Genomic DNA, 115,343 nt, shown 5'->3' with positions numbered 1-115,343 from the left:
TGAAGGCATGCCGGGGCCTGTCGAAGTCGGATAACGCAGAGACCTGGCTCCAGGCGGTTATTGCTGTTACTGAATATCTTGGCGAATTCTCTTCTGGCGTTGGCTTGAATCTCAGGGCCGGTTAATAACGTCCGCCCTGTTGGCACTCTGTCCAAACGACTTCTATGCTGAAATCCATATAGGCAGCTCATTATCATGCCGCCGAGTCGGCCTTGTCGTTTTTGGAATTCCACTCAAAGGAGAGAACAAGCGATGAAAAAGTCCATCCTGATCCCGGGTTGTTTATCACTGGTGTTTGCCGCATCACAACTGGCCGCCGAAGAGGTCAGCATCTCATTACTGTCGGCAGATGGTCCAAGCCCCATAGGCAGCATCAGTCTCAGTGATTCTGCCTACGGTCTGGTGTTAACCCCCAATCTTAAGCAACTCACACCCGGCGCTCACGGCTTCCATGTGCATCAAAATGGCAGTTGTGACACCAGCAGTAAAGACGGCAAGACGGTATTGGGCGGCGCGGCCGGAGGTCACTTCGACCCTGATGGCAGCGGCAAGCATGGTTACCCCTGGACAGATGACAATCACAAGGGTGATCTGCCACCGCTCTATGTCGATGCTAACGGCATGGCTTCCACACCTGTGTTGGCACCAAGGTTGAAACTGGCCGACATCAAGGGCAAAGCGCTGATGATCCACATGGGAGGCGATAACCATTCAGATCACCCGGCGCCACTGGGCGGCGGTGGCGCCCGCATGGCCTGTGGCGTGATTAACTGAGCCGCACCAAACACAAAAAACGCGGCTCAAGTGCCGCGTTTTTTATTACAATTCCGGAACCTATAGCTTGGCTTTTTTAGTGGCTTTCGCCCTTGCCTCTTAAACGCGCCACCATATTCATCAAGGCCACGGCGATAGCACCGGCCAAAATGCCGAACAGGGCGTTGAGCAAGGTAGGTGTCAGCGCTGCCAGCACAGGGCCGGCCACAGCCAGAGAGCCTACCCAGTTGGCAACATGGGTTATCTGCTCACTGACCCAATGCAGTCCATGGGTGAGAATGCCGCCACCTACCATAAACATGGCGGCGGTACCTACTATGGTAAGCAGCTTCATCAACTTGGGCGCGGCGCTGACCAGCACAAGTCCCAGGCGTCTGAGGTTGTGAGCCCAAAAACCCTCGCCTCTACGCCTTGAGAGATACAGCCCGGCGTCATCCAGCTTAACGATACCGGCCACCAAGCCGTAGACCCCGATAGTCATGACCACGGCAATGATAGACAGAGTGGCCAACTGGGTCATAAAGGCTTTTTCCGCCACAATACCTAAGGTGATGGCGATGATTTCCGCCGATAACACAAAGTCGGTACGTATTGCGCCTTTGACTTTCTGTGCCTCCCAGGCGCGAATATCCTCGACCTCTTTCATGGCAGCTTCGATGACGGCTTCATCGTCTGCTTCGGCAGAAGCCTTGCTATGGCTGGCCTTGTGCCAGAGTTTTTCAAAGCCTTCAAAACAGAGAAACAAACCACCGAACATCAATAGCGGTGTAACGGCCCAGGGTATAAAGGCGCTGATCAGCAGGGCTGCAGGCACCAAAATAAGCTTGTTGCGAAAAGAGCCCTTGGCAACGGCCCATACCACAGGCAGCTCCCGATCGGCGCTGATCCCTGTTACCTGCTGCGCATTGAGCGCCAGATCGTCCCCCAATACCCCGGCAGTTTTCTTGGCAGCAACCTTACTCATTACCGCCACATCATCCAGGATGGTGGCAATATCATCCAAAAGAGTCAGTAGACTCGCTCCAGCCATTTAAATCTCCTTAAACCAGGTCAGTTTTGCGCTCTAAATAGGTTCGGTATGCGACATATTCAAGCGGCACCAGTGCACTTTTTCAGCGCAGTACTGCCACATCAGCCTGGCCGTTCCCCCACCGGCTATGGTAGCGCATGGGCGCAGGCGGGCGCAGTAAAAAATGCTTAACCTATGTTGTTCTTCAAGAACTATTCTTCAGGACTAGATTGAGCGGCACTTTTCACTACAACTCGGAGTATACTAGGGCAAGTTCAAGTGAATTTGTCAGAATCAACAGGATGGCATTATGACCCAAGATGAAATGAAGAAGGCGGCCGGTTGGGCGGCGCTGGAATATGTCGAGAAAGACAGCATAGTTGGCGTGGGCACCGGCTCTACCGTCAACCACTTTATCGATGCTCTGGCCACGATAAAGGCCGATATTGAAGGCGCGGTTTCCAGCTCTGAAGCCTCCACCGCCAAGCTCAAACAGTTGGGGATCCCTGTGTTTGATCTCAATTCAGTAGATAAGCTGTCTGTGTATGTCGATGGCGCCGATGAAATCAACGGCCACATGGACATGATCAAGGGTGGCGGCGCCGCGCTGACCCGGGAAAAGATAGTTGCGGCCGTGGCCGACAAGTTTATCTGTATCGTTGATAACACCAAGCAAGTCGATGTGCTGGGCAACTTCCCGCTGCCGGTAGAAGTGATCCCCATGGCCCGCTCCTACGTAGCCCGTGAGCTGGTGAAACTGGGTGGCGATCCTGTCTATCGTGAAGGTGTGGTAACAGATAACGGCAACGTCATTCTGGATGTCTATAACCTGAAGATACTGAATCCCAAAGAGCTGGAAGTGCAGATTAATGCCATAGTGGGCGTAGTGACCAATGGTCTGTTCGCCAACCGTGGCGCCGATGTGCTCCTGGTGGGCACCCCAGAAGGGGTTAAAACCATCAAGTAAGCCCTAAGCTTGAATGCCAAAAGCCGCCAGCTGGCGGCTTTTTTGTGAAAATATGAGCGAATTGCAGGGCAAGAGCAAAGCAAGAACCGTCGGCTCAGGAGTAAAAAATAGCCAACCAGACGCTAGTTTGCTCCTCGGCAGTCCAGCTGACTCTGTGGCGCACATGAGCGGGGATATTAAGCCAGTCCCCCGGGTTCAGGCTCACTTCTGAACCATCTTCATACTGCAGCCGGGCGGCACCTTGCAGCAACAATACCCATTCATGCTGCGCTTGATCGTACCATTGCCCTTCAGGCGTTACCTGACCGTGGGACAGAATGCGCTCAATTTTAAGATCCGGCGTGGCCAAGAGCGCGTCAAACTGCTCGGCATCGAGCTGCTTGGGTATGTTGGCAAACAGATTGTTCATCTTGCTCTCCTGCGACATATGAGCCGTTACTCAGCCTATTCCTATCTTAAATAGACTCCCGGTGTGCACTTGGTTTTACTGCTTGTTTTACAGGGGTTCCAGCTGCTCAACCCGCAACTGCAGGTTACTGTTGCCGCGAAACTCGTTCACATCCAGCTTATACAGCAGGCGCACATGATTGATGCTGGCATCGGGCCAGGTCTTGAGATCCACATTGAAGGCGATGGCATCGGCCATGATCCGGCCGCACTCAGTCTCCAGCACCAGTTTAAGATGTTTCTCTGCCACCAGTCTCTGCTGCAGAATTCTGAAATGGCCATCAAATAGCGGCTCGGGGAAGGCCTGGCCCCAGGGACCGGCATCTCTGAGCAGTTGCGCCGTATCCAGGGTAAAGCATTCAAGCGGCAATTCACCGTCGGAGAACAGCTCGCCATTGAGATCCTCCAGGGTCAGCAGCTCACGGACACAGGTGTCAAAGGCCTCGGCAAACTGCTCGAAGGCATCCTTACGCAACGAGAGCCCGGCGGCCATGGCATGACCACCGAACTTGAGGATCATCCCGGGATGGCGGGCATTGATAAGCTCCAGCAGATCGCGCATATGCAACCCCTTGATGGAGCGGGCCGAGCCCTTGATTTCAGTGTCGCTGGCTTCGGCAAAGGCGATTACCGGGCGGTGGAACCTGTCTTTAATCCGGGAAGCCAGAATGCCTATCACCCCCTGATGCCAGTCCGGCTGATACAGGGCAATACCCCAGGGCTGTTCACTCTCTTTGAGTTGCAGCGCCTCCAGGCTCTTCATCGCTTCTTGCTGCATGCCGGTTTCCAGCTCACGGCGCTCGGCGTTGAGGCCATCAAGCTCGGCCGCCATTCTTCTCGCCTTGAGCATGTCATCGCACAAGAGAGTTTCGACTCCGAGCGCCATTTCATCCAGCCTTCCGGCGGCGTTGAGTCTGGGGCCAACCGCAAAGCCGAAATCGGCGGCCACCAAACGCGCCGGATTGCGGCGGGCCACTTCCAGCAAGGCAGTGATCCCCGGACGACAGGCGCCGTTTCGCACCCTTTTGATACCTGCGTCCACCAGAATACGGTTGTTGGCATCGAGCGACACCACATCGGCCACTGTGCCCAGGGCCACCAAGTCCAGCAATACACTCAAGTTGGGCTCGGCCAAGGCATGATTAACGAACCAGTGACGTTTTCTCAACTCTGCCCGCAGTGCCAACATCAGATAGAAAGCCACCCCGACCCCGGCAATCGACTTGGAAGCAAAGCTGCAACCGGGTTGGTTGGGGTTAATGATGGCATCGGCCTCGGGTAATTCATTGCCCGGCAAATGGTGATCTGTGATGACAACCGTCATCCCCAGCGCCTTGGCGGCCCTGACGCCTTCGATGGAGGAGATACCGTTATCGACAGTGATCAGTAGCTCGGCGCCCTTGCCGTGCGCCACCGCCACTATTTCAGGGCTGAGGCCATAGCCATAATCGAAACGATTGGGGATCAGATAATCACAGTTTTCCATTCCCATCATTCTGAGCGCCAACAGACACACACTGGTGGAGGTGGCACCATCGGCATCGAAATCCCCCATGATCAGAATGCGGCGGTTGGCCGCGATGGCATCGGCCACCAGCTCGGCCCCTTGCTGCAAGCCCAGCATGGTATCCGGCCTGAGCAGACGCTTGAGCACCAACTCGCACTCGGGAGCCTGAACGCCGCGACTGGCGTAAATCTGTTTTAACAGCGGATGTAGATTTGCGGGTAAATGGCTGTCGTCCACCCTGGGGCGACGGACGATTTTGTGGATCACTGTGGGTTATTCTTGAAAATGGCTTTGCCGGGCAAGATAACAAAAAGGCGAGCAGCTTGCTCGCCTTTTTGAGTAATAAAAGCGCTTATAGCTTGGCACGCTCCAGGTTATACAACAGCTCTCTAGGAGCCTGATAACCGGGGATCAGAGTCCCATTTTCGAGGATCAAAGCCGGTGTTCCACTGATCCCCATCTTCATCCCCAATTGATGCTGGCCAGTGATATTGGCATCACACTTGGCCATCTTAACCCCTTTGCCTGCCTTGGCATCTGTCATAGCTTGTTGGGGATCTTTGGCACACCAAATCGCTTCCATCTCTTCGGCGTTGGGCGATGGTACACCCTGACGGGGATAGGCCAAATAACGTACTGTGATGCCCAAATCGTTGTACTGCTGCATTTGACTGTGCAGCTTGCGGCAATAACCACAAGTCACATCGGTAAAAACAGTCACCACATGTTTTTCATTCTTGGCCTTGTAGACCAACATCTCATCTTCAAAAGGCTTAAGCATCTCGAGTCTTGGACCAGCCAGAGCCGCCTCGGTGAGATTCTTCATGTCTTGGTTCAGATCGTAGAGGTTGCCGTGCAGCAGCTTGGAACCATCTTTGCTGACATAGAGCACGCCACGATTGGTAATAACCTGATACAAATCAGGGATAGGTGAGTCGGCCATGGAGATCACTTCAATACCCAAGGTATCGCTGAGCTTTTGCTTCAGTTGATCACCCGATTCGGAAGCCGCAGAGGCAACACCGACAAAGGGTGTAACCGCCAGCGCCAGACACAGAGAGAATGCACGGGTTAACTTCATTGGAAATCCTATCTTATTGGGGTCGATTAAAGTTTATTGTTCTCTATCAGACCGGAGAAGAGGCTGAAAAGTTACAGTCAGATGCTATCGAAAGCAACTAATTGCGTAGCAGATCAAAGAATTCAACCTCTTGGATGATGCTGTTGATGCAGCGACTGCAACCTGGCATTGGCCACATGGGTATAGATTTGGGTGGTAGACAGCGAGCTGTGCCCCAGCAACAACTGCACTACCCGCAAGTCGGCGCCATGGTTGAGCAAATGGGTGGCAAAGGCGTGTCTCAGGGTATGGGGCGACAACTCGGTGCTGATACCGGCCCGCAGGGCATAGAGCTTGATCCTGTGCCAGAAGGTCTGGCGGGTCATCATCTGGGCACGCTTGGAGGGAAACACCACATCACTCTGTTTACCGCCGAGCAGTTCGGTGCGTGCCAGCTTGAGGAAGGACTCTATTTCGCTGACGGCCACCTCACCCATGGGCACCAAGCGCTCCTTGCCGCCTTTACCCGTGATCCGTACCAGCCCCTGACGCAGACTCACCTGCTCCAGCGTCAACCCTACCAGTTCAGTGACCCTGAGCCCGGTGGCGTATAGCAGCTCCAGCATCGCCTTGTCTCTGGCTTCGATGGGGTCTTCCCGTATGGGCTCAGCCAGCAGGGCGTCCACCTCGGCCTCACTGAGACTGCCGGGCAGTTTGCGCTTGAGCTTGGTGGAGGCGATACGCGCCATGGGATCTTCCGTTATCAGTTGCCGACGCAGCAAAAAACCGTAAAAGCGCCGCAAGCTGCTCTTCAACCTGGCACTGCTACTCTCGGCAACGCCTTTGCCGACACGAAAACCGAGATAATCCTGCACCGCATCGCGCCCGGCGGCACTGAGCGTCAGCCCTCTTCCCTGCAGATACTGATCAAAATGGCGCAGGTCATTGCGATAGGCCGCCAGGGTGTTGTCGCTCAGGCCCTTACTGGACCAGAGGTCATCGAGAAAACCTTCAATCAAGGGATCCTGGACATAAGCGGATGAAGAAGTCGCGGCCACAAACAATACTCCAATAAAAAACGGCGTCATCAAGGATAACGCCGTCTCGAAATGGACTCCAGTCACTCTGGGCTCTTGCAAAGGACTTAAGTCATTTGCTGCAAACTATGTTGCATCAGGCCGATAAGCCAATGCAGAGCTTAATGCAACCTGTGAGTGACTACCTTCCTCAGGCCGTTTGCACGGCCTTAGGGCTGACAAACAGACAGATAATCATCACTGTCAGGGTGGGTGGCAACCAGGCCATGCCCTCTTCGTAGAGTGGCAGCGTTGACATCACAGGAGCCAGGCTTTCCACCCCGGACACAAAGGCCAGCAGCAAACTATTGGGTTCGGCGACTTGGGTCAGCGGCTTGAGTGAAGCGACAGTCACTTTCAATGCATCAAAAATACCGAAGATCAGGGCCACCGACAGTGCCAGTCTGTGGGCAAACTTCGGATTGCGGAAATACGGCGTCAGGAAGGTCACCAACACCAAAGCAATAGCCACTGGGTAGATGGTCATCAGCACAGGGATGCTGATGGCCAACAGTTGGGTCAGGCCTACGTTAGCCACCACGGCACAGATCACACTGAACAGCACCACCAGGAAGCGATAAGTGGCGCCCGGGATCAGCTCCTGGAAGAAGTCAGAACAGGCACTCACCAAGCCTACGGCCGTGGTCAAACAGGCCAGAGTCACCACGGTGGACAACAGGATAATCCCCATATCACCGAATTCATGAGTCACATAGTTGGTGAGGATCTGGCCACCACTCTCAGCGCCCTTGGCCATATCGCCGGCGGTTGCACCGAGGAAGAACAGCGACACATACACAAATGCCAGACCGGCAGCGGCTACCAAGGCGGCGCGTACCAGATAGCGAGTCTGCAAACCTGGCTCAGACACGCCCTTGTTGCGCAAAATATCGATAATCAGCATACCGAACATCAAGGACGCCAGGGTATCCATGGTGTTGTAGCCTTCGATAATGCCTTTGGTCAACGGGTGCTTGATGTAGTCACCACTGGCCGCAGGTACTTCACTGCCGGGCAGCAAGATCACCGAGACCGCCAAGCCCACCAACAGCAAAATCAGCACTGGGGTTAACACCTTGCCAATGCTATCCATCAGTTTGCCGGGAAACAGTGCCAGCAGCATGGTCACCACAAAAAATCCTAGGGTGTATAACAGCTGCGGCTTATTCAGTTCCAGCCCAAGGATATTGACTACCGATGTAGGGTCTTGAATGAAAGGCAGCGCACCGATCTCATAGGCCACCAGGCCGGTACGAGGCGCCGCAAAGGCTGGACCGATAATGATATAAATAGCCACCGCCAGAGCAGTTGCGGCAAAGGCTGGCAACAGCTTCATCACCTTGCCCTGCGCCTTGGCCACAGCGATCAAACCAGCCAGCGGCAGACCCACGGCGGTGATCAAGAAACCGAGCATTGCCAGCAGCATATTATCGCCGGCCAATTGCCCGGCAAAGGGAGGAAAAATCAGGTTGCCCGCCCCCAGGAAAAACGCAAAGGTCATGAATCCCAGGCCCAGGGTGTCACCAAGTGTCAATTGAGTCTTGTGCACTATATGCCCCATCTTGTTATGTTTTTCTAATAAACTTAAGTGATTGCGATATCTTTAGCCATAGCTGAAATACTCACTATCGCACTCGCCCTACTAAGAGTGTAAAGCCTTTATTACAGTTGTCCGTGGTAAATTCGGCCTATTCTTGGCGAGTTTATGAACAAATGGCAGGGGGTTTTCGCTGCTTTGCTTATCCTAAAACTGTTTTACCTTGATCCAATTCGCAGAAAGCCACGAATTAGGGGGAAACACTAATACCAGAGCAAAAGCAGAGGTGCAACACTTAGGCTTACGAAAGACTAAAAATAAGACAGATACAAAATCCAAGATAAAAAAAAGCGGTTCAAAGTCACACCAGGCATTAAGTTTGGCAACATCCACGACATTTTCAAAACATCTTCATTCGTCCCCAAACCACTACTGGTACGACCTTTAACACTTGCCAGCCACAACAGGCTGAAGGTCAAAGATGGATAAAGCCTGAGTAAGGCAGCATTCCCATCAAAATGAAACTCGCCTCGGAAAGCGGCTCACCTTTCGTCCCTGGTTAATATAAAATGCCGCGATTAATTCGGCTCAGGGGCAATCAATGGCATTCAGTTTCAAGGCATTTCATATCGAAGATCACGGCTGCGGCATGCCCGTCAGTACCGATGGAGTGCTCTTGGGGGCCTGGGCGCCATTGACCGAGGCCAAACGGGTGCTGGACATAGGGGCCGGCAGCGGTCTATTGAGCCTGATGGCGGCGCAGCGTAGTGAGGCAGAGATACTGGCGGTAGAACTCGACGGCAGCGCGGCCCATGCCAGCCGTGCCAACTTCAACTCCTCGCCCTGGGCTAGCCGACTCACTTTGTATCAAGGCTCAATTCAGAGCTATTGCGATGAACATGCCTCGGCAGATGCAGCGCCGTTCGACCATATTCTCTGTAACCCGCCCTATTTCGAAACCGGCCCACGCTCGGATGACCCCAAACGAGCCATAGCGAGACACACGGAACAGCTGAGCTTTGACGAGCTGTGTCTGGCGATAAAGCAGTTGTTAAAGCCACAGGGACAGGCGAGCCTTATTCTGCCGGTTCAGAGTCTGGACAGATTTGAGCGCGCCGCAATTGAGCAAAGCTTGCGACTGGCTGCGCGGGTCAGTGTCAGCAGCACACCCCATAAGCCCTGTAACCGGCAGTTGTTACTGCTTGAGCATGTCAAGGAAGGCGAAGCGGTTACCACACCGGAAGCCCACTCGGCTCTCTATATCAGAGAAACCGATGGCCGCTATTCAGAAGCCATGGTGCGACTAACCCAGGATTTTTACCTGAAACTCTAAGCCATTGCTTGCAGCAAGGGACTTGGGCGCTCGCCGTCAACCCAAACCCGGTATCCAAGTCGTGAAACCGCCACTGACCACTGATGGGATTTATTCGTAGCTTCCCAAGCTCCAAGCTGTGCACGGCACCCCAGACAAGGTATACTCCCGCGCATTATTGTTTGAGATGCTTCCCATGCTATTTGAAGATTTTGATCTGGACCATAGGCTTTTAGATTCGCTGAAAGCCATGGGCCACAAGACACCGACCAGTATTCAACAATTGGCTCTGCCTTTGGCGCTGGAGCAGCGGGATATTCTTGCCCACGCCCCAACCGGCACGGGTAAGACCGCCAGTTTCCTGCTGCCGGCACTGCAACACCTAATTGACTTCCCTCGTCGTCGTCCCGGCCAGGCCAGAGTACTGGTGTTGACCCCGACCCGCGAGCTGGCCAGTCAGGTACACAGATACGCCTGCCATCTGGCGACCGGGCTTGGGCTGGAGATTGGCATCATCACAGGCGGCGTTCCATACGCCCCGCAGGAAGAAGCCTTGGCCGGTAATCTGGATATTCTGGTAGCGACTCCAGGCCGTCTGCTCGAATACTTGGAGAAGCGTAAGTTTGAAGCCACTGAAGTGGAGCTGCTTATCATAGATGAAGCCGACCGCATGCTGGATATGGGCTTCTCTCAGGTGGTGCAGACCATAGCCATCGAAGCGCAGGGACGTAAGCAGAACATGCTGTTCTCCGCCACGCTGGAAGGCAGCGGCGTGCGCCGTTTTGCCGGTGAGCTGCTCAACGATCCTGTGTTGGTGGAAGCCGAACCACCACGCAGCGAAAAGGCCAAGATCCATCAATGGATCCACCTGGCCGACAATAGAGAGCACAAGTTTGCCCTCTTGTGTCACCTGCTCAATCAGGAGGAAACCAAACGCGCCATCGTCTTTTGCAAGACCCGCGAAGTGGTCAGTAGCCTAGAAGGCTTGTTGCTGCAGGCCGGGATCCCCGCTGCCTTTATGCGCGGCGATATGGAGCAGAAAAAACGTTTCCAGGCGCTGGGACGTTTCACCAAGGGTGAAGTCAAGGTGCTGCTGGCTACCGACGTCGCTGCTCGAGGCATAGATATCGAAGGCATCACCCATGTGATCAACTATGATATGCCACGCTCTGCCGACGCCTATGTACACAGAATTGGCCGTACCGGCCGCGCCGGGGCCAAGGGCACAGCCATCTCTCTGGTGGAAGCCCATGATATGCGGATCCTCAGTAAGATTGAACGCTATATCGAGCAGAAGCTGAAACGGCGGATCATCGAAGAGCTGAGGCCCAAGCACAAAGAAGCCAAGGTGCCGAGCAAGAAGAAGCCTAAAGCCAAGGATGCCAGCACCAAGAACGGCAAGAAAAAGAAGAAGAAATAAGCAAGGGGCGAACAAATCCCATGCGTGATTGGCGCAGGCTTACCGGCCTGGATGCAAAGCAGAGTTCGCAGCAAATGACCTAAGTCTTTTGCGAGAACGCCATAAGCTTCGACTTAAGCTATCGCCAAAAAAGGACCCTAGGGTCCTTTTTTGTTACCTGTCTCACAGCCCTCCCGCCGCCGACAGCTTTTGACACATTTTATTTACAAAAACACATTTATCGGCCGCGGCTTGTCTGGTAATTTAGGCTCAGATTAAGCCTCCAGCATGGATATGCAGAAGATTATGAAGACATTTTTCCGAAGAATAGCACCGCTGCTCATCATAGTGGTCGCCGTGCTCGGCGCCGAACTCCTGATGATGACCAAGCAGGAGCCGGAACAAAAAGCGGAAGAGATCCCGCTGCCAGTGGTCGATGTCACCCAGGTCGAACCGCAAACAATGTCACTCAACCTGCCCTCTTACGGCACAGTCACCCCCAAATACAAGACTCAGCTGGTCAGCGAGGTTCAGGGCCGCATCCTCAGCATAGCCCCGGCCTTTGTGGCCGGAGGCGTGGTGCATCAGGGCGATGAACTGGCGGTGATAGAACCCTCCGACTATGAGGCAGACCTGATGCAGGCCCAGGCGACTCTGGCCCAGGCCAAAGCGGCATTGGATGAAGAAATCGCCCGCGGCGAAGTTGCCAAGATAGAGTTCAGTGGTTATGACAACGGCATGCCACCCGAACTTGGCTTGCGGGTACCTCAGTTGAAGAAAGAGCAAGCCAACGTCAAGTATGCCGAAGCGGCGCTTGCCAGAGCCAAACGCAACCTGGAACGCACCGTCATCCGAGCCCCCTTCGATGCCATAGTGCGTGCCCGCAACGTCGATTTGGGGCAATACGTTTCCATCGGCACCAACCTGGGAGAGCTGTACGACACGGCCGTGGCCGAAGTGCGCCTGCCGCTGGCCAACAAAGACCTGGCCTATCTGGAGTCGGTGGACAACCCTGATACTCAGGTGACCCTGAGCGCCGCCTTAGCGGGTAAAACCGTAACTTGGACCGGCAAGGTAGTACGCAGTGAGGGGGTGATAGATCCAGATAACCGCATGGTCTATCTGGTCGCCGAAGTGCAGGATCCTTATCTTAGAAAACAGAAGCAGAGCGGCCAGTTGCCGCTGAAGTACGGCAGCTTTGTCAACGCCGTGATCAAGGGCCGTACCGTCGATGGCCTGGTAAAACTACCCAGATATATGGTGCGTAATCAGCATGTGGCCGTGATAGACAAGGACAACAAGATAGAGATGCGCCAGGTCAATGTGGTACGCACCGATCTCGAGTATGTCTACATCAAGGACAGCCTTAAAGATGGCGAGCGGGTTTCCAAAACCAACCTTAACAATATGACCAATGGTCAATTGGTGCGGGTCGCCAATGACAAGGACAAAGACGCTTCCCACAGTGAAGAGAGTGATACTCAGGAACAGCGTCTGGCTGCGGCGGGTGAACTCTGATGGAGCAGGAAAAAGGGATCATTGCCTGGTTTACCCGCAACAATGTCGCCGCCAACCTCTTGATGTGGGTTTTGCTGATTGGCGGAATCTTCAGCGCCTTTCTGATCAATAAAGAGATTTTTCCCAGCTTCGAACTCAACTATTTGCGGATCTCGGTCGCCTACCCCGGCGCCGCGCCACAGGAGATTGAAGAAGGGATCACCATCAAGATTGAAGAGGCGATTCAAGACATCAGCGGCATCAAGAAGGTCACCTCGGTTGCCAGTGAAGGGGTGGGCTCGGTCACCATAGAGGTGGAAGACGGCTATGATGCCAAAGAGGTGCTGGATGAGGCCAAACTCAGGGTCGATGCCATCGCCACCTTCCCGGCCAATATCGAAAAACCGGATATTTTCAGGATCAAGCCGGAAAACAACGTTATTTGGGTGTCTGTCTATGGCGACATGACACTGCACGACATGAAAGAACTGGCCAAGGAGATCCGTGATGAGATCACCAACCTGCCAGCGGTGACCCGCGCCGAAGTGACCGGGGTGCGCGACTATGAAATCGGTATCGAAGTCTCGGAAGATAAGCTCAGAGAATACGGCCTCACCTTCACCCAGGTGGCACAGGCAGTGCAAAACACTTCGATAGATCTGCCAGGTGGCTCAATTCGGGCTCAGGACGGTGACATACTTTTGCGTACCAAGGGCCAGGCCTACACGGGAGATGACTTTGCCAACATAGTGGTCAGTACCCGTGCCGATGGTAGCCGGGTGATGCTGCCCATGGTGGCCGAGATCAAGGATGACTTTGAGGAGCGGCTCGAGTACACCCGTTTCGATGGCATGCCGGCGGCCATCATAGAGATCACCAGCATAGACGATCAAAACGCCCTGGCGATTGCCGATCAGGTCAAAGGCTTTATTGCCGAACGTCAGGCCACTCTGCCCACTGGGGCCAAGCTGGACTACTGGGGCGATCTGACCCACTACCTCAAGGGCCGCCTCAACATGATGCTGTCCAACATGTTTATGGGTGCCTTGCTGGTGTTCATTATTCTGGCGCTGTTTCTGGATCTGAAACTGGCCTTCTGGGTCATGCTGGGGCTGCCTGTGTGCTTCCTCGGCGCCATGGCACTGATGCCGATGGAACCTTTTGGCTTGTCAATCAACATGTTGACTCTATTCGCCTTTATTTTGGTGCTGGGGATAGTGGTGGATGATGCGATAGTCATAGGCGAGAGTGCCCATACCGAGGTTGAGCGCCACGGCCACTCGATCACCAATGTGATCCGCGGCGCCAAGAAGGTCGCCATGCCCGCCACTTTCGGGGTGCTGACCACAATTGCCGCCTTTATCCCCATGTTGATGGTGCCAGGTCCCATGGGGATCATCTGGAAATCCATCGGCATGATAGTGATCCTCTGCCTGGCCTTTTCACTGGTAGAGTCCAAGTTCATTCTGCCGGCGCACCTGGCGCACATGAAGCCCAGCAAACCCAATCCTAACCCTGGGCCATTTGGCCGCTTCAAGCGCGCCTTCAACGAAAAAGTGCAGCATTTTATCCACCACAGTTACCGCAACTTTATGGAGCGGATGATCCCCCACAGATATACCCTGGTGGCGGGCTTTATCGGCGTGCTTATTCTGTCGGTCGCCATGGTCACCAGTGGCAAGGTGCGCTGGGTGTTCTTCCCGGATATTCCGTCCGACTTTATCCAGGTCAATCTGGAAATGGATGAAGGCAGCTCAGAGCTCAACACCCTGGATGTGGTACAAAAAATTGAAAACGCCCTCTATTCCATGAACCAGCAGATGGAGTCCGAAATTGGCTACCCTGTGGTGAAGCACAGCTTTATCAATATGAGCAGCCGCACCTCGGCATTTATCTTTGCCGAGCTGACCAAGGGTGAAGACAGGGAAGTAGACGGCGTGACCATAGCCGAGGCCTGGCGCAAGCAGTTACCGGACTTGGTGGCGGTGAAAAAACTCAATATCAATGCCAGTACCAATGATGCCGGCGGCGATATCTCTTTCCGCTTTACCTCCACCGACCTGACTCAGCTGTCTGCGGCCGCCAAAGAACTGAAACAGAAGCTTGCCAGCTATGAAGGTGTTTATGATATTGCCGATAACTTCTCCTCCGGCAGCCATGAAATTCGCCTCAAGATTCGCCCCGAGGCCGAAGCGCTGGGGCTGACGTTATCGGATCTGGCACGCCAGGTACGTTATGGCTTCTATGGTTATGAGGCGCAGCGGATTTTGCGCAACAAGGAAGAGGTCAAGGTAATGGTGCGTTATCCGCTGGAGCAGCGCCGCACCATAGGCCACCTGGAGAACATGATGATCCGCACGCCAAACGGCATGGCGGTGCCCTTCTCTACCGTGGCCGAACTGGAGCTGGGGGAATCTTACTCTTCCATAACCCGGGTGGATGGTCGCAGGGCGATTACCGTAACTGCCAACGCCAACAAGGATAAAGTGGAGCCCTCCAAGGTAGTGCAGGAGATCCAGGAGAAGTTTATGCCCGAGCTCGAGCGCAAATATCCCCATATTTCCGCCAGCCTCGACGGTGCCAGCCAGGATGAACAGGCCGCCATGGTCGGCTTGCTGCAAGGCTTCTTCTTCGCGATATTTACCATCTATGCCTTGATGGCTATTCCGCTCAAGTCCTACAGCCAGCCGCTGATCATCATGTCGGTGATCCCCTTCGGTATGATAGGTGCGCTGTTTGGTCACTTTATTCTGGGGTTGTCCATGAGCATTCTCAGTCTCTGCGGCATCGTTGCTCTGGCTGGGGTAGTGGTGAATGACTCATTGATTTTGGTGGACTTCGTCAACCGTGCCCGAGAGCAGGGCCAATCTGTGGTCAAGGCGGCCATAGATTCGGGCTGTTATCGTTTCCGGGCGATTATTCTCACCTCGCTGACCACTTTTGTCGGCCTGGTGCCCATCATCATGGAGCGCAGCCTGCAGGCACAGATAGTGATCCCCATGGCCACCTCTCTGGCGTTTGGTATTCTGTTCTCCACCCTGGTGACCCTAATCCTGGTGCCCATGCTCTATATCATTCTCGATGATCTGAGCCACAAGAGCCGGGCCCTATACCAGTGGTGGTGGCGCCCGAAAGAGGCCGAGGCCCAGCTAAACGAATCGCAACACTGACTAAGTGATTGAAGGGAGCCCAAAGGCTCCCTTCCCTTATCAGGCAACAAATTCAGACCAATCCGGTCAATACCGGCCCCAAGTAGGGGTTTTCTGATCCTGCTAGCATTTTTCACTGCAGCTCTTGGTTAGACTCAAAGATATATCCTGCATGCCCAATTGAGTCGTTATGAGCAGCACAGCCGCAAAGCAACCCACACTCGTCTATGACATACGCAACAGCCGTTATCTGAATATCACCGGCCGTTGCACCCTGAGATGCCGTTTTTGCCCCAAGCACAACGGCAGCAAGAGTGTTCATGAGTATCAGCTGGATCTCAAGGTCCGCCCCCGCAGCAGCGATATCATTCCGCTACTGGGCGAGGTAACGAGTTTCGATGAATATGTGTTCTGCGGCTATGGTGAGCCGACGCTCAATCTCGACACTTTGCTGGAGGTGGCCCGCGAAATCAAACGCCGCAGCGGTAAGGTCAGAGTCAATACCGATGGCCTCGGCAACCTGTTTCACAGACGCAACATATTGCCGGAACTGGCCGAGTGCGTCGATGCCCTGTCGGTCTCACTCAATGCCAATACAGAAGCGGGTTACATCAAGCACTGTCGCCCACGTCTGGCGGGTTCCTGGGAGGCGGTTAACGCCTTTATCCGCGAAGCGCCCCGTTACATCAAACAGGTACAGGTTTCGGCTCTCGATGGCCTGGAGGGCGTGGATATCGCAGCCTGTCGCAAGATAGTGGAAGACGCCGGTTGCCAATTCAAACACAGGATCCTGGGACAGGTTGGATAATCGATTGGCAACTTGTTTGCCTGCTCGTCCTATGAGGCGAGCCATGCTCCCTAAGTCATCATCAGCACAGCATAAAAGGCAAACAACTGGCGGTGCCCGTGGGGATATTTAATGTTAACATGGGCGCAGATTTTTAATCTGGAGCCAACATAGTTCCATGTTCAAAAAGAATACCGGACTCAAAGACACACCTCTGCTTATCTCGGCTCAGGGCATTCACTGGTCCCGGCAACGTATATTGGCAGTCGCCAGCCAACTGAGCATGCTGGTCATCGCCGTCATTCTCATCACCAATGTGTTGATCACCTTGGGCGAGCGGCGCCTGCAGGAAGAGTGGGCAGTACAAAGATACAGCGAACTGCAAACCGTCGGCGCCCTGCTGGCCGATAAACTTTCCTTCCAACAGTTCCGTACCCAGATGTTTGCCAAGTCTGAGTACCTTGAGCAGTATCTGAATAATCCTGGACACAAAGAATACCTGCGGTTGGTAAAAAGTTGGGACAGCCTGAAACGCAGCACTCCCGAGCTGCTGGATCTGGCGCTATTTGATGCCGATGGCAAGTTTCGTATCGCCACCAGCAACACCTTTGGCAGCATGTCGATGCCGCCGGTCATTCTCAATAACCAGACCAATCTGGGAGGCGATGAGATCTATACTTCGGCACTGGAGTTTGCCCCGGTAGCTGGTCGATTGGAGCCTTATATCTATCAAGTGGCCAGATTGGAAAATCAGGATCAGAGCGTACGTGGTTATCTGGTGACCTATAACTCCATGCTGCGGATGCTGCAGGCAATCAAGCCGGCCTTTTCCAGCAACGCCTCACCGCTGCTGTTATTTGACAATCAGGGCCTGCTTTATGCTGGCGCCTCGGATCTTGAACCACTGGCCAGGCTGCCGGGAACCATGGGTAGCAGCATAAGACAGAGCTATCCGGCACTGTGGAGCAAGATGGCCGCCAGCAACTTCGGTCAATTCCACGGGGAAGATGCCACCTTTGTCTATCTCAAGGTACAGCTGGCTTCGCAAAACGATATCAAGCGTGAGTATCTGCTGCTTTCCTATATTCGCAATCACGACATCGCCTCCCGTTTCTTCCAATGGCGTAACATCCTTTTAGCCTGCGCCGCCATACTGACCATTCTGGCGACCGCGGTTATTCTGCTGGCCCATATGTTCCGCCTCGAACAGCGCGCCAGACAAAACAGTATCGAACTGGCCCGTGGCCTGTTCCGCTCCAACCTGGGTTGTGTGCTGGTCAACCCCAGCGGCCGGATCGTTAGCGCCAATGCCACCGCCGCCCGTACTCTGCAACTCGAGCAGGATGAGCTGCCGGATCGCAGTTTACAACGGATCCTGCAGCTGGAGGATGAGCTCTATTCCACGATAAAACAGCAACTGGCCGATAGTGGCGAGTGGCGCGGCGAAGTACAGCTCGAATCCCTGGCTAACGCCCAGCTCAGATTGCATATCCGCCGCTACAACGCCAGCAGTCAAACTTATCTGCTGATCACCTTTGAAGATATCGGTGAACTGAAACAGGCTCAGCAGGAGGCCTTCCTCAGTAAACTGTTGACCGACAGCAATGTGGCTACCGCCCTGACGACCCCGACTGGCCAACTCCTTAAAATTAATCAAGCCTTCGATAAGCTGATGCAGCTCAACGGCGATCTGGCCCACAACCTGGCGGCTCTATTGGAAAATGATATAGGTAATCAGTGGCAAAGGATCAGCCAGATGGTGAGTATGCAGGGACAGTGGCAAGGGCAAATACTCTGTACCCACAGCCATGGCAGCTGTCTGCAGGCCACGCTCAAGGGCTATCTGGATGAAGACGGTGAGATTGAGTATCTGGTGTGCACCCTGGAGCAGGCAACCCCAAGAGGCAAGATTGAGGCCAGTGGCGATCTGGTGCCGCACCGCAGCACCATCTTGGTGAACCTCAGGGATCTAGACCGCTACTTCAAGTCCATGTCCGAAGAGGAAAAACTGCAGGCCAGTCTGCTGTTGATGGACATCAGTCCCGAGGGCATGCTCAGCCATATGAGCGATATCGGCCAGTTGGAGAACCGCCAACACGAGGTGGAGATGCAGCTGCTCAGGGAGTTGCCCAACAGCTATCAGATGTCCCATTGGCAGTTGGGTAAGCTGATTATCATACTACCGGAAACCGATGCCAATCAGGCGCATCACTATGCGGTCAAGGCGCTGGCCAACTTGGGCGAAAACGGCTTGGCAGAAGGGATCAGCATAGGCATAGCCGCCTATCTGCCGGGCCAGAGCCTGGAGCAGTTCCTCGGCAATGCCGAAGTGGCGCTGAAACGAGCCAAGCAGACGGGTGAACAGAATATCTGCCAGGCCTATACCCGCCAGCTCTGAGATGCCGCTGCCTTTGATAACTTAGGTCAATCGGCGCAAGTTGCTGTCTGCGGCGCTTTTGTTCATGGCATTGTTGTTCATGGCATGGTTTTTCGCGGCGCCGCCCGCTCAGGGCCAAGGCCCGCGGGGTACTGCAATCTTTGCCCGCTAACCTTGAACACCCCGCCGCCTAGGAGTGTGAGCTGTTGGATCAGGCTCTGCAACTCTCAATCCCCCAGCGCTAGCTAAAAAAATCCCCGCAACTTGGCGGGGATTGTTGTTGATGGCGAAGCTTACTTAACGATTTCCATCTCTTGCAGCAAGTTATCTGCATTATCCAGATACTTCATCACCCACAGCATGTAACGGCTGTCCACCTGAATGGAGCGGTTGATGTTATCGTCGTAGTTCCAGTCACCTATGATGCTCTCATAAACACCGTCAAACAGCAGTCCCACCAGCTCGGCGCGGCCATTGAGAGTTGGCGAGCCTGAGTTACCGCCTGTGGTATCCAGAGTTGAGAGGAAGTTGACCGGTACCGAGTCAATATCTTTGAAGTAGAAGTCACCGTATTGCTTGGCCTTGATAAGCTCCAGCTCTTTCTTGGGAGCATCGAAAGGCTCAACCCCGGTGTCTTTCTGCACTATGCCTTCCAGACGAGTGAAAGGTACGGCATAGAGACCATCTTTGGGTGAATAGCCCTTCACATGGCCCACCGTCACCCGCAGGCTGGAGTTGGCATCGGCATACACAGGTTTACCCTGCTCACGGTTGTAAGCAATGATGGCTTCCATGTACTGAGGACGCACCTTCATCAGCTCACCGGCCAACTCTTTCTTTTTCTGCTCCAGCTGCATACCTGTGTCATAGAAGGCCACGGCAAACTGGATCATAGGATCTTTCGAGGCTTTGAAATCGGCAACCGACTTGTCCATCCAGGCCAGACGCACATCTTTGTTATCCAGCTTGGTATTCTTGTACATCTTGTCCAGAGTCTTCTTCAGCTTGGCCTCATCGAGCTTGTTGCCTATGCCGAAATACTTGTCCAGCGCTGGCAGCCGCTCAGACTTGGGCAGCGCCGCATAACGCTTGAGCATCTCAAACACCAGCGCCTTGTCGACACTGGCGGCATAACGGCGATCGATACGCTCCATACCGGCCTTGAAGCGGATCATGTCACGCTCCTGGAAACCCGGCTCACGTTCCATGTCCGGCAGCGCCTTTTCATTGGCCAGCCGATAGAGTTCGCGGGCCGTTGGCAACATAGTGGTATACCCCAGATAGCCCAGGATAATGTCACGCTGCTGATCCGCCTGGCTTTGGGCGACCAGCTTGTCCAGCTGTGCCAACACCTCGCCATACTGGGCCTTGCGGCTGCTGTCGGCATCGATCCAGCTCTTGAGCTTGGCTTCCAGGGCACGCTTGTCTTCCAGCATAGTCGACTTGCCGTAGAACTCGATCATCGAGGTGAAGTTCTTGGCATAGTTGGCCAGACCGGCGATCAGGCTCTCGTACTTGATGCGCTCGTCACTGCCTTCCGGGGCCGTCTCTTTAATGATCTCGATAAAGCGCTCACGCAGCTCCTTGCCTTGTGGATAGGACCACTCAAACTGGTTTTCCACTTCATTGCCGGTGCGGTATCTGTTGGTGCGGCCCGGGTAACCGGCCACCATCACAAAGTCCCCTTCCTTGACCCCTTTGGCCGACACCTTGAGGAAGCTCTTGGGCTCATAAGGTACGTTATCCTTGGAGAAATCGGCCGGCTTACCATTTTTGTTGACATAGGCGCGGTAGAAGGAGAAATCGCCCGTGTGGCGCGGCCACATCCAGTTGTCGACATCACCGCCGTACTTACCCACGCTGGCCGCTGGGTTATACACCAGGCGAACATCACGGATTTCCAGCTGCTTCACCAGATAGTACTCGAGACCACCGTGGAAGCTGTAAACCTGACAGCGATAGCCATCTTCTTTTTCACACTGGGCCACCAGTGACTTCTCGGCCGCCTCGACACCCTTATAGAAAGCATCGCCCTGCTTGTTGTCCAGGCCTTGCTTGACCTTGTCGGTCACATTGGTGACCTCTTCGGTGACATATACCCGCGAGCCCGGAGTTGCCGGCAGTTCTTCGGCAAAGTTTTTCGCCAGGAAGCCATCACGCAGCAGATTCTTCTCCGGGGTGGAGTTGTACTGGATGGAGCCGTAGGCACAGTGATGGTTGGTTACCACCAGGCCTTTGGGCGAAACGAAAGACGCGGTGCAGCCACCCAGGCTTATCACGGCGTTCATCGGGAATTCCGTCAGCTTAGAGATAGACTTGGCGTCTATTTCCAGTCCTTTGGCCTTGAGTTCATCGGCCATGGCTGGCAGTTGGTAGGGCTGCCACATGCCCTCATCGGCCTGAGCACCAAAACTGGTGGCTATGGCCGTTGCAAGTAACCATTTTTTCATTCTAGTAAGTCCATTCGCTGGTATCAGTTCAATTTGTTGTTTTTGTGCAACAAAAAAGCCGGGCACAAGTCCCGACTTTAACACAGACTCCCAAGCGGCTACAGACTCGGAAAAATTCCCTTACAAAGGGCTTAGCTTAGGCCCCCAGCGTCGCATACAGCTGGGCAGCTATAATGCCTATCCCCAGGAGGGCCATCAGTGCCATCGCCGGCTTGCCACCGGCAACTTTGTAACCTTCCGGCGACTCACGCCGCTGTTTCAGCGCTATGGCTATCGGCAGGAAGATGATGATCACCACTAAAGGCACGGCGGCAAAACCCAGCAGCGCTGAAAAACCTTCCGGTAGATACAGGGCGCAGGCCAGCGGCGGAATAAAGGTCAGCAACCAGGTCTGCAAGCGGCCGACAAAGTTACTCTTGGCGCGGATAAGCTCGGCGCTGAAGTCAAACAGGCTCAGGGTCACCCCTAGAAACGAGGTGATCAACGCCAAGTCGGCAAACAGCCCAATGCACTTGCTCACCAAAGGCTGCTCGCTGATAGCCTGCAAGGCACTGATGAGTTTCGACAGTGAACCGCCAAAACCGTAAATGGTATCGCCGCCGACGGTACCCAGGGTTACCAACAGCCAAAGCAGATAGCAGGCCAACGGAATGCCGGAGCCTATCAGCAGCACCTTGCGCAGGGAAACCGTGTCACCATCGAGATAGCGCACCAGAGTGGCAATACAGACATGGAAACCAAAAGAGGTAAACACCACAGGCACGGCGGCTAGCCATATCTTGGCATAGGAATCGGTCGGCGCCTGCTCCAGTAAGGTGTTCATATTCACTTCAGGCAGCAGAAACAGTACCACCAGCACCAGCATGACTATCATGGCAGAAAACAGCCCGCGGGAGAGCTTATCGACCCAACCGACTCCCAAGGCGGCAAAACTGCCCAGAGCCAGGGTAAACAAGAGTACCGCGTCCTGGCCATCCAGGGTCATATCGAACCAGGCCTTGGCCTTGAGCACCAGGAGATCGGCGCCACCGGTCAGATAGGCGGCGGTCAGGGCAAACAGCAGGCTGAGAAAAGCGGCGCTTTGAATCAGTTGCCCCGTCTTACCCAAGGCTTTACCTGTGATGGCATGCAGGTTATCCCCCACGCCGGAGCGCAGGTTGACTTCCAACATCAACAGTGAGGTGTAGGCGGAAATGCCCCAAATGACCAACATCAATAACAGTGCCGGCAGTAAGCCCATGGCAGCCGTTGCCAGTGGCAAGGCCAACATACCGGCGCCAATCGCAGTACCCGCGACTATGGCTATAGAGCCCAATATTTTCAAGTTCACTAAAATTCGTCCTGTTTTTTTGTCTTGTTATCTTTAAGGTCAGATTTAACTCATGGGGAAGGCGAATTGTCAGCGCAGCTGGCAAGCTGTAACGTCTTGGCCGCAGATGAAATTCCGCCTTACGGAGTTTCATTGGCCCCAACAGCTCAGCAAACAGAAGAGGTATGCCACCAAGCCACTGGGGCTAACTAAATCGTGGACAGCGGAATTTGGGACTGCAAAGATGCAAACTCAACACTGAGGCTCTTTCTCAAAAATTGACTTAACCGGGACATTAACAGAGCCACAGCCCTTGGGCAAGCGGGGAAGCGCCGCCACCCTCCTATTTACCATAGCTTTTCTATGGTTATCTGCCAAAAGCCAGTCAAACGGGAACCAAAGCATTGCTTATTGGCCTTGAGTTAAATAGGCCACAGTCTTTGGTAATTGGCTATCCGGCGCTCGTCAGTTAACTAATTCGGACTGTGTTGCCTTAATAAACTTTATCGTTATAATGGCCACCCCTGTCTTAGGGGAGTAGCTAACCTGGGTCCCGCCCAGGGGTAAGCATCAACACACTTGGCCTCATGCCATGGTGCTTACAGCAAGCTTAGGCTTGCCCGGCAAGACCTGAGCACGGTATACCGCACAAATATAAAGGGGTGGGCGGTGGACTGTGCTTGGAATTTTGCCACCCCGAAGGAACGCCCATTTTGGAAGCACTCATCGCCTCAACTCTCACTGTCGCCGTAGCCGAAATCGGTGACAAGACTCAGCTGTTGGCCCTGTTGTTGGCCGCTCGTTTCAAAAACAAGACTGCGATTATCTCAGGGATCCTTGTCGCCACCCTGCTCAATCATTTTGCCGCCGCCTGGCTGGGCCAATGGGCCATGGGCTGGCTCAGCGCCGATATCGGCCGTTACCTTGTTGCTGGCAGTTTCTTTGCCATCGCCCTCTGGGTGCTGGTGCCCGATAAGGTCGATGCCGAAGAAAGCCGCTTCTACCGTTATGGCCCCTTTGTGGCCACTTGTTTACTGTTCTTTATCGCCGAAATGGGTGACAAGACCCAGGTCGCAACCGTGGTACTGTCGGCCAAATACGATAGCCTGCTGATGGTAGTAACAGGCACCACTGTCGGCATGCTGCTGGCGAATGTTCCCGTGGTGCTGGCCGGCCATTTCAGTGCCGACAAGCTGCCTATGACCTGGATCCACAGAGGTTGCGCCCTGCTGTTTGCTCTATTGGGGATAGCCACCCTGCTGTGGGAATAGGGGAACCATTGACAGCGTAAAAGGGGCAGCTCAAGCTGCCCCTGTTATTTCCGGCGTGCCGCTATCAGCTGGCCAGCATCTCTTGCACCCGGCGGCCATAGTCGGCATCGGCCTGACTGAAGTGGCCTATCATTCGCTGCTGCACATCCTGAGTCGCTTGACTCAGAGTACCGCAGATATTGCTAATAAGCCTGGACTTTTCCTCTTCCGGCAACAAGCGGTAAAGATTGCCAGCCTGGGTGTAGTCATCCTGGCCATAACGGCTGTATCTGTCGGCTTCACCATCCAGGCGCAGCGGCGGCTCTTTGAACTCGGTCGCATCCTGCAGGCCGCTTGACTGCGAGTTGGGGCCATAGTTTGCCGACGCATCGCCACCTGTCTGGCTTCCATGGTAAGGGCATTGAGCCCCGGCCATGGCACCGGCACGTTGATGGTGATTGGCCTGAGTCGCATGAGGACAGTTCACCGGCAACTGGTTATAGTTGGCTCCTATCCGATAGCGCTGGGCATCGGCGTAGGCAAACAGGCGAGCCTGCAACATCTTGTCCGGTGACGCGCCAACACCGGGAACCAGATTACTCGGCGCCAGTGCCACCTGCTCTACTTCGGCGAAGTAGTTCTGTGGCAGACGATTGAGCTCCAGTACCCCAACCTCAATCAGTGGGTAGTCCTTATGTGGCCATACCTTGGTCAAATCAAACGGGTTGATATGGTAAGTATTGGCATCGGCTTCCGGCATTATCTGTACCTTGAGCTTCCAACGGGGGAAGTTACCATCCTGGATTGCCGCCACCATGTCACGCTGGGCATGATCCGGATCGATTCCCTTCACCTTGGTGGCCTGCTCTTCAGTCAGGTTGGCTATGCCCTGCTCTGTCTTGAAGTGGAACTTGACCCAGAAGCGCTCACCCTTGGCATTCCAAAATGAGAAGGTGTGCGAGCCAAAGCCATGCATCTGCCGATAGTTGGCCGGAATGCCCCGGTCAGACATCAATACCGTCACCTGATGCAAGGACTCTGGGTTGAGCGACCAGAAGTCCCACATCGCCTGAGGATCTTTCAAATTGGTGTGCGGATTCCGCTTCTGGGTGTGGATGAAGTCAGGAAACTTGATGCCGTCACGCAGGAAGAAGGTGGGGGTGTTATTGCCCACTATGTCGTGATTACCGCGCTTGGTGTAGAAACGCACTCCAAAGCCACGGGGATCACGCTCGGCATCGGCGCTGCCCATCTCACCGCCTACGGTCGAGAAGCGAACAAAGGCCTCAGTCTGGGTGCCAACCCCCTGGAAATGTTCGGCTATGGTGTATTGACTCATATCATTGGTCACTGTGAAGGTGCCGTAAACCCCCGTGCCTTTGGCGTGCACGACCCGCTCAGGGATCCGCTCGCGGTTGAAGTGGGCCAACTTTTCAATCAGGTGCCAGTCCTGCAGCAACAGGGGACCACGCTCTCCGGCGGAGAGGGAATTCTGATCGTCTGCGATGGGGGCGCCGCTCTGGCTGGTGATATATTGCTTCTGACTCATCTCGTGCTCCTTAATCCTTTGTCTCGTTTAACCAGTTTTCAATCACATCATATAAGGTGGCCATAGGTGCTCCCTTGAGCAGTCGTATTGGCGATGTGGTCATCTTAGCCAAACGCAAGAAACAACAAAAACGATTAAAACAAATCAACCACATTCAAAAATTAGATTGATAGCCCTGCAAAGATTGGCTAAGGATTAGGTGGCGTCATTGCCGATGATCATTCAAGCCTCGATGCCTTTTACGTGAAACAAGCAGGCCTCGACAGGCTAAATTCTCAGACAAAGCTAACTTTTTTTAGCATCCTGATGCTCAGAGTTACTTTGAGGATAGCGATAGAGCCGGATCAGATAATAAATATCTATCAGCACAATGAAGAAATTAACCAAAGCCACGGGGTAAGCACCGATGGCCATACCATAGGCAACAAATAAAACCGCTCCCAACAAGTTCCACCAGCGTAGCTTTTTGATATTGGACATCATCAAGGAGATGGCCACCAACACAGACGCTAGATATCCGACCCACTCCCATATATTGATTGTATCCATTCATGCTCCCCTATTTCACAGCAGCGACTGTCTTCAAATCATGACGCCCCTGAATGTCAATTCCCGAACCCTCGCCTATAAGGATAGTCGCTAACAAACAGGAGCAAGAATGAATACTGGTGTTAAAACATCGGCCATGAGCCTGTTGGCAATTGGACCCAATTACAACTCGGCCAGGTTGCCCATGCGGGTGAATTAATCCTGAAAAACAGACTGATACAAGAGGGCTTAATCTATACTTTTACGCAGGCTCAACACTAGCATATGGCCTTAACGCTTAATCACGGCCGCAGTCATACGAGAGATACAGGTCAGCTCTCCGGCGCTGTTATGAATAAGCACTTCCCAGACAGAGCTGCGTTTGCCCAAATGTACCGCTCTGGCGGTTGCCTTGAGCTCACCATTACGGGCTGCCCGCAGGTGATTAGCATTGATCTCCTGACCGACACAATAGTAGTTTTCAAAGTCCACCGCGAAATTGGCTGCGTAACTGGCCACAGTTTCCGCCAACGCCACATTGGCACCGCCATGGACTATTCCAAGCGGATTATGGATGGCCGGAGATGCCGGCATACTGGCCACCATATAGTCATCGCCTATCTCTGTGATACGGATCCCCAGGGTCTGCATCAGGGTGCCCTTGCCACTCATACCAACGTCCAGTTTGGCGCAATCTTCCAGGGTAATGGGGCGGAACCAAATACTCATCTTATTGTTATCCTTAGTACTCCAATTAGGAAAATCAGTGTACTTGCCCTGCCGTACAGAAGTAAACCCGGCCAAAAGGATTGCCTATCAGCCGCTTGAGCCCTTAGGGAAAGCTATTGCATTCACTTCCGGTCAACCCCATTCTGTTTTGAATGATTGACTGAGGCGCAATTATCGCTCCCCGTCATCAAAAATTAATTTTTGTGCGATATGTCTATAAAAAAAGCGGCCGGATGGCCGCTTTACTTGGCTTTAGTTATCAGAATTGAGCAACAACAGGATCAGAGCACAGCTCGGCTTCCAGTTCACAAACCTGATAAGTCACGCTCTCGGCTTCAGTGCTGAAGCGATCACGGAACTGACCATCGTTGGCGGTGGTCGCAACCTGCTCACCATCGCGGAAAATCGCCACTTCATCACCCAGGGCACCATTCCAGCTGACATCGACCATGGCGCTGCCACGACGGGACTTGAGGGCGCGGCTAATATCGGCAGAGATGCTGTGGGCAAATACCTGCACTTCCATGCTGACACTGTCGCTGAGCTCGGTGGCATCGGTCGCGGTCAGGGTCACAGTGTAGGTACCAGCCTCGGCATACACATGTTGAGGGTTTGCCTCACTGGAAACAGAGCCGTCACCGAAATCCCAGTGGTAGCCGGCGATATCATCATTGATATCAGAGCTGCTATTGCTGAAGCTGACGCTCAGACCTTCGGCTTGATAGTCAAAGCCAGCATTGGGCGCGGAAGGACCCGCTTCACCCAGCGCCGTGATCACCATACCCCAGTTGTTCAGGGTGCCGTTGTCACCACCGGCATGGTCAGTCACGCTCAGAGTCCAGGCTCCTTGGGCTATCTCACCGTTGAAGTCACTCAAATCCCAGCTCTTGACGATATCGTCGTTACTGCTGCCTTCGCGATTATGCAACACCACTTCGGTGCCGGATGGCGAAGTCAGGGTCACAGTCAAATCACCAATCCAGGTGTGGCTGATGTTGACGTTGCTGTTGACCCCGAAGATCTGCAGCGGATCGGCGATCTCAATGGTGCTGGTCACTGTGGTGTTATCGGCAATAGCCACCGGGGTATCATTGCTGTATGGGAAGTCGTTCAGCCCTTGAGGGATGATTTCCAGGCTCACCACACTGCTCTTTTCAATACTGCCGTCATTGCCCGACACAGTGATGGCATAATCGCCCCACTGAGTCTCGGCAGTGCTTGCCACGTTCAGGGTAAAGCTGTCACCGGCACCAACGTTGGTGGCAGACAAAGATACCCCTTCCAGAGCGGGTTCTACACTGACACTCAGCTCAACACTGCCATTCCAACCGGCGACACTACCGACACTGAAGTCATAGCTGGTGCTTTCACCGGCTTCAATGGTGCGGGCTGCCGGGGTCACGCTGAAGCGATAACTTGGACTTGGGTTGGCTTGATCGAGCGCGTTGGCCGCGTTCAGACGGGTACCGGCAACACTTTTGCCGGTCATGGCCGCATTGGCATCACCCGAATTCATCAACAGTGCTTTCATCTCCAGTGGAGTCAGATCCGGGTTGATAGACCACACCAAGGCCGCGACACCGCTCACCATAGGCGTAGCCATCGAGGTACCCGAATAGCTCTCGTAGCCGCCACCTGGAACCGTTGACAGAATGGCACTGCCTGGCGCCGCCATGTCTACGCTGGTAGCCCCCCAGTTGGAGAACCAGGAGATACCATCCGAGCTATCGGTACTGGCGATGGACATCACTACGTCCGAGTCATAGTTGGACGGATAATGAGGGCTGGCATCATTGTTTGTGGTGTCGTTACCGGCCGCAGCCAGGAACAGAATACCGGCGTCACCGGCAGTTTCAATGGAATCCTTCAGCGCCTGGCTGAAACCACCGCCACCCCAGGAGTTGTTGGTGGCCTTGATATCGACACCATGATTCACCTTGAGATCAGTCATATAGTCGATACAGGCGATGGCATCGGCGGTAGAACCTGTACCGGCAGGAGTCAGGAACTGACAGCCAATAATAGTCACGTCCCAGTTTACCCCGGCGACACCCAAGCCGTTATTTCCTTTAGCGCCAATTGTCCCGGCCACGTGGGTACCATGACCGTTACCGTCCATAGGATCGCCGTTATTATTGGCCGCACTGAAACCGTGAATATCGTCAATCACACCGTTGCCGTCATCATCTATGCCGTTGCCCGGAATTTCGCCCGGGTTGACCCACATGTTGGCCTGCAGATCAGGATGGCTATAGTCAACCCCGGTGTCGATAACCCCGATGATCACATCCGTGCTGCCAGTGGTGACATCCCAGGCTTCGGGAGCGTCAATATCGGCATCGGCCACACCACCGGTTTGCCCTGTATTGTGCATGCCCCAGAGCTCAGGAAAACGAGGATCATCCGGCATGCCTATGGCGCGCAGAATGTAGTTGGGTTCAGCATATTTAACCGCCGGATGGCTGGAGATCATCTTGATCGCCTGTTCAATATCAGCCCCTTGACGCAGATTCAGCTTTGCCAGACGACCATCGAGCAAGCGGGCAAATTTGTCATCTATACCATCGGCATTGGCATCACGCAGAGTGCCACGAACCAGACGCTGAGCCTCGGTCCGCTCCTCTTTGGTGGCATTATCCTTGTAAACCACCAGGATAGAGTCCTTGGCATAACGGATCTCATTTTTAGCCATTGCGGGCGCGCTACCAAGCGCCATAACCCCAGCGACAGCTACTGCCAATGGCGAGAATTTTTTCAACATATTCGGGCTTCCTATAGTCCTTATAATCCCTTGTTATCCGGAACGGCTTATGTCGTTGGCAGCGCCTTTAAGCACCAGCGAAACAATAACCAACGAGAAAATCCGGCGTTTATTTATTGCAAATAGATTGTTACCGCAATGAAAACAATAGAGAAAGCATCAAATCGTAAAATACGACTTTGCTACTAGACGGGTTAGGTATGCTCAATCTTAAAAATTACCAAACACAATTCACAACACACTGTTTTAAATGAAAATTTAAAATTAACTCCTTATTGCAAAAAGCAATATCGACTAAAGCCTAAATAGCCTTTAACTCCGATTGCGGCACCGGCTCCAGGCGCGTAACTTTTGTTGCTGATTTGTACCACTCTGGTTCAGTCAAGGATATGTACGAAAAGGAGTCTTAGGTGTCGGTACTCGCAAAAATCCTGTTTGGTTCGGCCGTTTTGTTGACCAGTCTTGGTTCAACAGCGACAGAGCGCCAGGTAAATGCACTACAGGAGTTGCCAGTCACCCTCCAGACACTGCTGGAAACTCAGGGACGCGATAATTTAGTCAACCTGATGCAACAAGGCAGTTTCAACCAAGCCATCATAGTTCAAGCCGGAATTGACAACAGCGCCATCCTTACCCAAGTCGGATTGGGTAATCAGGCACAGGTAATACAACTCGGGGTCAATAATCAGGTTGAAATGATGCAGGTGGGTGACGCCAATAAGGCAAACATCACTCAAATAGGCAATGACAATCTGGTGCAACTCAACCAGCTTGGCAGTGCCAATTTTTCGATACAACAAATTGCCGATGCAGCCACTATCAGCATCACGCAGTATTAAAAACACAGGGAGCGTTTAATGAAATCTCAAGCTAAAAAGTCACTAATTGCACTGGCTATCACAGCGGGTCTGGGTATGAGTGCTCAAGCCTTTGCCGGTAGCGTCAATGAAATCTCAGTTAATCAGCAAAGCTACGGTGCTGCAGGTCAGGAAGTCTATGCCGAGCAAACCGGCATTCTGAATCTGGCTGAGATCAACCAGGAAGGTTCTACCCAAGAAGCCACTGTGGTTCAGAACGGTGTTTGGCACGAAGCCTATGTTGACTCCAAGGGCGATGAAAACATTGTCACAGTGACTCAGAATGAAGATTGGCATGTAGCCAGCGTCGATGTGGATGGTAACGTCAACACTGCAACTGTCGTTCAATCCGGTTTCTTCAACGAAGCCAATGTTGAACTGATAGGTGACAACAACAGCGCCGAAGTAAACCAGAACGGTGACACCAACTTTGCAGTATTCCGTGTCAACGGCAACGACAACTCTGGCTATATCAGCCAGAACGGTAATAACAACGAAGCCGGCATGATAGCCGTTGATTTCAGCCCTAACGTAGGCAACGGCAACTCAGTAACTGTAATGCAAGAAGGTAACGCCAACATAGGTGGCGTTCGCGGTGTTGCCGGTGACAACAACAGCATCGAAATCGACCAGTCAGGCGATCTGAACACTGGTTTTGTTTATGCTCTGTCCGGCTCTGAGAACGGTATCGAAATGGTACAAACTGGTACCGCCAACACCGCAGTACTCGAATTCACCACAGGTGATGACAACGATGTTGAAATCCGCCAGACAGGCGACAACAACACCGTTGGCGATCTGCTGGTTGCCGATATCCAAGGTAGTGATAACGTCGTCGATATCCAACAAGACGGCGATACCAACGGCGTTGAATTCCAAATCTGGGGTAACGACAACGATATCGACCTGGAACAGGATGGCAGCACCAACTTCGCCACTGCCGCCGCCTATGGCACAGACAACAGCATGGACCTGACCTCACAGGGCGATTACAACGAACTGGTTGCCTTCACCACTGGCGAAGACAACCAGATCGAAATCCATCAGGAAGGCACTGAAAACTTTGCCTATGCCGAACTGGAAGGCGATAACAACGAAGTGGATATGGAGCAAGATGGCAGCGCCAACGAAGCTCTGGTCACTGTTGTTGGCTACAACAATACCGACATCGAAACCACTCAAAGCGGTGACCTCAACCTGGTTGATCTGCTGATCCTCGGTGATGACAACCTGGCTCAAGTCGTTCAAAGCGGCGACAACAACTGGGTGAGCGGTGTTGATGGCGGCGCCTTCGCCGTGGTTGGTACAGGTAACAGCCTGATGATCACCCAAAGCGGTAACGAAAACCTGGTTGTCGGTTCTCAAGCCGGTGCCAACAACGCTATCAGCGTAACCCAAAGCGGTGACTACAACGTTGCCACTGTGATCCAGAACTAATCACTCTGGTGCTTTATGCGAAAGGGAGCCTCTTGGCTCCCTTTTTGTTTGCCCAATTGCCAACTGAGCGTGAGTCATTATAGCTTGAAAACTCATGGTTCCAGCGGTTTCCTAGAACCCCCATACCATAAGCATCGAATAGAAACGCGAGTACTCACTGCTGGCACAGTGGCTATCATGGCTTTGAACCAAATCTCACTAATAAACCTGGTTTTAGCTGCCAGCTAAGTTGCAGCCCATCACCTGCGGTGCGCCTCTCGCACAGGCGATCCTGTGACACGGCGAGAGTTGCGCAGCAACATACTTTCGAGCGCGAGCCAGGGACGGTGAGCTGGCCGTTAAACAGGGAAGTTGTTGTGAACCCATCCCTTATCTCCATGGATGGAGTGTATGCCGACATTTGTTTGGAACAAATGCGGTGGTAGCCTCGACGAAAACATCTGACCTACATGGACGTAGGAAATGCCGAATTTGTCAGGAACAAAATTCGGCCCTGTTTTCGACGGTCACAGTTCCGCCTGTGCCTGGAAAATAGGCGTATGTCTGCAGGTATATAGGTAGCTTCAAACAAGTTAGCTCTCACAGAATTGCTCCAATCCCTCCTCGGTGTCGCCGACAGCCGTTGGCGCAAATAACGTAGCTGAGGGCGAACGTTCGCCGGTGACGAGTGTGCTCATGAGCGCAAGCTATGGACAGATTGGAATGCTTAAGCCCCACGACTTCAGGTCGCAGGCACAGCGGCCATCATAGCTTTGGCTGAAAGCCATTACCGAGACGCAAAACAGCGCCAAGTAGCGGCGATGCGGCACTCTGAGAGGAATTTTCCACTGACTTGGTTTACATAAAAGCCATCAAAGCATACACAAGCCCCATTAGGGGCCGAGTTCCACTTGGATATGACGCCAACTCAACTGATGAGATCGAAATGGCTCTGATAGGTTTGGACCCAACGCAATAATTCGACTCGATTACGAGATTGCGTCTTACGGAAAATTGATGAGATATGTGCCTTGACCGTATGCTCACTGATACACAGACGTTGGGCTATCTCTTTATTGCGGGCACCGCTGGAAACCAGTTGAATAATGGTACGCTCACGCCGAGTCAACATCTGCAGCATGGAAACCGTATCGGCGGATATCTCATTACCAGCATCCAATGTCTTGACCAGCTTGCGGAACATCTTGCTGATAAGAGTTCTGTCGTACCAGAGTTCATCGGCCACCATCTTGCGCAGGCCAGTAAGCATAAGATCGATGCGTTGATCTGAATAAAGCACCCCACGGATCCCCAGCAACATGGCAGATTCCTGATCCAGTGACCCCCTGGCAACCTGATAGAGGGCAACTGGCACATGGGACACCAGGCGACCAGCCAATAAGGGGATCCCCTTATTGTCCAAAGCGGACCCCTTCTGAGATATTAGATAGAAAGTACTATCGTTTTTCTGCGGTTCCAACTGCTCCGGATGGCGGATAATGCGGGTTTTGAGACCGATTGACTCGGCCAAAATGGCTAAATGACAAGGGGCGGCCACCTGATTTATAAAAACCAACTCATTGATACTACTCATATTTACTCTTCTCCCTGAAAAGTCTCACTCATACCCCTAAAGGGGTAACTTCCTTAATCAACTGACATGAGCTTATACAAAATGTATTGGATGATTCTGACCCGATAGTGTCAGTTTTTCATCACCATAAAGTATGATTCTAACAACCTTTAATCGTATTACCAGATGAAATCTTGTAAAGATAACAGACGAAAGTCTGAGCCATGCCTATCAATCACCAACAAAGCGCTTCAATTGACGGTCATGAAATGAGGATAAAACCATCAAAGCGGCGAGGGCACCGACCAAGGCCATCAGCATATCCGATTGAGTATCCCAGACATAGCCCTGGGTACCGAGAAAAGCCTCGGCGCCGGTTCCGGTAGCAACGGCTACCCACCATTCAATCAATTCATAAAAGGCCGACAAGGCCAGAGCGAAACAACTGACCAGAAAGGTACACCAGCCACCCGGCTTCACAGCTTGATTACGCAGTAGTATCTCCCTGGCAATCATGGCCGGGATAAACCCTTGCGCCAAGTGACCCAACTTATCGTAGTTATTGCGCTCAGAGCCCATCCACTGCGCCAAAGTATCAAACAACGGCACCTCGGCATAAGTGTAGTGAGCCCCAACAAACAGGATCAGGCAGTGCACCAAGATCAAGCCATAGACCAGTGTGGTCAGCGGAAAACGTTTGCGGGTAAAAAACAGTATCGGCAGCGCCAGCATTCCCGGCAATGCCTCCAACCACCAAGTAAAATCATCCTTGGGAGCAATGGCCGACCAGATAAGTACTGCAAAATAAATAACCAGCCAAATAATCGTGTTTTTCAAGCCACTTTTCCTTTACCTGTGATTGTTCTCAATTAGGAATAAATACTTTAGCCATCTAGCCCTCCACTTCATCTTAAAAAAGTGCTACTTTGATTGGGCATGAGCGAAAGCATCATAGCATACGTACATTAGTTATTAATCAAGAGGGTACCTATATCATGGCGAAACACTCGCTGGACAAGGATAAAATTAAAATCCTGTTGTTGGAAGGCGTCCACCAATCAGCCGTCGATGTGCTGGAACGGGCTGGCTACACCAATATCGAGTATCACAAGGCATCACTCTCCGGCGCTGAGCTGCAGCAGTCGATCAAAGATGCCCATTTCGTCGGAATCCGCTCCCGTACCCAACTGACCCAAGAAGTATTACAGCAAGCCGAAAAGCTGGTTGCCATTGGATGTTTCTGTATCGGCACCAACCAGGTCGACCTCAAAGCCGCCGAGCAACTGGGTATTCCGGTATTCAACGCACCCTTCTCCAATACCCGCAGCGTGGCCGAACTGGTACTCGGTGAAATCATCATGCTGCTGCGCGGTATTCCGCAGCGCAACGCCCTTGCCCATCGCGGTGGCTGGCTCAAGAGCGCCAATGGCAGCTTCGAAGCCCGCGGTAAGACCCTGGGGGTCATAGGTTATGGCCATATCGGCACCCAGCTTGGGATACTCGCCGAAACCCTGGGGATGAAAGTGATCTTCTTCGATATCGAAGACAAACTGCCGCTGGGTAACGCTCAGCAAGTACACTCAATGGAACAGTTGTTGTCTCAGGCCGATGTGGTCAGCCTGCATGTGCCTGAAACACCACAGACCAAAGAGATGATTGCCCAAGCTGAGCTGGCCATGATGCGCAAAGGCAGCATATTGATCAACGCTTCTCGTGGCACAGTGGTAGATATCGATGCTCTGGCGGTAGCCCTCAAGGAGCAACAGTTGGCGGGCGCCGCTATCGACGTGTTCCCGGTTGAGCCCAAGTCCAACACAGATGAATTCCAAAGCCCGCTGCGCGGCCTGGACAATGTGTTACTGACCCCACACATAGGCGGCAGCACAGAAGAAGCCCAGGAAAACATTGGTATTGAGGTTGCCGGTAAGCTGGCCAAATACTCAGACAACGGCTCTACCCTGTCGGCGGTCAACTTCCCGGAAGTATCGCTGCCACAGCATAAAGATGCCTCCCGTCTGCTGCATATTCACCACAACCGCCCAGGTATTCTGATCAAGATTAACCAGGCGTTCTCGGAGAAAGGTATCAACATCTCCGCCCAGTATCTGCAAACCACGCCGACCATAGGTTATGTGGTAATGGAAGTGGATACCACTCAGGCGGAAGAAGCCCTGACAGAACTCAAGTCTATTGAAGGTACTATCCGTACTCGTTTGCTGTTCTGATTTTTACAGGGCGCCATATTGCCATTGGCGCCCTGTTTATTTCTGTTAAATCCGCTACAATCGCAGATCTCTTAATGCCTTCAATCTCAGGATCTTGTTATGAGCATTTGCGTTTCTCAGCCCGATTGGCCACTGGATGCCGGCATTCCGGATCTGCTTATTTCCCGTCTCTCTCACTTGGGTCTGCTCGCCGTTACCGGTGAACAGGGCCGCAGCTTTATTCACGGTCAGGTCACCACAGATATCAGCTCTCTCACGGCCGAGGAGTGGCGTTGGGGTGCGCACTGCGATCCCAAGGGCAAAATGCTTTCAAGCTTCAGAACCTTTGCCCTGGGTGATGCTCTGATGTTGATGATGCCAAGAGATACCCTGGCTGCCGACCTACCGCAACTAAAGAAATATGCGGTATTCAGTAAGGCCGAACTGGTCGATGCCAGTGACGATTACAGCCTTCTGGGTGTTGCCGGCGCCAAGGCAGCCGCTTGGCTGGCTGAACAGTTCCCGGGCTTCAACGCCGAGCAACAAGTCAGCACCTTCGATGGCGGCGTAGTGCTACAGGACGACGAACGCTTTATTCTGGTACTGCCCAAGGCCCAGGCCGAAGCCTTGTGTCAGCAACAGCCACTAGTCGATGCCAGTGCCTGGCAAGAGCTGGAAATCCTCGCCGCCTACCCTAACCTGCCGGCATCACACATGGGCCAGTTTGTACCGCAAATGTGCAACCTGCAGGCCATCAATGGCATCAGCTTCACCAAGGGTTGCTATATGGGCCAGGAAACCGTGGCCAGAATGAAGTATCGCGGCGGCAACAAGCGAGCCCTCTATATCCTCAAGGGTAAAGCGACTGTCGATGTCACCCCAGAAACCACGCTGGAAATGGCGTTGGATGAAGGTTTTCGTAAGGGCGGTAGCATTATTGAAGCCGTACAACGAAATGGCGAGTTACTGCTGACCGCAGTGCTGGCCAATGACACTGAAGTCGGCGCCCAATTCCGCATCGCCGATGATGAAAATAGCGAACTGACGGTACTGCCTCTGCCCTACTCTCTGGAAGAGCAGGAGTAACAATGAGTGACCCAATAAAGGCGCCTTCGGCGCCTTTATTTTTATCTGCCGTTCGTCGCTACTCGGCGCCAGGCTCGGTTTCCATATGGGTATCTCGCACCTCAATCACCTGAGGCAGTATCTGTTTGAACAGTTCCACCAGTTCAGGATCGAAGTGTTTTCCCGCCTCGGACTCCAGTAGCGCCATGGTATCTTCTATGCTCCAGGCCTTCTTGTAAGGGCGAATCGAGGTCAGGGCATCAAAGACATCTGCGATAGCGACTATCCGCCCCTCCAAGGGAATCTCCTGTCCCTTCAAGCCATTGGGATAACCTGAGCCATCCCACTTCTCGTGGTGGGTCAGCGCAATGCGCCGGGACATCTGCAACAGAGGATCAGGATGCTCTCCAATGATCTCGGCGCCGATTTCGGCGTGTTGTTGCATGATCAGCCACTCTTCGGCATCCAGTTTGGCCGGTTTTTTCAGCACAGCGTCCGGCGTGCCTATCTTGCCGATATCATGCATGGGCGCCGCGTTATAGAGCAGTTCGCAAAAGTGGTCCGGCAGCTTGGCCTGCTGTGCCAGCAACTTGGCATAATGGCTCATGCGAATAACGTGCAAGCCGGTCTCATTATCCTTATATTCGGCGGCGCGGCCCAGACGACGAATGATCTCGAAGCGGGTCTGCTCCAGCTCACGGGTGCGTTCGCGTACCTGTTGCTCCAGCAAACGTTTCTGATCATAGAGGGCCAAGTGGTTACGCACCCTGGCCTTGACTATCGGGGCGCTGACAGGCTTAGTGATGTAGTCGACAGCACCCAAATCAAAGCCTTGGGTCTCATCGGCAACATCTGAAAGGGCGGTGACAAAGATCACCGGAATATGGCTGGTCATGGGTTCCTGCTTGAGACGCTTACAGACTTCATAGCCATTCATGCCCGGCATCATCACATCCAGAAGGATCAGATCCGGAGGAGTCTTTTGTGCCAACGCCAAGGCTCTGGGACCATCTATCGCCACCTTGAGTTTATAATCGTCGCCAAGGATCCCCACCAGAATATCTATGTTCTCCGGTGTATCATCCACCACCAGCACAGTGGCTTTTTCCATCCCTATCTCCCTCTTGCTCCAGACACCGATTTACATCTCGGCACGGCAGGTTCCGCCGTAGCCCGTAATTATCTGTTGAGTATAGTCAGGCTTATTCCGCCTCGTTCAGCTCTTGTTGTAATTCGCGAATAAGGTCGGCAGCATCGTCAAACTGATAGCTGCCGACCATGCTGCTGACGGGTTTCAGGCGCTGCCACAAAGGTTGACTCACCCGGCGGCTCAAGGCTTCCAGCTGAACAACGGCATCGGCATCGGCGTCTTCCAGAGTTTGCAACAACTGCACCAGCGCCGCTTTGAGCGCCTCGGTATCCATCTCCTCGGCGGCATCAGCTTCCTTCTGAGGATCACTTTGTGGCTTATCACCTATCCAGGTTGCAATGGCTTCAACAATGGCTGCGACCCGGGTTTCCACCGCCAGCAACTCTTGCTCACACGCTTCACCAGCCGCCAACTTAGCCTCCAATTGCCTGGCCTCTTCCACCAAAGGCTCGGAACAGAGGTTACCTGCCAACCCCTTTAGGGTATGCGCCGCCCGAACGGCTTCTTCCTGCTGTTGCTCCTTGAGCGCCTTGCGGATCCGTTTACCGACATTACCCTGACTGGTGAGAAAACGCTCGAAGATGCGTCGATAGAGGCGCTCAGAATACTGCACCAGCTGCAGCCCCCGATCGATATCCAGACTCTCCTGTTCTGGCCAACTCACTAAATGGGCAGTTTTTTCCTCACTCGGTTCGCCGACCTCAGCGTTTTCCGGTGAGCCGAGCCTTGAACCACCGGTCAGATATTGCAACAACACCTGGTACAAGAGACTGACTTCTATCGGTTTGGCGATGTGATCATTCATGCCGACTCGCAAACACATCTCCTTATCACCGGCCATGGCATTGGCCGTCATGGCAATCACAGGTAACTGCTCAAGCCCTGGCATCTTACGCAGTGCCTCTGTGGCCTGATATCCATCCATCACCGGCATCTGACAGTCCATCAACACAAGATCAAACGGTTGCTGCGCCAACTTCTCCAGTGCTATCTGGCCATTCTCGGCAATGGATAAGTTTATGCCTACCTGCTCGAGAAACTCGGTCGCGACTTCCTGGTTCATCTCGTTGTCTTCCACCAGCAGCACACGCTTGCCGGCAAGCGCCGCCAGTTGCAGGGATTCGAGATCCAAGGCCTTGCGTCTGATGGGAATATGCCCCTGACGCCCAAGCGCCAGCATGATGCCATCGAGCAGCCTGGAGGCACTGACCGGCTTGGTGATATAGCCATTCAACCCGAGCCGCTCCAGCTGTTCGATAAAATCGCTATTGGCATGAGCCGACACCATGAGGATCAGCGGCGGCTCCTTTAACTGCAACATTTGCCGCGCGGTTTCCATGCCGTCCAGCTCAGGCATCTTCCAATCGATCAGGGCCATCTTGTAGGACTGGCGCTTCACCTTATCCAGTGCCTCCATGCCGCTGCGGGCGCAATCGACGGCAAAGCCCATGCTCTCGAGCGTGGTACGCAAGATATCTCTGGCAGTGCCGTTGTCATCGACCACCAGAATCGGCATGCCCTCCAGCTCCTGCTCTACATTCAAAGCATCGTTGTCCGCCACCTTGAGACGCACAGTGAAGAAGAAACAGCTGCCGTTGCCAAACTGGCTCTCAACCCCGATTTCACCGCCCATCAGTTCCACCAGCTGTTTGGAAATCGCCAGCCCAAGCCCGGTACCGCCGTATTTACGGGTGGTAGAAGTATCGGCTTGGCTGAAAGACTTGAATAATCTGGCCTGCTGCTCGGCCGTTAGACCTATGCCACTGTCGCGCACCGCGAATCTCAGGATCACTTCATCCTGCTCACGGCTGAGCTCGGTTATCGACAGCATCACTTCACCGCGTTCAGTGAATTTAATGGCGTTATTCATCAGGTTAATCAATACCTGACCGAGACGCAGCGGATCACCTTCCAAGTGACTAGGCACGCTTGGGGCCACAGCAAACAGCAGTTCCAGCTGTTTGTCGGCGGCGCGCTCAGAGAACATATCCCCGAGATCTTCCAGAATGCTGTCGAGCTGGAACGGCACCACTTCGATATCCAGCTTGCCGGCCTCTATCTTGGAGAAGTCGAGAATGTCATTGATGATCCCCAGCAGGGATTGCGACGCCCGTTCGATTTTTTCCACATAATTACGCTGTTTGCGATCCAGCTTGGTCTGCAGGCACAGCTGAGACATGCCGATAATGGCGTTCATCGGGGTGCGGATCTCGTGGGACATATTGGCAAGGAAGTCACTCTTGGCCTTGTTGGCGGCATCGGCATCTTCCTTGGCCAACATCAACTCGTTGGACAAGAGTTTCAAGCGGGTGATGTTGGCAATACTCATGACGACGGAGCGTTGCCGTACTTCATCTTCCTCGAGTTCAGAAGCGTTGACTGCCATCCACATAGGCTCGCCCGAAGCACTGAGCAGGCGCCACTCACCGCTGACACTGTGATCGTCACTCCGCTTCAGCCGTTCATACAGTTCGCTGGCATTACCTCTATCTTCAGGCGCCATCAAGTCGGCAAACGAGCGACGTTTCAGCTGCTCGGCACTCATCCCCATATCAGTGCAGAACTGGCCGTTGCAGTCCATTATGTTGCCGCGATCATCCAGGTTGACTATGCCTATACCTGCGTTATCGAACAGGGCGCGGAAGTGGGCCTCGCTCTGGGCCAGCTCGGTTTCCATCGCCTTACGGCCACTGATATCGGTCAGATAGCCATTCCAAAGCATGCCATCCTGTTGCTTACTGCCCTTGGCACCGGCCTCGAGCCAGCGCATCTCACCGGAAGGATGTTGGTAGCGAAACTCTTTGATCCATTGCAGACCATTCTCACCCGAAAGCAGACGAATAATGCTGTCCCTGTCTTCGGCAACGATCCGCTCGGCCACCAGCTCAAAGTCGGCCATCACCTCATTCTTGTGATGCCCCAGCGTGGCGATGGCGGCGCTGGAAAGGAAGGTGAATCTGCGTTGCTGTGGGCTTTGCCAAAACAGTTGATACACAGTGCTGGGCACAGACTCTGTGATGGTTTCCAGTTGTTCCCGTGACTGCTCCATCTTTTCCTGAGCCAGCTTGCTGTCGGTGATGTCATTGAGACTGCCATCAAACCACAGCGGATTACCGTCTTCGTCATAAGTAGCCTTACCCTTTTCATGGATCCAGCGCACAGCGCCATCCCGGTGGCGAATCCGGTACTCGACATCGAAGGGTTGCTGCTCGGCCAGAGCCGAGTTGATAGTATCGATACACAGTTGTTTATCTTCATCTATGACCAGGGAGCCATAGCTGCGCTTCTTGCTATCGATAAAGTGCCAGGCCGGATAACCACTTATCTCAGTGATATTGTCGCTGACATATTCCATGGTCCACTGTTCATCGACCCGGGTACGATAAACGGCGCCGGGAATATTGGATACCAGGCCGCGAAAACGGCTCTCGCTCTCGCGAATTTTGCGTTCTACCGCCAGTTGCTCGGTCAGGTCCCGAATCGATGCCGCCACCTGACGTTTACCCTGATGATCGACCGGCAACAGGCTCAAACCTATCTGCACCGGGAACTGGGAGCCATCACACTTGAGTGCCTGCAGCGCCTTGCCCTTGGCCATCATGCGCTCTTTGCCCTCGGTTACAAAAGCATGGCGCTTAGCCGCATGCTCCAACCGGTCCACTTCCGGCAGCAGTTGGTCGATATTGAGTTTGAGCATCTCCTCGGCGTCATAACCGAACAGTTCCTGACAGCGGCTGTTAGAGAACACCAACATGCCGCCTTCATCGACAATCAACATCGCCTCTGGCGCCGCTTCCAGCACGGCATTGGCCCAGGCCGCGGCAGAAAACTGCTCGGTGACATCATTGAACAACATCTCTACCGAAATCAGCTTACCTTCATCATCGAGCAGAGGCTGCATAAACAGATCCAAACGCCTCAGCCCGCCCTCGACATCGGCCAGCTCCACCTGATGTGGCGGCACGGACTCTCCGGCCAACGCCCGCTCCATATACTGCCAGTTGGCTTCGTTGATGCTGTTGCTGGAAAACAGCCGCTGATACTTGCGCCTGAGCACCTCTGGAGTGATACCCAAGACCTTCTCCACCCCATCACTGGCCTGTACTATGGCACCGTTGGGATCCATAGAGCAGTAGAAGGACTTGTCACTCATACCATCGATAAGTTTGGCAAATCTGTTACCACGGGAGTCGAGCAGCGCCTGTTCCCTCTCCTCGAGAATTTCAGCCATCTCATTGAATTTATTGCTGAGAGTCGCAATCTCCCGCACCACACCTTCGGGCTTTTGCAAACGTTTGATCAACCCCTTGCTGAAATCCACTATCCCGGCCTCCAACTGCTCCAGAGGCTGGGTGAGACGCTTGGCACTCCAATAACTGGTGACCAGCAGTATCATCGCCAGTAGCAACAGGTTAATCGTCAGAGAACTGAAGTTTTTCAGGAAAGAACGCAATAACTGCTTCTGCGGGGTAATCACCAATACCCGCCATTCCAAGGGTGCCACTCTGGCGACACTGGCTAAATACTGCACATCATTGAGATCGCTCAAGGCCACCTCGGGGGTGTCGGCGGCATAGACATGCTGCGCCGCTTCTTTGCCCTCGGCAGTATTGGCGAGCCAATCTTCCAGTTTAGCGCTGCGGTTAAGATTATTGTCCGGGTGATAGATGAGATGCCCCTGGTTATCCAGCACCAACAGCTTTTTAGGATCTATACCCAAACGAGCAGGTAGACTGGAGAGAGCCAGATCCGTAGTAACCACGCCCAATGGCGCCGCTTCACCACCAAAGCGCTGTGAAAAAGTGATCATCAGCGTATTGCCGGCACCCTCATCAAAATAAGGGGGAGTCCAAAACCCATCCGCCAGCTTGAGTGCTTCGGTCCACCAAGCCCACTCACCGCTGGTGTAATCGTAGGCTTCCTGACCTATGTCCATGGTCGCAATAGAAAGATCCTGGCGGAAAGCATAGGGCGCGAAGCGTTTTTGACCGTCCAAAACCCCGGGTTGGAAGGCGATGGCGCTGCCGTAAAAGTTGGGGTTACGATGCAATCTTTCAGTAAGAAGATGATAGAGGTTGCCGGGTTGCAACAAGTGTTCAAAGGACTCGAGATTACCCAGATCAAAGGCCAGTGTTTGGGTATCCCGCTGTGCTAAAGACAGCTCAAACTCGAGCCTTTTAGCGGCAAAGTCAGCCTTTTCGGCCAAATCGGTGAAGAAAGCCTTCTCTTCATCCTGATAATTAAACCAGCCGGTCACTCCAGAGACCACCGTCATGATAGTGATTAACGGAATGGCTATCTGTAGCAATATACGGCTGCGAAAAGTCCTGAGTGTCGCGGTATCCGGCATAGTTTTGCTTCTCTGATGAATTTTTTAGAGGGCTGCGAGTAACACCCTGTAGTCAGGCACACTCTCTTGGGCAATGAACGCCGAAGAACATCAGGAGACTGAGGTCAACTAACTGATTAGAGATTAAAAAATAACCTTACAATTTAAGCACTAGCCATGGTTTTAAACAAGTGAGGCAGCTCAAGTTTAGTAAATATCATCAACAACCAGCGCCGATTCCCACAAGTAAAAATCGACACCGCCAATAAACAAAGCCGCGGAGGTTCGAGCTGAACCTCCGCGGCTGGTTTGAATGACGACAACGGATTGTTTGTTGCCACCTCTTGGTCCACTAGAAACCAGCGGCCTTCGCAACGACTCCTGTCTTCCTCCCGGTTTCAAACGGGTGGAAATGTCATAACTGAACTACGGCTTCCTCATCTCGGCCACTCAGCCGCTGAAAATAACTGCGGGTTTCTGCCAGCACTAGATGGCGCAGACCTATGATGGCAATCAGGTTGGGTATCGCCATCAAGCCGTTGACTATGTCGGCAAGCAGCCAGATGAGATCCAGCTTAATAAAGGCGCCCGAGGCGATAAGTCCGAGAAAAATCCAGCGATAGAGTGGGATCCAGCGGCCCTTGGTGAGATAGCTCCAGCAGCGATCGCCGTAATAGTTCCAGCCAAGAATGGTGGTAAAGGCGAAACACACCAGCGCTACGGTTACCAAATACTGACCAATCAGCGGCGTAGTAGCACTGGAGAAAGCGGCGCTGGTCATACCGGCTCCGGCGGTATCACCACTCCATACACCGGTAAGAATAAGCACCAAACCCGTCATAGTGCAGATGATAATGGTGTCGAAGAAGGTGCCCGTCATGCTCACCAGCCCCTGCTCAACCGGCTCCTTGGTCTTGGCGGCTGCCGCCGCTATCGGGGCACTACCCAAACCCGACTCGTTGGAGAATACCCCACGAGCAATCCCGGTTTGAATCGCCAGGGCGATACCGGCCCCCAAAAAGCCACCGGTCGCCGCCACCGGATTGAAGGCGGAATGCAGCACCAGCGCTATCGCATCCGGGATCGCCTCACTGGCACTCAGCAGCACCCAAAGACAGGCAACCACATAGCCTATAGCCATAGTGGGCACTAACTTTTGTGCCACAGCCGCAATCCGCTTTATCCCCCCTAGCGTCACAGCTGCCACCAGCGAGGTCAGCACCACGGCCGTGCTCCAGGCTGGCACATCAAAGGCGATGGTCATGGCCTCAGAAATCGCGTTGACCTGAGCAAAAGTCCCGATACCGAAAAAAGCGACACCGACACCGAAAACCGCAAACAGCTTGGCCAACCAACCGAGCCCTAAGCCTTTTTCTATGTAGTACATGGGGCCACCGGCGATATTGCCATGGCAGTCAGTGGTACGAAACTTAAGCGCCAATAGGCACTCGGCGTACTTGGTAGCCATACCAAAAAGGGCGGCAACCCACATCCAGAACAGGGCTCCGGGGCCACCGAGTTTAATGGCGGTAGCTACCCCAACAATATTGCCCGTGCCTATGGTGGCCGACAGTGCGGTACAGAGGGCAGCGAAAGAGGAGAGCTCCCCCTTGCCATTAGCGGGTTTGAACAGCAATTGCAGCGCCAGCGGCAGACGCAACAGTTGAATGAATCCCAGTCTAAAGCTCAGGTAAACACCGGTTCCCACCAGCAAGATTAGGGTGACAGGTCCCCAGACAATGCTGTTTATCTGGGTAAGAAGTGCATGAAAATCCATAGATTCCTCAGTTATTAAACATCTAAATTAATAAACGGAGGAGGAAAAGAAATGGCTGCGAAACCGCGGCAGCAGAGGCCAAAAGCGAAAGATCACCAGAGGCAAGGCGGTGCAATCATCCTCTCCTCTGTCCTTTTGCCTGAGCGTTTCGCGCTGGCCTAAGCCAGCACTTTCGCCTTCGGCGCCGGGGCATGCCCGGTCTCTCCAGAGGCTCGTCCAGTAACAGTCCACGCCGTCAATGCTGACCGGCACCTGAAAGAGTACCTCCAACCGGATTAACCGGTGGAAATTGCCTCGTCGGTGTGGGGGCGATTCCCCACTCTCCTGCTACCTTCATCCGAACGGATTGCCACGTTATTCGTGGCAGGTGGCACAGTTTGCGCCTAAATGGCCTCCGGCTCAAGGGGCAAAGCCGACTCACGCCCTGTTTACTGCAAAAATTTTGACCTCGCCCCAAACTCCTGTGGGTGAGTTCAGTTGAGTTCGAACCGCAATGGCAGCTGAAAGTCGAGTTCACCGATTGAAAAAACTTGTTATGCTGTAGCAGATTACTGCGGTTCACAGGAGTTCAAATGCAGAGCCAGGTGTTGCTGGAAGGGGTAAGCAAAGGATTTTTGGATGGCGATCGCCCCCACAGAGTGCTGGAAAATCTCAGCCTGGAGATCAAACCCGGTGAGACGGTGGCATTGACCGGCCCCAGTGGCAGCGGCAAGAGCACACTGCTGAATCTGATAGCCGGTTTTGAGCACCCGGATCAGGGCCGAATTCTGCTGGCAGGTCAAGACAGCAGCCGCTGGCAGGACAAACAGTGGAGCGCCTTTCGTCGCCGCCATCTGGGGGTGGTGTTCCAGCAATTCAACCTACTGACGCCGCTCAATGTTCGCGACAATATTCTCTTTCCCCTGTCGCTGCTCGGTGAAGGCTGGCAAACCTGGTGCGATCACCTGGTGCAGGCACTGGGGCTGACGCCACTGTTAAACCGGGAAGTCGAAAGCCTCAGTGGTGGTCAACAGCAGAGAGTCGCCATTGCCCGCGCCTTGGCCCATAAGCCTGAACTGCTGCTGGCCGATGAGCCGACGGGCAACCTGGATGCCGCCGCCGGTGATGAGGTAATGCAGCTTTTGTGCGCTCTCGCCGCCGATGCCGGCAGTGCCATTCTTATGGTCACCCACAGCGAAACGGCCGCCGCCTATATGCAGCGCCGCTGGCACCTGCAGCAAGGGCGCATTCATGAATGACACAGGGGCGCTGACCACAATCAAGTTGGCCTGGCAGGCCCTGAAAGTCACCCTGGCCCACTATCGCAAGGCGCCACTGCAGGCCGGCGCCATACTGCTGGGAGTGGTGTTGGCGGTGACTCTGCTGATTGGCGTCAAGGCCACCAATGACAACGCCATCAACAGCTACCGTGAGGCGGGCGAAGCCCTGGGACAACAAGCCAGTTTGTTTATCACCCCCAAGGCCCGCGGGGCCAGCCTCGATGAAGCGCTCTATTTTCAGCTGCGCCAAAGCGGCATCCAAGCACTGCCGGTGATCAGCGGCGTCCTTGACGACGCTCAGGGCCGCCAGTGGCAAGTGGAAGGCAGCGATATCATTGCCGCCCTCGGCACCTTCGAGCAAAGGGGCAATGGCCGCAACCATCTGCCCTTGAATAGACTGCTCGCCGGAGAGCCCATCATTGTCATGAGTGACAGCCTGCATCAAGGACTCAAGGCGCCGCCAACCCTGTCCCTCAGTGGGCGCACGCTCGAAGTGCTGGCGCTCGCCGACTCAGAGCAGCTCGGTAACCGCCTCTATCTGGATATCTCGCTGGCCCAGCAACTATTAAAGCGCGAGGGCACCCTCAGCTATATCGCCCTCTTTGGCGAACCGCAAAGGCTCAAAGAGCGACTCAAGCAAAGCGGACTGCCGCTGGATAAGCTGAATATCAGCGAGCAGGACAAGGGCGCCGCCCTGACCGCGCTCACCCGCAGCTTTCATTTGAACCTCAACGCCATGGGGATGTTGGCCTTCGTGGTGGGGCTGTTTATCGCCTACAACGGTGTACGCTACAGCCTGATGAAACGCCGCCGTTTGTTGCTCTTGTTGCTCAAGCAGGGGCTGGGACGGCGCGCCCTGATGCTGGCGCTACTGCTGGAGTTGTTGTTGCTGGTGTTCATTGGCTCGGCCAGCGGCTTTATTCTGGCGCTGCAGCTCAGCCAGTGGCTGCAGCCTATGGTGGCGCTGACCTTGGAGCAGCTCTATGGCGCGACTCTGCTGCCGGGGAATTGGCGCTGGCAATGGCTGGCCGAAGGCGCCGGTCTGACACTTATCGCCGCACTGCTGGCCTGCGTGCCCCTGCATCTTGAGCTGTGTCATCAGAGCCTGGCACAAAATACCCAGAGCCAATGGCATGCCCACAGACACAGAAGCATGCACAAACGCCTGTTTCTCATCGGGGTTGCGCTGCTTGCCCTGACGGCGCTGCTTTACCCCTTGAGCCAAACCCACCAACGCAGCCTGGGCTTGATGGGGCTCTTGACCCTGGCTATCCCGCTGCTGTTGCCGCAACTGTTGCAGTCTTTACTCGGGCTATTGGCGCGGCTGTTTCCGTCCGGGCTCAGCAAGTACGCCATCGCCGATACCCGAGAGCTGGTGGCACCGCTGGCGCTGGCCATGATGGCGCTGCTACTGGCCCTGTGTGCCAATATCGCCATGAATACCCTGGTAGGCAGCTTTGACAAGACCCTCAGAAGTTGGCTCGATACCCGCCTGCATGCCGAGCTTTATATCCGTCCGGGCGCCGGCAATATGGCAAATCTGGAGCATTTTCTTAAGCAGCAAGCCCCCGGACTGGCTCACTTCTACCAATGGCAGGCGCCCTTCTATGCCAAGGGGAGCGGCAATACGCTGGAGATAAACCTTATCAGCCGGGACGCCGACTCTATCGCGCGCACCACGGCGCTGAAGACCCCAGCCCAAGTTACTTTCCAGGAACAAGTTGCTTCCCAGGAACAGGTGCAAGGAGCCCAAAACCAGCAACAGCAAGCGCTGCTGACGGTGATCCAAGGCCAGGCTCTGGCTATCAGCGAGCCCTTGGCGCTGACGCTGGGGCTGGCGCCGGGCGACCAGCTCAGCCTCTGCCCGGATAAGGAATGTAAGACACCACTGACCCTGCCCATCAGCGCCATCTATTACGACTATGGCAATCCCAAGGGTGAGGTCCTGCTGGCGCAATCCCTCTGGCAACAGCTTAAGCTGCCAACTGAAGCCGTTAGCCTGGCGGTGAGTGGCATAGCAACAAGTGCAGAAAGCGCCAAGGGGGCAGGACTCACAAGCATTGCCGCCCTCGAGCGCGCCCTTATTCAAGAGCTCGGACTCAGCCCGATACAGGTCTACAGCCAGCAAAAAATTCGCGACGAGGCGATTCGGGTCTTCAACAAGACCTTCAGCATAACCCTGGTACTCAACACCCTGACCTTACTGGTGGCCGCCGTGGGGCTTTTCAGTGCTGTGCTGATGCTCACCCAGTCCCGCCAGGCGAGCCTCGCCATGTTACGCTCGCTCGGGCTTACCCGTGGTCGACTTTTGTCCATGTTGCTATTGCAGATGCTGCTGGTAGTGCTGCTCACCTGTCTGTTGGCCCTGCCCATGGGGGCGATTCTCGGTTACCTGCTTATTCATAAGGTGACGCTGCAGGCCTTCGGCTGGACCATAGCCATGCAGTGGGACTGGCTGGCCTATGGCCGGGTGGTGCTTTTGTCGCTGCTGTGCTGCATCCTGGCGGTGATAGTTCCCCTCTATTGGCAGAGCCGCCGCTCTTTGGTCTCCAGTCTGCAACAGGAGGTGCTCTAATGCGATTGATTACAATGCGGTGGCGTGCCGTAGCGCCCTTGTTAGCGGGTCTACTGCTGAGCGGCGCTGTGCTGAGCGGCTGCGATAAGGCTCATCAAGACCAGGCTCAGCAGCAAGACTCGCGGGCCATGAGCCGGGTGATGGGGACAGCGAGCGAAGGTTATGCGAAAGTCGAGCCAGACGCGGCGCTGCAGTTTCCGGATGATCACCTGTCCCACCCCGGCTTTCGCCAGGAGTGGTGGTATCTGACCGCCAATCTGACCACGCAAAGCGGTGAGCCCCTCGGACTGCAATGGACTCAGTTTCGTATTGCCCTTTCCCCGAATGAACCTGAATCCAGTTCTCCCTGGGCGACGAATCAGCTTTATATGGCTCACAGCGCACTCAGTTTTCAAAACAGTCACCAAAGCGCCGAGCGCTGGGCCAGGGGCGCACTTGCCGCGCCCCAAGCCCAAGGCAAAGCGGCCCATCCCCAAGGAACCCAGGACAAAGCTCAAGCCGGAGCCGTGGGCTTGCCGCTCAGGGTCTGGCTCGATAACTGGCGCTGGCAAAGCCGGGCGGCAAGCGGCCCCAATAGCGGGCTGTTTCCCGCTAGTTTACAGGTCAGCGAAGAGGACTTTGCCTTCGAGTTGCAACTCGATAGCCAAGCCGAGCTTCAGATTCAGGGAGACAAGGGTTTCAGCCGTAAAAATGCCGCTGGCACTGTGGCCTCTTACTACTACAGCCAGCCCTTTATTCGGGTCGAAGGCAGAGTGCGCCACAAGGAGCAATGGCTGCAGGTATCCGGCAATGCCTGGCTCGATAGGGAGTGGAGCTCAGAGTTTCTCAGTCGCGGCCAACAGGGCTGGGACTGGTTCGCCTTGCGGCTCGATGACGGCTCGGCCCTGATGCTGTTTCAGCTCAGAGAGCAGGAAAATAAAGCCTTTTTCAGCGGCAAGCGCATGTATCCCGACGGCAGTGGCCACCCATTGGCGCTCGATGATATCAGTCTCAGCGTCAAGAACTGGCAACAAACGGCCAGCGGTCGTTACCCTGTAGCCTGGCAACTGGAGCTGCCGGGAGAATCTCTGTCACTGACTCTGGAAGCCCTCAATCCCAATGCCGCCATGAACCTGTCTATCCCCTACTGGGAGGGGCCAATCACCATCAAGGGCACACAAACCGGCATGGGTTATATGGAGCTGACCGGCTATTGAATAACCCACTTTAGGTAGTAAACAAGAACTATTATCAAAATGGCGTTGCATTAATATTGCAGGAGTCAAGCGGCTAATCTGTTTAAATTTCAAACTTAGATTCAGATCACATTGAAAATGTTGATCCGGATCGCCAATCGCCTTCATTACCTCTCAAGAGGTATACCCACATTTTTAATGAGGTCTAGACTTTGATTCAGTTCCGGTGACTCGGCCTATGCCGTGCCAGTCGCCCTTACCTGTCGAGGTGAGCCTCAATGAAGCAACAAACAGAGATGGAATACCATGTCACCAGTCTGGTGGTGCATGCCGCTCCGGGAACCCTGGAGGCGGTGACCACTGCCATCCAGGCCCTTGAAGGCGCCGAAGTCCACGCCAGCAGCCCAGAAGGCAAATTGGTAGTCACCCTCGAAGGCGAAAGCCAGGGCGAGATCCTGGATAACGTCGAAGCAATCAACCGTCTGCCCGGGATACTGTCCAGCAGTCTTATCTATCATCAGGTCGATTCTGAGCCTGTCAGTCAAACAAAAGAAATAAAGAGTGAGGAAACACCATGAGCATAAGCCGCCGCGAGTTTCTTAAAGCCAACGCCGCCGTTGCCGCCGCCACGGCCGTTGGAGTCACTCTGCCAGTGAAAGTCGTCGAAGCCGCTGAGCAGAAAGACAATATTAAATGGGACAAGGCCCCCTGCCGATTCTGCGGTGTCGGCTGCTCTGTGCTGGTAGGCACAAAAGAGGGCAAGGTCGTCGCCACCAAGGGTGATCCTGAGAGCCCGGTCAATAAGGGCCTGAACTGCATCAAGGGCTACTTCCTGTCGAAAATCATGTACGGAAAAGACCGTCTGACCACGCCACTGTTGCGGATGAAAGACGGCCAATACGCCAAAGACGGTGAGTTCACCCCGGTGACCTGGGACAAGGCCTTCGATGTGATGGCAGAAAAGTGGAAGCACTCGCTCAACACCAAGGGCCCGACTTCTGTGGGCATGTTCGGCTCAGGCCAGTGGACCATCTGGGAAGGCTACGCCGCCTCCAAGCTGCATAAGGCAGGTTTCCGCACCAACAATATCGACCCCAATGCCCGCCACTGTATGGCGTCGGCCGTGGTCGGCTTTATGCGTACCTTTGGTATCGATGAACCCATGGGTTGTTATGACGACCTGGAAGCCGCCGATCACTTTGTGCTCTGGGGCGCCAACATGGCCGAGATGCACCCGATCCTCTGGGCCCGCCTGTCGGATCGCCGTCTGAGCCACCCCGACGGCAAGGTACATGTACTGTCTACCTTCGAGAACCGCTCGTTCGATTTGGCCGACAACCCGATAGTGTTCAAGCCTCAGTCCGATCTGGTTATCCTCAACTATATCGCCAACTACATCATCCAAAACGGCGCGGTCAACAAGGACTTCGTCAACAAGCACACCAAGTTTGCCCTGGGTGTGGATGACATAGGTTATGGCCTGCGTCCGGATCATCCGCTGGAGAAAAAAGCCAAGAATCCGGGTAACGGCAAGTTCAGCGATATCAGCTTCGATGAGTACGCCAAGTTTGTCAGCCGCTACACTCTGGAATACGCCAGCGAAATGAGCGGCGTGGAGAAAGAGCGTCTGCTGGAGCTGGCCAAGGCCTATGCCGATCCCAAGGTCAAGGTGATGAGCCTGTGGACCATGGGTATCAACCAACACGTGCGTGGGGTTTGGGCCAACAACATGCTCTATAACCTGCACCTGTTGACCGGCAAGATTGCCACTCCAGGTAACAGCCCCTTCTCTCTCACAGGCCAACCCTCAGCCTGTGGTACCGCCCGTGAAGTCGGCACCTTTGCCCACCGTCTGCCCGCCGACATGGTGGTCAACAACGACAAACACCGCGCCATCACAGAAAAGGCCTGGCAGCTGCCTGAAGGCACTATTCCGCCCAAGCCGGGTTTCCACGCCGTGTTGCAGAGCCGGATGCTGAAAGACGGCAAGCTCAACTGCTACTGGACCATGTGTACCAACAATATGCAGGCCGGCCCCAACATCAACGATGAAATCTATCCCGGTTTCCGTAACCCGGAAAACTTTATCGTGGTGTCAGATCCCTACCCAACAGTCACCGCCATGGCGGCCGACCTGATCCTGCCTACCGCCATGTGGGTCGAGAAAGAAGGTGCCTATGGTAACGCCGAGCGCCGCACCCATATGTGGCACCAGCAGGTGAAAGCCCCTGAAGGCGCCAAGTCGGATCTGTGGCAGCTGATGGAGTTCGCCAAGCGCTTCAAGGTAGAGGAAGTCTGGCCCGCCGAGCTGATCGCCAAGAAACCTGAATACGCCGGCAAGAACCTCTATGAAGTGCTGTTCGCCAACGGAGTGATCAACAAGTTCCCCGCCAGCGACTGTCAGGCCGAGCTCAACGATGAATCCGAACACTTCGGCTTCTATGTGCAGAAGGGGATCTTCGAAGAATACGCCGCCTTTGGTCGCGGCCATGGTCACGATCTGGCCCAGTTCGACCGCTACCACGAAACCCGAGGTCTGCGTTGGCCGGTAGTGGATGGCAAGGAAACCCTGCGCCGCTTCGTTGAAGGTTCTGACCCTTACGTTAAACCGGGTTCAGGCTATCAGTTCTACGGCAAGCCGGATGGCAAGGCGGTGATCTTCGCCCTGCCCTACGAACCGGCCGCCGAAGAACCCAACAGTGAATATGATCTGTGGATGAGCACAGGTCGGGTGCTGGAGCACTGGCACACAGGTTCAATGACCGCCAGGGTGCCCGAGTTGTACCGCGCCTATCCGGATGCACAGATCTTCATGCACCCTGATGATGCCAAGAGCCGTGGCCTCAAGCGTGGAGATGAAGTCATCGTCGCCTCGCCTCGCGGCGAAGTGAAGACCCGGGTTGAAACCAAGGGCCGTAACAAGCCGCCCAAAGGTGTGGTGTTCATGCCCTTCTTCGATGCTCGTCAATTGGTCAACAAGCTGGTACTGGACGCCACCGACCCTCTGTCCAAAGAGACAGACTTCAAGAAGTGTCCGGTCAAAGTGATGAAGGCGTGAGGCAGCAGTAATGGGTGACAAACGCAATGGTGTCAATAACATCAATCGTCGCCAGTTTCTGGCGACCACGGCCAAAGCCGGCTGTGTGATGGGGTTGGCCGGGCTGGGGATATCAGCGCTGGCCAAGTCCCAGTCGCTGGCGCCCCAGGCGATACGTCCCCCGGGCGCCCTCGCCGAGGACGCCTTTCTCTCGGCCTGTGTTCGCTGTGGTCTCTGTGTCGAGGCTTGTCCCTATGACACTCTGAAACTGGCGCGTTGGTTTGAAGGGGCAGCCACAGGCACGCCCTTCTTCAGCGCCCGCAGTATCCCCTGTGAGATGTGCGAGGACATTCCCTGTACCCGCGCCTGTCCCAGTGGGGCTCTGGATACCGGCCTCGAGAAAATCGAGGATGCCAGAATGGGCACGGCCGTACTAATAGATGAGAAAAACTGCCTTAACTTCAAAGGCCTGAGATGTGATGTCTGCTACCGCGTCTGCCCGCTCATCGATGAGGCCATCACCCTTGAGCGTGCCCGCAATGAGCGCAGTGGCCACCACGCCATGTTTATTCCTACCGTGCATGCCGATATCTGCACCGGCTGCGGCAAGTGTGAACATGCCTGCGTTTTGGAAGAACCAGCGATCAAGGTGCTGCCGCAGAAGCTCGCCAGCGGCAAGACCGCCGAGCACGACACTTATATAGACACGGAAAAGACCACCCTGGAGATGCTCAATCAAGGGCTGCCTGGACTGGGTAACGGAGGGGCAATATGAGTCGAAGAAAAAACCAAAGCTCAGACGCCTTTGCCGCCGATGCCATCGCCACCCTGGGTTGGTGGAAGGCACACAGGTTCCTGCTGCTCAGACGCCTGTCACAACTGAGCGTTTTGCTGCTGTTTGCCATAGGACCATTGTTTGGCCTCTGGCTGCTGAAAGGCAACCTGTCGGCCAGTCTGTTGCTGGACACAGTACCGCTGGCCGATCCGCTGGTGACGCTGCAGAGCTTGGCCAGTGGCCATCTGCCGGAACTGAGCCTACTGCTCGGCGCCGCCATTGTCGCCCTGGGTTATGGCCTGCTGGGTGGACGGGTGTTCTGCAGCTGGGTCTGCCCGGTCAACATGGTGACAGATACCGCCGCCTGGCTCAGACGCAAGTTGGGCCTGCCCAGATTGCCCGAGCTGCCAAGGTCGCTGCGCTACTATCTGCTGGTATTGGTGTTGCTGTTGCCCCCATTGACCGGCCTGTTGGCCTGGGAGTGGCTCAACCCAGTTCCCGTAGCCTACCGGGCCTTGTTGTTCGGTGGCTTCAGTGGCCTGTGGCTGCTACTGGCGATACTGCTGCTGGATCTGTTCGTCAGCGAGCGCGCCTGGTGCAGCCACCTGTGTCCAAGTGGCGCCCTCTACAGCCTGCTGGGCAAGCTGCGACTGGTCAATATCGAGGCGGTAAGAGCCAACGACTGCAACAACTGTATGGACTGTTTTACCGTGTGTCCCGAACGGCAGGTGCTCAAACCCGCCCTCAAGGGAAGCAACCCAACGATAACCAGTACCGATTGCACCCTCTGCGGCCGCTGTATCGATGTCTGTGCCAAGAAGGTCTTTGAGTTTGATACGCCATTAACCCGGCTATCACCCAAGGGTGAAGCCAAAGAGAAATCCAACAAAATAGATTGCAACCGAATTGCCACCAAGGCGGAGAACAAGCAATGAAAAAAACACTCAGCGCAGCCGCGATGCTGCTGGCACTCAGCGCCTGCTCAGGACAGCAGGCAGAAACGGCTCAGCCGGTTAACGTCAGTTCTCTTGGCGGTGGCGATGCAGAGATTAGCTCTGTACGCCCGGCCGATGCCATGCCTTCCTATCCAATGCGTGGCAACACCATAGAGCGTAACTACGCCGAGCAGCCGCCACTCATTCCTCACAAGGCCGACTATCCCATCAGCCTGAAGAAAAACAGCTGCATGAACTGCCATGACTGGAACAAGGCCAAGCGCATGAAGGCAACGCCTGTGGCCAAGTCCCATGTTATCGACGACAAGGGCACCCTCAATGGACAGAACTATTTCTGTACCCAGTGCCATGTACCTCAGGCCGATAACAAGCAGCCGCTGGTGGAAAATAACTTCAGCACTGGCGCTGCCAACTGATAGCGAGAAAAACCGGGTCGCTGCTTCCTGGAGGCGCCCCGGTTTCAAGGTACAGCCCCAAAGGGATTGGGGCTTGCCTGCCCTTTCCAGCCCCTCACTTTGATGCCTCAGTTTTTCTGAAAGATGGCAATCCGCCGCTCATCGACAAAACATAAGTTCAAAGCAAACGTCTCACAGAGCCAGTCCAAGGTTGCACGATGGAAGAAGCTGCAATGGGTAGGATCCCGGGTATAGTGCCAGTCATAAAACTGGGCTTCACTCTGCCAGCGGTCAGTCATTATGCCTAAATAGCCCCCCGGAACCAGACGTGCCAGCAGCGCGCTTATCTCGGCGGCAGGCCTGTGCAAATGCTCGAAACACTCGCTGGAGAGAATAAAGTCATACTGTGCCTGCAATGGATTAGGGAAAAACAGCGGGTCGTAATCGTCACACGCTATCCCTTCCCGGGCCAGGAGTTTTGATAGTGTCGGCCCAGGACCACAGCCAAAGTCCAGTCCCTGCATACCCGGGCGCAGAAAGGTCATCGCCGGCGTCAACAGGCGTTGCAAAAAGCCCACATAGCCGGGATCGTCAATGCTGTTCTCGTGGGTATCGTAAAACTGCTGTTCCTCATTCAAGGGCAGCAAATGCACAGGGTCGAGAAAGATGAGCCGACACTCTGGGCAGAGAAAATAACGTCTGGCAACCCTGGCGGGAACTATCTGCTTAGGCTGGGTGTTGGCACACAAGGGGCATGGATTCATCTATGACTCGGTTCACTTTAACGGCTTTGGTTTAACGGCTTTGGTTTTACAGCCTTGGCCTAAAGACTTTAACTCAGAGCGCTAACTCATAGCTCTAACTCAGGGCTTTGGCTCAGTGCCTGGCTCAATACTTTGACTCGGCGATTGGCTATCGGACTGGAACTTTCACACTTTCCCGCAACAGCCGCCGCCAAAAACTGCGCCTACTCTAACAAACCCCGTCTCCGGCTCCTAGAGCTTAGTTGGCTAGACGCAACAATCACTTTTCCCCAAGGCACAGGCGAAAGTCAGAGAGTTTCACCCAACGCCTGCCGCAAACTTTCGTCCTGGCGACTTCTCGGCACACCGTGAAATCCTCCCCGCTGACGCCACTCTGACCGCCCGGTTTAACAGTCTGCTCCCCCGCCTTGGTTCTAGCTCAATAACTCGGACGCTCACGATGTCATAGGCTCTGTGCCGTAAAAGGCCTTTTCCGAACATCTTGTCTGGGTATTTGACGTAAGACATCAAAACTCGGCCCCAAGCCGGGGTATGCTCAAATCAGCTGACAAGAACGAAACAAGGGGTTGCAGGATTTTCAAATGTAATCTCAGCCACTTTAGGTTAGTTTAGAGGCAGGCCCAAACCGGGGCATTAGCCGGGAGCGATACCGATGAAAAAGCATAAGAACGAAGCCGCCTTATTGAAACTGGCATTGGAGATAGGCCTGGGTTATTCACTCAAACGAGGTTTCGCGCCCCTGGGAGATAAAATCCCGGAGAAAGAGAAAGTTGAGTGTGTCTATCGTCTCTTGGTGCAAGACAAATTGATAGGCCCTTTGCCATTGGATAAAGAGGATGGCCCGAATATGAAACATAGGTTGGTAATGTGGATCAGTGGCAAGTTGCCCAAAGAACATCCACTGCTGCAATAAAAAAGAAACCCGGCACGGGCCGGGTCACTTTAGACTGCTTTGGCTTTTTTGTGGAACATCAGCTTCCAAAAACTCTGGGACTTGGCCTTGGCTGGCTTGGCCTTGTGTTCCTCAGTTTCAGTGGCAGTTTGCCACAGGGAGCTAACCCACAAACCTTGATAGGCTTTCATCGACTTTTCCTCTTTACTTGGGACGCTGATCAAATTAACGCCGCCAGGTCTATTAGTAAAATGAATTAATTCCATAGCAAGAATTCCAAATAAGCATGAACGTACCAATCAAGACCTTACACTGCTTTCTGACCCTGGTGGAAACCGGTAACTTTACCCGAGCCGCCGAGCACCTGTACCTGACTCAGCCAACCTTGAGCAAGATGATCCAGCGTCTGGAAGACACTCTGGAGCAACAACTCTTGATCCGCAGCAATCAAAAAGTAGAGCTGACCCAGGCTGGCGAGATCTTTCATGCCAGCGCCTGTCAGATCATAGGTCAGTGGCACCGAATGGAGCAGGAGCTGAGCAACTTGAGCGGTCTCAAATCCGGCCAGCTGCGCCTAGGGGTCTGCCCCATGATGAGCAGTCTAACCATAGATCTGTTGACCGAATTTCGCCGCTCCTATCCGGCAGTTAAACTGTTGATGCATGAATATGGTGGCTTTGGGTGCGAGCAGGCACTGCTGGCCGACACCCTGGACATCGCCTTCACCGCATTGCCAACCACTCATGGCGATCAGTTGTCTTCGTCGCCGCTGCGAGGCTATCCGCTCAAAGTTTGTTTACCGCTGGGACATCCACTGGCGGCCAAGAAAGCCATCGAATGGCAGGATCTGGCAGAATACCCTTTCATCCTCTATAACGAAGACTTTTCGCTGGCGAAGTTATTGACCCGCCTGAGCCGCGAGGCCGGGGTTACGTTGAATATCGCTTTTCGCAGCGGTCAATGGGACTTTCTCGGTGCCATGGTTCAGGAAGGTATGGGCCTGGCACTATTGCCAGAACCCATATGTGACAAGCTGGGAGAACAAACGCTATGCTATCGGCCAATGGCAACCGAAATCACCTGGCAACTGGGGCTGATTTGGCGCAATAACCTGCCCTTGACCCCGGCTGCCGAAGCCTTGGTTGCCCTCAGTAAACGAGGATAATGAGGCGATTTAGGCTCAGTTGCCTTGCTCCTCATCGCTTGGGATCACCAGCACATTACTGCGGATCTGCCGCAAGATCTGCTCGGCGGTATTGCCGATGATCCGCCCCATCAACCCTTGACGCTGACGGGCACCTATCACCAGGTAATCACTCTTGAGCCTGCAGGATAACTGATACAGACAGAGATCCGGATCGCCGGCAATGATATGGATCTGCTCTTTGGGAAGCCCGGTCAGTTCCAGCATGGTCTGATGTCTGCGCCAGGCCGACTTAACCATTTCATGCAGGTTGAGCACCTCAAGATCGCGGATAACCTTAGGCACCCGGATAATATGCGCCAAATGCAACTTGGCACCAGTGGCTTCGGCCAGCTCTCGACCATGTTGTAATACCAGTCGGTTGAGACGCTGTTTTTGCTCGCTCTTGGCATCGAGATCTACCGCCATCAGAATACAAGACGCCTTCTTGATCGGGTTGTCGCTAAGCAGCATCAGGGGCACCTTGGTGCTGCGAATAAGATGCCAATCGGTCGGCAGAAAGTGCTCACTCTTGTGCACTGTCTTGACCACCATATCAAAACCATAGCGAGCGGCATGATTACTGACATGCTCGTAGAGATACTTACTCCAGATAATATGCAGCGGCACATCTTCGGCGTTCAACGCCTTGAGATGGGCCGACACCTCGGCTTGTTTTTCTTTCATCAACCGCTGCTGGGCCGCTCCGGCAAGCCGCTGGCTATAATATTCATCACCAGAGAAATATTCGTAGCAATAAGCAAATACTTGAGGTTGCTTTCCAAGTAATTCCGCTACTTCCAGTCCCTTGGCAATCGCATCAGTCTGAGCATCTTCATGTTGTTCTATGATAAAAAGCTTACCCATTTGTTTTCTCCGGATTTTTTTATACCATCCCTTATAAAAGCCCGAACATCTCGGAGCTATGTCAACCATCCGAGCACAACAACCTATTGTGCTATGTCGAAACAGGCTGACGCGGAGTAGTATTGGTTTTGTCCATTTTTTAGACTCTAATCCGGGCCAGCATAGTACATACTGATCCCGATCAACAATTGCACCTATGGGGGATACTCAATGTCGATGGATAGTCTGTTGATCGCCTTATTCCTGATCTTGCTGTTCTCCCGCGTGCTGGGAGAGTGCTGCAACCGTATCGGCTGGCCGCCTGTGGTGGGGGAAATTGGTGCTGGCTTGTTGCTTGGCCCTTCAGTGCTCGGCTGGCTGGAACCAACCCAGGTATTGGCCAATATCGCCGAACTCGGGGTGATACTGCTGCTATTTTCCATCGGCGCCGAAACCTCGATACAGCGCCTCTACAGCGCCGGACGTCAGGTGGCGGCGGTAGCCATTATCGGCATAATCGCTCCTCTGCTACTCACCGGCCTGGCTGCCTTCTATTGGTTGGAGCTGCCACTGTTTGCCGCCCTCTTCTACGGCTGTACCCTGACGGCAACCAGCATAGGCATCTCTCTCAGGGTACTAAGCGACAGTGGCCAGCAACAATCCAGTGCCGGTCATTTGATTCTGGGAGCGGCGGTATTCGACGATATTGCCGGAGTGATACTGCTCAGTTTGTTGTTCAACTTTGCCAGTGAAGGCCAGTTGGCACCCTTGGCAATCATTAAACTCTGCGGCTTACTGCTGCTGTTTCTATTGCTGGCGCCCCCCCTTGGCAGGATGCTGGTCTATCTGCTGCGGGTGTTCAGCTATCAATCCAGAACCCCCGGCTATGAAGCCGTGGTCATGTTGACACTGATCTGCCTGTTTTCCTGGCTGGCACACCTTTTCGGCGCCCCGGCGCTGCTCGGCGGTTTTGTCGCCGGTTTGGCGCTATCAAGGCAATTTATCTGGCCCTGGCAAAAGTATCTGCAAAACCCCTTTCCCTTTACCCACAAGCTGGAAAAATCGATGCAGCCACTGACCGATGTATTCGCACCTGTGTTCTTTGTCTATGTGGGGATCAGCCTCGACTTGAGCCAACTGAACCTCAGCCCCTACAGCCTGTTGCTCTTACTGTCGATGATATTATTGGCATTTATCGGCAAGCTGGCGGCCGGTTTGGTGGTTAGCGGCACTTGGCGGCAAAAGCTGATAGTCGGCAGCGCCATGGTGCCCAGAGGTGAAGTCGGTTTGGTCTTTGCTGAAGTGGGTCGGCAGTTGGATATCATTCCGGCCAAGGTATTTACCGAATTAGTGTTGGTGATAGCCATCACCACCCTGCTCGGCCCCTTGCTGCTCAGACGCCTGTTGCCCAAGGAGGGCGAAGCATAAAAAGCCGCGCCATATGAGGCGCGGCATTTTATGCTTCCAGATAATTTCAGCTTACTGGCTCAGTTGCCTTTCAGCTCTGTCTCGAGGAAATCGGTCAGCGAGCGGTACAGATGAGTGCGCACCTTATCGCCCCGCATCGAGTGCTTGGAGCCGGGGTAATCTATCATGCGGAACAACTTGCCTTCATCCTGCAGCGCCTTATATACCCGGGTGCTGTTCTCGAACAATACATTGTCATCGGCCATGCCGTGATACATCAGCAAGCCTGAACGATACTCGCTCACATAGGGGAAGACACTGCTGGCCTCGTAGCCCTTGGCGTTGTCGTCAGGATGGCCGAGGTAGCGCTCGGTATAGTGGGTATCGTACAGGGCCCAGTCGGTTACAGGAGCGCCACTGATGGCCGCCTTGAAGTAGTCGGGCGCCTTGAACAGGCTCATCAGCGCCATATAGCCGCCATAGCTGTGACCATAGATGGCAATGCTGTCGGCCTTGACCCAGGGAAGGGTGCGCAGGAAATCGACACCTGCCTTCTGATCTTCCACTTCGGCGTCACCAAGATGACGGTAGATCACCTGCTCAAAAGCCGTGCCTCTATGCGCCGAGCCCCGGTTATCCAGCTGAAACACGGCAAAGCCCTGTTGCAACAGATATTGGGTATAGTAATCCTGCTCACTCCAGCTATTGACCACCAACTGGGCGTGAGGCCCACCGTAAACCCGTACCACCACGGGGTATTTGGCCTTGCTGTCGAAATTCACCGGCTTGAACAGGCGGTATTGCAGCACCTTGCCATCTTCGGCCTTGAGGGTGCCAAACTCGGGCAACTGCCACAGCCCGGCATAGTCATACAGAGGGTGTCCGGCCTTGACGGCGTTCTCTTCCACCCAAGCCAGATGCTCACCGCTTTGGTTGTGCAGACTCACCTGGGGAGGCTGCGACAGGCTGTTAAAGTAGTCGAGGTAGACAGATTCCTTGTCGGCAAACACGGCATTGTGCATGCCGCCACGCCGGCTGATGCGCTCTATCTCACCGCCATTGAGGCTGACCCGATACAGATGGCGCTCGACCACACTGTCTTTACGGCCACTGAAATAGACCCAACCCTGCTTTTCATCTAGGTGTTCTATCTCATCGACCGCCCATTTCCCCTGGGTCAGTTGCCGCTTGACCTTACCCTTGTCATCAAACAAGTAGATATGGTTGAAGCCATCACGCTCGGATGCCCAGATAAAACCGGGCTGCTGCTTGAGAAAATAGAGGTCGTGGTTGAGGTTAACCCAGGCATCGCTGCGCTCGGAAACCAGAGTCACGGCGCCTTTGCCCTCGCGGCTGTCTACCTGACGCAGATCCAGCTGCTGCTGACTGCGATTCTGCCATTGAAACGACAAATGCTTGCTGTCCGGCAGCCATTTCACCCGCGGCAGATAGATATCTTTCTCACTGCCGAGGTCCACCCATTGGGTCTTCCCGGACGCCAGTGACACCACCCCCAGGGCAATCTCAACATTGGGCTTACCGGCATAGGGATAACGTTGCTCGGTCAGCTTAATGCCATCGGCATAGATCTCATTGCGGGTCACCAGCGCCACGCCCGACTCATCGATGCGGGTATAGGCGATGGCCGATTCATCCGGCGCCCACCAGTAACCTGTCATACGGTCCATCTCTTCCTGAGCCACAAACTCGGCCATGGCGTTCTTGATGGCCCCGCCGCCATCCTGGGTCAGCGCCGTGAGCTTATGATCTTTCAGCTGGAGTACATAGAGGTTTTGTTCGGCCACAAAGGAGACAAAATTGCCCTTGGGCGACAGCTTGGCATCTGTGGCAAAGGCATTCCCTGTGGGCAGCAGAGTCACCTTGGCATCGGCCAGGCTGAAGTAGTAGAGTTTACCGGCCGCCGGGATCAGCAACGCCTGACTGTCGTCGGCCCAGAAGTATTCCATGATCCCCTGGCCATACACTCGCTGCCGCTCGCGACGGGCCTTCTCTTCATCGGAAAGTTCACCGGCTTCGAGCCTGGAGGCGTCCAGCAGCAGACTGGCCTGACCTGTGGCGACATCCATCTGCCAAAGGTCGTAGAAGTATTGGTTGTCTTTACGGCCCGCCAGGTAAGTGACCCGCTTGCCGTCGGGAGAGAGTTTGAGCCCTCGGGGGCTGGCACCGGCCAGTGCCGGTGAAGAATAGAGGCGCTCAACCGTTAAGGGCGTTTTGCCACCTTCCAGAGCGAAGGAGTGGCCGCTGGCCAGTGTCAGAGGTATCGCCATAAGCGCCGAAGCCATCCAAGTTTTTTTCATTATTATTTCCGGAATTATAAGAGACAAGAGCCACGGCATCCGGCCACAGCCCAAAAAACAGCCCTCATTCTGCCCCAATTGACAAGGGATCGGCAAACCCGTGCAATTGGCCGCTGAAATATCGCCGGTTCTCGGTTATGATCCCGTCCCAGAAAAAGCTCAGACCTCTTTTAAGGAAACAAGATGCAGACTCTGGCCCAAACCCTCAAACAGCAGGCTGTCACCCCAGCCTTGTCCCAATTGATTCTCACTCTGGCCCAAAGCTCAGTCGCCATCAGTCAGGCGGTAAGACACGGCGCACTGGCCGGTGTGCTAGGTGCCACCACCCAGGAAAACGTTCAGGGTGAGACCCAAAAGAAACTGGATGTGATCACCAACGAGATGCTCAAAGATGCCCTCAAGGCCGAAAGCACAGTGCGCGCCCTGGCATCGGAAGAGGAAGATCATATTGTTGAAGTCGGTGACAGCGGTGAATTTCTGGTGTGTTTCGACCCACTGGACGGCTCTTCCAACATAGACATCAACTCGCTGGTGGGCACCATTTTTTCTGTGCTGCCGGCACCCGAGGGAGAGATCAGCGAGCAGAGTTTCTTGCAAAAAGGCAGCGAGCAACTGGCGGCGGCCTATGTGCTCTACGGCCCATCGACCATGTTGGCCCTGACCACAGGCCAAGGGGTACAACTCTTTACCCTGAATCCGGAAACCGGCGAGTATCTGTTGACCAATGAAGCGGTGAGCATTCCCAAAGACACCGCCGAATTTGCCATCAATATGTCCAACCAGAGATTCTGGGAAGCACCGATGCAGACCTATATTGCCGATCTGCTGCTCGGCAAAATAGGCCCGAGAGAGAAGTCGTTCAACATGCGTTGGATTGCCGCCATGGTGGGCGATGTGCACAGAGTATTGAGCCGCGGCGGCATCTTTACCTACCCAACTGACAACAAGAACCCGGATAAGCCCTACAAGCTGAGACTGATGTACGAAGCCAACCCAATGGCACTGCTGGTTGAACAGGCCGGCGGCAAGGCCAGCACAGGTTATCAGCGCATTCTCGACATCCAGCCGGAGCAAATTCACCAGCGGGTAGCCGTCATTCTGGGCTCGGCCAATGAAGTCGATGCCTGCCTCGAGTACCATCAGCAGGATTACAGCGGCGAGCCTGAACTCTAAACGCCGCTTGGGGCTGCCGGGGTCGGCAGCCCTGAATTGACGGTACAATCCAAGGCCTGAGACAGATAGCCTGGGATGAACTGTTGGCAATTAGTCTTAAGACTGCGGCCTTTCATTGGCAAGCCGTCAAATCGCGCTATAATACGCGCCACACTGAACTTCAGGCCGGACCTGAAATAGATTTATACACAGTCTAAGGATACTTCCATGAGCTTAAATGCAGTGCCTGCGGGCAAATCCCTGCCAGATGACATCTACGTGATCATCGAAATCCCACAAAACCACGACCCTATCAAGTATGAAGTGGACAAGGACACAGGTGCCTTGTTTGTGGATCGCATGATGACTGCGCCTATGTTCTATCCTTGCAACTACGGCTATGTGAACCAAACTCTGAGCCTAGATGGTGATCCGGTAGACGTACTGGTTCCTACTCAGTATCCACTGCAGCCAGGCAGCGTTATCCGTTGTCGTCCAGTTGGCGTACTGAAGATGACCGACGAGTCAGGTGAAGATGCCAAGATTGTTGCCGTACCACACGAGAAGATCTCCAAGGAATACGGTCATATCCAGGATGTGAACGATCTGCCTGAGCTGCTGAAAGCCCAGATCAAACAGTTCTTCGAACACTACAAGGATCTGGAATCCGGCAAGTGGGTTAAAGTTGATGGCTGGGAAGACGCCGAAGCCGCCCGCGCCGAAATCCTGTCAAGCGCCGAGCGTTACAAGGGCTAAGCCCGAGCGACAACGCTAGCAACATAAAAAATCCGGCAAATTGCCGGATTTTTTATTAAGCGTTAACCGCCTCTGTCTGATGTACCTTCTCGGTTTGGTCCACTATGGTCAACACCGCAGCGTCACCCACCACATTGCAGGAAGTCAACACCATATCTATGATTCTGTCCAGCGCTGCCACTATCGCAAAAGCTTCCACGGGTAAGCCCAGTTGATGGATTAACACGCCTATCATCACCATACCGCCGCCGGGAACCCCACCGGCGCCCACAGACAGCAGAAAGATACTGAATATCAGAGTAGGCAGCTGTTCGCTGGGGATTGGCTGACCAAAGGCGTTGGCGACAAAGAAGATGGCGATAGTGATATAAATCGACACCCCGCCCATATTCATGGTGGCACCCAAAGGCACACCGAACCCGGCGACCGCCTTATTGACCCCAAGCTTTTCGGTCAAGGTTCGCATAGTCACTGGGATGGTGGCATTGGAGCTGGCAGTCGACAGAGAAAACAGGATCTGCTCCTGGGTCTTGGCACGAAAGCTCTTGGCACTGACCGGGGTGAACACAGCCACAGCCAGAGGATAAACAATGAAAATCCACAGCAGCAGCATGGTTAGAATAATCGCCATATAACCCAGCACACTGAGAAAGACTTTGGCTTCCAGGGTGGCACCCAGTTTGAACATCAGCGCAAACACCCCAAATGGCGCCAGCTGCATCACAGTCATGATGAGCTTCATCATGATCCCATTGGCGACTTGAAAACCTCTAACCGCTGCACTGCCGGCGTCATCCAGCGACTTGATAACTCCGCCAAGCAGCAGCGCCATAAAGATCACTTGCAACATGTTGCCCGACATAAAAGCATCGACAGGGTTGCTGGGCACTATGCCGACAATCAGGCTGATCAAATTGGGCAACTCGGTCGCGGTAATGGCCATATCCTGGCCGCCACTCATATCCACTCCGACACCGGGCTGCAGCAATAGTGACACACACACCGCCGCCAGGATGGCGACCAGAGTATTGATGATATAGAAGCTGAAGGTCTTGCCACCCAAGCGGCCGAAGCTCTTGAGATCTTGCAATTCGCAGACACCGCAGACTATGCTGACAAACACCAGCGGCATCACCAGCATCATGATCATATTGACAAACATGGTGCCTGCCGCGGTGGCTACCTCGACCAGAGTGCCGGAAAAGAAGCCGATATGTCCCAGCCCATATTGCACCAAAGAGCCCAACAACAGGCCGCTGAACAGACCCATAAAGATCCGTCCGGAAAGAGATTTGAGTATCGCCATTGTACGTTCCAATTTGGCATCGTTCCTGATGCACAACTATCTTCCCTGTTCGCTCCGGGAAGGGATAGTGAAACATGCTACTCAAAAATTCAATGACAAAATGCTTAAAAAGTGCCTTTGCAACATGCTTTGAAATTCACAAACTTAACACAATACAATGTTTTATAAGGATTTTAATTTTTACTAAAAAAATTCCCCATGGAATGCCGAGTTTACAATCGCACAATGCGGCAACAAGTTGGCAGCATATACAAAATACTTTGCAGTGAATAAACCTAAAAATAATAAAATGTCAGAATTAATCACCACAAACTACAGCAAAGGCAGTGAGCTTATGAGATGACTAGCCCTTTTACTGCAGATCCTGCTTGTTAATTTCGTCATCAAAGTGCCTTTTCCGACTTACTCAACCCCAAGTTAGGAAAGCTACCACAGAAAAAATCATTGAAACAAACCGTAGAGAAAGTGGTTGCAGAAGCACCAAAGCAAGCAGGAGAAAACCCGCAGAGCGCGATTGGAGAAGATAGTCTCACGGACAAAAAACAGGCAAAAAAAAGCCGGTGGGGCGCACCGGCAAATCAAGCAACATATTACCTGAGAGGCTCAGGAAAAACGCCTGACGATGCAGGCGGTCACCACAAGAAAAGGCCATCGGGTGATGGATAGACTCAAAAACGGCAGTAACCCTTGTGGTCAGGTCATCTACTTGAATCCAAATCGGTTAAATTAAACAAAAATCAACGCAAATAAAGGCGCGCCAAGCACCATGGCGATACCGGTAAAGATCATCGTCAGGCTGGCAATCACGCCTTCCTGCTGGCCAAACTCGCTGGCCTTGGCGGCGCCGGCACCATGGGCAGAAGCGCCGAGTGCCACTCCTTTACCAAGAGATGTCTTGATCCGCGCCAGCTTAAACAGCGGCTCACACACCAACATACCTATCACGCCGGTGAGCAACACCAGCATGGCGGTCAATTCCGGCACGCCACCGAAGGCCCCCGTGGCCTCCATGGCAAAGGGAGTCGACACTGAGCGCACCAACACGCTGTGGCTCAGTTCACTGGGCAAAGGCACCAATTTGACCAACAGCCAAGAAGACACCAAACCCAACATGAGTCCGGCGATGACCCCAAGGCTTATGGTGATCGGATAACGGCAGATCAATTTGCGCTCGCGGTAAATAGGCACGGCAAAAGCTATGGTCGCCGGAGCCAGTAATGCCATCAGCCAATGGGTGTACTCAAAATAGGTCGGCAGCGGAATAGCCAACAGCAACACGGCGGCTAACACAGCCAAGGGTGCCAAAACTATTGGTGCCAACCACCAACTACGATGCCGACGATATAAGGCTTTGGCGCCGTAATAACAGATAAGAGTGATCAACAGACTCAAGAGAGCAAGCAAGGTATGAGACATAGCGTTACCCTTGCACTCCATGCTTGGCCAACTGGCGTTTCAAATTAAGGCGCCGCTCGAAGCGAAATACCCTGTCCACCACAAAGCCGGTTCCCAGCAATACTGAAGCGCTACCGAGCACCAGGGTCAGCATAATATTGAAACCATACTGCTCGAGCAGGGTTTCATATTTAAGTACTGAAATCACCGGTGGAATAAAAAACAGCAATAAGTCGCCAATCAACCAGGCAGCCCCCAGTTGTAGCGCCTTTTCCGGGATAAGCTTGAGCCCCAGCGCCAGCAATACCACCAACATTCCGAGCACACTGCCAGGAATGGGGGAATGCAATGCGGCGGCCAGAGCATGAGTGCCCCAAGCAAGCAAACAGATAGCCGCAATTTGCAGCAAGGTTGCACTTATGTGTTTGCCTTGAAGCCAAATGACTTTCACCACTCTTTGAGGAGAAACCGGGCGTTTGCTGAGGGAGTGCATATCTTTACCGAATAACTTAACTGGGGTTTATTCTAGGCTTGCAATATCAATAAAAAAAATGAATATTAAGCATAGTTTGCATTCCATAAGGTTATTCAATTGGATCTGAAAGTTGTTCGCTACTTTATCGAAATAGTGGATGCCGGTGGATTTGCCAGGGCGGCGGAAAAGATCCACCTGACCCAACCCGCGTTGTCCAAGGCCATTCGCCAGTTGGAGCAGGAACTGGATCTTGTACTCTTGGAAAGAGGCAAACGCGGCAGCCAACTACGACCTACCGCAGCCGGAGAGGTCGTCTACCGTCACGGCCAGGAACTATTGAATGTACGTCGCAACATGCTCAGAGAGTTGGCGGCGCAGCGCAGTCTCAACTCGGGTGAACTGCATCTGGGGCTGGCTCCCCTCGGCAGTGCCGAACTCTTTGCTCCTGTCATCGCCCGTTTTCGCAGCCGCTATCCCAAGGTGCAGATGCATCTCTTGGTTCGCGGCGGCGTCGAGCAAACCGCGGCCCTCAAGAAGGGGGAAATCGAACTAGCGACCGGGATCATCTCCTTTGAGGATGAGTTTGATGGCATCAGGATCCGCCGCGATCCCATGGTGGTGGTATTGCCAAGACAACACCCTCTGGCTGGTAATCAAGAACTGACCCTCAAGGCATTGGCAGAAATCCCGCAGATCCTGTTTGAACCCGAATATGCCCTGCATGAGCTGGTGATAAATGCCTGCCAGAGAGCCGGTTTCAGCCCCAAAGATGTGACTAGGGTCAGCCATCCCGACTTTGGTATCGCCTTGGTGGCAGCAGGCACAGGTGCCATGATACTGCCGAGCTTTATTGCCGAGCGCCACGCGGTTGCCGGGGTGATCAGTATTCCTCTGGCCGCATCCGATCTGATCTGGGAGCTGTCGCTGTTCTGGCGCCGGGGGCAACCACTCTCTTTTGCAGCCCAGGCGATGGTCGAGCTGGTCAGACAACGGCTGGCGCTGAACTGAGATCCCGATGCCTCAAGTGCTGCAGCCGAGTTAATTTTCGCCAACCGAGTCACAGCGTACCGTTACAACAGTACAAACTCATTGACACCCCGTTTTCGCGCCGCTAAGGTGAATCTCACTTTTCCGGGCCCGCTTGGCCTAGGTTCATTGACACAACCCGAGGTTCGCAATGCGGCCAATACACAAGCTTTATCTCTATCCCAAGCCACAGTGGCTTTGGCGGGGATATTGACCTGAACTTCCCTCTCCTGTGAGCCATTGTGGCTTTGCTTTCAGGTTTCGTTACCGGCTTTCCGGTTCTCTTGGGTACCCACAAATCCAAAACCTGGGTCCCTATTACGAAAATGCTTGTTGAGAATGTAATAAAATGAATAACAACAAAATCTTCGGTAGCATGCTGATCATTGCAGGCACCACTATCGGTGCCGGAATGCTGGCGCTGCCGCTGGCATCTGCCGGCCTGGGGTTCGGCGTTGCTTCGATACTGATGCTACTGCTTTGGGGATTGATGAGTTACACAGCACTGTTGATGCTGGAAGTGCATCAACATGCTCCCGCTCATGCCACTTTGCACACTTTGGCGCACAAGCTGCTCGGCCGTAAGGGGCAGTTACTGGCCAGCCTAGCGATGATGTTTCTACTATACGCCCTGTGCGCCGCCTATATTGCCGGTGGTGGCGCCCAACTCCACGATAAGCTGGTTCGTTATGCCGATCTGGCGCTGCCGCCACAGGTCGGCGCCATAGGTTTTGCACTGCTGATCGCCCTAGTGGTCGCCATAGGCACTCATTCGGTCGATATGATCAATCGAGTGCTGTTTACCCTCAAGATAGTCGCGTTGGTCATCATGTTGGCGCTGTTGTTGCCCCACGCCCAAGGCGGATACCTGCTGGAGCTGCCGTTGCAGCAAGGCTTGGTGATCTCGGCGCTGCCGGTAATCTTTACCTCTTTTGGTTTTCACGGCTCTATCCCCTCTGTGGTGCGCTATGTGGGACTGGATCTCAAGGCACTGAAGAAGATCATGCTAGTCGGCTCGGCTATGCCCTTGTTGGTCTACCTGCTTTGGCAACTGGCCAGTCAGGGCGCCTTGAGCCAGAGTGAATTGATGGCTTCCAAAGAACTCCCCAAATTCATCAACAGCCTGGGACAACTGCTGCATAACCCCATGATAGGCCAGACCGTATCCATATTTGCCGACTTGGCACTGGCTACCTCTTTCCTGGGAGTCAGCCTGGGACTATTTGATTTTATGGGTGATATTCTGCGCCGCAACGACAGTACCCGTCACAGACTACAAACCGCGGCCATCACCTTTTTGCCACCATTGGGATTTGCCCTCTTCTACCCTCAGGGCTTTATGGCCGCCCTGGGTTATGCGGCGATAGCCTTGGTGATACTGGCGGTATTCCTGCCTGTTGCCATGGTCTGGAAACAACGATGCCAACCTATGCCTGCGGGCAGCTACCGGGTCGGTGGGGGAAAACCCGCTCTGATATTGGCGGCGCTGTGCGGGATAGTGATCATCCTCAGCCAACTGCTACAGATGGCCGGAATACTGACTAAGGTCGGTTAAATAGGGAAAGAATAGGCAGCGGCCTGCTGTCGTCACTCACTCTAAAATAAAAACGCAGCTATCAAGCTGCGTTTTTATTGATTCATCACTCAGTTTATGGGTTCCAGCGATACCCGGAAGCGACTGGATGACAGCTGGGCAAAGACCAGATCAAACCCTTCCGGGATCTCTTGCTCACTGATGACAACACACTGATCCAGCTGTTGCTCCAGGGCCTGTTGACGCCGCTGCTGCCTTTGCAGCATTGCGCTCCTGCCGCTGATAAAACTGGCGCCCCCCAGCAATCCTCCAACCAGCGCCAGCAGATTGGCCATCATGGGGTTACCTATTTGCAGTGCGCTGGCATCATCCAATAACCACCAGAGAATCGAAGCACTCAGCAGCAATACCCCACAGGCCAACCTAGCTATCGCGCTCGGCGCATTGTCTATTGGCAGTTTCAATTGGATATCGGCGGGTAAGTCAGCAAGGGTCACCGTCTGGGACCACGGCTCATCCTTCACTGAGGCACTCTGGGTATCGGGCATAAATCATCCTTAATTTGAATGGAAGTGGTTGAAACTCGCGGGTCGGTTTCAACCCAAGTGAACGACATCTTGTCCTTATGTTAGCTGTCATTACCGATTACAACGGCCGAGGCATTATACGCAAGCATCAATAAGCGCCGCAAACTCAATGTGTTATCAATTTGAACTCGGCCGAAAATCGCTACATTTTGTGGCAGCCATAGCCCCGTCGTCTGAGCTGAGCAAACTTGACCCCGTAAGTGACGGCGGACACAATAGCGCCGGAGACTCATTTGATGGAGCCTGTGGTGAGCGGTCAGCGACAGATACCAGAGCTGAAATTGGGACTGGCCATGTGGTCCCATAATCAGTGGCAGCACAGCCTTTATGGAAGGGGGACACCTCAGGCCGAGCGTCTGGCGCGCTACGCCGAGGTTTTCAATACGGTAGAGGGCAACACCAGCTTTTATGCCACCCCGTCAGCAAACAGTGTTAATAATTGGCGCGATGCCGTGGGTGAAGACTTTCGTTTTACCTTTAAACTGCCACAGGAGATCACTCACAAGTTGCAACTGAGGCACTGTGACGATGAACTCAAGCTGTTCCTGCAGGTGATGTCGCCACTGTTTGCCAAGACAGGCCTGTGGAAAATTCAGTTGCCCGGCTATTTTGGCCCCGAAGCCTTGGGGGCACTGGACACCTTTCTCGGTAAGCTGCCTACCGAGTTGCCTCTCGGGGTCGAGGTACGCCACCCGGCTTTCTTTGCCAAGGGAGAAGCCGAGCGTCAACTCAATCGCTTGCTGCTGCAGCGCTCGGTCAACCGCATCATAATGGACACCCGGCCGGTATTTGCCGCGCCGCCAAACAGTGCCGCCGTCATCGACGCCCATGAAAAGAAACCCAGAGTGCCGGTACATGCCATAGCAACCGGCCATTCCCCCACAGTGCGCTTTATCGGCCACCCGGAGCTCGATGCCAATCAAGGCTTCTTCAAGCCTTGGCTGGACAAACTATGCCAATGGTTAAAAGAGGGACGCCAACCCTATCTGTTTGTCCACACCCCGGACAATGCCCAGGCACCTGAGCTGGCCATATGCTTATATCGTCTGCTCAGTGCCCGCTGGCAAGCCCAAAGCGGCCAACCACTGCCGACTTTGCAACTGCCCACAACAGCTGAAACTCATACCCAACAGTTGGGCCTGGCACTCTGATATCCGAGAGTCTTGCCTCTTAAACATAAAAAATGCCGTTCAATCACAGTGAACGGCATTCAACACTATAAGCATCATTTTCTGGCGCCGACCGGGATCATTATGTGGGCATAGGGTGTGCCTTTCCACATCACATAGGGGCCACCTTGTGCGGGGTCAGTCGGCAAACTGTCGAGCATGGCGGGATCTGGCACCAGAATCATCAGGTGTGGTCCTTCGACAATCCATTGATTGTCCGCGGTTTCCATTTCGGCATAAGGGTCGATATTGCTGGCCCCACCATCACCGGCCAACATATAGGAAATACCTATCGCTTGGGCTTGAAATGGTTTTTTCTCCATCCAGGCATTGGCCCATTCCATCCAAGGGCCGTCCATACACATGGGAGCCGTTCCCTTGAGCTGCGGTGGCGTAGGAAAGCAGGTGTAGCTGCCATCCCCCTGTTGCAGTACATTCTTGTTCCAATCAACAACGGTAACACTGGCACGTATGGTGGGCGGAGCGGCACTCAGGGCATCATCCAGCATCATCTGCTGAGCTTCAGTGAGTGCGGCATGGGTGACGCCGGCGAAGGAAGATAGAGTCAAGGTTAACATTAGAGCTGAAGTTTTCATCAAACCAGCCTCCAGGTTGAGCTCGGATACAACAACACCGAGATCTCCAGTATAGTTTCTACTGAAAAGATCGATTTTAGTCCCCAAGTTCAATATATTAGCTATTGAATCATCCAAAGCCCAGGAGGAGACAAGATGTTTTCTCTATCCCAGACGCTATCTATCTTCGCCGCTTTGCCGGATCCCGTATTTATTCTGACCCGCAGTGGCCGCTATGCCGCTGTGCTGGGTGGCGCCGATAGTCGCTACTATCACAACGGCACCACCTTGGTGGGAAAGTACGTCTCCCAGGTGCTCCAACAACCCAAGAGTGAGTGGTTTCTGAGTCAGATAGCGCAAGCCTTGCTGAGCCGCCGTCTCTGGGTGGTGGAATATAGCTTGGGCGGTAACGATGTTATGGGGCTCACAGAGCAAGGCCCCACTGAATCCATCTGGTTTGAAGGTCGGATCCAAGCATTGGACTTTCAAGTTGATGGTGAAGATGCCGTAGTTTGGGTTGCCAGCAATATTACCCGTCGCCATCAATTGGAGCAGGAACTCAGAGAGCGTTGCGAGCGCGACCCGCTCACTCAACTCTACAATCGCCGTAAATTACTGCAACTGCTGACCGAAAATTTGGCTCGATTCCAACGTTATCAGACCCCGACCAGTATATTGGTCTTCGATCTCGATAACCTCAAAAAACTCAACGACAGCTCGGGCCATTTGATGGGTGACAAGGCGATAACCACCCTGGCAGATATCTGCCAGGCTAATCTCAGGGCCCAGGATAGTGCCTCCCGTTACGGCGGCGATGAATTTGTCATTCTCATGCCCCATACGACTACGGAGCAAGCGCAGCCCATAGCTGAGCGCTTACGAAGTGAATGCTCCCGGCGCCTCAGAGCCTTGGGGATTGCCGCTGAATGCGCCAGTATCAGCGGCGGCCTCAGCGAATTTCAGTGCGGTGATACCGATATAGATGCCGTGGTTTCCAGGGCCGATGGCGCCCTTTACCAGGCCAAAGCACAGGGCCGCAACCGGATTGTGCTGGCCAAGGGGCCAGAGTGCACTGAATCGCCCTAAAAAACACGGGCAAACAAAAAGCCGGCACTTGGCCGGCTTCTTCATTGAATTGACTCGTCTAATTCGAGCGACTGAACTTAAGCCTGTGGGCGCATAGCTGGGAACAGGATCACGTCACGAATGGTGTGAGTGTTGGTAAACAACATCACCAGACGGTCGATACCTATGCCCTGACCGGCTGTCGGTGGCAGGCCGTGCTCCAGCGCCGTAATATAGTCGGCATCATAGAACATGGCTTCGTCGTCACCGGCATCCTTGGCTTCAACCTGAGCCTTGAAGCGGTTGTCCTGATCTTCGGCGTCGTTGAGCTCGCTGAAGCCGTTGGCCACTTCACGACCACCGATGAAGAACTCGAAGCGGTCGGTGATGAAGTCGTTGTCATCGTTGCGACGGGCCAGTGGCGAGATGTCCGCTGGGTAGCCGGTGATGAAGGTAGGCTGCATCAGTTTAGGCTCAGCGGTTTCACCGAAGATCTCTTCCAGCAGTTGACCACAAGTCCAGAAAGATTCGATTTCCAGCCCTACGTCTTTGGCCAGCTTACGCATAAACTCAAGATCCTTGACCTCTTCATAGGTCATGGCCTGAATCGTGGCGTTGTCTGGGTTGTAGTGCTGAATCGCTTCCAGCATGCTCATGCGGGCGTAAGGGCCGCCGAAGTCGATGCTGTGCTCGCCGTAAGGCAGCTTGGTGTCACCCAGCAGATCCTGAGCGATGGAAGACAGCATCTCTTCGGTAAGATCCATCAGATCGCGGTAATCTGCATAGGCCATATAGAATTCCATCATGGTGAATTCAGGGTTATGGCGTGGCGACAGACCTTCGTTACGGAAGTTACGGTTGATTTCGAACACTCGCTCAAAACCACCGACAACCAGACGCTTGAGGTACAGCTCAGGCGCAATACGCAGATACATGTCGATATCCAGCGCATTGTGGTGAGTGATAAATGGACGCGCGGAAGCACCACCCGGGATGACATGCATCATAGGGGTTTCCACTTCCATAAACTCTTTTTTCACCATGAAGTTACGTATGGCTGAAACCACTTTGGAGCGCATGACGAAGGCATCACGGGAATCCTGGTTGACGATTAGGTCAACATAACGCTGACGGTAACGGGTTTCCTGATCGGTCAAACCGTGGAACTTCTCAGGCAGCGGGCGCAGCGCCTTGGTCAGCAGCTGATACTCTTCCATATTAACGTACAGGTCGCCCTTACCGGACAGGTGCAGAGTGCCTTTAACGCCAACTATGTCGCCGATATCCAGGCCCTGATAGCGTTCTTTCAGATCAGCCTGTACTTCTTTGCCGGCATAGGCCTGAATGCGACCGGATACGTCCTGCAGAACCAGGAAGGGGCCACGCTTGGCCATGATCCGACCGGCAATGGCGGTCTTGAAGCCCAGAGACTCGAGCTCTTCTTTGCTCTTATCGGCGAACTGCGCCTGCAGCTCGGCAGCCTTGTGGCTGCGACGGAAAGTGTTAGGGTGACCATTGGCCGGGCAGCCCTGGCGTACATGTTCCAGCTTGGCGCGACGTTCCGCGATCAGCTTGTTCTCATCCAATACTTGTTCAGTCATTTTCCGCTTCTTCTCTGTTACAGCCCGGACTTCAGGCTGGCTTCAATAAATCTGTCCAGATCACCGTCCAACACGGCCTGGGTATTACGGGTTTCCACCCCGGTGCGCAGATCCTTGATGCGGGAATCATCCAGCACGTAGGAGCGGATCTGACTGCCCCAACCTATGTCCGACTTGGCATCTTCCGCCGCCTGCTTCTCGGCGTTTTGCTTTTGCATCTCCAACTCAAACAGCTTGGCTTTGAGCTGTTTCATTGCCGTGTCTTTGTTCTTGTGCTGTGAACGGTCGTTCTGGCACTGCACCACGGTATTGGTCGGAAGGTGGGTAATACGCACCGCAGATTCGGTTCTGTTAACGTGCTGACCACCGGCACCCGAGGCGCGGTACACGTCGATACGCAGATCGGCCGGATTGATGTCGATCTCGATGGAGTCGTCAATCTCAGGGTAAACAAACACAGAACAGAATGAGGTATGGCGACGGCCACCCGAGTCGAAAGGCGACTTACGCACCAGACGATGCACGCCGGTTTCGGTTCTCAGCCAGCCATAGGCGTATTCACCACTGAACTTGATGGTGGCACTCTTGATACCGGCCACATCACCGTCTGAGACTTCGATAAGTTCAGGGTTGAAGTCATGTTCTTCACCCCAGCGCAGATACATGCGCAGCACCATGTTGGCCCAGTCCTGTGCTTCGGTACCGCCGGAACCGGACTGAATGTCCAGATAGCAATCGGAAGCGTCCTGTGGACCCGAGAACATACGGCGGAATTCCAGCTCTTCCAGGCGCTTTTCCAGATCGCCCAGTTCACTGTTGGCATCATTGAAGGTTTCTTCATCTTCCTCTTCAATGGCCAGCTCCAGCAGCCCCTCGACATCTTCGAGGCCCGCATCCATATCGTCTATGGTCTTAACCACAACTTCCAGCGCCGAGCGCTCTTTACCCAGGGCCTGAGCACGCTCTGGCTCATTCCATACTTCGGAGCTTTCCAGCTCGCGGCTTACTTCTTCCAGACGCTCTTTCTTGGCGTCATAGTCAAAGATACCCCCTAAGGAGCATTGTGCGGTCGGCAAGCTCCTTGATTTTGTTTTTTACCGGATTGACTTCAAACATGCGATTTCAACTTTCTTTGGTGTTAAGGACGTATGCAAACGAGGGATTTTAACCCAAGCAGGCGCTGAAACCTATGCCACGGCGGGCAGAAGCTTGATTTTTTTTCGTCGGTGCCGCAATCGGGGCCGTTCCGGCAAAGTATCTTGGCTACTCTAGCCAATTCACCGGCGATAAAACTGTGACTCACTGCCGGTAAAGACATCAAACCTTTAGTCAATTTATGAGGTTCGTTGGTTTTGCCAGACAAATCGTCAACGCCCTCATGAGACGAGGCAGAAGATAGCTCCACATTTCGGCTGCGCAGCAAGAGCCAGATCACATCATTAAAAATCCATTTTTTAAATAAGTGCACAGAGTGGAGCCGCTTTGTGAATCCCTCAACAAAAGCCTGTTCTGGCTCAATGAAGCAACCCCCGCGATCGATATACTGCATGGTTATCAGCTTAATTAGTCCCTACTTCACCATTACCGAATAAGGTGAGCAAATAACAAGGCTGCCCATGTTTGAGATCTATATCGACGGCCAGGCCGTCAGCGCCTTTGAGGGCGAGACCCTGTTGCAAGCGGCCCAGCGGGCCGGCATCGACATTCCTTGTCTGTGTCACCATACAGACACCCATGCGGCTACCACAGAAGGCGCCGATCAACACCTGTGCCAACTGACCCGACTTGACCAGATAATGGCCGACACAAACAGACCGCTGCTGGCCTGCTCGACTCCGGCAGTTGCCGGAATGCAGCTCAAAAATCATACCCAGGCAGTGCACAGCCATCGGCAGCAGGTGCTGAAACGGATCTTGAAAGATCACTTCGCCGATTGCGAAGCCCCCTGCCAGCAAGCCTGCCCGGCGGGCGTCGATGTGCAGTCTTACCTGTATCATATCGGTCAGGGTAATCACACTGAAGCGGTGCGGATCCTCAAGCAGACCCTGCCTCTGCCACTGTCTATCGGCCGGGTCTGCCCGGCATTTTGTGAAAGCGCCTGTCGCCGCGCCCTGATCGATGAGCCATTGGCAATACGTCAGCTAAAACGCCACGCCGCCGATCTGGATTTGGCCGATGCCGAACCCTATCAACCGCCCAAGGCCGACCCCAGCGGCAAGAAGGTGGCCATAATCGGCGCCGGTCCCGCTGGGCTCAGCGCCGGGTTTTTCCTCGCCAATCAGGGCCATGAAGTGGACATCTTTGAGGCCGCGCCCAAGGCCGGTGGTTGGCTAAGATACGGCATTCCAGAGTATCGTCTGCCCAAGGCGATACTCGATAAAGAGATAGCGCTGCTGGAGCGCAGCGGCATTCGCATTCACACCAACACAGTCATAGGCGAGCATATCCTGCTGCCGAAACTGGCCGAGGAGTATCATGCTCTCTGTCTGGCGATGGGCGCGCAAAAGGCTGTGCCACTCGATTATCCCGGCAGTGACCTGCCCGGCTGCTATCTCGGGGTCGACTACCTTAAAGATCTGGCAATGGACCACCAGCTGGTCACAGGTAAGAAGGTAGCCGTTGTCGGCGGCGGCAATACCGCCATAGATTGTGCTCGCAGCGCCAGACGCCTCGGTGCCGAGGTGACCCTGATCTACCGGCGTACCAAAGAGGAGATGCCGGCCGAAGCCTTTGAAATTCATGAAGCTGAGCAGGAAGGGATCCACTTCCTGCTGCTGACCAATCCTGTGGCCAACCATGCCGGCAGTGACGGCCGTCTTGCACGAGTCACGCTGGAAAAAATGTCTTTAGGCGAACCGGATGCCTCCGGCCGCCGCCGACCTCAGCCCAGCGGCGAAACCTTCGACTGCGAGTTTGATACCCTGATCGCCGCCGTGTCCCAATCACCGGATCTGGCCTTTCTGCAGCAGCCTGAAAACCGTCTGCTGCAAGGCGCTCCGGCGCTCAGCCGCTGGAATACGATCAACGGCTGCGACATCACATTGAGTACAGGGCTGGAAAAACTGTTTGTTATCGGTGATGTACGCCGCGGACCCGCCACTGCGGTGGAAGCGGTCGCCGATGGTCGCCGCGCCGCCGAGGCCATAGATGCTCTGTTCAATCAGGGGCTCAGTTGCCCACTGACGCCGGTGGCGTTCAATGCCAGCAAGGCGATAGGGCTCAAGTCCCAACAGGATTTACCCAAAGGTCTTTTCCCCTCACAGGTGAAAAGTGCCAGAGTCAAGATGCCGGAGTTACCTGTGGCCGAGCGCCTGAGTAACTTTGCCGAAGTGGAGCTGGGACTGACGCCGCAAATGGCCGAAGCCGAGGCCAAACGCTGCCTCGAATGTGGCTGTCAGGCCAATATGGACTGTCGCCTGCGAGACTACGCCAGTGAATACAAGGTCAGCAGCCAGGGCTTGCTAGAGCAAGATAGCAGTGGCGACTCGGCGCTGCAGGCCAGACACTTTGCCCAAGACTTGAGTGCGCCCTTTATCCGTTTCGACGCCAACCGCTGCATCAGTTGCGGCGCCTGTGTTGACATCTGCCACCGCCGCAGCGGCCACAAGGCGATCAGCTTTAAGGCCGACCAATTCTCGGCGCTGCCGGGAGGCAATAGCGAACGCCGGGCCCCCAGAGCCGGTTTCAGCGTCTCCATGGCCGACAGCGATTGTGTTCAGTGCGGCAACTGCCTGCAGGTGTGCCCGACCGGCGCCTTGGTCGATGCCCGCCACAAGACCCAAGGACAAGCCCCCGACATCAAGGTGACCAGCACCATCTGCACCTATTGCGGCGTGGGTTGTCGCATCCGCTTCAAGGTAGACACTAGCCAGAATCGTATCCTTGCGGCCGAAGGTGATGTGCGCTCACCTGTGAACCAGGGCATGCTCTGCGTCAAGGGCCGCTTCGGCTTCGACTTTATCAACAGTAAAGAGCGCCTGACCCAGCCACTAATACGCCGTAACGGCAAGTTGGAACCCTGTAGCTGGCAAACGGCCATCAGCTATATTGCCGCCCACTGGCAAGAACAATTGGCACAGTTTGGCCCGAGTTCATTCGGCGCACTGGCATCCGCCAAGGCCACCAATGAAGAAAACTTCCTGCTGCAAAAGCTGTTCAGAGCCGTTATCGGCAGCAACAACATAGATCACTGCGCCCGCCTGTGCCATGCCTCCACTGTGACCGGGCTCTACGATGCCCTCGGCAGCGGCGCCATGACCAATGACATTCCCGGCATAGAAGATTCAGATCTCATCTTTATCCTGGGCTCGGATACCGACTGCGCCCACCCCATCATTGCCTCGAGGATCAAGTCGGTCGTCAATCGCGGCAAGGCCAGACTCCTGGTCGCCGATCCCAAGCGGGTCAGCATAGCCGACAGCGCCGAGCTGTTTGTGCGTCATCGCCCCGGCACAGATGTGATGCTGCTCAACGCCATCATGCAGCAGATACTGCTCAACGACTGGCATGATAAGGCCTATATCCGCAGCCGCACCACAGGCTTTGAGGCCTTGCGCGAAGAGTTGTTGCGGCCGGAGTACAGCCTGGAGCAGGCCGCTAGGGTGACAGGCGTCAGCAGCGGCGAAATAGCGGCCATGGCCGAAATGCTGGGCACAGCCCAAAAGACCGCCCTCTACTACGCCATGGGGATCACCCAGCACACCACAGGCCATGACAATGTTACCGCCATTGCCAACTTGCAGCTATTGCTGGGCAACCTCGGACTCGACGGCGCCGGGATCAACCCTTTGCGCGGCCAGAGCAATGTCCAGGGTGCCTGTGATATGGGCGCCCTGCCCAACTATTTCAGCGGCTATCAACGTCTGGATGACGATGCTGCGCGGCTGAAACTGGCGCGGGCCTGGGGCACAGACAAGCTGAGCCCTGAGACAGGTATTCCAGCCTCTCATATGATGCAGGCAATTTTGGATGGCCGGCTGCAGAGCCTGTTTGTCATGGGCGAAAACCCGGTACTGAGCGACCCTGACCAGGCCCATGTGCTCAAGGCGCTGAAAAAGCTGCCATTTTTGGTGGTGCAGGATATCTTTCTCACCGAAACTGCCGACATGGCCGATGTGGTATTGCCAGCAGCGGCCTTTGCCGAAAAGCGCGGCCACTTCACCAATACCGAGCGCCGGGTTCAACGACTGGAAGTCGCCTTGCAATCGCCAGGTAGTGCCCGTCCGGACTGGCAGATACTGCAGCTGCTGGCCAATGCCATGGGCGCCGACTGGCACTATGGCGATGAACAGGCAATTTGGCAGGAAGTCACGGCCCTGACCCCTAGCTACGCCGGGATCAGTTGGCACAGAACCACGGATAATCCGGCCGGGTTGCAGTGGCCCTGCCCAGATGAGCAACATCCGGGTACCCGGGTATTGCACCGCAACAGCTTTACTCACGGCAAAGGGCGACTGCAACCGGTCAATTATCGTTTACCGGCTGAGCTGCCGGACGGTGATTACCCCTTGATGCTGTCGACCGGACGCCTGTTGGAGCAGTTCCACACCGGCACCATGACCCGTAAAACCGCCGGGCTGGACGAACTCGGCTCCCCCAGAGTGATGATCTCGGTTGAGGATGCCGAGCGTTTGGGCGTCGACAAGGGCGACTGGCTCAAACTGGAAAGCCGCCGTGGTGAGATATTCATTCAGGCCTTTGTCAGCCGCCGGGCTCAGCCTGGAGTCTTGTTCCTGCCATTCCATTTCGTGGAAGCCGCGGCCAACAAACTGACTATCAATGCGCTGGATCCCGTGGCCCATATTCCTGAGTTCAAGGTGTGTGCCGTCAAGGCTGAGCGCGTCGAGGCGCCTTTGGCTTCCTAAACTTAAACTGAGTTCCATAAAAAACGGCGCCTGATTGGCGCCGTTTTATTTTTCTTTAGTTGCTCATTCCTGCAACTGAGCTCTCAAGCAAGATTAGACTCTGAACTGATTGACCAGTTGTCCCAGATTATCACCGCTGTGAGACACAGTCTGACTGACTCTGGCGGCATCCTCACTAGAATGCAGCAACTCGGCAACTATCTCCTGAATCGCATAAACGTTACGGTTAATCTCCTCGGTCACCGAACTCTGCTCTGTGGCAGCGGTGGCAATCTGAGTACTCATATCATTGATGGAAGTGACAGAGCTGGTTACCGCTCCCAAACTTTCTGAGATCAACTTAGACGATTCGACACTGCGATGACAGCTCTGCTGACTCTCTTCCATGGCCGCCACGGCTTGACTCACCAAGCGATGCAGCTCACTGAGCATCTCATTGATCTCCAAGGTGCTGGCCTGGGTGCGACTCGCCAAACTGCGCACTTCATCGGCCACCACGGCAAAGCCGCGTCCTTGCTCACCGGCACGGGCCGCCTCAATTGCCGCATTCAATGCCAACAGGTTGGTCTGCTCGGCGATGCCGCCAATGACAGACAAGACGCTGTTGATCCGCTGTGATTGCTCGCTGAGCGATTGAATATGATTGGCGGCGCTGTTGATTTCCGCCATCAGGGTGGAGATCTCGGTCAGCGAAGTATCGACGCACTCCTGAGCCTTGGCGACTTCATCGGTAGCCACATGAGTGGCTTCCGCTACCTGAGTTGTGTTCATCGCCACTTCCTGGGCAGTAGAAGACATCTCGGTAATGGCGGTCACCACCTGATCGGTTTCATTGTTGTGATTCACCAGTTGAGCTGCAATGGCCTGTGTCTGGGAGTGAATCGAGCCAGCCGCATCCTGCACTTCATGGGTTGCCGTGGTGACATCACGAATAATACGTTGTAGCTTGTCGACAAAGCGGTTGAAGGCCTGTCCCAGCTGAGCGATTTCATCATCCCCTCGCACTTGCAGGCGCTTGGTCAGGTCGCCTTCCCCTTCAGCGATATCGTTGAGGTTATCCAGCATGTTGCGAATAGGAGTCACAGTACGCTGGGCAGCAAACAATATGATGGCAGCGGTCACAACGGTGATCACTATGACTATCATCAGTGTCAGCCATAGTTTGTCCTTCATCGCTTCCAACGCCGTCTGCTCATATTCGGCAACGGAGGCATCGATATCATCGACATAGGCACCGGTGCCGATAATCCAGTCAGTGCCAGGGATCATCGCGGCATAACCTATCTTTTCCACCAGTTCATTCGTGCCAGGCTTCTGATAGTAATAGGTCATAATGCCATCACCACTGCGGGCCGCATTGAGTAATCCGACAATAATCCGAGTCCCTTTGGGGTCCGTCATTCCTATCTGATCTGTACCTTCCAGCTCAGGCAGTAGGGCATGAAACAGATTCTTGCCATTGCCGTCATAGACAAAGAAGTAACCGGCACTGCCAAAGCGTACATCTCGCAAAGCAGCCTTATAGTCACCCCCTTGGGAACGTTGGAAAACAACGATTTCCTTAGCGACTTCAGTGACATGAACCAATTCCTGACGACGCTCATGGAGCAGTTTTTCTCTGAAGTTGGTTACTTCACTTTTTAATGCATCCGACTCCACTGTCCATGATAACAACATCAGTACAATGGACACCGTCAGCAACGGTAATAGAGAAAGTAACAACAACTTATTTCTTAAACTCAGACTAGACACTTTGCATACCCCCAAGAAATTTACCTTTGTAAATTATAGTCACTTTGTTCCAACTAAGTTCGTAGAAAAAAAAGGTAGAGATCAAAGTTTGACCATTTATGTTACGAGATCAACCTTGATAATGCGCCCATCGAGGCATATCCAAACACCAGCAAAACCAAAGGCAAACGCCACAGCTTAAGCATAATCAAGCCCACTAATACCATAGCCATAGAGACTGGCCCTGTGACCGCACTACTGAATACCGGTTGATAAAGTGCAGTTAACAACAAGCCAACAACCGCCGCATTGATTCCCATCACCATGGCGGCAATTTGGGGACGTTCGGCAATCCCCTGCCAGCCGCGGATCACCGTCAGTAAGAGTAAAAAGCCCGGAAGGAAGATGCCTAGCGTAGCCACCAGGGCGCCAACCAAGGCATTTTGCGGCCACAATTCAGCCCCCAAATAAGCCGCCAAACTGAACATAGGGCCGGGAACGGCTTGCGCTAGGGCGTAGCCGGTCAAAAATCTGTCATGATCTATGCTGTTTGCCAATTGGCTCTCAAGCAAAGGCAGCACCACATGGCCCCCACCAAACACCATGGTGCCGGTCTGATAAAACTGGTTGAAGAGTTCGGCCAAGGGACTGGCAAGCAGAGGGCCACTGAGCAACAGCAAAAACAGAAAGATCAGCAAGGCACTCCAATTCAGCTGCATACTTCTCGGATTCGATGGCACGGGCATATCGCGATTGAGCCAATAAAAACCGATAACCGCTGCGGCAACCAACACGAATAATTGAGTCAGGTTTCCCGGCAACAAAAGCAGGATAATGGCACTAAGCAGCGCCATTAGCTGTGTGATAGGTTGGCGACAGAACTGCTTGAACATTCCCCAAGCTGCATCGGCCACTACCACCACAGCCAACAGCTTGAGTCCGGCGATAACTCCCTGAAATAAATCATTGGAAAGGTACTGATAGCTGCTGACCGCCAACAGAAACATCAACAGAAAAGAAGGTAAGGTAAAACCGAGAAAGGCCAATATTGCCCCGGGTAAGGCACCGCGGCGATAACCTATGGCAAAACCGACCTGACTCGATCCCGGACCGGGCAAGAACTGACTCAAAGCCACCAAGGACGCATAATCTTTATCATCGAGCCAGCGCAACTCTTCGACAAAGGTTTTACGAAAATACCCAATATGTGCCGCCGGACCACCAAAACTCACCAGCCCTAAAGCAAAAAAACGAACAAATATCTGCCACATCAAATAGTCAACCCACTGCTTACTTACCCAGGCCACATTGTATGACGCATATGTGACATTTACCTTATATAGTAAAAACTATTGCGGCCAACGGTTAGCAAATGGCTTGAAACTCACCTTGCTGACTCATTGCACCTGGCAACTGGCCAGCAGCCAGAAAAGCGGCAGAGCACTTAACAGCAGAGGCTCATAATAAACTTCAGCTGCGACTCAACAGCACCAATACCTCATAGTGATCCGTGTGCGGGAACATATCGAACAGTTGCACCTTGCGCACACGATAACCACTGATTGCCGCCAGATCTTTGGCCAAAGATTCAGGGTTGCAGCTGGAATAGAGCAGGTGCGGCGGCGCAAAGGTCGAAATGGCCTGGCAAAGCTCGGCGCCTATACCGCGTCTCGGCGGATTGACTATCATAAGATCCGGTACCTGGCCTGCCGACTGCGCCGCGGCAAAGCTGCCCGAATCCAGCGCCTTGAAGTTCACCCGCTCAAGCCCCTGCTTTTCGGCGGATAACTTGGCGCAGGCGATGGCTTCAGCCTCGATTTCAATCCCCGTAAGCTCTGTGTCTTTGCTGGCGCAGTGCAGCCCAAAACCGCCGACACCACAGAAGAGATCCCAAATCGACTCAGGCTTCAGCTCACTGACCCAGTCTTTGGCGCTCTGATAAAGGGCCGCCGCCACTTGTGGGTTGGTTTGAAAGAAGCTCTTGGGGCGGATATAGAGAGGCACGCCATTGAAGGACTCCTCCAGACGTTGCGCCTCGGTGAGAAAAATCTCCTGTTCACCTTCGAGCCTGGCCATATGAACCGGCTGCAGATTCACAGATACCAGCTTGATGGCAGGAAACTCGGCCAGCAGCTTTGGCAGTTCACGCTCAATCCGTTCGATGGATTGCCTGGAGCGCAATACAAACCTGAGCATAAAGTCGCCGCTGATTTCGGCGCGGGTCAACAACACAAACTTGAGTTCGCCCTTGGCCTTATCTACCCGATAGGGTGGGATCCCGGCCTGACGCACAAACAGCTCAAGCCGATGCAGCAAGGCCTGCATATCGGCAGGATAGAGAGGACAATCGCACAGGCTCACGGCCTCACCACTCGGGGAGACTATCCCCAGAATGGGTTGATGGGCGGCCCCGAGTGCCACCATCTTGGCCTTGTTGCGAAAACCCAGGGACGGCCCGCTGACAGGGGCCAAGAGTTCAAAGGGGGTAAAGGGGCTGAGCAACTGCGCCAACTGCTCACTCTTGGCGGCCAGTTGTTGCACCATTGGCGTTTCTATGTGAGTACAGGAGCGGCACTTGCCCTGCGCAAAAAAGTCACATCTCACTCTGATATATCCCAAGTTTCCAATTTAGCCCGGCGGCAAAAGCGGCACACTTTAGCCTGTTTCACCCTAAAAATCATCCTAGCATCAGCTTGTCGACATCCGCTTTGGGGCTGCGTTTGCCAAGTACCTTGCTTATCTCTGCCGTCACCGCCTTGGCAGTGGCACGAAAGGTGGTTAACTTGCCGCCGTAGAGCGTCAGCAACCTGGGATGGGAATAGCGCTGGTACAACTGTACCTCTCGCGGCCGACCAAAGGCATCGCCATCGCCCTTGGGCAGCACCCGCATGCCACTGAAATGCGCCAATACCTTGGCTTCAAGCTCCTCTGTAGTGACAGCACCCGTGAAACTGCCAGAGCCTCCAAAATAGTGCCGATAGATCCCCAGCAGATATGCTATCTCCTCTCGGGTGATCTGCGGAACCGGTCCCTGGCAGAGGGTTTCCGTGGTGCCTACCAGCGTCTTGCCGTACCAAGGCATCACGAATACCACCCGCTCATCGAAGCAGGATTCCAGATAGAGCACCCCGGGCGGCGCAGGAATATCCAGAAGCAAATGGCTCCCCTGCACCCAGTCTATTGCCGTCTGGGCTATGGGCGGTGTCACCCGCGCCAGCAGGTCGTTGACAAAGGCGCCGGCGGCGTTGACCAGAAAGCGGCAGTGCAGCATTTTGTCGCCATCCGCATCCCGGTAACTCAGCTTACATCCCTGAGGCTTATGCTCTATTGTCAAACACTCGGCGCCCTCGCGGATATCGGCACCGAGCAGCCTGGCGCTATCGGCCACCGCCTTGGTCAATAAGGCATCATCCGTCTGGGCATCCCAGTATTGGAACATATGAGTCATTCCCGCCAGCTTGAGCCCGGGAAAGCTTCCCCAAGCCCTGGCAGGCAGACTACGAAAACGGCCCAGGCGGTCAAACTCGCTCAGCAAGCCGTAGAGGCTGAGGCCGGCCCTGAGGGTCAAGGCGCCGCGGCGACTGTCACGATAAACCGGGATAAAGAAAGGAACGGCCTTGACCAGGGTTGGCGCCAGACGCAATAACTCGCGCCGGGCCCGCAGCGATTCGCGCACCAGATCCAGTTGTCCGGATTCGAGATAACGTAAGCCGCCATGGATCAGTTTGCTGGACTGGGAGGAGGTGCCTGCCGCCAGAGTGGACTTTTCCAGTAGCACCACGGAATAACCGGCCGCCGCCGCGCACTGCGCCACCGCCACGCCGGAGATGCCGCCACCTATGATTGCCAGATCGACCTGTTCCATCAGCCTCTTTCCGTTAACGTTCCAATTGCTGCCACAGGGTGTCACACAAGCTTTTCAGTTGTTGCAGCTCAGCCTGCGGCATGGCACTGCGACACAGCATCTGCTCAGGCACATCGACTGCGCGCGCTTGCAAAGCCAGCCCGGCATCGGTGAGCGTCAGTACCCGCACCCGCTCGTCCTGTTCACTGCGGCCTCTTAACAGCAAGCCTTTAGTTTCCAGGCGTTTGAGCAAGGGCGTCAAGGTACCTGAATCCAGATGTAAACGCTCACCCAGCGCCTTGACACTGATGCCCTTGTGCTGCCAAAGCACTAACATGGCCAGATATTGTGGATAGGTAAGATCCAGGGCATCGAGCACAGGCCGGTAGGCCCGCACCATAGCATTGGCGGCGCTGTATAGTGAAAAGCAAACCTGGTTTTCCAGGCACAGGGGATTGTTTGACATGAGCCAACCCGAAAATACAACTTACATTGTGCACAATATACTTGCCTCCACCCAAAATATCGAGCCAACGTTTTAATAATTAGATTGAAAAGCACTTCTCATCCAGCGTAGGGAAGGTTCCATATACGAGTCTCCCCGAACATCAAGCTGACATTTTGTCACTAAACCGGCCTGCAATGCCTCTTGAGCGATCCTCAATAGGTGGCCCCAAACGGCATTATAATGACTTTATCCAGAGGCAACTCTAGGCCCGCTTTCGCTTAGCCCCTTCCTCAAGCCATCACTTGAGTCTGCTATGGGAAAGATGCAATTGAATCAGTAAGGTGTTGTTTACAATTATTATTAAGTCAATTTATTGGCAACAAAACAAATAAATGTCAGCATGACTAAATTTATATTTTCGGTGACATTTTCCCGTCATTCATACTGTATTATGACGTTCCTCTCTTTTAGAACAGTTTTCATAGAAAATTGATTTATTCCTGACAATCGATTAAATTTGCGCCTCAAAAGTGGACCAAAACAATAATAAAGACATAATCAAAGGAGAATGATATGCGTGTCCTAATACTGGGGTTACTGCTGTTTGCCGGGGTATCCCAAGCCGCCTGCGAAAAAAGCATCTTGCTTGGTAATATCGATTATGCCAAGAACAGCTCTTATTTCAGCGCCCGTGATTCTTTACAACTGGATAAAATTGTTGCCGACAACAGCAGTAATTCAAGCGGCTATCTATTATTGGAATTCAATATGGATAAATCTCTCGGTGATGAAGAGTTACAAAAATATAATATGTGGCTTGCCAATAGACGCATCGAAAGGGTTAAAGAGTATTTAACGGCAGCGAACTTTCCCCAACCTATCGTCACCCGGATCCGTACCGCGACCCATAAAGACAACCGCGAAGTGAGCCTGCATTGGTGCAACAACCAACAGATGCTGGCGACCATAGAAAAACCGCGCAGCGCCGAGTAACGCCGTTTTTTACAGGTCATAGTGATAAACGGCGGCGAGCTTACTGGCCCAGTTGTCTCAACCGTCCCCCTTACTGTCAGCGCTTATCCGCCATCACTCTCCGTTATAAATAACCAAGAGTGATGGCAACCCGAGACCGCCGCTAGAGCTTAAAACGCCCCACTTCATGACGTAGTGAATCAGACAACTCAGCCAGTTGCTGTGCCTTAGTGGTGGCACTGTTGGCCTCCTGCGACAAAAGCAGAGAAACTTCGCGAATCGATTCAGTATTGCGATTGATTTCACCGGTCACGGAGGTTTGCTCTTCGGCCGCGGCCGCTATCTGGCTCGCCATATCGGATATCTGGGCGATCGCCTGGCTTATCTGCGCCAGGCTGGCACTGGCCGATTCGGCATCCATCACACTGGTTTCCGCCATCTGATGGCTCTGCGCCATGGAATTCACAGCCTTAGTCGCTGTCATTTGCAGTGTCTCGATCATGGCCTGGATCTCTTGCGTGGACGCGTGCGTTCGCTGCGATAGTACCCTGACTTCATCGGCCACTACGGCAAAGCCACGCCCCTGCTCACCGGCTCTGGCAGCTTCAATGGCGGCGTTCAGAGCCAAGAGATTCGTCTGCTCGGCAATACCGCTGATGGTCAGCAAAATACTATTGATCTTCTGTGAATGTTCATTGAGCTCACCGATAATTTCACTGGCGGTCGCCACTTCCTGTGCCAGACAGTGAATCGATTCCTGACTTTGCTGTACCTGTTGTTGACTACTGCCAGACAGGCCAACCGCCGACTGCGCCGTCAGGGCCGCCTGCTCCGCATTGCCAGCTATCTCCTCGGTGGCACCGGCCATTTCAGTGACGGCGGTCGCGACCATAGTGACTTCATCTTGCTGACCCTCGATACGTCGACGGCTATCCTCGGCAGAGTCACGGGTCTGTTGAGCTTGTTCACCCAATTGCTGAGCAATTTCATTCATACGGGAGATCATGCCATGCAGGCGTTCAACAAAACGGTTGAATCCGCTGGCCAGAGTGCCAATTTCATCGTGTTGATTACGGGTCTCGATACGCACGGTAAGATCGCCCTCTCCCTCGGCAATATCGTTGAGCGCCTTGGCAAGCCGCTCCAGATCGGAAAACTGACTCTTAAACACCAATACCAACAGGCCACCAAAACCCACCAAAAACAAGGCGCCGACTCCCGACATCCACCAGGCTAACTCAGTAGCCTCGGCCATGATGCTCGCCTTATCCATGACAAACATCAATGCCCAATCCGTATGGGGTACGGCTGCGACATAAAAGAGTTTGTCACTACCGGCAAATTTCATCTCATCAACGGTATTGGCCCTGATAGCGGCGCTGAACCACTGGGGTGTAAAAATACCACCGAGTTGATTAACTCGCTGACCATTCAGGGCCTTGTCTGGATGGCTGATAATTAAACCACTACGCTCCAGCATCACGGCATAGCCATCCCCCGGCACCTTGAGGGTTCGCACAGCCTCTGTCAGCTGTTCAATGGTTAAGTCGGCTGCCACCACACCTTGTATCTGGCCATTCTGAAGCAAGGGTTCTGCAATGGTGACCACAGGCTTTTGCATGGTGGCACTAAAGTAAGGAGCCGTCATTATCATGGCTCCTGCGCGTTTGGCATCTCGATACCAAGGCCTGACTCGGGGATCATAACCTGCGCGCTGCAAGTTAGGATCCTGGCGATACATGTTGCCCTTTTCATCACCGTAATAGGTCAGAGCCAAACCGCTGGCCTCATGGGCCTGCATTAGAAAAGGCGTGATATTAACGTCAAGATTCCGCTGCAGTGTGCCCCTCAAGCTGCTGATCGCCTGTTGTCTATCAACCATCCATTGTCCAATACCGCCAGCAAAGGTCGTTGCCAGTTGATCGACCTCATGTTGAGTGCGCTGCATGGCGTTGTCACGAATGGAAGAGGAAGAAAGGCCAACCAAGGCTACAACCGTGAGAAAGACGGCACCCAAGCTGACCAACAGTAAGCGGGCTTTAAGCGTGAACTGCATAAGGAGTCCTGTAGATATTTAAAGGGGAGTAAAGGTAAAGCGACAAAAAAGTAAATTACTGAAATCATCAGTGCAGATAGTTACGCCTGAATGCAGTTTTATTAGACAAACATTAACAAATATCTATGCGTCTCACTTTAGAGACTTTTTCGAGTCCGATAACAGTTTTAAAGCCGCTCTATCATGAACTTCCCTGCCTTGGAGTAAAGTGTATGTAGGGTACTTGTGGCTTCAATATGGCCATGAGTACATCAGTGAATATTCTATTCCTCTTGCACAGGTAAGCTTATGTTACGAAATATCCTCCTCTGCCTGATACTGAGCTTCAGCACAGGCCTCGCCGCCACTGAAACTCAAATGACACCCAATCAGTGGCAACAGGTAGATCAGCAGGGACAGATCAAGATCCCGTTATATTTTGTCTGGTCCAAGACTTGCCCACATTGTGCCGAGGCACATCCCTTTATCGACTCCTTAGCAGAACGTTATCCCTGGATTGAGCTGCATTCCTTGATGGTGGGAGCACCGGGTACCCAAGAGACTTGGCAACAGTTGGCTGAAGCGACCGGCACGGAAGCACGTTCAGTGCCTTATATGGCCACCTGTGGCAAAGCCATCATAGGTTATTCCAGTGAAGACGTGACCGGCCAATTCCTGCTCAATCGTCTCAAGAACTGTTACCTCCAAGCGGGCGGGGAGTTACCTCAGGAAGAGATGCCCGGGCAGTCATCATCACAATCTGCGTCAGGTTCATCCCAAGCGCCCCTGTTTGGCACTTGCGCCAATGACGGTGGCAATGGCACCTGTGATGCAACGGCACTGGCGGCAGAGCCCGAAGTGCAGCCGGTGGAATTGCCTCTGGTGGGAGTCGTGACGCCGGAAACCATGTCACTGCCGATCCTTACGCTGGTACTTGCCGGTGTCGATGCCTTTAACCCCTGCGCCTTCTTTGTGCTCTTGTTCCTGTTGTCCATCATGGTCAACGCCAAGAGCCGCGGCCGTATGCTGCTGGTAGGAGGCATCTTCGTGTTCTTCTCTGGCTTTATTTACTTCCTGTTTATGACCGCTTGGCTCAACATCTTCCAATTGCTGGGGGCTGGCAGTGATGGCGGGATGATTATTCTAGCGGCCGGGATCCTGGCGCTGATAGCCGGCACTATCAACATCAAAGACTACTTCTTTACCAAGGGGGAGGTGACCCTCTCGATGTCGGCGGAAAACCGCAGCGGACTTATCAAGCGCATGGGCAAACTATCCAGCGCCTCCAGCCTGGCGACCATGATAGCCGGCACCACAGTATTGGCGATTCTGGCCAACGCCTATGAGCTCTTGTGTACCGCGGGCTTCCCGATGATCTACACCAGTGTGCTTTCGATGCATAATCTGCCAAGCTTCGAACGTTACATGTACCTGGTTCTGTATAACATCGTCTACGTTATCCCACTGGCCATCATAGTGATCGCCTTCAGCATGACTCTCGGCAAGCGCAAGCTGACCGAGAAAGAGGGGCAAACTCTAAAACTGATGTCCGGCGTCATGATGTTGGGATTGGGTGGCACCCTGGCGGTCAATCCCGCAGCGCTGCAGAGCGTCAGCCTGGCATTGGGGCTAATTATTGGCGCCATAGTCGTCACGATCCTGATAGTGATGGGCCGAAAATTCCTGGAACGCCGCCGCAAGGCCGCTTGATGGTTCAGCATAACCAAGTCGCCAGATGGCGGCTTGGCTTCTTTGCCGAACCTGCGGGATTTAGGCTAAAGTTATAGCTATTGATGCCGATAACAAGATAATGCCCGAGTCCCGTAATGCGACTCTCCAACCCCGAGGAAAGCCATGACAGTCTCTCTCAACTCTCAGCCGCTGTCGGTGAATATGGATACCGGTGCTGTCGGTGTTAAAGTCGCCCAGTTAGCCAAGCAACAGCAACAAGCCGAAGGCGAAATTGCACTGCAACTGATCCAAGCCGCTACACCCGCGCAGGAGCCAGCTGCCCCCGTTGGAAATATAGGCCGTAATATCAATACCACGGCTTGATTTGCTCGGCGCTGCTATTTAACTCATCGGCGTTCCCAATTTGCCACTTTGACTGAATACCCAAAAAAGAACCCAGCGATGCTGGGTTCTTTTTTGGGTATTCAGTCAGATATTGTCACTGTCCAGGCTTGATATCAAAGGCTTGAAAGCTGCATTAACACCCGCTCATCGCTTCCCAGAAGCAACAATTTGCCATCCTGGATTTCACCTTTAACCACTTGGGGTAAGACCTGCATTACCAGTTGTTCCTGAGCCATAAGTGCATCGACACAAGCTTTCATCGTGCTACCGGCCGGAACCAGTTTCAACTTCTGTCCTTCCAGAGAGTATGTTCCAAAGAAATTGTTGCAGCTGTTATTGCCGGAGAGCTTACCATCATCGGCAAAAACCAACTGTGCCGGGCTGTAATCTATTGTCGGTTGCCCCAGAATACTTTCCACATGCCAGCTACCTTCCAGTGGCAAAGGCTGACCCTGGGTATCAGGAGTGGTTTGGCATGCTGCCAACCCCAAAAGCAGCGCTGCGGCTACGAGCGTTTTTTTAATCATGGTCATTTTTCCATTGGTTTATTGAACTCTTATAGTGTGACAAGAATAAGGCGGATAAAAAAGAGGGGCAACGGAGATTGATAAGACTAATTCGGTGTCTCAACTGGCCACTGAAGCTACATGACGCAAAATGTGTTAACACCAGGTGGCAATGCTGAGTGATGGCTGTTATATCCACCGGGATGACCTTGATAGAAGTAATTGTGAACCGCTTTCCGGGTGCATGATATCAATCGACTCAGATATAGCTCATTTCATCTTGTTATCACCAGTAGCATTACCAATTCGCTAAAAAACAGCGTATTCAACACTGGATTTAAACGACTATTTTTACCTTACGCCCCCCAAAAGACACTAACAATAAAACATGCTCAGTAAAGGTGAGTAAAACAAATCATCTTTCAATTCAAAATATTCATTCAGTAGCCAATTTAACTTGACCACTACGGCCTTGGCTCAAGCAAGTTACTGAAACCCTGTCCCGATAGCATTTTAATAAAAAACACCTCGAGTCTATTATATGCACGACAATGAAAAATAATTTTGTCCTGATGAAAGATGGCAACACTCACAATGGACAAGGCCCGAACATGTTCCATCACAGCCGTCGGAATTTATTCCATCCACGCCCAATGAATCACTCTTGTTTCTGAACCCGTTGCAGGGAAGACTTGAGTCCAGCCTTGGCACTTTCCAACATTGGTGCCAACTTGGCGGCAGAATCAGGACTGAAGAAACAACTACTGGAATCCAACTGAGCTAAAGGGTTAAGCTGACTCATCTGTCGCTCCAAGCGCTTGATGATATGCTCCAAGTCCCGCTCCAGATCGACAAATACCAATAAAACATACTGACTATCACTGTAATGGGCCGCTATATCTGCGGTTCTGATTGTGTTGAGAATAAGGTTACCAAGCTCCTTGTGTTGGCGGCTCAAAGCCTCATCATCTATGTCTTTGCCCGGTATCAGTTCCAGAAAAATGATCCCCGAGTGCGCACCAAATCTACGCCCGAGATTAAGTTGCCTCGGAGCCATCATGATGAAACCATAATGATTCAGCATTCCGGTTTCCCGATCACGCATTGACAGTGATTCGATACGATGACTTTGGCATAACAACGCCAAATCTTGTTGCAAAAGGATCTGAAAAGGCTCCAGCATATAGGGGCTAATATGCTGTTGTTCATTGGCATGAGCATTAATGACACAGAGGCAACCAAAAACAGAACCATCAGGCCAAAGAACAGGCCTGGAAAGAATACCAAGTACATTGCTGAATTCCTTAGGGGAATCCTCCGTTGTTGAACGAGTCAGATCCAGATTTACCCCTTCAGGAGGAGCATCAACCATACGCTGAAATACACTTTCATCAGCCGCAAAGACCTTGCCAGGCGGAAATCGATTACTGGCATCGGCAGCACTGACAATAACTTCAAATCCCAAGTCTGTCTTTTGAAGCACAAAAACCTTGTCGGCTTGATAATAACGCTTCATTAATTCACATTGATGCATCCAACGAATAAGGTTGAGTCTGTGGCTTTCACTTTCCAGTAAGCTCTTACCTGGGTCTATGGTGTCCGGGAGCATGTTTCTTCCTGAATTGAATGGCTTGGTTCGTCCTTAAGTGTGGAAGCTAAATGGGAGTTTCGCAAATTGGTCAAATCAAGTGCCAGCGTCCTTGGCTTTGGTTATAATGCGCCCTCTTTATTTTCTTAAAGCCAGCCGATGCCAGAATCCACACAATACCGCCAAGCCAAGATGGCGGACATTGAGACCATTGCCACCCTAGAAAAACGTTTCAATCAAGATGAACTGAGTGCCAAAGAACGTACTCGGGGATTCGAGGGACAAGGGTTTTCCATCTCAGAACTAAACCCTTTAGTCTCGGCTGGCCTGGTCTGGGTGGCTGAGATCTCAGGGGAAATCATGGGTTATCTCATCCTCGGCGACTGGAACAAGCTTAATCATTCACCTTTATGCCAAGCCCTATACCAGCGACTTAGCCAAGGGCATTGCGCACTTAAAACCGATTGGCGCAATACTCTTCACTATGGCCCAGTTTGGGTTCATCCCAAGTATCGGGGCAAAGGTGTATTTGATGGGTTGTACTCTGCCGCTAGAGAAAATAATGACGCTCCCTGGCTAGCACTGATCGCCGAAGACAATGAAGCATCTCTACGAGCGCATAGCCGCCATGCACGCATGCAAACATTGGACTTTGTGACACTCTGCGGCCGTGATTTCTACCTGCTGCAGGGATAAACTTGAACAATGAATTTAACTCATCGTTTGAATTCTACCCTTTGAACCAATTGAGCCAAGATTTAAAACAGCGAGGCCCATATGCCACAGACACCGGAAAGCTTGATACTTACCAGTAAACAGTTACAGCTATCGGCTTGGGACAATGTCAGGTATCTGGTCTCTGTTTTGGCCCTGCAAGGCGAACCGACACAAGCATACGAGGTAACACTCGAAGGCAAGCTTCATTATCTGGTTAATGGATTAGGGGTAAACTTTGATTGTGGTCGCTGCAACAGCTATCAGACACCAATAACCCTCTTGACCGTAACAGATATCAATCCGAACCGAACGCTTGATATCGCCCCGCTATCTGCAGAGCAAATCAATTATCTCTGTATGGAAACGGCTCATTTCGATCACTGTTATTAGACCGGCTCTAACAAAGAAAAAGGACCCGCTATAAAGAGCGGATCCTTTTTGAAATCTACAGCAATCACTCGGCCCTTAGGCGTATTCGCTCTTGAAGGCCTTTAATGTTAAGCCGCTGCCGATTCATCCTCTGAATGGCGGATCAGGTAGTCAAAGGCTCCCAGAGAGGCCGTTGCACCGCTACCCATAGCGATGATGATCTGCTTGTAGGCCGAGTTAGTCACGTCACCAGCAGCAAACACTCCTGGCAGTGAAGTCTGACCGCGTTCATCGACAATGATTTCACCGCGCGGGGTCAACTCCACAGTACCACGCAACCATTCAGTGTTGGGCACCAGACCTATCTGCACAAAGATACCTGCCAGCGCAATATTATGCTGCTCGCCACTGGCTCTGTCTGTGTAGTTAAGGCCGATAACCCGACTGCCATCACCAAGGACTTCAGTCGTTTGCGCCTGGGTGATAATAGTGATGTTACCCATAGATTTGGCCTTGCGCTGCAGCACATCATCGGCGCGCAATTTACTGTCAAACTCGAGTACAGTCACATGCTCAACTATGTTGGCCAGATCGATAGCCGCCTCGATACCCGAGTTACCGCCGCCGATCACCGCAACCCGTTTACCCTTGAACAGCGGGCCATCACAGTGAGGACAATAAGCCACACCGCGGCCACGATATTCCTGCTCACCGGGGACATTCATTTCCCGCCAGCGAGCTCCTGTGGCCAACAAGACAGTGCGGCTCTTGAGTAGGGCACCATTTTCCAGTTCCACTTCATAGAGGCCATTGCTGCCGAGACGAACCGCCTTCTGGTTATCCATCACATCCACTTCATAGTCGCGAACATGCTCTTCCAGATTTGCCACCAACTTGGGGCCTTCAGTCGCCTTGACCGAAATAAAGTTTTCAATGCCGACGGTTTCGCTGACCTGGCCACCGAACTTGTCGGCCAACAGCCCAGTGCGCAGTCCCTTACGGGCAGCGTAGATGGCGGCTGATGCCCCGGCAGGCCCGGCGCCAACCACCAGCACTTCGTAGGGCTTACGCTGGTTAAGGCTTTCGGCTTGGCGGGCAGAGGCATTGGTATCCAGTTTATTGAGTATCTCTTTCAGGCTGATGCGGCCGGCAGAGAAAGGCTCGCCGTTCAGATAAACCGAAGGCACGGCCATGATATTGCGCTGCTCAACCTCATCCTGGAACAAGGCACCATCTATCATGGTATTGCTGATCCGCGGGTTGATCGCCGCCATCATATTGAGCGCCTGCACCACATCCGGGCAGTTCTGGCAGCTCAGAGAGACAAAAGTTTCAAAATGATATTCCCCTGGCAGGCTGCGGATCTGCTCGATCAGCTCGGCCTCCAACTTGATGGGATGCCCACCTGTGTGCAACAGAGCCAGCACAAGTGAGGTAAATTCGTGCCCCATGGGCAAACCGGCAAAACGTATATCAGAGCCCTTGATTGAGGTAACTTGCATCGCCGGGGTACGGGATAGTGACTGCTCGGTCACACTGACCAGGGAAGACAGCGAGGCAATATCCTGTGCCAGAGCCAACAGCTCTTTGGACTTTGGGCTTTCATCTGCAGATACGACAAGTTCAACTGGTTGCTTGAGGTTCTGCAGATAGGTTTGCAGTTGATTTTTCAGATTCGCATCCAACATGATGACTCCAGAATCAGACTAAAGGAAAACAGAAATAGTGCGGGGAAAGAGGCTCCGAACCCTTGCAGGGGGAGGTTCGGAGCCTTCTGGGTCAGACTGGCAGTTTAGATTTTGCCAACCAGGTCCAGAGAAGGAGCCAGAGTTTCGTCGCCTGGCTGCCACTTGGCTGGGCAAACTTCGCCGTCGTGAGTAGCAACATATTGAGCAGCTTGGATCTTACGAACCAGCTCGCTGGCACTACGTCCGATACCCAGGTCATGGATTTCAGCGACTTTGATTTCACCTTCAGGGTTGCTGACGAAAGTACCGCGCAGGGCGACACCGTCTTCCTCAACCAGCACACCGAAGTTACGGCTGATTTCACCGGTTGGGTCACCTATCATTGGGAATTGGATCTTGTTGATGGTGTCGGAAGTATCGTGCCATGCCTTGTGAGTAAAGTGCTTGTCGGTAGACACAGAGTAAACTTCAACGCCCATAGCTTGCAGTTTTTCGTAGTGGTCAGCCATATCACCCAGTTCAGTTGGGCAAACGAAGGTAAAGTCGGCTGGGTAGAAGAAAACTACAGACCACTTGCCCAGCAGATCCTGTTCGGTCAGCTCAACGAATTCACCTTTGTGGAAGGCGGTAGCTTTAAAGGGTTTGATTACAGAGTTGATGATTGACTGAGTCATTGTATGCTCCCATTTTCAGTTTGAATTGTCCGGGTCAACTTCATTGCTGCCCCTCGATGGAAGTCATATTAACCAAAGGGTTTAAAATAAGATAACGGATAAAAGCTGTTGCCTTAATCGGTTTTTTAGGGGAGCTTGTATCGGGAGCGAAAAAAGCGATTACCCTTCGCTCCCGAGCAAGTTATTGATCTATTGGTTATCACTGAACTTATGCTGTTCCAACCAATGGCTCAACAGGCGTACACCATAACCGGTAGCTCCGGCCGGAGCCAACTGAGTGTCGCTCCTGACCAGGGCGTTACCGGCAATGTCCAGATGAGCCCAGGGTTGCTCACCGGCAAAACGCTTGAGAAACATCGCCGCCGAAGAAGCCCCGGCGCTGCCTTCACGGCCTGTGTTGGTTAAGTCTGCTATGCTGGAATGCAACTCTTCGCCGTAGGCCGGATCCAGCGGCAAGCGCCACAGCTTTTCCCCTACCTGCTGCCCCGCATAGGTCAGTTGCTGCACCAAAGGTTCCGAGTCACTGAACAGGCCGGCATACTCCACCCCTAGGGCACGCACCTTGGACCCTGTGAGGGTCGCCACATCCACTATCACTTGTGGTTGGTATTGCTCGCGGGCATACCAAAGACCGTCGGCCAACACCAGACGTCCTTCGGCGTCGGTATTGAGGACTTCAACCGTCAGCCCCTGGGCAGTCTTGATCACATCCCCGGGGATCATCGCACGGCCCGAGACCATGTTTTCCGCCAGCGGCATGATACCCACCAGATTAACTGGCGCCTTGGCGGCGGCCATCGCCTTGACCGTTCCCAACACTGTGGCGGCGCCGGCCATATCTGACTTCATCCGCGCAATCGAAGTGCCGGTCGCCTTGATGTTATAGCCGCCTGAGTCAAAGGTAATCCCCTTCCCCACCAGCGCAACCGGAGCATCATCACTGCCTTGCCAGTGTGCCACTACCAACCTTGGGCCACGCTCACTGCCTTTGCCCACGGCCAGCAGCGCCCCCATATTGAGCTTGGCCAGGTCTTTTGGCTCCAACACCTTAACCTTGACGCCAAGACGCTTGAGTTCCTTGGCCGCATCGGCAAAGGACTCGGGATAGAGTTCGGCGGCAGGTTTGTTGGTCAGATCCCGCGCCAGCGCCACACCATCGGCAATCGCTGCCGACTTGAGGTGATTAGTCTCGGCTATCTTGGGCTCGGCGACCGCAAAATGGTACTGTTTTTCGGTGCGCGGCTTGGCCGTAAAGTCACGATAGCGGTAGCTTGCCAGGGAGATCCCCTGGGTCAATTCGGCGATAAACCCTTGACTATTGGGGATATCAGCGGCCCATACCGCCACCTTGGGTTGTTTGACGCCTTCCAGGTGATTGGACAGCTTGCCCCCCAGCAAGGCTGTCTTCCCCGGCGTCAGTTCAGCATCCCCAAGCCCGAGCAGCAACAGGCGTTCAGCTTGGGTACCAATGGGGGCCAGCAATTCGAGCAGCTCGCCCTCCTGGCCTTTGAAGTTAGCAGCCGCAATGGCGCGCTGCAGTTGTTTGCGGGTATCCGCCTGCAAGCCTGCGGCCGAGTAGAGGGTGCCATCCTGATGCTGGAACATCACCAAGGTATTGACCGGGGCGACTTGAGTGGCAAACTCATACTGTTCGGCCTGTGTCGTCCCAGCGCCCATAAGGCAGGATAGGGTCAGAAGTTTTACAGCTAATCTTTTGTTTTTATTCATTTGTACTGCTTATCATTATTGAGGGGCAGACAAATATAACATCAGGGCTTTTACGAACTAGAGCCCTTAACAATCCCTTACAAATTAGCCTACTGCCAGAGTTCGAAGCGACTGAGGGAGCGGCCGAGATCGCAGTCCAGCACAGCAGACAAGCCGGCGGCGCCCTGCTTGAGCCCGGCACTGGTAAAGTTTTTCGGTGTCCTTGAGGCAAACACTACCCAGTTGCCGCCCCCCGTGAGGCAGGCCCGCACATCGGGGAAATGTTGCTGTAGGCGAGCCAGCAGGCCTCTGTCCTGACTGTGCTCTTTCCAGCAGTTGAGCACCAGCAAACCCTCACTCTTGAGCAGTGCCAGGCTCTGCTCGATAAAGGCTTGGCTCAGCTGACCGGCATCAACGCCTTCAGAGCCGTAGAGATCGGCGAAGATAATATCTACCTTCTTGTGATCGGCACTGGCCAGAAACTGATTGGCATCCTGATTGATAAGGTTCAGCTTTTTCGACAGTGGCAGTTGAAAATGGCTCTTGGCCAACTCAAGCACCAGGGGACGCAACTCGACCGCTGTAAGCTTGATAGCGGCATCAAAATGCCTCAGCGCATGCACCAAGGCGCCGCCGCCCAGCCCCAAAATGATGGAGCTCTTGGGTTTGAGGTACAAAAGCGCCAACAGCATGGCTTGCACATAGGTGTGCTGCGGTACATGGGGAGCCTTTTTCAACAGTTTGCTCTGCTCATCGTGTTCGCCGAAGGCTAAGATCCGACAGTCGCCATCATCAAGGACAGCGACGCTGCCCCATTCATCCTGTTGCTGCACTAAGGTGCGATAATCTGACATGCTTGAATAATTCTCGGTTGGGGAGTTTATCCCCTGTGACAAAGTCGCTAGTATGCCAGCAAACGCCTTATTTCTCACAGAAGCAAACGCCATATGACTCACAATATTCTGATTGCCTGCCTCTATCTCGGGGTGTTTTTCTTTCTGCAGCGGGCGCTGAAAAATGCAGTGCAAACCCTGGCGGACAAGAAACAGGTCAGCGCCGCCCGTACCAGCCTGGTGACTCGCTTTATCAGCTATCTGTTGTTCTTTGTCACTCTATCGCTGATGGCCGTTTCTCTGGGACTCGGCTATCAGGAGGTTTCACTGTTCGTGTCTTCGGCATTTGCCGTGCTGGGGGTGGCTTTGGTGGCCCAGTGGTCGATACTGAGTAACCTCACCGCCGGGGTACTGATCTTTTTTGTGTTTCCCTACAAGGTCGGTGAGCGGATCAAAGTTGTCGACAAGGATGAGGATATTACCGGGGTATTGTTGGAAGTGGGGCTGTTTCACGTGCTTATCCGCCGCGACAACGGCGATACTGTTACCTACCCCAACAACCTGATACTGCAAAAAGCCGTGCTGAAGCTGGCACCCGGCAATGCCTCGGCGCCGCAGGCACAAGAGACAATACCGGAGCAGTTACCCAAGCAGGATTAATTAAGCCTGCGCTGGAACAGCGCCAGCGCCTGCTGGTACATCTGCAGCGCCAATGCCGGGTCATAACGGGGATCGCCATCCCTCATAAAGGCATGCTGGGCATTGAGCTCCTGCCAGCTGTATAAGAGCTGGCATTGCTCCAGCCTTTGCTGGATGAGACGGCGCCCTTCACTCGGCACATGGGGGTCCTGCTTGCCCCAGATCATTACCAACTCGGCGCGAATATCCCGGCAGCGGCTCAGAGAGTCATTCCCCGGCGCACTCGGGATAGCGCCGCTGTGAATATCTGTGGCATAGAGACAAAATGCCGCTGCGATGTCGGGGTTAAGGGCGGCGCGAAATGCCAGGTGGCCGCCAACACAGACGCCCATGGCACCAATCCGGCCGCGGCTCCAGGGCTGAGCCCGGATAAAATCCACCAGTGCCTGAGTATCATCATCGTGGGCTTCCAATGGCTTGCTCAGCTTATCGCTGTTGCCTTTGTCCTTGCCACTGTCATCATAACCAAGCACAGTGCCCGGCGGATTGAGCTCGTGGAAAATTTCCGGCACCAATACCGCAAAGCCGTGACCGGCCAGCATACAAGCCATGCGGCTTATTGGCGCGGTTTCCTGAAAGATTTCCGAGTAAAAGATGATAGCGGGAAAACAACCCTCACTATCGGGACGATAGACCCGGGTTTGCATGCTGCCGCTTGCCGTCGGCAGTTGATGAAGACTCTGTGTGACCAGCATGACACCTCCCTATGAGCATCTCCCCGATGCGGTTATCTCAATCTAGCAATCGGGGAGTTGGGTGTCAGTATTTATCTATAAAGAATTCTTGCAAAGGGCTAGGGCCATTTGCTGCGAACCACGTGCATCCAGGCCTGTAAGCCGACGCAGAGCACACATGGGACTTGTTCGCACCTTCCTTAGAAAAGCTCGTTACCCGAACGCTCACCGCTGAGGAGTTTCTGTACATTGGACAGTGTAGTGTGGGCGATGGCGCCCAAGGCCTCTTCGGTCAAAAACGCCTGGTGACCGGTAAAGATCACGTTGTGGCAAGCCGATAGACGCCGGAATACATCGTCCTGGATCACTTCGTTGGACTTGTCTTCAAAGAACAGCTCTTTCTCGTTCTCATACACGTCCAACCCCAACGAACCTATCTGTCCGAGCTTGAGCGCTTCCATGGCATCTATGGCGTTGAGCAAGCCGCCACGACTGGTGTTGATCACCATCATGCTAGGCTTCATCTTGGCAAAGCTGTCTGCGTTGAGCAAATGGCGGTTTTCCGCCGTCAGCGGGCAATGAAGACTGATGATATCGCTCTGTTGGTACATTTCATCCAGAGTGACATAGCGAGCCCCCAGCGCCTCTACTTGCGGGTTGGGATAAGGGTCAAACGCCAGTACTTTACAGCCAAAGCCCAACAAGACCTTGATGGTGGCGATACCGATTTTCCCTGTGCCGACCACGCCCACAGTCTTACCGAACATGTTGAAGCCCACCAACCCTTCGAGAGAGAAGTTGGCATCCCGGGTGCGTTGATACGCCTTATGGATCTTGCGGTTCAGGGTCAACATCAGAGCGACCGTATGCTCGGCTACAGATTCTGGAGAGTAAGCCGGGACATTGACGACACTCATTCCCAGCCGTTTGGCCGCATCCAGGTCGACATTATTAAAGCCGGCGCAACGCATGGCGATGATCCGGGTGCCATTGGTGGCCAGTTCTGTCAACACCTCATCATTGAGCTCATCGTTGACGAAGGCGCAGATCACTTCGAATCCGTAAGCCAGTTTCACTGTTTGCATGCATAGGCGCACGTCGAAGTACTCAATTTGCGCCCCGAAGGCCTCGTTGGTACGGTTGAAATGCTGCATGTCGTAACGCTTGGCGCTAAAAAAACCTATCTTCATGCTGTTTATGACCCGGTAGTTGGACTGATAGCTAAAAGTGTAAGTGAATTACTTAAACTTGTCTTTGCCTAGCTCGGGCAATCTCACCGGAAACATGATGCAGCGCACCAAAAATAAAAAAGCGGACTCCTGACAGTCCGCTTTTTTTGATGGGGGCTCAAGCGCCCCGACTCCGTGCTATCGGAGAATTAGCTTGGCCTAGTGCTCTTTAGCGTACTTGGCAGCTTCAGCACCGGCGATACGACCGAAGGTGACGATATCAGAGATAGCGTTACCACCCAGACGGTTGGCACCGTGAACACCACCAGTGGCTTCACCGGCAGCATACATACCTTGGATCAGATGACCGTCTTTGGCTTTAACCTCAGTCTTAGTATCGATCTTCACGCCACCCATGCTGTGGTGTACAGCTGGCTTAACTTCGATGGCGTAGTATGGAGCAGTACCCAGTTCACGAGGCAGGTTAGGACGCTCGAATTGAGTGTCTTTACCAGACTTCACGAAACCGTTGTAGGTAGCGATAGTCTTGGCCAGTTCGGCACCTGGAACACCAATCTTCTTGGCCAGTTCTTCAGGAGTCTTACCTTCGTCAACAATGCCCAGGTGGACATAGTTTTCAATCTTCTTCAAGCTCTTACGAACTGAGTCATCGAATACCAAGAAGGCGCTGGCACCTTTCTGTTTCAGGATGGCTGCAGAAGCCTTGTCACGAGTAGTGATTTCGTTGACGAAACGGTCACCTTCGCGGTTAACCAGGATAGCACCGTTACCACGTACGGCTTCAGTTACCATCACACCACCACGTGGGGACAGAGTTGGGTGAGCCTGTACCCATTCCAGATCGCGGGTATCGGCACCGGCTTGCATGGCAACATCCAGACCGTCACCGGTTGCACCTGGGTGGTTGGTAGCAGCAAAGCCTTTCAGCTTAGGATCGTACTTGGCAACGCGGTCGTTGTTCTTGGCGAAACCACCGGTAGCCATAACCACGGCGTCAGCCTTGATCACGTAGTAACCAGTGTACTTACCTTCAACCAGAACGCCGGTCACTTTACCTGAATCATCTTTCAGTACGCGAACAACGCGGCTGTTCAGACGGATATCGGTACCGCGCTTAACAGCGTTGTCCCACAGTACTTGGGCTACGTGAGCACCCACACCGGCACCACCAGTTGGACGGTGGCTACGGTTGACACTAGCACCACCCATACGACCCACGTCATTCATGTCGGCGCCCATAGCGGTCAACCAGTCGATAGAGTCGGAAGAGTTGTTGGCCAGTACTTTAACCAGTTCAGGATCGTTGATGTTGCGGCCACCTTTCATGGTGTCCTGGATCATGATCTCTTTCTTGTCTTTAATGCCCAGAGCCGCTTGAGGCTTGGTTTCAGCAGCGTTCATACCGCCTGCAGCCAGCTTGGTGTTACCACCTGGGACAGGTTCTTTTTCCAGCAAAATCACTTTGGCACCGTTGTCGCGAGCAGATACTGCTGCGGCCAGACCGGCACCACCAGAACCTATGATAACCACGTCAGTGGTTTCACGAGGACCGGCTGCAATGGCTTTTTCCTGAGCGTCTTTTTGTACATCGATAGGAACAAACTTACGTTCCCACTTGCCGCCGAATGGCATATCGAAATCGAAGCTGTGGCAAGCGTCACAGTAAGCAACTGATTTTTCATGGCCTTTGTGGCAAGAAGTACAAGCGATTTCACCGATCAGGTGAGACTTGTGTGGAGAAATCTTCAGATCTTTTTCACCGGCAGCAATCTCATTCAGATCACCGTGGCAGCTAACGCACTGAGCGTTCTCATGGGTCAGGTTGTCATCGGTAGGACCTTTCTTGGAAACGTGGCAAGTATCACAACCGCCCATTTCACCATGAAAATCCGCCAATACATCTGCGCCGGCATAAGCTGTTCCGGCCATCATGCCGGAAATCAGTGCTGCCAGTGCTGTTTTCTTAAGTGCTCCCGTGAACATAGAGTGTTCCTCCACCATATTATTTCACATACTCGTATATAGCTATTTCGTACTACACTGCTTTTTATTTATATGAACCAAGGCTGTAGCACGTCATATCTCCCGCGACAGAAGATAACACTACCCCTTTAGGCATATATTTAACTGAGTCACAAAAAAATTTCTCTTGAGGCACCTTATCCACATTTCTGTGCACTCTTGCAGATAAGGTGGCTACACATTGATACAAATCACAGTTAACGTGCGGTATATCCATACCTGACTAACATTTCCGGAATCTGAGCTTCCATGTGAGAAAGTTCGACAAATACAAAGTCAAGCATAGTCGTCAATTAGCGAATGCTGCTAAGCTAACGCAAAATTTATACTCTTGATCACAGATATCATCACCATGGCAAAAGCACAGATGTCGGAAAAGCAGTTTTGGCTGCAACGCCTTTGTAAGACTAGTCTCAGAGCCCTACATATTTTGGGAATAGTCGGCGCAGGTGGCGGTATTTTGCTGTCGGTCCCCAAAGAAAGCTGGCAGCTCTATTGGATCATGGCCATGGCCAGTGGTAGTTGCCTGATGCTGTGGGAGATAGTCCGGGATTGGCGCTGGCTTATCCAATTGAAAGGGGTATTGACCCTGGTGAAACTACTGCTGATCTTGCTATTCATTCCCTTGGCAAGCTACAAGAGCGAATTGCTCGTGACTGTGGTTTTACTGTCGGTCATAGTGTCACATGGACCTGCAGGTCTGAGACATTACTCTATAGTTCATAGACGCAGAATCGACAGCCGCAAGGAGATCAAGGGATGAATACCGCAGAGCTGATCACCGCCTTTGACCGACACCCAGAGATAACGCCGACGCTCAGAGTGCTGGACCTGGCCTGTGGCTCCGGGCGCAACGGCCATTGGTTTGCCAAGCAGGGCGCCGAGGTCACCTTCATCGATCGCAATCCCGAGGGTTTTGATGGCCTCTGGCACCAGTTTCCTCACTGCCAATTTATCGAATGGGATCTCGAACAAGGTGATAAACCCGAGCTTCAGCCTTTCGATGTAGTATTGGTGTTCAACTACCTGCACCGCCCCTCGCTTCCCTGGATTGCCAAACAGCTAAAGCCTGGAGGCTTGCTGTTTTACGAAACCTTTACCCAGGAACAGGCCAAATTAGGCCGCCCCAGCAACCCGGATTTCTTACTGAATGAAAGTGAGCTGCAACACAGATTTGCCAAATTTGAGACTTTACATTACTTTGAAGGCCATATGCCCGGCGGAGAAACGGGAATGCTACAGGCAAAGGCACAGTTGATAGCCAGAGCCGTTCGCTGATCCGCCTTTATTCAGCCGTATCAAGGACCTGTAATGTTTCCCTATCCCGAGCAGTATCGGCTTGCCCTGCCCCCGCTGATCACCGCCTTTATGGTGCTCTGGTCTTTGTTGACCCGACCTCTGCTGGGAGATGCCAGTCCATTCGCCCTCTATCCCTTGTTGTTATTATTTCCCCTGGTGCTTGGGCTACACCTGCACCTTATCTGGCAAGCCGCCGGCTTACGTCGCTTGGATCAGGCCTTCTACGCTCTGGTACACGGTATTCTGGCTTTCGTAGTCTGGACCTTTTGCATCATGCATGTGGGCGGTCACAGCTTCTCCTAAGCTTCCGGATAAATAAAAAGGGGCGCGGTTTACACCGAGCCCCTTTGGCTTGGAAAGGGAGAGTTATTTGTCCTTAGGGTCGAGCAAGCTTGATTCTTCGGACGCAAGAACCAAGTTTAAAAACAGGTAGTACACCAATACAAAAGCGCTCAGTGAACCGACCAAATAGAGAGTTACCTGCAACATGATGGCCTCCGCTGACGGTTATAGATTGATGGACTCATCGGGGATCTTGTAAATCACACACTCTGGATACGGCTCACACAGAGATGGCGTATTGACTTCATCCTTGCCCTTGGTGGGTGTCGACGCCAGCAGTAGCGGTAAAGCAAACAGAGTAGAAAGCAACGCAAATCCAATCGCATTTTTCACAAACTGATTCAAACTTTTCATCGTCTTTTCTCCTGCTGGGAAATGGGTGGGCGCAAACTGCGCCCGAGATTGCTTTAACCTTTTGGCCCGGTACTCAGGGTAAAAACCAAGCGCTTTGGTGGTCAGGCAATCAAGCTTGTCCCTAAAGCTATCTCAGGCAGGGGAAAGCACCATAATGAAAAGGTGACGGAAAGGTGATGTCTTATAAATCAGTTAATTACTTCAACTATATCGGTATTGGCAGGCCCCAATAACGCCAGCGAGATCTGGCCATCATCTGTCACTGACAGCAATCTTGGGGAAACTTTCTCCATCGGAATGTCGCGCTCCTCTCTATTACCCGTGTGGAGATCTATCTTGAGAATACCCATGGCATGATCGTTGGGCCGCAGTAACCAGAGTGCCTCGGCAGCCAGTTGCCAACTGCTGCCGAAGTGAGGAGTATATTGGTCATAAAAGAGTTCTTCGACGCCCTGCTTCAGGCGCCAAATCCCTTTCTTGTACAGGCGGGTAAAATAAAGAGTACCGTCGGCGGCGTATTTGGCAGAAAAGCCATCCATCAGCAAAGGTTGCTGCTCGCCACTGTCCAACATCAGGCTGTTTATCTGCCAGCGACCATCGACACTGACGGCTGCCAGCAGTTCATTGCTACTGCGCCCCCAACTGACATTACGGACATTGCCCAGCTGAGGGAAAAACTTGAGTTCACCGTTTTCAGGGTTAAGGACAAACACCTGTTGGTTGAGGCTGCCGGCCACCAGCTTGTCATCGGCTGAATAGCTGAGTTCATCTATATGGGAAAAAGTGCTCAGGCGACTCAGCTGTTTCTCGGTGCCCTGTTCATCCCGACACCATAGTTGTGGCAAGCCGCTGCGATTGGAAACAAAGATCAACTCCTTGCCATCGTGGCGCAAGGTACCGGCGGTATCACGGCGGCTGGACGCCACAAAGCGCTGCGGCTTGGAAGCCTCATCGAAGGGCGATGACCAAAACCAGATCTCCTCTTCAAACAGTTCGCCGACAACCGCGGCCATGCGTCCGGCACTATTGGCCGAGGGAGAATTGATTTCCTGCAACACGCTCGTCAGCCGGGTTAACTTGCGGGGTTTGAGTTGCAAACGGTAAAGTTGCCCCTCCTCACCTCGGTATACCAAGGCGTTACCGCCTTTGTCCCAAGCGATACTGCGCAGTGGATACCCCACTCGCTGTAGGTTTTGCCAATCACCGGATTCGATATCAAAGAGTAAGATCTGAGTATCAAACCAGTTGATACTGCGCAGCACCGCCAGACTGTGACCGTCGGGAGACAAGGCCAGCGCATAGTCGCCGCGCCCCACCACATGAGGTTGACTCAATTGCTGGCGCCGACCGTCGCTGAGGCTGAGCAGAAAAATGCGCTTGAAACCTTCGACCCCTTCGGCATCCACATAAAACAGCGAGCGGTTCGATGGGCTCCAGGCGATGCTGGTAGACTGTGTCGTCTGATGGCACTGGCTGACTATGCGGCTCTGCATCCCTTCGTCAGTCAGCTCTGTCAACATGATACGGCAGCCCTGAGTCTCACTGAATGCCAAATAAGCCAAGGCCTTGCCATCGTGGCGCCAAGCCGGGTAGCGCAGACTGTAATCATCCACAACAGGAATGGTTTTGATGACTCTGTCGCCGAGCGACATCAGCTCAATATGCCATTTATCGGCGTTCAGCTCCCGGTAGGAAAATGCCAGCATGCTGCCATCGGGGGACAGGCTGGGATCCACCTCCTGACCATTGAGCGAAGTCAGTGGAGTCAAACGCCGGATGGCCACATCAGTCAACTCAAGCTGGGGGTTTTCCTGGGCAGGAGCCAGATAGAGCCAACTGGCGATACCCGCTGCCAGCACTCCGAAGGCGCCGCCCAGATAGCCCCACTTGCTGCCGCCAGCGGTTATCTTTTGCTCAGTCTCGGCATCTAACGGTGTTATTGGTAGAGGGTTGTCCGGCGAATCATCGTCGAGTGTCGTCTCGCGTACTTTCGCTATCAACACATAGCCCTGCTTGGGCACTGTCTTGATAAAACGTGGCTCTCTGGGATTATCCTGCAGATGCTGACGCAGCAAACCTATGATGCGGTTGATGGCGTTATCCGTAATTATACCGCCATGCCAAACCTCCTGGATCAACATCTCTCGGGTCACCAAGGTGTTGGCATGATGAATAAGACACAGCAATACCTGCATCACCCTGAGCTCGAGCCGCACTTGAGCCTCTTCGCGGCTCAACGTACTCATCTGAGGGTCAACTAACCAATCTTCCAACAGGTAACCTGAGCGCCTTCCCATACCAATCCATTTCCAATTCAAACACTAAGATACTAATTGCCGCGGTTGTAAAAGAGAAGTAAAGCACTCAAATTAACCCAAGGAAGATATGGACAAGTTCCATGATGCTCTGCGTTGGCTTACGCGCCTGGATGCAACAACGCCCAAGAGCTTGCATCTACCTGCAGCCGCGGTTATCTTTGCCGTCCATTTTTATTGAGGCCATGACATGTCAGATTTTGTCTACAATCCACCAACCGAGCCTTGGCTGGATATTCTTTACCAGGACAAGGACATCATAGTCATCAATAAACCTTCGGGACTGCTCTCGGTTCCCGGACGGGATCCGGCCCATCACGACAGCGCCTATGCCAGAGTGTTGGCCGAACATCCGCAGGCACAAGTGGTTCACCGCCTCGACATGGCCACCTCGGGCGTGCTCTTATTGGCACTGAGGCGCAGTGCCGAGCGTGAACTGAAACGCCAGTTTCGAGACAGGGAAACCCAAAAAAGTTACTACGCCAGAGTCGCCGGCCATATCAAGGCCACTCAAGGCAGTATAGAACTGCCACTCATCTGCGACTGGCCCAACAGGCCCAGACAGAAAGTTGACCATCAAGTGGGTAAGCCGTCATTGACTCACTATGAGGTGATCAGCAAGGGACGTTATTCAACTCTGGTCAAGCTGATCCCCATCACAGGGCGTTCACACCAACTCAGGGTGCATATGATGGCGCTGGGCCACCCCATTCTGGGCGATGGTTTCTACGCCGACTCCTGGGCAAAAAGATTGGCTCCCAGATTGCTGCTGCATGCCGCCAGCCTCAGCATCAAGCATCCCTACTCGGGTGAACCCATGAGCTTCAGTGCACCGGTGCCTTTTCTCGCGCCCGAAGGTGAGCAATAACGGCTAACGTCACCATAGATGTTGAGCCAAAAGTCGCCATAAGACTGGCAATTTTACAATAAAACACGTAGATTCATGCCTGATTATAAGCAATTTAGGCGTGATGCTGTGGATACATCATTTCAAAGAGATCAACTGGACAATCAGATCCTGGAAGCCCTGATGCAGGATGCTCGAACCCCTTTTGCCGAGCTGGCCAAACGCTTCAGCGTCAGCGCAGGTACGATTCATGTCAGGGTCGAAAAGATGAAACAGGCCGGTATCATCACCGGAGCCCAAATAACAGTTAACCCCAAGGCTCTGGGCTATGATGTCTGTTGCTTTATCGGCATCAATCTCAAGAGTGCCGGTGATTATCCCGCCGCCATCTCCAAGCTCAATGAGTTGGAAGAAGTAGTCGAAGCCTACTACACCACGGGCAACTACAGCGTATTTGTCAAAGTGATGTGTCAGTCCATCGATGCCCTGCAGCACGTATTGATTAACCGTATCCAGTCGATAGATGAAATTCAGTCCACCGAAACCCTGATCAGCCTGCAGAACCCGATTGTCAGGGCGGTAAAACCCTAACATCCGATCCGATTAGTTAATAAAAAATGGCCCGGCTTATCACCGGGCCTGATTTTAATCAGAAACAGAAAAGTAGTGGGTCATCACCTTGTAGAGCTCGGTTCCCTGATGCACCGACGCAGAGGCAAAATGCAGCACGGGGATCACATCCTCATTGAGTGAGAGCCTGGTGACTTCAGTACCGACATCGACTCGATCGAGCCTGAGCATATTGACCAGAGGTGTGCCCGCAGCCAAAGGTACTCCCGGCTCGGCCAGATACTCCACCATCCCTGCCATAGGCGCGTGAAACTTTCGATAATCTTTAAGCAAACAAGCAAAACGTGGCATCACCTCGGGCTGTATGCGCTGGGTTATCGCTCCCCTATGGCTCAAATAACTTAATATCCCTTCCGCATCCCGGCTGGCATCGGCAAGATCGATACGCTCCTGGCTGCCAAGCTCCAAGGTAAAGGCCGACACGGCGACTCTCAGATCTCGCCCCCGGCTCTTGGCATAATCGCTAAGTTGCCACCAGGGATTGAAGGCCGCTTCATCCATGGCGCCACCAAAACCTTTGGGCATTACCAAGGTGTAGGGAATATGAAAGTAGCTGGCTGCGGACAACTCATATTCGGGGCAATAGAGGTGTTTACAGGACTTGGGGCCGGTGTGCAGATCCAGCACTATGTCAGCGCCGTGCGCCAGTTTCTGCAGATTGAGCGCCAATCTCTGGCCGGTCGTCACTCCCCAAGGATTGGCCAATGCCTGTTCACAGTTGGCAATAAGAAGCTGACGAAAAGCATCAAACAATACCTGCTCCTGCAGCTCACTATACTGCGGATACCAGTCATCCAGGTGGACGGCCTGATCCAGATAGGCTCGGTTCCAGTTGATACCTGTGATGGGGTCGAAGCGGCCCAAGGTAAACTCACCACTTTTCTGGTTGATCCCCAAGGGGTTGGCCAGAGGCACCAGAGTGATATCCCCCAGAGGCGGATGCGCCTTGAAGTACTGCAGCAACTGCAAAATCACCGCATTGCCCTGCACCTCGGCGCCATGCACATTGGCCTGAATATAGACTCTGGGCGCCGAATGACTGGAGCCTTTGAAGCGATATATGGGGATGGTCAGAGGCTGACCTGCGGCCAGCTCCCCAACCTGCAGGTGTTCAAGCTGCATCCTGAGCACCTTCAAATAAGTTGCGATGCAAAGCGGCCACCACATCACCGGCTTCGGCTTCAGACACCAAGACACAGAGATTGTGTGGACTGGCGCCCTGACAGATCATTCGGACGTTATGGGGTTCGAGCACTTCAAATACCCGGCGACAGATCCCGGCAGTAGTGGCTATCTTGTTGCCTATAATGGCCACCAGGGCCAGCTTGTCTTCCACCCGCACCCGGCAGTGTTGCGACAACTCCTGCAACAGAGCTTCGGTCAGAAGCCCCTTACCGGCCGAATCTGAGCCTGTTTTGTCCAGCGTCAGCGATACATTCACCTCTGAGGTGGTAATGAGATCGACACTGATCTTATGCCGCGCCAAGATAGCGAAGGTTTCGGCCAAGAACCCCTGGGCATGCAGCATCTGCAGACTGTGCAAGTTAAGCAGGGTCTGATCTCGTCTCACGGCAACGGCCCTGAATACCGGCTCATCATCCACTTGGTGGCGGATCCAGGTACCGCCTTTTTCCGGCGCCCGACTGGAACCGACAAACACTTGGATCTGTTGACGCACCGCCGGCAAGATGGTGGCAGGGTGTAACACCTTGGCGCCAAAAGTAGCCATCTCGGCCGCCTCATTAAAACTGATTTCAGCAATGGGCCTAGCGTTGGGAGCCAGTCTGGGATCTGTGGTGTAAATTCCTTCTACATCGGTCCAGATCTCCACCGCATCGGCTTCCAAAGCCTCAGCCAATAGGGCCGCGGAATAATCACTGCCGCCACGCCCAAGGGTAGTGGTTCGCCCCTCGGCATCGGCACCGATAAAGCCCTGGGTCACCAGCAGTTGTTGCTCAAGCAAGGGTTGTAATTTCTCTGTCGCCAGCCGCTTTAGCTCGGCAATTTGTGGTTCGGCCTTACCGAAATGGCTATCGGTACGCATCACCTGACGCACATCAAAGGCGCTGGCCTTGGCACCGCGTTCTCTCAAAACCGCGGCAAACAGTGCTGAAGAGCATTGCTCACCGAGGGACAGGATCTCATCCACCATAGCATTGCTCGGCGCCTGCAACAGCTTGGCACTGAGCGTTGCCATGCGGCTGAGCAAAGCATCCAGCGCCGCGGCTACATCGGCCGGTCTACCGAGTTTATCCAGAATTGCGTATTGAATGCTGGCTATCTCTTTCAATAGCCTGAGACGACGCTCGTCCCCCATGTCTGCCTGGGACAACTCCACCAGCAGATTGGTCACACCTGATGAGGCACTCACCACAACCAAACGAGTAGCCGAATTTCCCAGCACTATATCGGCACAGCAATTCATCGCCTGATAATCGGCGACCGAGGTACCGCCAAACTTGGCAACAACTAGGGACATCAGCGCATTCCCCCGCAGGCAGGAGACAGGGAAAGGTTGACAACGAGAATAGATTTCATGAATTAAGCTCCGAACAGATAACGTTCGAAGAGCCTGGTGCTGAGATAACGCACCCCAAAGTAGGGAAAAAGCGATCGTCACCAGAAGCTCTCCACCAAAAACCAGGTGACAGCCGCCAGGATTCAGCCTGACCAACCGACCGGAGAGCGTTACCAATGCGCATCCCGACCTCGGCGTTAATCTCCCTCATGAGCCGTCATTGGAAATTGGCTTCCTCTGACTCACTACCTAGTTAACGCACCTCTTCTGTTCCTTTCTCTCGAAAGGGATTAAAAAATTAGCAATAAAGCCCTTATGAAGTCAATGCTAATTTGCACCCGATGAAATTTCCTCAACTCATCAGTCACTGAGCTCGGGTAACTCATTAACCAGTCTAGCCCTGTTTTTAAATAACCCGAGTTCAACTTCACACTCTCCCCTAAGGCAGGGCACTAAGGTTAATATGCCATTATTCACATAGTAGAGAGCGTTTTGATGGTACTTTAACGCCAACTCGATTGCTGCGGTCTTATCCAGAAACAGAGCCCAACTTTTCTCCATATGACTGAGATCCTCAGCCGCCCCTATGATCGCCCGGTAAGGTATGCCCAACTTATCAATATCACCTTGTAATTGCCGATCGAGAAGACGATTTTGACTGGAAGTCAGTTTTTGCCCCAAGGGATTATGGGCGGTGACAATAGCGAAAGGTATGGTGGAAGAAAACGACTGAGTCAATAAAAAGCATGCGCTCTGGTAGCATTGCCAGAGACTTTCAAATGCAGCATCCATTGTAGTATCTGTCTCTAATTAACCGAATTCATTCTAGCAAAGGGTTACAAAATCCCCTAGTCTCGTGAGCAAGCTCACAGTAAGGCAGAATGTAAAATGCTTAAGTTTCAACACTCAACATGAAAACTTGTGATACGGATCATAGTTAACCATTAATTTGTTAACATTTTATTTGTTAACAAATGCCCAATCCTAGTACAATGTAATGTATCGATGAAGGCTTAGAGTTAAGCGTGTGACCCGGCTAGCGCCATTACGCGACAGCATAAGTCTCTATCGATAACGACTCTGTACCAAATGTAATCTGGTTTTAAGATAACGTTTTTAGAATTTCCAAGCCTTTCAGGAACTAAATCCCACGACTGGGAATCCTAGATTGTACAGTTCGCGCCTCTCCCAATTGGAGAGCATACTTTGCTAATCATGAAGTGTGTTGCCGTTTCATTTCAGTTTTGAACAGCACTTACGTGAACCCTGTGAATGTTGGCGTTTTAGGTATTAGAACGGAGCGTCACCCGCGCTCATGGTTAGATAAACTGATTTAATTAGGTAAATAACATGCAAAACCCGCACATTCTGATCGTTGAAGATGAAGCCGTTACCCGTAACACGCTGAGAAGTATTTTCGAGGCAGAAGGTTATGTGGTGACCGAAGCCAATGATGGCGCAGAGATGCACAAAGCCTTGCAAGAAAACAAGGTGAACCTGGTGGTTATGGATATCAACCTACCGGGTAAGAATGGTTTGCTATTGGCGCGGGAGTTGCGCGAAATCAACAATATCGGTTTGATCTTCCTTACCGGTCGTGACAACGAAGTGGACAAGATCCTTGGTTTGGAAATCGGTGCCGATGATTACATCACCAAGCCATTCAACCCTCGCGAGTTGACTATTCGTGCCCGCAACCTGCTGACTCGCGTCAACAGTTCAGGCATTGAAATTGAAGAAAAGGCCGCCGTTGAATACTACCGCTTCAATGGTTGGAGCCTGGAAATCAACAGCCGTTCTCTGGTGAGCCCACAGGGTGAATCTTACAAACTGCCACGTAGCGAATTCCGCGCTATGCTGCACTTTGTGGAAAACCCAGGCAAGATCCTCAGCCGCGCTGAGCTGCTGATGAAAATGACCGGCCGTGAGCTCAAGCCACACGACCGTACTGTCGATGTGACTATCCGTCGTATTCGTAAGCACTTCGAAAGTGTACCTGATACACCGGAAATCATCGCCACCATCCACGGCGAAGGCTACCGCTTCTGCGGTAACCTGGAAGACTGATAAACACGCTTTATCAGCCCTACACAAAGCCAGCCTATCGAGCTGGCTTTTGTTTATCTGCTATCACCTATTTCAGTTCCCCTCGCTACTGATATTCACAGTAGCTTCCTCACGGTAAGTCTCTGCCGATCCCAGCTCCTTTATCTTAGGTAGCGCCTTGGCCCATATGCCAGTTTCGGAAACAGTTGCCACACAATTACCCATTGATATTCATGGGCATCCGCCGAGCTGAGTGCAAGTTTGATTCTGCTGGCTTCGCGGCACTA

At 53.5% G+C, this 115,343-nt stretch carries 94 protein-coding genes and 3 riboswitches (1 of these 97 running past the window's edge); of the genes, 45 read left to right on the top strand and 49 right to left on the bottom strand.

The genetic code is table 11. The annotated features are described in order from the left end of the window. Both CBE72_RS05045 and sodC read left to right on the top strand, forming a co-directional pair. Positions 1 to 34, top strand: the end of a protein-coding gene (locus CBE72_RS05045) for a hypothetical protein (protein ID WP_100142576.1). It extends 476 nt beyond the left edge of the window; 34 of the gene's 510 nt are visible here — the last part of the coding sequence; the start codon falls outside the window, past its left edge; its stop codon occupies positions 32 to 34. 218 nt (positions 35 to 252) lie between these two features. Beyond that, positions 253 to 774, top strand: a complete 522-nt coding sequence (gene sodC, locus CBE72_RS05040; RefSeq protein ID WP_100142575.1) for a superoxide dismutase family protein — start codon at positions 253 to 255, stop codon at positions 772 to 774. Between the two features lie 76 nt (positions 775 to 850). On the opposite strand, the gene CBE72_RS05035 is transcribed toward sodC, so the two are convergent. After that, on the bottom strand, positions 851 to 1,804 hold the full coding sequence (locus CBE72_RS05035; RefSeq protein WP_100142574.1) for a DUF808 domain-containing protein: 954 nt from the start codon (positions 1,802 to 1,804) through the stop codon (positions 851 to 853). Between the two features lie 289 nt (positions 1,805 to 2,093). On the opposite strand from CBE72_RS05035, the gene rpiA reads away from it, so the two are divergent. Next, positions 2,094 to 2,750, top strand: a complete 657-nt coding sequence (gene rpiA / locus CBE72_RS05030; protein WP_025008999.1) for a ribose-5-phosphate isomerase RpiA — start codon at positions 2,094 to 2,096, stop codon at positions 2,748 to 2,750. A gap of 94 nt (positions 2,751 to 2,844) precedes the next feature. On the opposite strand, the gene CBE72_RS05025 is transcribed toward rpiA, so the two are convergent. From CBE72_RS05025 to brnQ, 5 genes are all read right to left on the bottom strand, one after another. Next, positions 2,845 to 3,159 (bottom strand): cupin domain-containing protein, encoded by a 315-nt coding sequence (locus tag CBE72_RS05025; RefSeq protein WP_100142573.1) that lies wholly within the window; start codon positions 3,157 to 3,159, stop codon positions 2,845 to 2,847. Positions 3,160 to 3,246: 87 nt separating this feature from the next. Next, positions 3,247 to 4,971, bottom strand: coding sequence for a single-stranded-DNA-specific exonuclease RecJ (gene recJ, locus CBE72_RS05020; RefSeq protein ID WP_100142572.1), 1,725 nt, complete (start codon positions 4,969 to 4,971; stop codon positions 3,247 to 3,249). A gap of 85 nt (positions 4,972 to 5,056) precedes the next feature. Beyond that, on the bottom strand, positions 5,057 to 5,785 hold the full coding sequence (dsbC, locus tag CBE72_RS05015) for a bifunctional protein-disulfide isomerase/oxidoreductase DsbC (protein ID WP_100142571.1): 729 nt from the start codon (positions 5,783 to 5,785) through the stop codon (positions 5,057 to 5,059). Between the two features lie 122 nt (positions 5,786 to 5,907). Continuing rightward, a complete protein-coding gene (gene xerD, locus CBE72_RS05010) occupies positions 5,908 to 6,852 on the bottom strand; it encodes a site-specific tyrosine recombinase XerD (protein ID WP_100142570.1) in 945 nt (314 codons plus the stop codon). Between the two features lie 139 nt (positions 6,853 to 6,991). Continuing rightward, complete coding sequence (gene brnQ, locus CBE72_RS05005) at positions 6,992 to 8,401, bottom strand: branched-chain amino acid transport system II carrier protein (protein ID WP_100142569.1); 1,410 nt, start codon at positions 8,399 to 8,401, stop codon at positions 6,992 to 6,994. 577 nt (positions 8,402 to 8,978) lie between these two features. On the opposite strand from brnQ, the gene CBE72_RS05000 reads away from it, so the two are divergent. The 6 genes from CBE72_RS05000 to CBE72_RS04975 all read left to right on the top strand — a co-directional run bounded on the left by CBE72_RS05000 (position 8,979) and on the right by CBE72_RS04975 (position 18,919). Continuing rightward, positions 8,979 to 9,710, top strand: a complete 732-nt coding sequence (locus CBE72_RS05000; RefSeq protein WP_100142568.1) for a tRNA1(Val) (adenine(37)-N6)-methyltransferase — start codon at positions 8,979 to 8,981, stop codon at positions 9,708 to 9,710. Between the two features lie 175 nt (positions 9,711 to 9,885). Then, positions 9,886 to 11,109 carry an ATP-dependent RNA helicase SrmB gene (gene srmB, locus CBE72_RS04995; protein ID WP_100142567.1) on the top strand — a complete coding sequence of 408 codons (1,224 nt, stop codon included), beginning with the start codon at positions 9,886 to 9,888 and terminating at the stop codon, positions 11,107 to 11,109. A 282-nt stretch (positions 11,110 to 11,391) separates the two neighbouring features. Beyond that, complete coding sequence (locus CBE72_RS04990) at positions 11,392 to 12,606, top strand: efflux RND transporter periplasmic adaptor subunit (protein ID WP_100142648.1); 1,215 nt, start codon at positions 11,392 to 11,394, stop codon at positions 12,604 to 12,606. Further along, positions 12,606 to 15,755 (top strand): efflux RND transporter permease subunit, encoded by a 3,150-nt coding sequence (locus tag CBE72_RS04985; protein ID WP_100142566.1) that lies wholly within the window; start codon positions 12,606 to 12,608, stop codon positions 15,753 to 15,755. Before CBE72_RS04990 ends, CBE72_RS04985 begins: the two co-directional genes overlap by 1 nt. 169 nt (positions 15,756 to 15,924) lie before the next feature. Further along, entirely contained in the window at positions 15,925 to 16,542 is a 618-nt protein-coding gene (locus tag CBE72_RS04980) for a TatD family nuclease-associated radical SAM protein (protein WP_100142565.1), read from the top strand. Positions 16,543 to 16,699: 157 nt separating this feature from the next. After that, entirely contained in the window at positions 16,700 to 18,919 is a 2,220-nt protein-coding gene (locus tag CBE72_RS04975; RefSeq protein ID WP_100142564.1) for a PAS domain-containing protein, read from the top strand. Between the two features lie 272 nt (positions 18,920 to 19,191). Here CBE72_RS04975 and CBE72_RS04970 read toward each other — a convergent pair whose 3' ends face one another. Both CBE72_RS04970 and CBE72_RS04965 read right to left on the bottom strand, forming a co-directional pair. Continuing rightward, a complete protein-coding gene (locus tag CBE72_RS04970; protein WP_100142563.1) occupies positions 19,192 to 21,348 on the bottom strand; it encodes a S46 family peptidase in 2,157 nt (718 codons plus the stop codon). A gap of 136 nt (positions 21,349 to 21,484) precedes the next feature. After that, the gene (locus CBE72_RS04965) at positions 21,485 to 22,678 is read right to left on the bottom strand and encodes an aromatic amino acid transport family protein (protein WP_100142562.1); all 1,194 of its coding nucleotides are present in this window, start codon (positions 22,676 to 22,678) and stop codon (positions 21,485 to 21,487) included. Positions 22,679 to 23,177: 499 nt separating this feature from the next. Beyond that, positions 23,178 to 23,279, top strand: a riboswitch (yybP-ykoY riboswitch). Between the two features lie 91 nt (positions 23,280 to 23,370). Between CBE72_RS04965 and CBE72_RS04960 the strand changes: the two genes are divergently transcribed. Then, on the top strand, positions 23,371 to 23,928 hold the full coding sequence (locus CBE72_RS04960; protein ID WP_044735108.1) for a TMEM165/GDT1 family protein: 558 nt from the start codon (positions 23,371 to 23,373) through the stop codon (positions 23,926 to 23,928). 64 nt (positions 23,929 to 23,992) lie between these two features. On the opposite strand, the gene katB is transcribed toward CBE72_RS04960, so the two are convergent. The 4 genes from katB to CBE72_RS04940 all read right to left on the bottom strand — a co-directional run bounded on the left by katB (position 23,993) and on the right by CBE72_RS04940 (position 29,474). Further along, a complete protein-coding gene (gene katB, locus CBE72_RS04955; protein WP_100142561.1) occupies positions 23,993 to 25,456 on the bottom strand; it encodes a catalase KatB in 1,464 nt (487 codons plus the stop codon). Positions 25,457 to 25,741: 285 nt separating this feature from the next. Continuing rightward, a complete protein-coding gene (locus CBE72_RS04950; RefSeq protein ID WP_100142560.1) occupies positions 25,742 to 26,005 on the bottom strand; it encodes a YgjV family protein in 264 nt (87 codons plus the stop codon). Between the two features lie 270 nt (positions 26,006 to 26,275). After that, positions 26,276 to 26,713, bottom strand: coding sequence for a PaaI family thioesterase (locus CBE72_RS04945; protein ID WP_039035581.1), 438 nt, complete (start codon positions 26,711 to 26,713; stop codon positions 26,276 to 26,278). A gap of 259 nt (positions 26,714 to 26,972) precedes the next feature. Continuing rightward, complete coding sequence (locus CBE72_RS04940) at positions 26,973 to 29,474, bottom strand: S8 family serine peptidase (protein ID WP_100142559.1); 2,502 nt, start codon at positions 29,472 to 29,474, stop codon at positions 26,973 to 26,975. A 410-nt stretch (positions 29,475 to 29,884) separates the two neighbouring features. Between CBE72_RS04940 and CBE72_RS04935 the strand changes: the two genes are divergently transcribed. Beyond that, positions 29,885 to 30,313, top strand: a complete 429-nt coding sequence (locus CBE72_RS04935) for a curlin (protein ID WP_373289234.1) — start codon at positions 29,885 to 29,887, stop codon at positions 30,311 to 30,313. 18 nt (positions 30,314 to 30,331) lie between these two features. Then, positions 30,332 to 31,768, top strand: a complete 1,437-nt coding sequence (locus tag CBE72_RS04930) for a curlin (RefSeq protein WP_100142558.1) — start codon at positions 30,332 to 30,334, stop codon at positions 31,766 to 31,768. A 907-nt stretch (positions 31,769 to 32,675) separates the two neighbouring features. On the opposite strand, the gene CBE72_RS04925 is transcribed toward CBE72_RS04930, so the two are convergent. Then, positions 32,676 to 33,341 (bottom strand): helix-turn-helix transcriptional regulator, encoded by a 666-nt coding sequence (locus tag CBE72_RS04925; protein ID WP_100142557.1) that lies wholly within the window; start codon positions 33,339 to 33,341, stop codon positions 32,676 to 32,678. Positions 33,342 to 33,551: 210 nt separating this feature from the next. Then, entirely contained in the window at positions 33,552 to 34,157 is a 606-nt protein-coding gene (locus CBE72_RS04920) for a DUF2238 domain-containing protein (RefSeq protein ID WP_100142556.1), read from the bottom strand. Positions 34,158 to 34,315: 158 nt separating this feature from the next. Between CBE72_RS04920 and serA the strand changes: the two genes are divergently transcribed. Further along, positions 34,316 to 35,545, top strand: a complete 1,230-nt coding sequence (serA, locus tag CBE72_RS04915) for a phosphoglycerate dehydrogenase (protein WP_100142555.1) — start codon at positions 34,316 to 34,318, stop codon at positions 35,543 to 35,545. A 99-nt stretch (positions 35,546 to 35,644) separates the two neighbouring features. Next, positions 35,645 to 36,610: a tRNA-modifying protein YgfZ gene (gene ygfZ, locus CBE72_RS04910; RefSeq protein WP_100142554.1), complete on the top strand. Its 966-nt coding sequence runs from the start codon at positions 35,645 to 35,647 to the stop codon at positions 36,608 to 36,610. A 58-nt stretch (positions 36,611 to 36,668) separates the two neighbouring features. Here ygfZ and CBE72_RS04905 read toward each other — a convergent pair whose 3' ends face one another. The 3 genes from CBE72_RS04905 to CBE72_RS04895 form a co-directional block, all read right to left on the bottom strand. After that, positions 36,669 to 37,700 (bottom strand): response regulator, encoded by a 1,032-nt coding sequence (locus tag CBE72_RS04905; RefSeq protein ID WP_100142553.1) that lies wholly within the window; start codon positions 37,698 to 37,700, stop codon positions 36,669 to 36,671. Between the two features lie 91 nt (positions 37,701 to 37,791). Beyond that, the gene (locus CBE72_RS04900; protein WP_100142552.1) at positions 37,792 to 43,089 is read right to left on the bottom strand and encodes a PAS domain S-box protein; all 5,298 of its coding nucleotides are present in this window, start codon (positions 43,087 to 43,089) and stop codon (positions 37,792 to 37,794) included. A gap of 394 nt (positions 43,090 to 43,483) precedes the next feature. After that, the gene (locus CBE72_RS04895; RefSeq protein ID WP_100142551.1) at positions 43,484 to 44,845 is read right to left on the bottom strand and encodes an alanine/glycine:cation symporter family protein; all 1,362 of its coding nucleotides are present in this window, start codon (positions 44,843 to 44,845) and stop codon (positions 43,484 to 43,486) included. Between the two features lie 117 nt (positions 44,846 to 44,962). Continuing rightward, positions 44,963 to 45,063, bottom strand: a riboswitch (glycine riboswitch). 354 nt (positions 45,064 to 45,417) lie between these two features. Here CBE72_RS04895 and CBE72_RS04890 point away from each other — a divergent pair. The 8 genes from CBE72_RS04890 (at position 45,418) to CBE72_RS04855 (ending at position 55,038) form a co-directional block, all read left to right on the top strand. Then, a complete protein-coding gene (locus CBE72_RS04890) occupies positions 45,418 to 46,083 on the top strand; it encodes an ABC transporter ATP-binding protein (RefSeq protein ID WP_100142550.1) in 666 nt (221 codons plus the stop codon). Beyond that, positions 46,076 to 48,679 carry an ABC transporter permease gene (locus CBE72_RS04885; RefSeq protein WP_100142549.1) on the top strand — a complete coding sequence of 868 codons (2,604 nt, stop codon included), beginning with the start codon at positions 46,076 to 46,078 and terminating at the stop codon, positions 48,677 to 48,679. Before CBE72_RS04890 ends, CBE72_RS04885 begins: the two co-directional genes overlap by 8 nt. Then, complete coding sequence (locus CBE72_RS04880) at positions 48,679 to 49,875, top strand: lipocalin-like domain-containing protein (protein WP_100142548.1); 1,197 nt, start codon at positions 48,679 to 48,681, stop codon at positions 49,873 to 49,875. Before CBE72_RS04885 ends, CBE72_RS04880 begins: the two co-directional genes overlap by 1 nt. Before the next feature lie 257 nt (positions 49,876 to 50,132). Further along, positions 50,133 to 50,432, top strand: a complete 300-nt coding sequence (locus CBE72_RS04875) for a chaperone NapD (RefSeq protein ID WP_025889977.1) — start codon at positions 50,133 to 50,135, stop codon at positions 50,430 to 50,432. Further along, entirely contained in the window at positions 50,429 to 52,912 is a 2,484-nt protein-coding gene (gene napA, locus CBE72_RS04870) for a nitrate reductase catalytic subunit NapA (RefSeq protein ID WP_044735123.1), read from the top strand. Before CBE72_RS04875 ends, napA begins: the two co-directional genes overlap by 4 nt. Before the next feature lie 10 nt (positions 52,913 to 52,922). After that, entirely contained in the window at positions 52,923 to 53,666 is a 744-nt protein-coding gene (gene napG, locus CBE72_RS04865) for a ferredoxin-type protein NapG (protein WP_100142547.1), read from the top strand. Then, positions 53,663 to 54,601 (top strand): quinol dehydrogenase ferredoxin subunit NapH, encoded by a 939-nt coding sequence (gene napH / locus CBE72_RS04860; protein ID WP_100142546.1) that lies wholly within the window; start codon positions 53,663 to 53,665, stop codon positions 54,599 to 54,601. Before napG ends, napH begins: the two co-directional genes overlap by 4 nt. Further along, complete coding sequence (locus CBE72_RS04855; protein ID WP_100142545.1) at positions 54,598 to 55,038, top strand: nitrate reductase cytochrome c-type subunit; 441 nt, start codon at positions 54,598 to 54,600, stop codon at positions 55,036 to 55,038. Before napH ends, CBE72_RS04855 begins: the two co-directional genes overlap by 4 nt. Positions 55,039 to 55,145: 107 nt before the next feature. Here the strand turns inward: CBE72_RS04855 and CBE72_RS04850 are convergent, their stop codons facing one another. Further along, complete coding sequence (locus CBE72_RS04850; protein WP_100142544.1) at positions 55,146 to 55,781, bottom strand: class I SAM-dependent methyltransferase; 636 nt, start codon at positions 55,779 to 55,781, stop codon at positions 55,146 to 55,148. A gap of 652 nt (positions 55,782 to 56,433) precedes the next feature. Here CBE72_RS04850 and CBE72_RS04845 point away from each other — a divergent pair. Continuing rightward, the gene (locus tag CBE72_RS04845; protein ID WP_100142543.1) at positions 56,434 to 56,694 is read left to right on the top strand and encodes a DUF5062 family protein; all 261 of its coding nucleotides are present in this window, start codon (positions 56,434 to 56,436) and stop codon (positions 56,692 to 56,694) included. Positions 56,695 to 56,723: 29 nt separating this feature from the next. On the opposite strand, the gene CBE72_RS20065 is transcribed toward CBE72_RS04845, so the two are convergent. Then, entirely contained in the window at positions 56,724 to 56,864 is a 141-nt protein-coding gene (locus CBE72_RS20065) for a hypothetical protein (RefSeq protein ID WP_157929038.1), read from the bottom strand. A gap of 95 nt (positions 56,865 to 56,959) precedes the next feature. Between CBE72_RS20065 and CBE72_RS04840 the strand changes: the two genes are divergently transcribed. After that, positions 56,960 to 57,838, top strand: a complete 879-nt coding sequence (locus tag CBE72_RS04840) for a LysR family transcriptional regulator (RefSeq protein WP_100142542.1) — start codon at positions 56,960 to 56,962, stop codon at positions 57,836 to 57,838. A 15-nt stretch (positions 57,839 to 57,853) separates the two neighbouring features. Here CBE72_RS04840 and CBE72_RS04835 read toward each other — a convergent pair whose 3' ends face one another. Then, positions 57,854 to 58,723 carry a universal stress protein gene (locus CBE72_RS04835; RefSeq protein ID WP_100142541.1) on the bottom strand — a complete coding sequence of 290 codons (870 nt, stop codon included), beginning with the start codon at positions 58,721 to 58,723 and terminating at the stop codon, positions 57,854 to 57,856. Positions 58,724 to 58,933: 210 nt separating this feature from the next. On the opposite strand from CBE72_RS04835, the gene CBE72_RS04830 reads away from it, so the two are divergent. Further along, positions 58,934 to 60,130, top strand: a complete 1,197-nt coding sequence (locus tag CBE72_RS04830; RefSeq protein ID WP_100142540.1) for a cation:proton antiporter — start codon at positions 58,934 to 58,936, stop codon at positions 60,128 to 60,130. Positions 60,131 to 60,189: 59 nt separating this feature from the next. On the opposite strand, the gene CBE72_RS04825 is transcribed toward CBE72_RS04830, so the two are convergent. After that, positions 60,190 to 62,427, bottom strand: coding sequence for a S9 family peptidase (locus tag CBE72_RS04825; protein ID WP_100142539.1), 2,238 nt, complete (start codon positions 62,425 to 62,427; stop codon positions 60,190 to 60,192). A 183-nt stretch (positions 62,428 to 62,610) separates the two neighbouring features. Between CBE72_RS04825 and CBE72_RS04820 the strand changes: the two genes are divergently transcribed. Next, positions 62,611 to 63,600 carry a class 1 fructose-bisphosphatase gene (locus CBE72_RS04820; protein WP_100142538.1) on the top strand — a complete coding sequence of 330 codons (990 nt, stop codon included), beginning with the start codon at positions 62,611 to 62,613 and terminating at the stop codon, positions 63,598 to 63,600. Positions 63,601 to 63,807: 207 nt separating this feature from the next. Continuing rightward, on the top strand, positions 63,808 to 64,335 hold the full coding sequence (gene ppa / locus CBE72_RS04815; RefSeq protein ID WP_025008962.1) for an inorganic diphosphatase: 528 nt from the start codon (positions 63,808 to 63,810) through the stop codon (positions 64,333 to 64,335). Positions 64,336 to 64,390: 55 nt separating this feature from the next. On the opposite strand, the gene CBE72_RS04810 is transcribed toward ppa, so the two are convergent. Then, on the bottom strand, positions 64,391 to 65,635 hold the full coding sequence (locus tag CBE72_RS04810; RefSeq protein ID WP_100142646.1) for a dicarboxylate/amino acid:cation symporter: 1,245 nt from the start codon (positions 65,633 to 65,635) through the stop codon (positions 64,391 to 64,393). 450 nt (positions 65,636 to 66,085) lie between these two features. Here CBE72_RS04810 and CBE72_RS04805 point away from each other — a divergent pair, with 450 nt between their 5' ends. Then, entirely contained in the window at positions 66,086 to 66,307 is a 222-nt protein-coding gene (locus CBE72_RS04805) for a hypothetical protein (RefSeq protein ID WP_100142537.1), read from the top strand. Positions 66,308 to 66,367: 60 nt separating this feature from the next. On the opposite strand, the gene CBE72_RS04800 is transcribed toward CBE72_RS04805, so the two are convergent. Together CBE72_RS04800 and CBE72_RS04795 are read right to left on the bottom strand one after the other, a co-directional pair. Beyond that, positions 66,368 to 67,057, bottom strand: coding sequence for an LrgB family protein (locus CBE72_RS04800; RefSeq protein WP_167387639.1), 690 nt, complete (start codon positions 67,055 to 67,057; stop codon positions 66,368 to 66,370). 4 nt (positions 67,058 to 67,061) lie between these two features. After that, positions 67,062 to 67,529 (bottom strand): CidA/LrgA family protein, encoded by a 468-nt coding sequence (locus CBE72_RS04795; RefSeq protein ID WP_100142535.1) that lies wholly within the window; start codon positions 67,527 to 67,529, stop codon positions 67,062 to 67,064. A gap of 99 nt (positions 67,530 to 67,628) precedes the next feature. On the opposite strand from CBE72_RS04795, the gene CBE72_RS04790 reads away from it, so the two are divergent. Both CBE72_RS04790 and CBE72_RS04785 read left to right on the top strand, forming a co-directional pair. After that, positions 67,629 to 68,519 (top strand): LysR family transcriptional regulator, encoded by an 891-nt coding sequence (locus CBE72_RS04790; protein WP_100142534.1) that lies wholly within the window; start codon positions 67,629 to 67,631, stop codon positions 68,517 to 68,519. Positions 68,520 to 68,886: 367 nt separating this feature from the next. Beyond that, a complete protein-coding gene (locus CBE72_RS04785) occupies positions 68,887 to 70,092 on the top strand; it encodes an aromatic amino acid transport family protein (RefSeq protein ID WP_100142533.1) in 1,206 nt (401 codons plus the stop codon). 89 nt (positions 70,093 to 70,181) lie between these two features. On the opposite strand, the gene CBE72_RS04780 is transcribed toward CBE72_RS04785, so the two are convergent. Continuing rightward, the gene (locus CBE72_RS04780; protein ID WP_100142532.1) at positions 70,182 to 70,619 is read right to left on the bottom strand and encodes a hypothetical protein; all 438 of its coding nucleotides are present in this window, start codon (positions 70,617 to 70,619) and stop codon (positions 70,182 to 70,184) included. Between the two features lie 275 nt (positions 70,620 to 70,894). On the opposite strand from CBE72_RS04780, the gene CBE72_RS04775 reads away from it, so the two are divergent. Next, entirely contained in the window at positions 70,895 to 71,809 is a 915-nt protein-coding gene (locus tag CBE72_RS04775) for a DUF72 domain-containing protein (protein ID WP_240613082.1), read from the top strand. A 74-nt stretch (positions 71,810 to 71,883) separates the two neighbouring features. Here the strand turns inward: CBE72_RS04775 and CBE72_RS04770 are convergent, their stop codons facing one another. Continuing rightward, the gene (locus tag CBE72_RS04770; protein WP_100142531.1) at positions 71,884 to 72,423 is read right to left on the bottom strand and encodes a hypothetical protein; all 540 of its coding nucleotides are present in this window, start codon (positions 72,421 to 72,423) and stop codon (positions 71,884 to 71,886) included. 135 nt (positions 72,424 to 72,558) lie between these two features. Between CBE72_RS04770 and CBE72_RS04765 the strand changes: the two genes are divergently transcribed. Then, entirely contained in the window at positions 72,559 to 73,488 is a 930-nt protein-coding gene (locus CBE72_RS04765) for a GGDEF domain-containing protein (RefSeq protein WP_100142530.1), read from the top strand. 77 nt (positions 73,489 to 73,565) lie between these two features. Here the strand turns inward: CBE72_RS04765 and lysS are convergent, their stop codons facing one another. The 3 genes from lysS to CBE72_RS04750 form a co-directional block, all read right to left on the bottom strand. Further along, positions 73,566 to 75,068, bottom strand: coding sequence for a lysine--tRNA ligase (gene lysS, locus CBE72_RS04760; protein ID WP_028779438.1), 1,503 nt, complete (start codon positions 75,066 to 75,068; stop codon positions 73,566 to 73,568). 17 nt (positions 75,069 to 75,085) lie between these two features. Further along, positions 75,086 to 76,184, bottom strand: a protein-coding gene (gene prfB / locus CBE72_RS04755) for a peptide chain release factor 2 (protein ID WP_162173410.1) whose coding sequence is annotated in 2 segments (ribosomal slippage) — positions 75,086 to 76,108 and positions 76,110 to 76,184 — 1,098 coding nt in all. Because the reading frame shifts where the segments join, the coding sequence is not laid out codon by codon here. A gap of 22 nt (positions 76,185 to 76,206) precedes the next feature. Continuing rightward, a complete protein-coding gene (locus tag CBE72_RS04750) occupies positions 76,207 to 76,617 on the bottom strand; it encodes a hypothetical protein (protein WP_100142529.1) in 411 nt (136 codons plus the stop codon). Between the two features lie 67 nt (positions 76,618 to 76,684). On the opposite strand from CBE72_RS04750, the gene fdhF reads away from it, so the two are divergent. Continuing rightward, complete coding sequence (gene fdhF, locus CBE72_RS04745) at positions 76,685 to 80,932, top strand: formate dehydrogenase subunit alpha (RefSeq protein WP_100142528.1); 4,248 nt, start codon at positions 76,685 to 76,687, stop codon at positions 80,930 to 80,932. 93 nt (positions 80,933 to 81,025) lie between these two features. Here the strand turns inward: fdhF and CBE72_RS04740 are convergent, their stop codons facing one another. The 5 genes from CBE72_RS04740 to ohrR all read right to left on the bottom strand — a co-directional run bounded on the left by CBE72_RS04740 (position 81,026) and on the right by ohrR (position 86,973). Further along, positions 81,026 to 82,684 (bottom strand): methyl-accepting chemotaxis protein, encoded by a 1,659-nt coding sequence (locus tag CBE72_RS04740; protein WP_100142644.1) that lies wholly within the window; start codon positions 82,682 to 82,684, stop codon positions 81,026 to 81,028. Positions 82,685 to 82,785: 101 nt separating this feature from the next. Further along, entirely contained in the window at positions 82,786 to 83,970 is a 1,185-nt protein-coding gene (gene chrA / locus CBE72_RS04735; RefSeq protein ID WP_308419681.1) for a chromate efflux transporter, read from the bottom strand. A 163-nt stretch (positions 83,971 to 84,133) separates the two neighbouring features. After that, entirely contained in the window at positions 84,134 to 85,267 is a 1,134-nt protein-coding gene (gene rlmC / locus CBE72_RS04730) for a 23S rRNA (uracil(747)-C(5))-methyltransferase RlmC (protein ID WP_100142526.1), read from the bottom strand. Positions 85,268 to 85,340: 73 nt separating this feature from the next. Further along, positions 85,341 to 86,528, bottom strand: a complete 1,188-nt coding sequence (locus tag CBE72_RS04725) for an FAD-dependent oxidoreductase (protein WP_100142525.1) — start codon at positions 86,526 to 86,528, stop codon at positions 85,341 to 85,343. Positions 86,529 to 86,541: 13 nt separating this feature from the next. After that, on the bottom strand, positions 86,542 to 86,973 hold the full coding sequence (gene ohrR / locus CBE72_RS04720; protein WP_100142524.1) for a transcriptional regulator OhrR: 432 nt from the start codon (positions 86,971 to 86,973) through the stop codon (positions 86,542 to 86,544). A 555-nt stretch (positions 86,974 to 87,528) separates the two neighbouring features. Between ohrR and CBE72_RS04715 the strand changes: the two genes are divergently transcribed. Then, positions 87,529 to 87,948 (top strand): OmpA family protein, encoded by a 420-nt coding sequence (locus CBE72_RS04715; RefSeq protein WP_100142523.1) that lies wholly within the window; start codon positions 87,529 to 87,531, stop codon positions 87,946 to 87,948. Positions 87,949 to 88,090: 142 nt separating this feature from the next. Here the strand turns inward: CBE72_RS04715 and CBE72_RS04710 are convergent, their stop codons facing one another. After that, positions 88,091 to 89,983, bottom strand: coding sequence for a methyl-accepting chemotaxis protein (locus tag CBE72_RS04710; protein ID WP_100142522.1), 1,893 nt, complete (start codon positions 89,981 to 89,983; stop codon positions 88,091 to 88,093). A 288-nt stretch (positions 89,984 to 90,271) separates the two neighbouring features. On the opposite strand from CBE72_RS04710, the gene CBE72_RS04705 reads away from it, so the two are divergent. Both CBE72_RS04705 and CBE72_RS04700 read left to right on the top strand, forming a co-directional pair. Next, positions 90,272 to 91,672, top strand: coding sequence for a cytochrome C biosynthesis protein (locus CBE72_RS04705; RefSeq protein WP_100142521.1), 1,401 nt, complete (start codon positions 90,272 to 90,274; stop codon positions 91,670 to 91,672). Between the two features lie 144 nt (positions 91,673 to 91,816). Then, a complete protein-coding gene (locus tag CBE72_RS04700) occupies positions 91,817 to 92,017 on the top strand; it encodes a cytoplasmic protein (RefSeq protein ID WP_100142520.1) in 201 nt (66 codons plus the stop codon). 134 nt (positions 92,018 to 92,151) lie between these two features. Here CBE72_RS04700 and CBE72_RS04695 read toward each other — a convergent pair whose 3' ends face one another. After that, positions 92,152 to 92,565, bottom strand: coding sequence for an META domain-containing protein (locus CBE72_RS04695; protein WP_100142519.1), 414 nt, complete (start codon positions 92,563 to 92,565; stop codon positions 92,152 to 92,154). Between the two features lie 637 nt (positions 92,566 to 93,202). Next, complete coding sequence (locus tag CBE72_RS04690) at positions 93,203 to 94,060, bottom strand: GGDEF domain-containing protein (RefSeq protein ID WP_229671862.1); 858 nt, start codon at positions 94,058 to 94,060, stop codon at positions 93,203 to 93,205. 231 nt (positions 94,061 to 94,291) lie between these two features. On the opposite strand from CBE72_RS04690, the gene CBE72_RS04685 reads away from it, so the two are divergent. Both CBE72_RS04685 and CBE72_RS04680 read left to right on the top strand, forming a co-directional pair. Next, on the top strand, positions 94,292 to 94,828 hold the full coding sequence (locus CBE72_RS04685) for a GNAT family N-acetyltransferase (protein WP_100142517.1): 537 nt from the start codon (positions 94,292 to 94,294) through the stop codon (positions 94,826 to 94,828). A gap of 81 nt (positions 94,829 to 94,909) precedes the next feature. Then, positions 94,910 to 95,239 carry a hypothetical protein gene (locus tag CBE72_RS04680; protein ID WP_100142516.1) on the top strand — a complete coding sequence of 110 codons (330 nt, stop codon included), beginning with the start codon at positions 94,910 to 94,912 and terminating at the stop codon, positions 95,237 to 95,239. 107 nt (positions 95,240 to 95,346) lie between these two features. Here the strand turns inward: CBE72_RS04680 and ahpF are convergent, their stop codons facing one another. From ahpF to CBE72_RS04660, 4 genes are all read right to left on the bottom strand, one after another. Continuing rightward, positions 95,347 to 96,906 (bottom strand): alkyl hydroperoxide reductase subunit F, encoded by a 1,560-nt coding sequence (gene ahpF, locus CBE72_RS04675; RefSeq protein WP_071476541.1) that lies wholly within the window; start codon positions 96,904 to 96,906, stop codon positions 95,347 to 95,349. 104 nt (positions 96,907 to 97,010) lie between these two features. Beyond that, the gene (gene ahpC, locus CBE72_RS04670) at positions 97,011 to 97,580 is read right to left on the bottom strand and encodes an alkyl hydroperoxide reductase subunit C (protein WP_028779456.1); all 570 of its coding nucleotides are present in this window, start codon (positions 97,578 to 97,580) and stop codon (positions 97,011 to 97,013) included. A 189-nt stretch (positions 97,581 to 97,769) separates the two neighbouring features. Further along, the gene (locus CBE72_RS04665) at positions 97,770 to 99,308 is read right to left on the bottom strand and encodes a leucyl aminopeptidase (protein WP_100142515.1); all 1,539 of its coding nucleotides are present in this window, start codon (positions 99,306 to 99,308) and stop codon (positions 97,770 to 97,772) included. 89 nt (positions 99,309 to 99,397) lie between these two features. Further along, positions 99,398 to 100,141, bottom strand: a complete 744-nt coding sequence (locus tag CBE72_RS04660) for a spermidine synthase (RefSeq protein WP_100142514.1) — start codon at positions 100,139 to 100,141, stop codon at positions 99,398 to 99,400. A 93-nt stretch (positions 100,142 to 100,234) separates the two neighbouring features. Between CBE72_RS04660 and CBE72_RS04655 the strand changes: the two genes are divergently transcribed. After that, positions 100,235 to 100,780 carry a mechanosensitive ion channel family protein gene (locus CBE72_RS04655; protein ID WP_100142513.1) on the top strand — a complete coding sequence of 182 codons (546 nt, stop codon included), beginning with the start codon at positions 100,235 to 100,237 and terminating at the stop codon, positions 100,778 to 100,780. Here CBE72_RS04655 and CBE72_RS04650 read toward each other — a convergent pair. The 3 genes from CBE72_RS04650 to fccA form a co-directional block, all read right to left on the bottom strand. Then, complete coding sequence (locus CBE72_RS04650; protein WP_100142512.1) at positions 100,777 to 101,514, bottom strand: dienelactone hydrolase family protein; 738 nt, start codon at positions 101,512 to 101,514, stop codon at positions 100,777 to 100,779. The two genes, CBE72_RS04655 and CBE72_RS04650, sit on opposite strands and share 4 nt — an antisense overlap. Positions 101,515 to 101,693: 179 nt before the next feature. Further along, positions 101,694 to 102,683 carry a 2-hydroxyacid dehydrogenase gene (locus CBE72_RS04645; RefSeq protein WP_100142511.1) on the bottom strand — a complete coding sequence of 330 codons (990 nt, stop codon included), beginning with the start codon at positions 102,681 to 102,683 and terminating at the stop codon, positions 101,694 to 101,696. A 198-nt stretch (positions 102,684 to 102,881) separates the two neighbouring features. After that, complete coding sequence (gene fccA / locus CBE72_RS04640) at positions 102,882 to 104,666, bottom strand: fumarate reductase flavoprotein subunit FccA (RefSeq protein ID WP_100142510.1); 1,785 nt, start codon at positions 104,664 to 104,666, stop codon at positions 102,882 to 102,884. A 391-nt stretch (positions 104,667 to 105,057) separates the two neighbouring features. Between fccA and CBE72_RS04635 the strand changes: the two genes are divergently transcribed. The 3 genes from CBE72_RS04635 to CBE72_RS04625 are packed head-to-tail and all read left to right on the top strand — an operon-like array spanning position 105,058 to position 106,307. Continuing rightward, positions 105,058 to 105,468 (top strand): hypothetical protein, encoded by a 411-nt coding sequence (locus CBE72_RS04635; RefSeq protein WP_100142643.1) that lies wholly within the window; start codon positions 105,058 to 105,060, stop codon positions 105,466 to 105,468. After that, positions 105,465 to 105,983 (top strand): class I SAM-dependent methyltransferase, encoded by a 519-nt coding sequence (locus CBE72_RS04630; RefSeq protein WP_100142509.1) that lies wholly within the window; start codon positions 105,465 to 105,467, stop codon positions 105,981 to 105,983. Before CBE72_RS04635 ends, CBE72_RS04630 begins: the two co-directional genes overlap by 4 nt. A gap of 33 nt (positions 105,984 to 106,016) precedes the next feature. Next, positions 106,017 to 106,307 (top strand): hypothetical protein, encoded by a 291-nt coding sequence (locus tag CBE72_RS04625; RefSeq protein ID WP_028779462.1) that lies wholly within the window; start codon positions 106,017 to 106,019, stop codon positions 106,305 to 106,307. 204 nt (positions 106,308 to 106,511) lie between these two features. Here CBE72_RS04625 and CBE72_RS04620 read toward each other — a convergent pair whose 3' ends face one another. After that, the gene (locus tag CBE72_RS04620) at positions 106,512 to 106,700 is read right to left on the bottom strand and encodes a hypothetical protein (RefSeq protein ID WP_025008933.1); all 189 of its coding nucleotides are present in this window, start codon (positions 106,698 to 106,700) and stop codon (positions 106,512 to 106,514) included. Positions 106,701 to 106,888: 188 nt separating this feature from the next. Continuing rightward, a complete protein-coding gene (locus tag CBE72_RS04615; protein ID WP_100142508.1) occupies positions 106,889 to 108,997 on the bottom strand; it encodes a winged helix-turn-helix domain-containing protein in 2,109 nt (702 codons plus the stop codon). A 208-nt stretch (positions 108,998 to 109,205) separates the two neighbouring features. On the opposite strand from CBE72_RS04615, the gene rluA reads away from it, so the two are divergent. Both rluA and asnC read left to right on the top strand, forming a co-directional pair. Beyond that, positions 109,206 to 109,883, top strand: coding sequence for a bifunctional tRNA pseudouridine(32) synthase/23S rRNA pseudouridine(746) synthase RluA (rluA, locus tag CBE72_RS04610; protein WP_025008931.1), 678 nt, complete (start codon positions 109,206 to 109,208; stop codon positions 109,881 to 109,883). A 108-nt stretch (positions 109,884 to 109,991) separates the two neighbouring features. Next, positions 109,992 to 110,453, top strand: coding sequence for a transcriptional regulator AsnC (gene asnC / locus CBE72_RS04605; protein WP_025888669.1), 462 nt, complete (start codon positions 109,992 to 109,994; stop codon positions 110,451 to 110,453). Between the two features lie 54 nt (positions 110,454 to 110,507). On the opposite strand, the gene CBE72_RS04600 is transcribed toward asnC, so the two are convergent. From CBE72_RS04600 to CBE72_RS04590, 3 genes are all read right to left on the bottom strand, one after another. Continuing rightward, positions 110,508 to 111,614, bottom strand: a complete 1,107-nt coding sequence (locus CBE72_RS04600) for a succinylglutamate desuccinylase/aspartoacylase family protein (RefSeq protein ID WP_100142507.1) — start codon at positions 111,612 to 111,614, stop codon at positions 110,508 to 110,510. Then, the gene (gene lysC / locus CBE72_RS04595) at positions 111,604 to 112,971 is read right to left on the bottom strand and encodes a lysine-sensitive aspartokinase 3 (RefSeq protein WP_100142506.1); all 1,368 of its coding nucleotides are present in this window, start codon (positions 112,969 to 112,971) and stop codon (positions 111,604 to 111,606) included. Before lysC ends, CBE72_RS04600 begins: the two co-directional genes overlap by 11 nt. 136 nt (positions 112,972 to 113,107) lie before the next feature. After that, positions 113,108 to 113,285, bottom strand: a riboswitch (Lysine riboswitch). Between the two features lie 85 nt (positions 113,286 to 113,370). Continuing rightward, the gene (locus tag CBE72_RS04590) at positions 113,371 to 113,802 is read right to left on the bottom strand and encodes a DUF3293 domain-containing protein (protein WP_100142505.1); all 432 of its coding nucleotides are present in this window, start codon (positions 113,800 to 113,802) and stop codon (positions 113,371 to 113,373) included. 558 nt (positions 113,803 to 114,360) lie between these two features. On the opposite strand from CBE72_RS04590, the gene arcA reads away from it, so the two are divergent. Beyond that, positions 114,361 to 115,077, top strand: a complete 717-nt coding sequence (gene arcA, locus CBE72_RS04585; RefSeq protein ID WP_100142504.1) for a two-component system response regulator ArcA — start codon at positions 114,361 to 114,363, stop codon at positions 115,075 to 115,077. Positions 115,078 to 115,343 lie beyond the last annotated feature (266 nt).

The sequence above is a fragment of the Shewanella carassii genome (assembly GCF_002777975.1).
Taxonomy (GTDB): domain Bacteria; phylum Pseudomonadota; class Gammaproteobacteria; order Enterobacterales; family Shewanellaceae; genus Shewanella; species Shewanella carassii.
This window is presented reverse-complemented; position numbering and strand designations above follow the sequence as displayed.

Excerpts from the sequence above, each read along its gene's own strand:
- sodC (WP_100142575.1), top strand. The coding sequence starts at position 253 with ATGAAAAAGTCCATCCTGATCCCGGGTTGTTTATCACTGGTGTTTGCC.
- CBE72_RS05035 (WP_100142574.1), bottom strand. The coding sequence starts at position 1,804 with ATGGCTGGAGCGAGTCTACTGACTCTTTTGGATGATATTGCCACCATC.
- rpiA (WP_025008999.1), top strand. The coding sequence starts at position 2,094 with ATGACCCAAGATGAAATGAAGAAGGCGGCCGGTTGGGCGGCGCTGGAA.
- CBE72_RS05025 (WP_100142573.1), bottom strand. The coding sequence starts at position 3,159 with ATGAACAATCTGTTTGCCAACATACCCAAGCAGCTCGATGCCGAGCAG.
- dsbC (WP_100142571.1), bottom strand. The coding sequence starts at position 5,785 with ATGAAGTTAACCCGTGCATTCTCTCTGTGTCTGGCGCTGGCGGTTACA.
- xerD (WP_100142570.1), bottom strand. The coding sequence starts at position 6,852 with ATGACGCCGTTTTTTATTGGAGTATTGTTTGTGGCCGCGACTTCTTCA.
- brnQ (WP_100142569.1), bottom strand. The coding sequence starts at position 8,401 with ATGGGGCATATAGTGCACAAGACTCAATTGACACTTGGTGACACCCTG.
- CBE72_RS05000 (WP_100142568.1), top strand. The coding sequence starts at position 8,979 with ATGGCATTCAGTTTCAAGGCATTTCATATCGAAGATCACGGCTGCGGC.
- srmB (WP_100142567.1), top strand. The coding sequence starts at position 9,886 with ATGCTATTTGAAGATTTTGATCTGGACCATAGGCTTTTAGATTCGCTG.
- CBE72_RS04985 (WP_100142566.1), top strand. The coding sequence starts at position 12,606 with ATGGAGCAGGAAAAAGGGATCATTGCCTGGTTTACCCGCAACAATGTC.
- CBE72_RS04980 (WP_100142565.1), top strand. The coding sequence starts at position 15,925 with ATGAGCAGCACAGCCGCAAAGCAACCCACACTCGTCTATGACATACGC.
- CBE72_RS04975 (WP_100142564.1), top strand. The coding sequence starts at position 16,700 with ATGTTCAAAAAGAATACCGGACTCAAAGACACACCTCTGCTTATCTCG.
- CBE72_RS04970 (WP_100142563.1), bottom strand. The coding sequence starts at position 21,348 with ATGAAAAAATGGTTACTTGCAACGGCCATAGCCACCAGTTTTGGTGCT.
- katB (WP_100142561.1), bottom strand. The coding sequence starts at position 25,456 with ATGAGTCAGAAGCAATATATCACCAGCCAGAGCGGCGCCCCCATCGCA.
- CBE72_RS04950 (WP_100142560.1), bottom strand. The coding sequence starts at position 26,005 with ATGGATACAATCAATATATGGGAGTGGGTCGGATATCTAGCGTCTGTG.
- CBE72_RS04945 (WP_039035581.1), bottom strand. The coding sequence starts at position 26,713 with ATGAGTATTTGGTTCCGCCCCATTACCCTGGAAGATTGCGCCAAACTG.
- CBE72_RS04940 (WP_100142559.1), bottom strand. The coding sequence starts at position 29,474 with ATGTTGAAAAAATTCTCGCCATTGGCAGTAGCTGTCGCTGGGGTTATG.
- CBE72_RS04930 (WP_100142558.1), top strand. The coding sequence starts at position 30,332 with ATGAAATCTCAAGCTAAAAAGTCACTAATTGCACTGGCTATCACAGCG.
- CBE72_RS04925 (WP_100142557.1), bottom strand. The coding sequence starts at position 33,341 with ATGAGTAGTATCAATGAGTTGGTTTTTATAAATCAGGTGGCCGCCCCT.
- serA (WP_100142555.1), top strand. The coding sequence starts at position 34,316 with ATGGCGAAACACTCGCTGGACAAGGATAAAATTAAAATCCTGTTGTTG.
- ygfZ (WP_100142554.1), top strand. The coding sequence starts at position 35,645 with ATGAGCATTTGCGTTTCTCAGCCCGATTGGCCACTGGATGCCGGCATT.
- CBE72_RS04905 (WP_100142553.1), bottom strand. The coding sequence starts at position 37,700 with ATGGAAAAAGCCACTGTGCTGGTGGTGGATGATACACCGGAGAACATA.
- CBE72_RS04900 (WP_100142552.1), bottom strand. The coding sequence starts at position 43,089 with ATGCCGGATACCGCGACACTCAGGACTTTTCGCAGCCGTATATTGCTA.
- CBE72_RS04895 (WP_100142551.1), bottom strand. The coding sequence starts at position 44,845 with ATGGATTTTCATGCACTTCTTACCCAGATAAACAGCATTGTCTGGGGA.
- CBE72_RS04890 (WP_100142550.1), top strand. The coding sequence starts at position 45,418 with ATGCAGAGCCAGGTGTTGCTGGAAGGGGTAAGCAAAGGATTTTTGGAT.
- CBE72_RS04885 (WP_100142549.1), top strand. The coding sequence starts at position 46,076 with ATGAATGACACAGGGGCGCTGACCACAATCAAGTTGGCCTGGCAGGCC.
- CBE72_RS04880 (WP_100142548.1), top strand. The coding sequence starts at position 48,679 with ATGCGATTGATTACAATGCGGTGGCGTGCCGTAGCGCCCTTGTTAGCG.
- CBE72_RS04875 (WP_025889977.1), top strand. The coding sequence starts at position 50,133 with ATGAAGCAACAAACAGAGATGGAATACCATGTCACCAGTCTGGTGGTG.
- napA (WP_044735123.1), top strand. The coding sequence starts at position 50,429 with ATGAGCATAAGCCGCCGCGAGTTTCTTAAAGCCAACGCCGCCGTTGCC.
- napG (WP_100142547.1), top strand. The coding sequence starts at position 52,923 with ATGGGTGACAAACGCAATGGTGTCAATAACATCAATCGTCGCCAGTTT.
- napH (WP_100142546.1), top strand. The coding sequence starts at position 53,663 with ATGAGTCGAAGAAAAAACCAAAGCTCAGACGCCTTTGCCGCCGATGCC.
- CBE72_RS04855 (WP_100142545.1), top strand. The coding sequence starts at position 54,598 with ATGAAAAAAACACTCAGCGCAGCCGCGATGCTGCTGGCACTCAGCGCC.
- CBE72_RS04850 (WP_100142544.1), bottom strand. The coding sequence starts at position 55,781 with ATGAATCCATGCCCCTTGTGTGCCAACACCCAGCCTAAGCAGATAGTT.
- CBE72_RS04845 (WP_100142543.1), top strand. The coding sequence starts at position 56,434 with ATGAAAAAGCATAAGAACGAAGCCGCCTTATTGAAACTGGCATTGGAG.
- CBE72_RS20065 (WP_157929038.1), bottom strand. The coding sequence starts at position 56,864 with ATGAAAGCCTATCAAGGTTTGTGGGTTAGCTCCCTGTGGCAAACTGCC.
- CBE72_RS04840 (WP_100142542.1), top strand. The coding sequence starts at position 56,960 with ATGAACGTACCAATCAAGACCTTACACTGCTTTCTGACCCTGGTGGAA.
- CBE72_RS04835 (WP_100142541.1), bottom strand. The coding sequence starts at position 58,723 with ATGGGTAAGCTTTTTATCATAGAACAACATGAAGATGCTCAGACTGAT.
- CBE72_RS04830 (WP_100142540.1), top strand. The coding sequence starts at position 58,934 with ATGTCGATGGATAGTCTGTTGATCGCCTTATTCCTGATCTTGCTGTTC.
- CBE72_RS04825 (WP_100142539.1), bottom strand. The coding sequence starts at position 62,427 with ATGAAAAAAACTTGGATGGCTTCGGCGCTTATGGCGATACCTCTGACA.
- CBE72_RS04820 (WP_100142538.1), top strand. The coding sequence starts at position 62,611 with ATGCAGACTCTGGCCCAAACCCTCAAACAGCAGGCTGTCACCCCAGCC.
- ppa (WP_025008962.1), top strand. The coding sequence starts at position 63,808 with ATGAGCTTAAATGCAGTGCCTGCGGGCAAATCCCTGCCAGATGACATC.
- CBE72_RS04800 (WP_167387639.1), bottom strand. The coding sequence starts at position 67,057 with ATGTCTCATACCTTGCTTGCTCTCTTGAGTCTGTTGATCACTCTTATC.
- CBE72_RS04795 (WP_100142535.1), bottom strand. The coding sequence starts at position 67,529 with ATGCACTCCCTCAGCAAACGCCCGGTTTCTCCTCAAAGAGTGGTGAAA.
- CBE72_RS04785 (WP_100142533.1), top strand. The coding sequence starts at position 68,887 with ATGAATAACAACAAAATCTTCGGTAGCATGCTGATCATTGCAGGCACC.
- CBE72_RS04780 (WP_100142532.1), bottom strand. The coding sequence starts at position 70,619 with ATGCCCGATACCCAGAGTGCCTCAGTGAAGGATGAGCCGTGGTCCCAG.
- CBE72_RS04775 (WP_240613082.1), top strand. The coding sequence starts at position 70,895 with ATGGAGCCTGTGGTGAGCGGTCAGCGACAGATACCAGAGCTGAAATTG.
- CBE72_RS04770 (WP_100142531.1), bottom strand. The coding sequence starts at position 72,423 with ATGAAAACTTCAGCTCTAATGTTAACCTTGACTCTATCTTCCTTCGCC.
- CBE72_RS04765 (WP_100142530.1), top strand. The coding sequence starts at position 72,559 with ATGTTTTCTCTATCCCAGACGCTATCTATCTTCGCCGCTTTGCCGGAT.
- lysS (WP_028779438.1), bottom strand. The coding sequence starts at position 75,068 with ATGACTGAACAAGTATTGGATGAGAACAAGCTGATCGCGGAACGTCGC.
- CBE72_RS04750 (WP_100142529.1), bottom strand. The coding sequence starts at position 76,617 with ATGCAGTATATCGATCGCGGGGGTTGCTTCATTGAGCCAGAACAGGCT.
- fdhF (WP_100142528.1), top strand. The coding sequence starts at position 76,685 with ATGTTTGAGATCTATATCGACGGCCAGGCCGTCAGCGCCTTTGAGGGC.
- CBE72_RS04725 (WP_100142525.1), bottom strand. The coding sequence starts at position 86,528 with ATGGAACAGGTCGATCTGGCAATCATAGGTGGCGGCATCTCCGGCGTG.
- ohrR (WP_100142524.1), bottom strand. The coding sequence starts at position 86,973 with ATGTCAAACAATCCCCTGTGCCTGGAAAACCAGGTTTGCTTTTCACTA.
- CBE72_RS04715 (WP_100142523.1), top strand. The coding sequence starts at position 87,529 with ATGCGTGTCCTAATACTGGGGTTACTGCTGTTTGCCGGGGTATCCCAA.
- CBE72_RS04710 (WP_100142522.1), bottom strand. The coding sequence starts at position 89,983 with ATGCAGTTCACGCTTAAAGCCCGCTTACTGTTGGTCAGCTTGGGTGCC.
- CBE72_RS04705 (WP_100142521.1), top strand. The coding sequence starts at position 90,272 with ATGTTACGAAATATCCTCCTCTGCCTGATACTGAGCTTCAGCACAGGC.
- CBE72_RS04700 (WP_100142520.1), top strand. The coding sequence starts at position 91,817 with ATGACAGTCTCTCTCAACTCTCAGCCGCTGTCGGTGAATATGGATACC.
- CBE72_RS04695 (WP_100142519.1), bottom strand. The coding sequence starts at position 92,565 with ATGATTAAAAAAACGCTCGTAGCCGCAGCGCTGCTTTTGGGGTTGGCA.
- CBE72_RS04690 (WP_229671862.1), bottom strand. The coding sequence starts at position 94,060 with ATGAAGCGTTATTATCAAGCCGACAAGGTTTTTGTGCTTCAAAAGACA.
- CBE72_RS04685 (WP_100142517.1), top strand. The coding sequence starts at position 94,292 with ATGCCAGAATCCACACAATACCGCCAAGCCAAGATGGCGGACATTGAG.
- CBE72_RS04680 (WP_100142516.1), top strand. The coding sequence starts at position 94,910 with ATGCCACAGACACCGGAAAGCTTGATACTTACCAGTAAACAGTTACAG.
- ahpF (WP_071476541.1), bottom strand. The coding sequence starts at position 96,906 with ATGTTGGATGCGAATCTGAAAAATCAACTGCAAACCTATCTGCAGAAC.
- ahpC (WP_028779456.1), bottom strand. The coding sequence starts at position 97,580 with ATGACTCAGTCAATCATCAACTCTGTAATCAAACCCTTTAAAGCTACC.
- CBE72_RS04665 (WP_100142515.1), bottom strand. The coding sequence starts at position 99,308 with ATGAATAAAAACAAAAGATTAGCTGTAAAACTTCTGACCCTATCCTGC.
- CBE72_RS04660 (WP_100142514.1), bottom strand. The coding sequence starts at position 100,141 with ATGTCAGATTATCGCACCTTAGTGCAGCAACAGGATGAATGGGGCAGC.
- CBE72_RS04655 (WP_100142513.1), top strand. The coding sequence starts at position 100,235 with ATGACTCACAATATTCTGATTGCCTGCCTCTATCTCGGGGTGTTTTTC.
- CBE72_RS04650 (WP_100142512.1), bottom strand. The coding sequence starts at position 101,514 with ATGCTGGTCACACAGAGTCTTCATCAACTGCCGACGGCAAGCGGCAGC.
- CBE72_RS04645 (WP_100142511.1), bottom strand. The coding sequence starts at position 102,683 with ATGAAGATAGGTTTTTTTAGCGCCAAGCGTTACGACATGCAGCATTTC.
- fccA (WP_100142510.1), bottom strand. The coding sequence starts at position 104,666 with ATGTTCACGGGAGCACTTAAGAAAACAGCACTGGCAGCACTGATTTCC.
- CBE72_RS04635 (WP_100142643.1), top strand. The coding sequence starts at position 105,058 with ATGGCAAAAGCACAGATGTCGGAAAAGCAGTTTTGGCTGCAACGCCTT.
- CBE72_RS04630 (WP_100142509.1), top strand. The coding sequence starts at position 105,465 with ATGAATACCGCAGAGCTGATCACCGCCTTTGACCGACACCCAGAGATA.
- CBE72_RS04625 (WP_028779462.1), top strand. The coding sequence starts at position 106,017 with ATGTTTCCCTATCCCGAGCAGTATCGGCTTGCCCTGCCCCCGCTGATC.
- CBE72_RS04620 (WP_025008933.1), bottom strand. The coding sequence starts at position 106,700 with ATGAAAAGTTTGAATCAGTTTGTGAAAAATGCGATTGGATTTGCGTTG.
- CBE72_RS04615 (WP_100142508.1), bottom strand. The coding sequence starts at position 108,997 with ATGGGAAGGCGCTCAGGTTACCTGTTGGAAGATTGGTTAGTTGACCCT.
- rluA (WP_025008931.1), top strand. The coding sequence starts at position 109,206 with ATGTCAGATTTTGTCTACAATCCACCAACCGAGCCTTGGCTGGATATT.
- CBE72_RS04600 (WP_100142507.1), bottom strand. The coding sequence starts at position 111,614 with ATGCAGCTTGAACACCTGCAGGTTGGGGAGCTGGCCGCAGGTCAGCCT.
- lysC (WP_100142506.1), bottom strand. The coding sequence starts at position 112,971 with ATGTCCCTAGTTGTTGCCAAGTTTGGCGGTACCTCGGTCGCCGATTAT.
- CBE72_RS04590 (WP_100142505.1), bottom strand. The coding sequence starts at position 113,802 with ATGGATGCTGCATTTGAAAGTCTCTGGCAATGCTACCAGAGCGCATGC.
- arcA (WP_100142504.1), top strand. The coding sequence starts at position 114,361 with ATGCAAAACCCGCACATTCTGATCGTTGAAGATGAAGCCGTTACCCGT.